General features: G+C 68.1%; 114 protein-coding genes and 1 tRNA gene (1 of these 115 cut by a window edge). 58 read left to right on the top strand and 57 right to left on the bottom strand.

The genetic code is table 11. The features are described from left to right. Positions 1-19, top strand: partial view of a chorismate synthase gene (aroC, locus tag ACP690_RS13150; protein ID WP_147036656.1) — the end only. The gene continues 1,052 nt to the left of window position 1, outside the view; only the last 19 of its 1,071 coding nucleotides appear in the window; the start codon falls outside the window, past its left edge; the stop codon is at positions 17-19. A gap of 68 nt (positions 20-87) precedes the next feature. After that, positions 88-510 carry a hypothetical protein gene (locus ACP690_RS13145; RefSeq protein ID WP_043061211.1) on the top strand — a complete coding sequence of 141 codons (423 nt, stop codon included), beginning with the start codon at positions 88-90 and terminating at the stop codon, positions 508-510. Between the two features lie 62 nt (positions 511-572). Here the strand turns inward: ACP690_RS13145 and ACP690_RS13140 are convergent, their stop codons facing one another. The 4 genes from ACP690_RS13140 to ACP690_RS13125 all read right to left on the bottom strand — a co-directional run bounded on the left by ACP690_RS13140 (position 573) and on the right by ACP690_RS13125 (position 6,072). Further along, positions 573-1,862, bottom strand: coding sequence for an adenylosuccinate synthase (locus ACP690_RS13140; RefSeq protein ID WP_426261384.1), 1,290 nt, complete (start codon positions 1,860-1,862; stop codon positions 573-575). A gap of 188 nt (positions 1,863-2,050) precedes the next feature. Continuing rightward, positions 2,051-3,151 (bottom strand): ATP phosphoribosyltransferase regulatory subunit, encoded by a 1,101-nt coding sequence (locus ACP690_RS13135; RefSeq protein ID WP_426255076.1) that lies wholly within the window; start codon positions 3,149-3,151, stop codon positions 2,051-2,053. Between the two features lie 68 nt (positions 3,152-3,219). Continuing rightward, positions 3,220-4,797 carry a phosphoglycerate dehydrogenase gene (serA, locus tag ACP690_RS13130; RefSeq protein ID WP_017979913.1) on the bottom strand — a complete coding sequence of 526 codons (1,578 nt, stop codon included), beginning with the start codon at positions 4,795-4,797 and terminating at the stop codon, positions 3,220-3,222. Between the two features lie 117 nt (positions 4,798-4,914). Next, positions 4,915-6,072 (bottom strand): phosphoserine transaminase, encoded by a 1,158-nt coding sequence (locus ACP690_RS13125; protein ID WP_426261383.1) that lies wholly within the window; start codon positions 6,070-6,072, stop codon positions 4,915-4,917. A gap of 168 nt (positions 6,073-6,240) precedes the next feature. On the opposite strand from ACP690_RS13125, the gene ACP690_RS13120 reads away from it, so the two are divergent. From ACP690_RS13120 to ACP690_RS13105, 4 genes are all read left to right on the top strand, one after another. Further along, complete coding sequence (locus ACP690_RS13120) at positions 6,241-6,888, top strand: DUF4328 domain-containing protein (RefSeq protein WP_426261382.1); 648 nt, start codon at positions 6,241-6,243, stop codon at positions 6,886-6,888. Positions 6,889-6,974: 86 nt separating this feature from the next. Next, the gene (locus ACP690_RS13115) at positions 6,975-7,598 is read left to right on the top strand and encodes a DUF4328 domain-containing protein (protein WP_426261381.1); all 624 of its coding nucleotides are present in this window, start codon (positions 6,975-6,977) and stop codon (positions 7,596-7,598) included. A gap of 98 nt (positions 7,599-7,696) precedes the next feature. Next, positions 7,697-8,323 carry an extensin family protein gene (locus ACP690_RS13110; RefSeq protein ID WP_017979918.1) on the top strand — a complete coding sequence of 209 codons (627 nt, stop codon included), beginning with the start codon at positions 7,697-7,699 and terminating at the stop codon, positions 8,321-8,323. Between the two features lie 39 nt (positions 8,324-8,362). Next, a complete protein-coding gene (locus ACP690_RS13105; protein WP_017979919.1) occupies positions 8,363-9,238 on the top strand; it encodes a TIGR00730 family Rossman fold protein in 876 nt (291 codons plus the stop codon). Between the two features lie 277 nt (positions 9,239-9,515). Here the strand turns inward: ACP690_RS13105 and ACP690_RS13100 are convergent, their stop codons facing one another. Beyond that, entirely contained in the window at positions 9,516-10,220 is a 705-nt protein-coding gene (locus tag ACP690_RS13100; protein ID WP_017979920.1) for a c-type cytochrome, read from the bottom strand. 114 nt (positions 10,221-10,334) lie between these two features. Here ACP690_RS13100 and ACP690_RS13095 point away from each other — a divergent pair, with 114 nt between their 5' ends. Then, positions 10,335-11,225 (top strand): prephenate dehydratase, encoded by an 891-nt coding sequence (locus ACP690_RS13095; RefSeq protein ID WP_043061204.1) that lies wholly within the window; start codon positions 10,335-10,337, stop codon positions 11,223-11,225. Here the strand turns inward: ACP690_RS13095 and ACP690_RS13090 are convergent, their stop codons facing one another. The 5 genes from ACP690_RS13090 to ACP690_RS13070 all read right to left on the bottom strand — a co-directional run bounded on the left by ACP690_RS13090 (position 11,226) and on the right by ACP690_RS13070 (position 14,966). Beyond that, complete coding sequence (locus tag ACP690_RS13090; RefSeq protein ID WP_426261380.1) at positions 11,226-11,999, bottom strand: hypothetical protein; 774 nt, start codon at positions 11,997-11,999, stop codon at positions 11,226-11,228. A 68-nt stretch (positions 12,000-12,067) separates the two neighbouring features. After that, entirely contained in the window at positions 12,068-12,517 is a 450-nt protein-coding gene (locus tag ACP690_RS13085; RefSeq protein WP_426261379.1) for a DUF4126 domain-containing protein, read from the bottom strand. Positions 12,518-12,583: 66 nt separating this feature from the next. Then, positions 12,584-13,822 (bottom strand): 23S rRNA (adenine(2503)-C(2))-methyltransferase RlmN, encoded by a 1,239-nt coding sequence (rlmN, locus tag ACP690_RS13080; protein ID WP_241890134.1) that lies wholly within the window; start codon positions 13,820-13,822, stop codon positions 12,584-12,586. Between the two features lie 23 nt (positions 13,823-13,845). Then, positions 13,846-14,322, bottom strand: coding sequence for a hypothetical protein (locus tag ACP690_RS13075; protein WP_426261378.1), 477 nt, complete (start codon positions 14,320-14,322; stop codon positions 13,846-13,848). After that, entirely contained in the window at positions 14,319-14,966 is a 648-nt protein-coding gene (locus tag ACP690_RS13070) for a histidine phosphatase family protein (RefSeq protein WP_426261377.1), read from the bottom strand. The genes ACP690_RS13075 and ACP690_RS13070 overlap by 4 nt, the downstream gene beginning before the upstream one ends. A 136-nt stretch (positions 14,967-15,102) precedes the next feature. Here ACP690_RS13070 and ACP690_RS13065 point away from each other — a divergent pair, with 136 nt between their 5' ends. From ACP690_RS13065 to ACP690_RS13010, 12 genes are all read left to right on the top strand, one after another. Then, positions 15,103-15,708, top strand: a complete 606-nt coding sequence (locus tag ACP690_RS13065; RefSeq protein ID WP_063686258.1) for an outer membrane protein — start codon at positions 15,103-15,105, stop codon at positions 15,706-15,708. Between the two features lie 195 nt (positions 15,709-15,903). Continuing rightward, on the top strand, positions 15,904-17,019 hold the full coding sequence (gene dnaN, locus ACP690_RS13060) for a DNA polymerase III subunit beta (protein ID WP_017979928.1): 1,116 nt from the start codon (positions 15,904-15,906) through the stop codon (positions 17,017-17,019). Between the two features lie 67 nt (positions 17,020-17,086). Further along, a complete protein-coding gene (locus ACP690_RS13055; RefSeq protein WP_017979929.1) occupies positions 17,087-17,326 on the top strand; it encodes an exodeoxyribonuclease VII small subunit in 240 nt (79 codons plus the stop codon). Positions 17,327-17,330: 4 nt separating this feature from the next. Next, on the top strand, positions 17,331-18,233 hold the full coding sequence (locus ACP690_RS13050; RefSeq protein WP_426261376.1) for a polyprenyl synthetase family protein: 903 nt from the start codon (positions 17,331-17,333) through the stop codon (positions 18,231-18,233). A gap of 45 nt (positions 18,234-18,278) precedes the next feature. Continuing rightward, positions 18,279-18,785, top strand: coding sequence for a pantetheine-phosphate adenylyltransferase (gene coaD / locus ACP690_RS13045; protein WP_017979931.1), 507 nt, complete (start codon positions 18,279-18,281; stop codon positions 18,783-18,785). Positions 18,786-19,012: 227 nt separating this feature from the next. Next, positions 19,013-19,750, top strand: a complete 738-nt coding sequence (locus tag ACP690_RS13040; RefSeq protein ID WP_063686264.1) for a peptidylprolyl isomerase — start codon at positions 19,013-19,015, stop codon at positions 19,748-19,750. Next, positions 19,747-20,781: a tRNA preQ1(34) S-adenosylmethionine ribosyltransferase-isomerase QueA gene (gene queA, locus ACP690_RS13035; protein WP_426255066.1), complete on the top strand. Its 1,035-nt coding sequence runs from the start codon at positions 19,747-19,749 to the stop codon at positions 20,779-20,781. Before ACP690_RS13040 ends, queA begins: the two co-directional genes overlap by 4 nt. A 40-nt stretch (positions 20,782-20,821) precedes the next feature. Next, positions 20,822-21,271, top strand: coding sequence for an EF-hand domain-containing protein (locus tag ACP690_RS13030; RefSeq protein WP_426255065.1), 450 nt, complete (start codon positions 20,822-20,824; stop codon positions 21,269-21,271). 43 nt (positions 21,272-21,314) lie between these two features. After that, a complete protein-coding gene (tgt, locus tag ACP690_RS13025) occupies positions 21,315-22,451 on the top strand; it encodes a tRNA guanosine(34) transglycosylase Tgt (RefSeq protein ID WP_426261375.1) in 1,137 nt (378 codons plus the stop codon). 2 nt (positions 22,452-22,453) lie between these two features. Next, positions 22,454-22,642, top strand: coding sequence for a hypothetical protein (locus tag ACP690_RS13020; protein WP_426261374.1), 189 nt, complete (start codon positions 22,454-22,456; stop codon positions 22,640-22,642). A 205-nt stretch (positions 22,643-22,847) separates the two neighbouring features. After that, positions 22,848-25,679: a M16 family metallopeptidase gene (locus ACP690_RS13015; protein ID WP_426261373.1), complete on the top strand. Its 2,832-nt coding sequence runs from the start codon at positions 22,848-22,850 to the stop codon at positions 25,677-25,679. Positions 25,680-25,896: 217 nt separating this feature from the next. Further along, positions 25,897-26,940 carry a cell wall hydrolase gene (locus ACP690_RS13010; protein WP_426261393.1) on the top strand — a complete coding sequence of 348 codons (1,044 nt, stop codon included), beginning with the start codon at positions 25,897-25,899 and terminating at the stop codon, positions 26,938-26,940. A 4-nt stretch (positions 26,941-26,944) separates the two neighbouring features. Here ACP690_RS13010 and ACP690_RS13005 read toward each other — a convergent pair whose 3' ends face one another. Next, the gene (locus ACP690_RS13005) at positions 26,945-28,846 is read right to left on the bottom strand and encodes a S9 family peptidase (RefSeq protein WP_426255062.1); all 1,902 of its coding nucleotides are present in this window, start codon (positions 28,844-28,846) and stop codon (positions 26,945-26,947) included. Between the two features lie 113 nt (positions 28,847-28,959). Here ACP690_RS13005 and ACP690_RS13000 point away from each other — a divergent pair, with 113 nt between their 5' ends. Next, a complete protein-coding gene (locus tag ACP690_RS13000) occupies positions 28,960-29,133 on the top strand; it encodes a hypothetical protein (protein WP_017979940.1) in 174 nt (57 codons plus the stop codon). Positions 29,134-29,187: 54 nt separating this feature from the next. Here the strand turns inward: ACP690_RS13000 and ACP690_RS12995 are convergent, their stop codons facing one another. Beyond that, complete coding sequence (locus tag ACP690_RS12995; protein ID WP_024310365.1) at positions 29,188-29,586, bottom strand: glycine zipper 2TM domain-containing protein; 399 nt, start codon at positions 29,584-29,586, stop codon at positions 29,188-29,190. 63 nt (positions 29,587-29,649) lie between these two features. After that, complete coding sequence (locus ACP690_RS12990; RefSeq protein ID WP_147037003.1) at positions 29,650-30,102, bottom strand: hypothetical protein; 453 nt, start codon at positions 30,100-30,102, stop codon at positions 29,650-29,652. Positions 30,103-30,269: 167 nt separating this feature from the next. On the opposite strand from ACP690_RS12990, the gene ACP690_RS12985 reads away from it, so the two are divergent. From ACP690_RS12985 to gyrB, 4 genes are all read left to right on the top strand, one after another. Further along, positions 30,270-31,052: a Coq4 family protein gene (locus tag ACP690_RS12985; RefSeq protein ID WP_426261372.1), complete on the top strand. Its 783-nt coding sequence runs from the start codon at positions 30,270-30,272 to the stop codon at positions 31,050-31,052. 30 nt (positions 31,053-31,082) lie between these two features. Then, complete coding sequence (recF, locus tag ACP690_RS12980) at positions 31,083-32,138, top strand: DNA replication/repair protein RecF (protein WP_426261371.1); 1,056 nt, start codon at positions 31,083-31,085, stop codon at positions 32,136-32,138. 116 nt (positions 32,139-32,254) lie between these two features. Next, complete coding sequence (locus ACP690_RS12975; protein WP_043061190.1) at positions 32,255-33,022, top strand: OmpA family protein; 768 nt, start codon at positions 32,255-32,257, stop codon at positions 33,020-33,022. Between the two features lie 200 nt (positions 33,023-33,222). Further along, the gene (gene gyrB, locus ACP690_RS12970) at positions 33,223-35,718 is read left to right on the top strand and encodes a DNA topoisomerase (ATP-hydrolyzing) subunit B (RefSeq protein ID WP_426261370.1); all 2,496 of its coding nucleotides are present in this window, start codon (positions 33,223-33,225) and stop codon (positions 35,716-35,718) included. 152 nt (positions 35,719-35,870) lie between these two features. On the opposite strand, the gene ACP690_RS12965 is transcribed toward gyrB, so the two are convergent. Further along, positions 35,871-36,755 carry a LysR family transcriptional regulator gene (locus ACP690_RS12965; protein ID WP_017979947.1) on the bottom strand — a complete coding sequence of 295 codons (885 nt, stop codon included), beginning with the start codon at positions 36,753-36,755 and terminating at the stop codon, positions 35,871-35,873. Between the two features lie 80 nt (positions 36,756-36,835). On the opposite strand from ACP690_RS12965, the gene ACP690_RS12960 reads away from it, so the two are divergent. From ACP690_RS12960 to mmsB, 4 genes are all read left to right on the top strand, one after another. Next, a complete protein-coding gene (locus ACP690_RS12960) occupies positions 36,836-38,332 on the top strand; it encodes a CoA-acylating methylmalonate-semialdehyde dehydrogenase (protein ID WP_294283009.1) in 1,497 nt (498 codons plus the stop codon). A gap of 5 nt (positions 38,333-38,337) precedes the next feature. Then, a complete protein-coding gene (locus tag ACP690_RS12955) occupies positions 38,338-38,865 on the top strand; it encodes a hypothetical protein (protein ID WP_426255056.1) in 528 nt (175 codons plus the stop codon). Between the two features lie 7 nt (positions 38,866-38,872). Continuing rightward, a complete protein-coding gene (locus tag ACP690_RS12950; RefSeq protein WP_018250639.1) occupies positions 38,873-40,018 on the top strand; it encodes an acyl-CoA dehydrogenase family protein in 1,146 nt (381 codons plus the stop codon). 92 nt (positions 40,019-40,110) lie between these two features. Next, positions 40,111-40,998: a 3-hydroxyisobutyrate dehydrogenase gene (gene mmsB, locus ACP690_RS12945; RefSeq protein ID WP_426261369.1), complete on the top strand. Its 888-nt coding sequence runs from the start codon at positions 40,111-40,113 to the stop codon at positions 40,996-40,998. Here mmsB and ACP690_RS12940 read toward each other — a convergent pair. Next, the gene (locus ACP690_RS12940; protein WP_426261368.1) at positions 40,985-41,914 is read right to left on the bottom strand and encodes a PEP-CTERM sorting domain-containing protein; all 930 of its coding nucleotides are present in this window, start codon (positions 41,912-41,914) and stop codon (positions 40,985-40,987) included. The genes mmsB and ACP690_RS12940 overlap by 14 nt on opposite strands. 105 nt (positions 41,915-42,019) lie before the next feature. On the opposite strand from ACP690_RS12940, the gene ACP690_RS12935 reads away from it, so the two are divergent. Genes ACP690_RS12935 through ACP690_RS12925 form a run of 3 tightly spaced genes read left to right on the top strand, consistent with a single transcriptional unit; the run spans position 42,020 to position 44,963 of the window. Next, positions 42,020-43,114: an 8-amino-7-oxononanoate synthase gene (locus ACP690_RS12935; RefSeq protein WP_426261367.1), complete on the top strand. Its 1,095-nt coding sequence runs from the start codon at positions 42,020-42,022 to the stop codon at positions 43,112-43,114. Then, positions 43,111-43,728 (top strand): dethiobiotin synthase, encoded by a 618-nt coding sequence (gene bioD, locus ACP690_RS12930; protein ID WP_426261366.1) that lies wholly within the window; start codon positions 43,111-43,113, stop codon positions 43,726-43,728. Before ACP690_RS12935 ends, bioD begins: the two co-directional genes overlap by 4 nt. Then, positions 43,725-44,963 carry an adenosylmethionine--8-amino-7-oxononanoate transaminase gene (locus tag ACP690_RS12925; RefSeq protein WP_426261365.1) on the top strand — a complete coding sequence of 413 codons (1,239 nt, stop codon included), beginning with the start codon at positions 43,725-43,727 and terminating at the stop codon, positions 44,961-44,963. The genes bioD and ACP690_RS12925 overlap by 4 nt, the downstream gene beginning before the upstream one ends. Before the next feature lie 402 nt (positions 44,964-45,365). On the opposite strand, the gene ACP690_RS12920 is transcribed toward ACP690_RS12925, so the two are convergent. The 5 genes from ACP690_RS12920 to ACP690_RS12900 form a co-directional block, all read right to left on the bottom strand. After that, positions 45,366-46,307 (bottom strand): Gfo/Idh/MocA family protein, encoded by a 942-nt coding sequence (locus ACP690_RS12920; protein WP_426261364.1) that lies wholly within the window; start codon positions 46,305-46,307, stop codon positions 45,366-45,368. Next, positions 46,304-47,293, bottom strand: coding sequence for an AraD1 family protein (araD1, locus tag ACP690_RS12915; RefSeq protein WP_426261363.1), 990 nt, complete (start codon positions 47,291-47,293; stop codon positions 46,304-46,306). Before araD1 ends, ACP690_RS12920 begins: the two co-directional genes overlap by 4 nt. Beyond that, positions 47,290-47,928, bottom strand: a complete 639-nt coding sequence (locus ACP690_RS12910) for a 2-dehydro-3-deoxy-6-phosphogalactonate aldolase (protein ID WP_426261362.1) — start codon at positions 47,926-47,928, stop codon at positions 47,290-47,292. Before ACP690_RS12910 ends, araD1 begins: the two co-directional genes overlap by 4 nt. Positions 47,929-48,175: 247 nt before the next feature. Next, positions 48,176-49,066, bottom strand: a complete 891-nt coding sequence (locus tag ACP690_RS12905; RefSeq protein ID WP_426261361.1) for a 2-dehydro-3-deoxygalactonokinase — start codon at positions 49,064-49,066, stop codon at positions 48,176-48,178. A gap of 4 nt (positions 49,067-49,070) precedes the next feature. Further along, positions 49,071-50,477: an MFS transporter gene (locus ACP690_RS12900; protein ID WP_426261360.1), complete on the bottom strand. Its 1,407-nt coding sequence runs from the start codon at positions 50,475-50,477 to the stop codon at positions 49,071-49,073. A 116-nt stretch (positions 50,478-50,593) separates the two neighbouring features. Between ACP690_RS12900 and ACP690_RS12895 the strand changes: the two genes are divergently transcribed. Beyond that, positions 50,594-51,742 (top strand): aldose epimerase family protein, encoded by a 1,149-nt coding sequence (locus ACP690_RS12895; RefSeq protein ID WP_426261359.1) that lies wholly within the window; start codon positions 50,594-50,596, stop codon positions 51,740-51,742. 11 nt (positions 51,743-51,753) lie between these two features. Next, positions 51,754-53,559 (top strand): IlvD/Edd family dehydratase, encoded by a 1,806-nt coding sequence (locus ACP690_RS12890; RefSeq protein WP_426261358.1) that lies wholly within the window; start codon positions 51,754-51,756, stop codon positions 53,557-53,559. 517 nt (positions 53,560-54,076) lie between these two features. Here ACP690_RS12890 and ACP690_RS12885 read toward each other — a convergent pair. After that, positions 54,077-54,784 (bottom strand): FadR/GntR family transcriptional regulator, encoded by a 708-nt coding sequence (locus tag ACP690_RS12885; RefSeq protein ID WP_295562868.1) that lies wholly within the window; start codon positions 54,782-54,784, stop codon positions 54,077-54,079. A gap of 67 nt (positions 54,785-54,851) precedes the next feature. Beyond that, entirely contained in the window at positions 54,852-55,472 is a 621-nt protein-coding gene (locus tag ACP690_RS12880; RefSeq protein ID WP_426255044.1) for a flavin reductase family protein, read from the bottom strand. 26 nt (positions 55,473-55,498) lie between these two features. On the opposite strand from ACP690_RS12880, the gene ACP690_RS12875 reads away from it, so the two are divergent. Genes ACP690_RS12875 through ACP690_RS12865 form a run of 3 tightly spaced genes read left to right on the top strand, consistent with a single transcriptional unit; the run spans position 55,499 to position 58,190 of the window. Then, positions 55,499-56,200, top strand: coding sequence for a cytochrome b/b6 domain-containing protein (locus ACP690_RS12875; protein ID WP_017979965.1), 702 nt, complete (start codon positions 55,499-55,501; stop codon positions 56,198-56,200). Beyond that, positions 56,197-56,943, top strand: coding sequence for a molybdopterin-dependent oxidoreductase (locus ACP690_RS12870; protein WP_241890156.1), 747 nt, complete (start codon positions 56,197-56,199; stop codon positions 56,941-56,943). The genes ACP690_RS12875 and ACP690_RS12870 overlap by 4 nt, the downstream gene beginning before the upstream one ends. Before the next feature lie 17 nt (positions 56,944-56,960). After that, a complete protein-coding gene (locus ACP690_RS12865; protein ID WP_426261357.1) occupies positions 56,961-58,190 on the top strand; it encodes a class I SAM-dependent methyltransferase in 1,230 nt (409 codons plus the stop codon). 228 nt (positions 58,191-58,418) lie between these two features. On the opposite strand, the gene ACP690_RS12860 is transcribed toward ACP690_RS12865, so the two are convergent. Then, entirely contained in the window at positions 58,419-58,844 is a 426-nt protein-coding gene (locus tag ACP690_RS12860) for an EF-hand domain-containing protein (RefSeq protein ID WP_017979968.1), read from the bottom strand. Positions 58,845-58,981: 137 nt separating this feature from the next. Between ACP690_RS12860 and ACP690_RS12855 the strand changes: the two genes are divergently transcribed. Together ACP690_RS12855 and ACP690_RS12850 are read left to right on the top strand one after the other, a co-directional pair. Next, positions 58,982-60,199: an argininosuccinate synthase gene (locus ACP690_RS12855; RefSeq protein WP_426261356.1), complete on the top strand. Its 1,218-nt coding sequence runs from the start codon at positions 58,982-58,984 to the stop codon at positions 60,197-60,199. Positions 60,200-60,704: 505 nt separating this feature from the next. Next, a complete protein-coding gene (locus ACP690_RS12850) occupies positions 60,705-62,324 on the top strand; it encodes a hypothetical protein (protein WP_426261355.1) in 1,620 nt (539 codons plus the stop codon). Here ACP690_RS12850 and ACP690_RS12845 read toward each other — a convergent pair. Continuing rightward, positions 62,305-63,441 carry a GNAT family N-acetyltransferase gene (locus ACP690_RS12845; RefSeq protein WP_426261354.1) on the bottom strand — a complete coding sequence of 379 codons (1,137 nt, stop codon included), beginning with the start codon at positions 63,439-63,441 and terminating at the stop codon, positions 62,305-62,307. The genes ACP690_RS12850 and ACP690_RS12845 overlap by 20 nt on opposite strands. A 115-nt stretch (positions 63,442-63,556) precedes the next feature. On the opposite strand from ACP690_RS12845, the gene ACP690_RS12840 reads away from it, so the two are divergent. Then, positions 63,557-65,017: a hypothetical protein gene (locus ACP690_RS12840; protein ID WP_426261353.1), complete on the top strand. Its 1,461-nt coding sequence runs from the start codon at positions 63,557-63,559 to the stop codon at positions 65,015-65,017. Here ACP690_RS12840 and ACP690_RS12835 read toward each other — a convergent pair. Both ACP690_RS12835 and ACP690_RS12830 read right to left on the bottom strand, forming a co-directional pair. Next, entirely contained in the window at positions 65,014-66,006 is a 993-nt protein-coding gene (locus tag ACP690_RS12835; RefSeq protein ID WP_294283918.1) for an NADP-dependent oxidoreductase, read from the bottom strand. The genes ACP690_RS12840 and ACP690_RS12835 overlap by 4 nt on opposite strands. A gap of 107 nt (positions 66,007-66,113) precedes the next feature. Beyond that, entirely contained in the window at positions 66,114-67,295 is a 1,182-nt protein-coding gene (locus ACP690_RS12830) for a DUF2171 domain-containing protein (protein WP_426255039.1), read from the bottom strand. Positions 67,296-67,554: 259 nt separating this feature from the next. On the opposite strand from ACP690_RS12830, the gene ACP690_RS12825 reads away from it, so the two are divergent. The 3 genes from ACP690_RS12825 (at position 67,555) to ACP690_RS12815 (ending at position 69,181) form a co-directional block, all read left to right on the top strand. Beyond that, a tRNA-Ala gene (locus ACP690_RS12825) sits at positions 67,555-67,630 on the top strand. 67 nt (positions 67,631-67,697) lie between these two features. After that, positions 67,698-68,444: an NUDIX hydrolase gene (locus ACP690_RS12820; protein ID WP_426261352.1), complete on the top strand. Its 747-nt coding sequence runs from the start codon at positions 67,698-67,700 to the stop codon at positions 68,442-68,444. Beyond that, the gene (locus tag ACP690_RS12815; protein WP_426261351.1) at positions 68,441-69,181 is read left to right on the top strand and encodes an extensin family protein; all 741 of its coding nucleotides are present in this window, start codon (positions 68,441-68,443) and stop codon (positions 69,179-69,181) included. The genes ACP690_RS12820 and ACP690_RS12815 overlap by 4 nt, the downstream gene beginning before the upstream one ends. A gap of 15 nt (positions 69,182-69,196) precedes the next feature. Here ACP690_RS12815 and ACP690_RS12810 read toward each other — a convergent pair whose 3' ends face one another. From ACP690_RS12810 to ACP690_RS12795, 4 genes are all read right to left on the bottom strand, one after another. Beyond that, on the bottom strand, positions 69,197-69,748 hold the full coding sequence (locus tag ACP690_RS12810) for a hypothetical protein (protein ID WP_017979977.1): 552 nt from the start codon (positions 69,746-69,748) through the stop codon (positions 69,197-69,199). Between the two features lie 407 nt (positions 69,749-70,155). Beyond that, entirely contained in the window at positions 70,156-70,443 is a 288-nt protein-coding gene (locus ACP690_RS12805) for a hypothetical protein (protein WP_426261350.1), read from the bottom strand. Between the two features lie 67 nt (positions 70,444-70,510). Next, a complete protein-coding gene (locus ACP690_RS12800; protein ID WP_043060173.1) occupies positions 70,511-71,290 on the bottom strand; it encodes a transglutaminase-like domain-containing protein in 780 nt (259 codons plus the stop codon). 77 nt (positions 71,291-71,367) lie between these two features. Beyond that, positions 71,368-72,120 carry a Bax inhibitor-1/YccA family protein gene (locus ACP690_RS12795; RefSeq protein ID WP_043060200.1) on the bottom strand — a complete coding sequence of 251 codons (753 nt, stop codon included), beginning with the start codon at positions 72,118-72,120 and terminating at the stop codon, positions 71,368-71,370. Positions 72,121-72,254: 134 nt separating this feature from the next. Between ACP690_RS12795 and thpR the strand changes: the two genes are divergently transcribed. Both thpR and ACP690_RS12785 read left to right on the top strand, forming a co-directional pair. Further along, positions 72,255-72,839, top strand: coding sequence for an RNA 2',3'-cyclic phosphodiesterase (thpR, locus tag ACP690_RS12790; RefSeq protein WP_426261349.1), 585 nt, complete (start codon positions 72,255-72,257; stop codon positions 72,837-72,839). A gap of 29 nt (positions 72,840-72,868) precedes the next feature. Continuing rightward, on the top strand, positions 72,869-73,402 hold the full coding sequence (locus tag ACP690_RS12785; protein ID WP_294314503.1) for a superoxide dismutase family protein: 534 nt from the start codon (positions 72,869-72,871) through the stop codon (positions 73,400-73,402). A 130-nt stretch (positions 73,403-73,532) separates the two neighbouring features. On the opposite strand, the gene ACP690_RS12780 is transcribed toward ACP690_RS12785, so the two are convergent. After that, a complete protein-coding gene (locus ACP690_RS12780; protein WP_241890166.1) occupies positions 73,533-74,291 on the bottom strand; it encodes a hypothetical protein in 759 nt (252 codons plus the stop codon). Further along, on the bottom strand, positions 74,288-75,121 hold the full coding sequence (locus tag ACP690_RS12775; protein WP_426261348.1) for a hypothetical protein: 834 nt from the start codon (positions 75,119-75,121) through the stop codon (positions 74,288-74,290). Before ACP690_RS12775 ends, ACP690_RS12780 begins: the two co-directional genes overlap by 4 nt. Positions 75,122-75,236: 115 nt before the next feature. On the opposite strand from ACP690_RS12775, the gene lipB reads away from it, so the two are divergent. From lipB to ACP690_RS12760, 3 genes are all read left to right on the top strand, one after another. Next, entirely contained in the window at positions 75,237-75,947 is a 711-nt protein-coding gene (gene lipB, locus ACP690_RS12770) for a lipoyl(octanoyl) transferase LipB (protein WP_426261347.1), read from the top strand. An 88-nt stretch (positions 75,948-76,035) separates the two neighbouring features. Continuing rightward, positions 76,036-76,302, top strand: coding sequence for a hypothetical protein (locus ACP690_RS12765; protein ID WP_017979986.1), 267 nt, complete (start codon positions 76,036-76,038; stop codon positions 76,300-76,302). Between the two features lie 228 nt (positions 76,303-76,530). Beyond that, complete coding sequence (locus ACP690_RS12760) at positions 76,531-77,259, top strand: hypothetical protein (protein ID WP_226341858.1); 729 nt, start codon at positions 76,531-76,533, stop codon at positions 77,257-77,259. Positions 77,260-77,492: 233 nt separating this feature from the next. Here ACP690_RS12760 and queE read toward each other — a convergent pair whose 3' ends face one another. The 17 genes from queE to ACP690_RS12675 form a co-directional block, all read right to left on the bottom strand. After that, positions 77,493-78,125, bottom strand: coding sequence for a 7-carboxy-7-deazaguanine synthase (queE, locus tag ACP690_RS12755; RefSeq protein ID WP_426261346.1), 633 nt, complete (start codon positions 78,123-78,125; stop codon positions 77,493-77,495). A 4-nt stretch (positions 78,126-78,129) separates the two neighbouring features. Then, positions 78,130-78,840, bottom strand: a complete 711-nt coding sequence (queC, locus tag ACP690_RS12750) for a 7-cyano-7-deazaguanine synthase QueC (RefSeq protein ID WP_043060167.1) — start codon at positions 78,838-78,840, stop codon at positions 78,130-78,132. A 177-nt stretch (positions 78,841-79,017) separates the two neighbouring features. Beyond that, positions 79,018-79,929, bottom strand: a complete 912-nt coding sequence (locus ACP690_RS12745) for an Hsp33 family molecular chaperone HslO (protein WP_244056586.1) — start codon at positions 79,927-79,929, stop codon at positions 79,018-79,020. 159 nt (positions 79,930-80,088) lie between these two features. Next, the gene (locus tag ACP690_RS12740; RefSeq protein WP_426261345.1) at positions 80,089-80,970 is read right to left on the bottom strand and encodes a GNAT family N-acetyltransferase; all 882 of its coding nucleotides are present in this window, start codon (positions 80,968-80,970) and stop codon (positions 80,089-80,091) included. After that, complete coding sequence (locus tag ACP690_RS12735) at positions 80,967-81,917, bottom strand: polysaccharide deacetylase (RefSeq protein WP_426261344.1); 951 nt, start codon at positions 81,915-81,917, stop codon at positions 80,967-80,969. Before ACP690_RS12735 ends, ACP690_RS12740 begins: the two co-directional genes overlap by 4 nt. A 210-nt stretch (positions 81,918-82,127) precedes the next feature. Continuing rightward, entirely contained in the window at positions 82,128-84,944 is a 2,817-nt protein-coding gene (locus tag ACP690_RS12730) for a DUF3857 domain-containing protein (protein WP_426261343.1), read from the bottom strand. A gap of 385 nt (positions 84,945-85,329) precedes the next feature. Further along, the gene (gene uvrC, locus ACP690_RS12725; RefSeq protein ID WP_294210031.1) at positions 85,330-87,252 is read right to left on the bottom strand and encodes an excinuclease ABC subunit UvrC; all 1,923 of its coding nucleotides are present in this window, start codon (positions 87,250-87,252) and stop codon (positions 85,330-85,332) included. Positions 87,253-87,291: 39 nt separating this feature from the next. Continuing rightward, positions 87,292-87,798 carry a hypothetical protein gene (locus ACP690_RS12720; protein ID WP_426261342.1) on the bottom strand — a complete coding sequence of 169 codons (507 nt, stop codon included), beginning with the start codon at positions 87,796-87,798 and terminating at the stop codon, positions 87,292-87,294. 189 nt (positions 87,799-87,987) lie between these two features. After that, the gene (locus tag ACP690_RS12715) at positions 87,988-88,308 is read right to left on the bottom strand and encodes a DMT family transporter (RefSeq protein ID WP_017979997.1); all 321 of its coding nucleotides are present in this window, start codon (positions 88,306-88,308) and stop codon (positions 87,988-87,990) included. 246 nt (positions 88,309-88,554) lie between these two features. Next, positions 88,555-89,217: a hypothetical protein gene (locus ACP690_RS12710; RefSeq protein ID WP_295562812.1), complete on the bottom strand. Its 663-nt coding sequence runs from the start codon at positions 89,215-89,217 to the stop codon at positions 88,555-88,557. Beyond that, positions 89,210-89,704 (bottom strand): ATPase, encoded by a 495-nt coding sequence (locus ACP690_RS12705; RefSeq protein WP_294314478.1) that lies wholly within the window; start codon positions 89,702-89,704, stop codon positions 89,210-89,212. Before ACP690_RS12705 ends, ACP690_RS12710 begins: the two co-directional genes overlap by 8 nt. 69 nt (positions 89,705-89,773) lie before the next feature. Then, on the bottom strand, positions 89,774-90,001 hold the full coding sequence (locus ACP690_RS12700; protein WP_038662560.1) for a F0F1 ATP synthase subunit C: 228 nt from the start codon (positions 89,999-90,001) through the stop codon (positions 89,774-89,776). A gap of 47 nt (positions 90,002-90,048) precedes the next feature. Further along, complete coding sequence (locus tag ACP690_RS12695) at positions 90,049-90,840, bottom strand: F0F1 ATP synthase subunit A (protein WP_426261341.1); 792 nt, start codon at positions 90,838-90,840, stop codon at positions 90,049-90,051. Between the two features lie 38 nt (positions 90,841-90,878). After that, positions 90,879-91,205 (bottom strand): AtpZ/AtpI family protein, encoded by a 327-nt coding sequence (locus tag ACP690_RS12690; RefSeq protein ID WP_017980002.1) that lies wholly within the window; start codon positions 91,203-91,205, stop codon positions 90,879-90,881. A 395-nt stretch (positions 91,206-91,600) separates the two neighbouring features. After that, positions 91,601-91,987 (bottom strand): YdbL family protein, encoded by a 387-nt coding sequence (locus ACP690_RS12685; protein WP_241890176.1) that lies wholly within the window; start codon positions 91,985-91,987, stop codon positions 91,601-91,603. Continuing rightward, entirely contained in the window at positions 91,987-92,190 is a 204-nt protein-coding gene (locus ACP690_RS12680; RefSeq protein WP_017980004.1) for a YnbE family lipoprotein, read from the bottom strand. Before ACP690_RS12680 ends, ACP690_RS12685 begins: the two co-directional genes overlap by 1 nt. Positions 92,191-92,192: 2 nt before the next feature. Next, positions 92,193-95,363 carry an intermembrane phospholipid transport protein YdbH family protein gene (locus ACP690_RS12675; protein ID WP_426261340.1) on the bottom strand — a complete coding sequence of 1,057 codons (3,171 nt, stop codon included), beginning with the start codon at positions 95,361-95,363 and terminating at the stop codon, positions 92,193-92,195. A gap of 65 nt (positions 95,364-95,428) precedes the next feature. Here ACP690_RS12675 and radC point away from each other — a divergent pair, with 65 nt between their 5' ends. Next, positions 95,429-96,118, top strand: a complete 690-nt coding sequence (gene radC, locus ACP690_RS12670) for a RadC family protein (protein WP_426261339.1) — start codon at positions 95,429-95,431, stop codon at positions 96,116-96,118. A 113-nt stretch (positions 96,119-96,231) separates the two neighbouring features. Here the strand turns inward: radC and ACP690_RS12665 are convergent, their stop codons facing one another. Next, positions 96,232-96,693 carry a copper chaperone PCu(A)C gene (locus ACP690_RS12665; RefSeq protein ID WP_231292054.1) on the bottom strand — a complete coding sequence of 154 codons (462 nt, stop codon included), beginning with the start codon at positions 96,691-96,693 and terminating at the stop codon, positions 96,232-96,234. A 183-nt stretch (positions 96,694-96,876) separates the two neighbouring features. Between ACP690_RS12665 and dnaK the strand changes: the two genes are divergently transcribed. The 5 genes from dnaK (at position 96,877) to ACP690_RS12640 (ending at position 102,024) form a co-directional block, all read left to right on the top strand. Next, on the top strand, positions 96,877-98,781 hold the full coding sequence (gene dnaK / locus ACP690_RS12660; protein ID WP_063686388.1) for a molecular chaperone DnaK: 1,905 nt from the start codon (positions 96,877-96,879) through the stop codon (positions 98,779-98,781). A gap of 291 nt (positions 98,782-99,072) precedes the next feature. Then, a complete protein-coding gene (gene dnaJ / locus ACP690_RS12655) occupies positions 99,073-100,200 on the top strand; it encodes a molecular chaperone DnaJ (protein WP_426261338.1) in 1,128 nt (375 codons plus the stop codon). Between the two features lie 554 nt (positions 100,201-100,754). Next, entirely contained in the window at positions 100,755-101,207 is a 453-nt protein-coding gene (locus ACP690_RS12650) for a hypothetical protein (protein ID WP_426261337.1), read from the top strand. Next, positions 101,204-101,506: a transcriptional regulator gene (locus tag ACP690_RS12645; protein ID WP_426261336.1), complete on the top strand. Its 303-nt coding sequence runs from the start codon at positions 101,204-101,206 to the stop codon at positions 101,504-101,506. The genes ACP690_RS12650 and ACP690_RS12645 overlap by 4 nt, the downstream gene beginning before the upstream one ends. A 59-nt stretch (positions 101,507-101,565) precedes the next feature. Continuing rightward, entirely contained in the window at positions 101,566-102,024 is a 459-nt protein-coding gene (locus tag ACP690_RS12640) for a TM2 domain-containing protein (RefSeq protein WP_331361443.1), read from the top strand. Here ACP690_RS12640 and ACP690_RS12635 read toward each other — a convergent pair. Both ACP690_RS12635 and ACP690_RS12630 read right to left on the bottom strand, forming a co-directional pair. Next, positions 102,021-102,215, bottom strand: coding sequence for a hypothetical protein (locus tag ACP690_RS12635; protein ID WP_017980013.1), 195 nt, complete (start codon positions 102,213-102,215; stop codon positions 102,021-102,023). The two genes, ACP690_RS12640 and ACP690_RS12635, sit on opposite strands and share 4 nt — an antisense overlap. Positions 102,216-102,327: 112 nt before the next feature. After that, positions 102,328-102,663, bottom strand: a complete 336-nt coding sequence (locus ACP690_RS12630; RefSeq protein WP_426261335.1) for a hypothetical protein — start codon at positions 102,661-102,663, stop codon at positions 102,328-102,330. Between ACP690_RS12630 and ACP690_RS12625 the strand changes: the two genes are divergently transcribed. Next, entirely contained in the window at positions 102,647-103,159 is a 513-nt protein-coding gene (locus ACP690_RS12625) for a thioredoxin family protein (protein WP_315460631.1), read from the top strand. The two genes, ACP690_RS12630 and ACP690_RS12625, sit on opposite strands and share 17 nt — an antisense overlap. Positions 103,160-103,321: 162 nt before the next feature. Here the strand turns inward: ACP690_RS12625 and purB are convergent, their stop codons facing one another. Continuing rightward, positions 103,322-104,632 (bottom strand): adenylosuccinate lyase, encoded by a 1,311-nt coding sequence (gene purB, locus ACP690_RS12620; protein ID WP_426261334.1) that lies wholly within the window; start codon positions 104,630-104,632, stop codon positions 103,322-103,324. A gap of 206 nt (positions 104,633-104,838) precedes the next feature. Here purB and ACP690_RS12615 point away from each other — a divergent pair, with 206 nt between their 5' ends. Together ACP690_RS12615 and ACP690_RS12610 are read left to right on the top strand one after the other, a co-directional pair. Next, positions 104,839-105,342 (top strand): EF-hand domain-containing protein, encoded by a 504-nt coding sequence (locus tag ACP690_RS12615; protein ID WP_426255014.1) that lies wholly within the window; start codon positions 104,839-104,841, stop codon positions 105,340-105,342. 434 nt (positions 105,343-105,776) lie between these two features. Then, the gene (locus ACP690_RS12610) at positions 105,777-106,235 is read left to right on the top strand and encodes a vgr related protein (protein WP_426261333.1); all 459 of its coding nucleotides are present in this window, start codon (positions 105,777-105,779) and stop codon (positions 106,233-106,235) included. Positions 106,236-106,281: 46 nt separating this feature from the next. On the opposite strand, the gene ACP690_RS12605 is transcribed toward ACP690_RS12610, so the two are convergent. The 4 genes from ACP690_RS12605 to hrcA are packed head-to-tail and all read right to left on the bottom strand — an operon-like array spanning position 106,282 to position 109,349. Then, positions 106,282-107,508 carry a threonine synthase gene (locus tag ACP690_RS12605; protein ID WP_426261332.1) on the bottom strand — a complete coding sequence of 409 codons (1,227 nt, stop codon included), beginning with the start codon at positions 107,506-107,508 and terminating at the stop codon, positions 106,282-106,284. Positions 107,509-107,527: 19 nt separating this feature from the next. Further along, on the bottom strand, positions 107,528-107,740 hold the full coding sequence (locus tag ACP690_RS12600; RefSeq protein WP_241890207.1) for a hypothetical protein: 213 nt from the start codon (positions 107,738-107,740) through the stop codon (positions 107,528-107,530). A gap of 4 nt (positions 107,741-107,744) precedes the next feature. Then, the gene (gene grpE, locus ACP690_RS12595; RefSeq protein WP_017980020.1) at positions 107,745-108,293 is read right to left on the bottom strand and encodes a nucleotide exchange factor GrpE; all 549 of its coding nucleotides are present in this window, start codon (positions 108,291-108,293) and stop codon (positions 107,745-107,747) included. Positions 108,294-108,308: 15 nt separating this feature from the next. After that, the gene (hrcA, locus tag ACP690_RS12590; protein ID WP_426261331.1) at positions 108,309-109,349 is read right to left on the bottom strand and encodes a heat-inducible transcriptional repressor HrcA; all 1,041 of its coding nucleotides are present in this window, start codon (positions 109,347-109,349) and stop codon (positions 108,309-108,311) included. 217 nt (positions 109,350-109,566) lie between these two features. On the opposite strand from hrcA, the gene rph reads away from it, so the two are divergent. Both rph and ACP690_RS12580 read left to right on the top strand, forming a co-directional pair. Next, positions 109,567-110,280, top strand: coding sequence for a ribonuclease PH (gene rph, locus ACP690_RS12585; protein WP_043060486.1), 714 nt, complete (start codon positions 109,567-109,569; stop codon positions 110,278-110,280). Next, positions 110,277-110,888, top strand: coding sequence for a non-canonical purine NTP pyrophosphatase (locus ACP690_RS12580; protein ID WP_426261330.1), 612 nt, complete (start codon positions 110,277-110,279; stop codon positions 110,886-110,888). The genes rph and ACP690_RS12580 overlap by 4 nt, the downstream gene beginning before the upstream one ends. Positions 110,889-110,920 lie beyond the last annotated feature (32 nt).

The raw sequence follows: 110,920 nt of genomic DNA, 5'->3' as shown, positions 1-110,920 counted from the left end.
GGGCCAGACGGGCCGTTGAGGCCGCGAAGGGCGGAACACTCTCCATGCTAACCCGTTGGGGTCAAGCAATTTTTGCAGGAGAGAACAATGCGTAAGGTCCTTCCGATCATGGCAGCTGCCATGCTGATCCCGACCGCCGCTTTCGCCCAGACCACGACGGGCGGTTCGACCACCGGCTCCATGGGTGGCCAGACGACGACCACGTCGCCGACCGACCAGAGCACCACCACCACGACGCAAAGCCGTTCGTCCAAGTCGATGAAGCGTGGCCGTAGCGGCACCGCCGGCATGAACGGCAGCACGACCGGCACGACGAATTCGACGACGACCACCACCCCCGCCCCGGGCACGACCGACACGATGGGCGGCATGACCGGCACCGGCACGGGTAGCACCACCGGTACGATGGGCGGCACCGGTACGACCGGTACCATGGGCGGTACGTCGACCACGGGTACGATGGGCGGCACCATGGGTGGCACCACCGGCACCACCACGCCGACCCCGTAATCTACGGCTAACGCCTAAAAAAGGGCCGGGTGGCTTGGCTACCCGGCCCTTTTTCTATGTCGTCAGTCGGCGAAGGGATCGCGGACTAGGATCGTGTCGTCCCGTTCCGGACTGGTCGATACCAGCGCGACCGGGCAGCGGATCAGCTCCTCGACGCGGCGGATATACTTGATCGCCTGTGCCGGCAGGTCTGCCCAGCTGCGCGCGCCGGCGGTCGATTCCTGCCAGCCTTCCATCTCTTCGTAGATTGGCTCGACATTCGCCTGATCCGCGGCATGCGCCGGGAAATAGTCGAGCTCCGCGCCGTTCAGGCGGTATCCGGTGCAGATCTTCACCGTCTCGAACCCATCGAGCACGTCGATCTTGGTCAGCGCGATGCCAGTAATGCCGCCGACCGCGGCCGACTGACGCAGCAGCACGGTATCGATCCAGCCGCAGCGCCGCTTTCGGCCCGTGACGGTGCCGAACTCGTGGCCGCGCTGTCCCAGCCTCTCACCGGTCTCGTCGTCCAGCTCGGTCGGGAACGGCCCCGATCCGACGCGCGTCGTATAGGCCTTGGCGATGCCGAGCACGAAGCCGACCGCGGCCGGCCCCAAGCCCGAACCGCCCGCCGCGGTGCCTGCGATCGTGTTCGACGAGGTGACGAACGGATAGGTGCCATGGTCGACGTCGAGCAGGACGCCCTGCGCGCCTTCGAACAGGATGCGCTTGCCCCGGCCGCGCGCTTCGTTGAGGTCGCGCCACACCGGCTTGGCGAAGGGAAGGACGAAACCCGCGATCGCACGCAGTTCCTCGAGCAGCCCCGCCCGGTCGATCGGCGCCGCGCCGAACCCGGCGCGCAGCGCGTCGTGATGCGCCAGCAGCCGGTCGAGCTGCGGCCCCAGATCGTCAAGGTGCGCCAGATCGCACACGCGGATCGCGCGGCGACCGACCTTGTCCTCGTACGCCGGGCCGATACCGCGGCGCGTGGTGCCGATCTTGCCCGCACCCGAGGCATCCTCGCGCAACCCGTCGAGATCGCGATGCAGCGGCAGGATCAGCGCGCAGGTATCCGCGATGCGCAGCGTCTCCGGCGTCGCAGAGACACCCTGCTCGCCCAGCCGCTCGATCTCGGCCTTGAGCGCCCAGGGGTCGAGCACCACGCCATTGCCGATGACCGACGGCGTGCCGCGCACAATGCCCGAGGGTAGCAGCGACAATTTGTAGACGTTCTCGCCGACGACGAGCGTGTGGCCGGCGTTGTGCCCGCCCTGGAAGCGCACGACCATGTCGGCGCGCTCGGCGAGCCAATCGACGATCTTGCCCTTGCCCTCGTCGCCCCATTGCGCGCCGATGACTGCTACGTTGGCCATGGATACAGGTCTCCGCCTGCCGGCGTGATCCCCTGCGCCCTTCGACAGGACTCGGCGCAACGGATGGTCCTGAAATACGAGCGCGCAGCTACCGGCATGCGTGCGGCGGGTCAACCGGGTAGTTGTAGATCCCCCTCACCCTCCTAGGCTGGCAAAGGGTGAGGGCGAGGACGAAACGATCGTTGGAACTAGAGCGCCCGCGCCGTACCGTCTGCGTACACATGCGTCGCCAGCTGCGCCTCGGGCGTATCGTTCGCCTCCAACGCCGCGACCGTCACCCAGCCCGCCGCGCGCATCGCCGCGCCCGCCTCGGCAGGCGTGCCGAAGGGGAGAAACAACCGCCGCCGCTCGACCGGACCAGCGGTCGCCAGAATCGCGTCGGCGTAGAGCGAGAAGCCAGTGGCTGCTTCTTCCGCACCGCGTTCGTGCATCACCGTATAGGTCCCGCCCCGGCCCACCTCGCGCGGCGCCCCGGCGATGAACAGCGAGAACCCCAGCCACGTCTGATATTCGAAGCCATGCCGCTCGGTCGGATCGAGCGTCAGCGTGACGCCCTCCCCCAGGCCGGCCGCGATCGCGGCAAGGCCATCGAGCCGGCTCGCCAGCACGCCATCACGATCAAAGGCGCGCAGTCGCTCCAGCGCCGACGCGAACGGCCCCGCCGCCTCGACCAGCGGCAGATAGTCCGGCGCCAGTGCCGCCACCGCGCCGGCATCCTTGGCGTCCAGCCGCTCGCGCAACGTATCGATCTTGTCCGCCGCGACCGGGAATGGCCCGGCAGCCAGCGTATCGACCAGGTCGGGCAAGGTGAAATCGATCGACAGGCCGCTCGCCCCCGCCGCGGTCAGCGCCGACACCGCGACCGCCACCACTTCCTGCGCTGCGGGGATCGAATCGAGGCCGATCAGCTCGCAGCCGATCTGCCGCCATTCGCGCGCCGGTGCGAGTTCGGGACTGCGCAGCTTCAGCACCGGCCCGGCATATGACAGGCGCACGGGCCGCGGATGATGCCCCATCCGCGTCGCGGCGATGCGCGCGATCTGCGCGGTCACGTCCGGCCGGATCGCCAGCGTCCGCTGCGACACGGGATCGACGTAGCGCACCGCATCGGTCAGCGCGCCGTCCTTCAACCGCGATCCCAGCGCATCGGCATATTCCACCAACGGCGGATCGGCGCGTTCATAGCCGTAGAGGCGCGCCGCCTCCAAGGCGCGCGCCTCGATCGCCGCGGCGGCATCGGCATGGGGCGGCAGGCGGTCGCGAAAACCTTCGGGAAGCAGGGGAGTCATGATCACGCCGCCCTATCGCCAGCCGCGGGACCGGGCAACGCCGTATCGCGGCGCCGCCCGGCCCATCATCAGAACGCCAGGCCCATTGCGGTCTTGACGCCCGGCAGCGCCTTCACCTTCGCCAGCAGGTCCGCGCTCACCGCTTCGTCGACCGACAGCAGCAGCACCGCCTCACCGCCTGCCGAACGGCGGCCGAGGTGGAAGGTGCCGATGTTGACGCCCGCCTCGCCCAGCGTCGTGCCGAGCCGACCGATGAAGCCCGGCGCGTCCTCGTTGACGACGTAGAGCATCGGGCCGGCGAGATCGGCCTCCACCTTGATGCCGAACAGCTCGACCAGGCGTGGCGCCTGATCGCCAAACAGCGTCCCCGCGACCGAGCGTTCACCGTCCGCGGTCTTCACCGACACGCGCAGCAGCGTGTGGTAATCGCCCTCGCGCTCGGTCCGCACCTCGCGCACCTCGACACCGCGATCGCGGGCGAGCAGCGGCGCGTTGACCATGTTCACCGTGTCGGTCTGGTTGCGCAGGAACCCGGCGAGCACCGCGCTGACGATCGGCTTGGCATTGAGATCCGCCGCCGCGCCTTCGGTATGGACGGAGATGCGGCTGATTGCGCCCGTGGTAAGCTGCCCGACCAGCGACCCCAGCTTTTCGGCAAGCGCCATATAGGGCTTCAGCTTCGGCGCTTCCTCGGCCGACAGGCTCGGCATGTTGAGCGCGTTGGTGACGCCGCCCGACACCAGGAAGTCGGCCATCTGCTCGGCAACCTGGATCGCGACATTGACCTGCGCTTCGGTGGTCGACGCGCCGAGGTGCGGCGTGCTGACGAAGTTCGGTGTGCCGAACAGCGGCGATGCTTTGGCCGGCTCCTCGACGAACACGTCGAGCGCGGCGCCGGCGATATGGCCGGAGTCGAGCCCCGCCTTCAGCGCCGCCTCGTCGATCAGGCCGCCGCGCGCGCAATTGATGATTCGCACGCCCTTCTTGGTCTTGGCAAGATTCTCGGCCGACAGAATGTTGCGCGTCTGATCGGTCAGCGGCGTGTGCAACGTGATGAAATCCGCGCGGGCGAGCAGTTCGTCGAGCGTCACCTTCTCGACGCCCATTTCGATCGCGCGTTCGGGGGTGAGGAACGGATCGAACGCCACGACCTTCATCTTCAGGCCGCGCGCGCGGTCGGCAACGATGCTGCCGATATTGCCCGCACCGATCAGGCCCAGCGTCTTCGCGGTCAGCTCGACGCCCATGAAGCGGTTCTTTTCCCACTTGCCCGCCTGGGTCGAGGCATCCGCCTCGGGCAGCTGGCGCGCGAGGGCGAACATCAGCGCGATGGCGTGCTCGGCGGTGGTGATCGAATTGCCGAACGGCGTGTTCATCACCACGACGCCCTTGGCGCTCGCTGCGGGGATATCGACGTTGTCGACGCCGATGCCGGCGCGACCGACGACCTTCAGGTTGGTCGCGTGCTCGAGGATGTCCTTGGTGACCTTGGTCGAGCTGCGGATGGCGAGGCCGTCATACTGGCCGATGATCGCCTTCAGTTCGTCCGGCGTCTTGCCGGTGATCTCGTCGACCTCGACACCGCGCTCACGAAAGATCTGCGCGGCCTTGGGGTCCATTTTGTCGCTGATGAGGACTTTGGGCATGGGAGTGTCCTTGAATAGATACGCCGTCACCCCGGCCTTGAGCCGGGGTCCCGCTAACTTTCAGCGGGCGGCGGGAAGAATCGGGACCCCGGGTCAAGCCCGGGGTAACGATGAGGATTAAGCCGCAGCCTTGGCGGTCGCGTAAGCCCAGTCGAGCCACGGACCGAGCGCCTCGATATCCGCGGTGTCGACCGTCGCGCCGCACCAGATGCGCAGGCCCGGCGGGGCATCGCGATATCCGGCGACGTCGAAGGCGGCGCCTTCCTTTTCCAGCGCGCCGGCCATCGCCTTGATGAACGCCTCATCGGCGCCCTCAACGGTCAGGCACACGCTGGTCTTCGACCGCGATGCGGGGTCCGCAGCCAGATGGCCGAGCCAGTCACGCGTCTCGACGATACGGTCGAGCGCCGCCGCATTGGCGTCCGATCGCGCGATCAGCCCGCCAGCGCCCAGCGACTTCGCCCATTCGAGGCTCGCGATGCAATCCTCCACCGCCAGCATCGACGGCGTGTTGATCGTCTCGCCCTTGAATATCCCCTCGGTCAGCTTGCCCTTGGACACCAGGCGGAACACCTTGGGCAACGGCCAAGCGGGCGTGTAGCTTTCCAGCCGCTCGACCGCACGGGGGCCGAAGATCAGGACGCCATGACCGCCCTCGCCGCCGAGCACCTTCTGCCAGCTGAACGTCGCGACATCGATCTTCGACCAGTCGATATCATAAGCAAACACGCCGCTGGTCGCGTCGGCGAAGGACAGGCCCTCGCGGGTGTCCGGGATAAAGTCCGCATTCGGCACCCGCACGCCGCTGGTCGTGCCGTTCCAGGTGAACAGCACGTCGTTCGTCCAGTCGATCTGGCCGAGGTCGGGCAGCTGGCCGTAATCCGCACGGATGACGGTGGGGTCGATCTTGAGCTGCTTGACGGCATCCGTCACCCAGCCTTCGCCGAAGCTTTCCCACGCGAGCGCAGTCACGGGTCGCGCGCCCAGCATCGTCCACATCGCCATCTCGAACGCGCCCGTGTCGCTGCCCGGCACGATGCCGATGCGGTGCGTATCGGGCAGGTTCAGCAGCTCGCGCATCAGGTCGATGCAATATTGCAAGCGCTGCTTGCCGATCTTGGAACGGTGCGAACGGCCGAGCGAATCGGTGGCGAGCTTCGACGCATCCCAGCCCGGAGGCTTGGCACAGGGACCGGAGCTGAAGAAGGGGCGCGCCGGCTTGGTGGTCGGCTTGGTCGCACCCGTGACGTCGGGTGCGGTGGCGGTATCCGTCAATGTATCTCTCCTCACAGAGAGCGCGCGCCGCGTTGGGACGGCGTGGCCCGCCGACGGCCCTAGTGGCACGTGCCGGCGCTGGCAACTCAAAAGGCGTGCAAAAGTTCGGATCGACCATTTGCGCGGGCTGCACGATACTAACCTGACAGGGCGAAGGGGGATGAGGCCATGGACATTGCGGCACCGCCGAAGACAGGCGCGAAGGCGACCGTGGCGTGGCTGTGGATATGGCTGGCCTGTCAGGCGGCGGTCGCGGCCTATGCCGTCTTCGCCCTGAACAGCGTGGCGGCCTTCGGCGGCACGCCCTCACCCGACCGTCTTACCCAAGCGGCACCGATCGGCGAGGCGATCGGCTGCGTCGCGATCCTGGTCCATCTCGTCACGATCGTAATGATCCTGCGCTGGGTGTATCGCGCCGCCGTCCGTGCGCACGCGTTGAGTGACCGGATCACGGTGTCGCCGGGCTGGGCGGTCGGGCGATTCTTCCTTCCCGTGCTCAACCTGTGGCGCCCGTTTCGCGGCATCGTCGAAATCTGGCGGACGAGCGTCGATCCGGTCGCGCCCGACACGGTGCCGGTGCCCGCGCTGCTGCGCTGGTGGTGGGGGTTGTGGCTGCTCGCCAATCTGTTCGGACCGATCGGCGGACTGCTGATGGATGAGGCGCACCGTGCGTCGCACCTCGCGGCCGCACGCTGGGCGGACGTGGTGCTGCTCGCGATCGACGTACCGCTCGTCATCCTGCTGGTGCGGATCGTCACGCAGGTTTCGGCGCGACAGGCCGCGCTGCTGACGCAACAGGGCACGACCGCGCGCTGATCCCGGCCATCGGCAGGAAAGCCCCTCGACAGGGCACCCTCGATTGGGGAATGTTCGAATCGGACACATTGCCGATAGGAGCCGTCATGACGACAGACCCTACACGCCCCGCGCGCCGTGCCATCATCCTCGTCTGGCTCTGGCTGGCCAGCGATATCGCCATCGCGCTGGCCAGCCTGTGGCAGATCAACGTCCTCGGCGGGTTCGGTGGCGCGATGCGCGATCATGCCGCCATCGCACTATCCGACGATATCGCGGCGGTGATCGGCGGCGTGTTCATGCTGATGTTTCTCCTCAGCGGTGTCGCCGTCCTGCGCTGGATTTTCCTGGTCAATCGCAACGCGCATCAATGGAGCGAAACCATGACCATTTCGCCCGGCTGGAACGTCGGCTGGTTCTTCGTGCCGATCGCGACGCTGTGGAAGCCGTTCGTCGGCGTGCGCGAGAGCTGGGCGGCGACCGTGTCACCCGACGATCCGCAGGCGGTGACCACGCCCCATTGGATGCGCGCCTGGTGGGGCCTGTGGCTCGCGACCAACGTGTTCGGCCAGGTGACCTTCCGCGCGACGATGGCGGCGAAGGACGTCGCCACCGCGATCGAGGCCAATTGGCTGTATGTGCTCGGCCTCGCCATCGACGTCCCGCTCGCGGTCCTGCTGGTGAAGCTGATGACCGAGCTGTCGTCGCTCCAGCGGCACCGGTTGTCGTAACGCCCCTATCGCCGACCGCGCCGATCGCCGAACGTCCCCGGGCTGGGACTGGGGGGCATGTGCATATTGCGGTAAACAGGGTTTGGACGGCGGCGGCCTTGCTCGCGCTGGCCGGTTGCGGCAGCCGCGAGCGGCCCGCCCCCGCCCCGGCGCGCGCACCCCGCGCGTCGATCGCGACCCCGTCGATTCGCGAGACCGCGCAATGCCTCGCCGACCTGCGCGCCATGAACGTCGCCTATCGCGTGCTGCCGGACAAGGATTACGGCAACGGCTGCGGCCTGTCGGGCGCGGTGCAGCTGGTCGAGATCGGCGTGCCCGTCCCCGGCCTGGGTGCGGTCCGCTGCGGCGAGGCACGCGCCTTTTCGGCCTGGGTGCGCAATGCAGTGGCCCCCGCCGCTTACCAGATCCTGGGCAGCGAACTCGCGAGCGTGCAGAGCATGGGCAGCTATGCCTGCCGCAACGTCGTCGGCACGGCGCACGGCAACCGCCGCTCCGGCCACGCGATCGCCAACGCGATCGACATCGGCGGCGTTACGCTGAAGGACGGGCGGCGCGTCTCGATCCTCAATGACTGGACCTCGCCGGACCCGGCGGTGCAGCGCTTCCTGACGACGATCCACGCCTCGGCCTGCCGGCGGTTCGGCACGGTCCTGTCGCCGGCCTATAACGCCGCGCACCGCAACCATCTGCACTTGGAAGACGATCATGCCGGCCTGTGCCGATAGGCCGTTGAGCGGGCCGAAGCTTTGCTCTACTTCCCTCGGATGACCGATACACGCGTACCCGAGCGGGTCTTCCCCCGCGCCAGCCAGGATGCCGCCTCCGCCCAACAGGCGATCTCGACGCCGCAGACCGAGCACCCCGCCTACAAGCTCGCCTTTCAGGACATGGACTTCCTGCTGCGCGAGGATCTGCGCCCCGTCCGCTTCCAGCTCGAACTGCTGAAGCCCGAGCTGCTGCTGGAAGAGGCAAAGATCGCTTCCACCTTCGTCATGTACGGCTCGGCGCGTATCCCGGAGCCCGCCAAGGCGCAGGCGATGCTGGAACTCGCCACCGACGACACGAGCCGCGCGATCGCGCAGCGGCTGGTCGACAAGAGCCGCTATTACGAGGTCGCGCGCGAACTCGCGCAGATCGCCAGCCGCGTGCCGCGCGACCAGAAGGGGATGCGCCAGTTCGTCGTCTGCTCCGGGGGGGGCCCGTCGATCATGGAAGCGGCCAATCGCGGCGCGACCGATGTCGGCGCCGAATCGATCGGCCTCAACATCGTCCTGCCGCACGAACAGGCGCCCAACCCCTATGTCACGCCGTCGCTGAGCTTCCAGTTCCACTATTTCGCGCTGCGCAAGATGCACTTCCTGCTCCGCGCCCGCGCGCTGGCCGCCTTCCCCGGTGGGTTCGGCACGTTCGATGAACTGTTCGAACTGCTGACGCTGATCCAGACCGGCAAGATCAAGCCGATCCCGGTGCTGCTGTTCGGCCGCGAATTCTGGGAAAAGGTGGTGAACTTCCAGGCGCTGGTCGACGAAGGCGTGGTCAGCCAGCGCGACCTCGGCATCTTCACCTATGTCGAAACCGCCGAAGAGGCGTGGGACGTGGTGCGGGCGTTCTACGAAGAACAGGCGAAGCAGGAGGGCTGAGCGCGGTCGCGCCTGTCAGAGCGGCACGCCATCTGACGGAGTACGCGCTTTCCTCGACCTCTCGCAACGCATCGTCACCCCGGGCTTGACCCGGGGTCCCGCTTTTGACGTCACGTTGAGCCTGCATTGCTGCCGAAGGCGAAGCGGGACCCCGGCTCAAGGCCGGGGTGACGGATGACGGGTGATGGGCAACTGCCGCCGCTGCGGCACGGCACCCCCCGGAACCAGTCCGGGGTGACGGATCGCTTGCGGCGGACTTACCGCCGAAAAATCCGGCTTACTTCCCCGCCTTCGCGCCTTCCTTGGCGGCGTTGGGATCGACGGACGGTGCGCCCGACGCGGGCGTGCCGGTGTTGCCGAGGTTGTTCGCGGCGTCGGTGTTGGTGATCGAATCCTTGGCGGCGTTAGTTGCGGGCTTCTCCGCGCCTTCCTTCGCCGGCGCAGCGCCGGCGGCCGGTGCCGCCGGCAGCGGCAGGTTCGAACCCTGGCTGTTCAGATAGGCGATGACGTTGGCACGATCCTGCGCATTGCCAAGGCCGGCGAAGGTCATCTTCGTGCCCGGCGCGAACTTGCGCGGGCTGGTCAGCCACGCGTTCATCTTGTCGAAGTCCCAATTGCCGCCGACGCCCTTCAGCGCATCGGAGAAGGCGAAGCCGCCCTTGCCCTGGCCGATCGGTTCGCCGAGCGTCGCGTACAGGTTCGGGCCGATGCCGTTCGCCCCGCCCTGGTTGACGGTATGGCAGGCGGCGCACTTCTTGAACACTTCGGCGCCCTTGGCGACGTCGGCGGTCGGCAGCAGCGTCGCGATCGGCACCGCCGCGGCCTCGCCGCCGCCACCGGCTTCCTCGACGCCCTCGATCGCATAGCCCATCTTTTCGGGGCGCTCGCTGTGGAAGGCCATGCCGCCGACGATCGACAGACCGAGCGCGAGCCCGCAGGCTGCCAGCGTCCACCCGGCGATCGTATTGGTGCGGTTATCCATCTGCCTAACGCTGCCCCTGTTTTATACTTTGCGCAGCGAACCCATAGGAAAGCCGCGGGCCGTCCGCAAGCATCGCTTGCCGGTCGCCCCCCACGCCACTAGGCCCGCGGCCCCATGGAGACCTACGCCGCCCCCGCCCGCCCGATCGTCGCCGCGATGACCGCCGCCGCCGCCGCCGAGCCGGAACGCGCCGTCGCCTTTCAGGGCGCGCCGGGTGCGAACAGCCATGTCGCCGTCACCGAAACCTTTCCCGGTGGCCTGCCTTTGCCCTGTTTCAGCTTCGAAGATGCAATCGACGCGGTGCGCGACGGGCGTGCCGATTGTGCGGTGATCCCGATCGAAAACTCGCTGCACGGCCGTGTCGCCGACATGCATTTCCTGCTGCCGGAATCGGGGCTGGTCATCACCGGCGAACATTTCCTGTCGATCCGCCACGCTCTGATGGGACCGGGCACGCGCGACCAGGTGCGCGAGGCGATGAGCCACCCGCAGGCGCTGGGCCAATGCCGTCACTGGCTGAAGGCGCACGGCATCGCGCAGGCCGCCTATCCCGACACCGCCGGCGCCGCGGCCTATGTGGCCGAGCTGGGCGATCCGGCGATCGCGGCGCTCGCCCCGCCGGGCGCGGCGGCGATCTATGGCCTCAACCTGCTGGGCGTCGACATCGCCGATGCCGAGCATAATACGACGCGCTTCGTCGTGCTGGCGCGGGGCGGCAAGCCGCCGGTCGGCGAGGGCCCGTGGATGACCACGTTGATCTTCGAGGTGAAGAATATCCCCGCCGCGCTCTACAAGGCGATGGGCGGCTTCGCGACCAACGGCGTCAACATGACCAAGCTGGAAAGCTATCAGCGCGGCGGCCAGTTCGTGGCGACCGAATTCTTCTGCGATATCGAGGGCAAGCCGGGCGACCCCGCGGTCGACCGCGCGCTGGAGGAACTAGGCTTCCACTCCAAATGGGTTCGCGTGCTCGGCACCTACCGACGGGCGCGTGCGCGGGGCTGATCAGCCCGGATCGCGGTCGACGATGTCATAGTGGATGCGCACCCACGCGCCGATCTGCGGCTTGCCGTTGATCCGCGGCGGGCGGACCTTGAACTGCCACGCCGCCTCGCGCAGCGCGCGGGCCAGCCCCAGGCCGGGGCGCGAGTCGCCGAGTTGGACGCAGTCCTCGACGCGGTAATTGGGTGCGGTCTTGCACGCGATCTCGCCCCACGATCCCGCCGGCAGTTCGCGCGGCATGTACGGGCCGGTCTGCGATGCGCTGGGCCGCACATACCATTCGGCGGCGTAGAGCCGCTGACCGCCGGGGCCGATGCCCGCCGACGCGCTCGTCTCGCCCGCGTCGCCGTCACCCTGTCCGTCCGCCGCGGCCAGCTGCTTGCCGGCGCTGCCGCCCGATCGGGTCGAGGGCATCTTGCCGACGTCGGACGCGCGGAAATCGTTGCGGCTGAGCACCAGATAGCCGGGGAATGGCGTCTCGACCGGGGGCGGCACCGGCGTGTCGTCGGCGGGCGTCCGGGGCGCAGCGGGCGGTTCGGGCGCGGTGCGGCGGCTTGGTTGGGCCGCGCGCGCAGGCGCCTTGGCGCTCTTCGTCGCGGTCGACTGATTATCCCCAATCGGCAGCATGTTGACGGTGAGCGAACGGCCCGGCTCCTTCTGCACGTCGAACACGGGCGCCAGATGGATCAGCAGCCACACTAGCAGCAGGTGCGCAGCGATCGTCAGCGCCAGCGACAGCGCTCGACGACGGTCCGACGATGGCTGATAGGACCGCATCGAAGGCCGCGCCTAGCGCGCGGCGATGACGGCCGCAATGGGCCGGCCGCTCGCCAAACGAAAAGGCCTCAGCGCGCCGGCAGACGCGCGATGGCGATACCGCCGGCCAGCACGGCCGCATCCTCGACGAAGCCGGTCACGGTCTGTCCCCAGCGCCGCATGCCATAGCGCCGCAGCGCGAGACCCGCATAGGCCGCGGCCACCGCGGTCGTGGCGGCGACGAGCGCGCTCGTCATGCGCCGCCGCTCCGCAAGCGCTGCCCCCGCAAATCCGGCGCTCATCGCGCGGGCGATCAGGCCCGGCGGGATGGTGCGATCGGGGGCGGTCGCCATCTTGTCCCCCGCCATCTCCGCCGCCGCCAGCGCAACCGCGCCGCCGGCGCCGACCGGATGCGCCAACAGGCGAGCGCCCGGCGCCCCGGCCGACAGCGTCCCCTGCCGTGCCGCACCCGCGACCACCGCCAGCGGCGTCATGCCGCGCTGGCCCGCGACTAGGCCGATCAGGAAAGAGCGTAGCATGAAGGACATCCCATAATAGCGTTGCCCGGGTCATAACCCGCGCTGCGCCAACGGGTTGCCCGGGGCTCAGCCGAGCGCCGCCATCTTTTCCTCGGCTTCGCGATCCATTTGCGCGCGGCTCTTCTTCTCCGCTGCGGTCTTCAACTGACCGCAGGCGGCGTCGATGTCCCGGCCGCGCGGGGTGCGCACCGGCGCCGAGATGCCCGCTTCGAAGATGATGTCGCTGAAGCGGCGCACCCGCTCCGGCGTCGACGTATCGTACGGCGCGCCCGGCCAGGGGTTGAACGGGATCAGATTGACCTTGGCGGGCAGCTTGTACTTGCGCAGCAGGCGGACGAGCTCGTGCGCTTCCGCGTCCGAATCGTTCTTGTCCTTCAGCATCACATATTCGAACGTGATGCGGCGCGCATTGTTGGCGCCGGGATAGTCGGCGCAGGCCTGCAGCAGCTCCTCGATGCCGTATTTCTTGTTGAGCGGCACGATTTCGTCGCGCACTTCCTTGGTCACGGCATGCAGCGACACGGCGAGGTTGACGCCGATCTCCTCACCCGCGCGCGCCATCATCGGCACGACGCCGCTGGTGCTGAGCGTGATACGCCGCTTCGACAGCGCGAGACCGTCGCCGTCCATCACCAGCTTCAGCGCGTCGCGGACGCTGTCGAAGTTATACAGCGGCTCGCCCATGCCCATCATCACGATGTTGGTGAGCATCCGCCCCTCGGGCTGGCTCGGCCATTCGCCCAGCGCATCGCGCGCCAGCATCACCTGCCCGACGATCTCGCCCGCGGTCAGATTGCGGACGAGGCGCATCGTACCGGTATGGCAGAAACGGCAGTTGAGCGTGCAGCCGACCTGGCTCGACACGCACAACGTCCCGCGATCGGCATCGGGGATGAACACCGCCTCGTAATCCTGCCCGTCGGGCGAGCGCAGCAGCCACTTGCGCGTGCCGTCGGTCGACACCTGCGCCTCGACCACCTCCGGCCGGCCGATGACGAAGCGCTGCTCCAGCCACGGGTGCTGCGCCTTGGCGATATCGGTCATCGCCGAAAACTCGGTCGCGCCGCGATTGTACAGCCAGTGCCAGATCTGCTTGGCGCGCAGCTTCGCCTGCCGCGGCTCCATGCCGGCGTCGAGCAGCGTCTGGCGGAGTTCGTCCTTGCCGAGGCCGATGAGGTCGATCCGGCCATCCTCGCGCAACGTCTTCGCGCGCGGCACGGGCACAGGATCGATATGGCCCGGAATGGGCATGGGGGGCGCAACGCTGTCGAGCATCGCGGGCATATAGCGGAAAACCGCGTCCATTTCCATCCCGCCGCCGGGACGGGCTATCCGACGCAGCCCAGGGTCGCCGCATCGATCGCGGTGGCGGCACCGGCAAGCAGGTAGACATCAGCGAAGGGGCGCCCTCCGCCGCCCACCGCCTCGACGCTCATGCTGCGGCCGGAGCGCAGGGCGGCGACGATCGCGCGGTCGCTGGGTGCATCGGTCGCCCAGGCGTCGAGGCCGCCCGCGGCGAGTTCGAACCGGCGCTCGCCGATGGTGAGCGTGACGGGGGCGGAGCGGTCGCGCTCCCGCGACAGGCGGATGTGGAGCGAGGCGCTGAGGCCGCGGCCCGGCCAGTTCGCGACGCTCGCCCAGCCCGCACTGCGTCCACCCGCCGTCACCGGCCGGGCGATGGCGTAACAGCGGTGCGGCGCCGCGTCGCGGAACGCGCCCCAGCTCTTGTAGACGCCCAGCGTGTCGCGTGCCGCCGCGGGCCCCGCGACCGCCATCGCCAGCAGCAGGACCGCCCCCAGCCTCACGCGGGGGCGTGGCCCGTGCCGCGATGGACGATCGTTTCGACCCCGCCTTCGATCATCACCAGCGATCCTTGCGGCAGGCCGTCGGCGATCGGCGCGCGCCATTCGGGGTGATCGGGCAGGCCGGTCATGACACCCCGCAGCACTCGGCTGGAGATGCCGTGCATGATGATCAGCCGGTCACCCGGATCGTCCGCGGTCGCTTCCAGCCATGCGGTCACCCGCGCGGCGATCGCCGGATAATCCTCGCCATCGGGCGCCGGGCGCAGCAAGCCCTCGGGCGTGATCACCGGCCCCACTTCGCCGACGACATCGGCATAATAGCGGCCGCCCCAGCGCCCCATGCCGATCTCCACCAGCCGCGCGTCATGATGCGCGCCATGCCAGTCGAGTTCCAGATGCTCAGCGATCACCGCCAGCGTCTGCAGCGCGCGGCCCGTCGGCGAAGCCCACAAGGTCAGCGCCGGCGCCGCACCCAGCGTATCGCGCAGCGCCCGCCCCATCTCGTCGGCCTGCGCAAAGCCCGCGCGGGTCAGCGGCGTATGCGGTGCATCGCCCTGCAACCGCCGGGCGGCATTGAACACGGTTTCGCCATGTCGCGCGATAAAGTCGCGGCCCTTGCGGACCGGCACAATGGTGGACGTCATCCCCGCTGTCTCGGATCGCTGTGGCGCAAAAGCAACGGTTTTCCGTGTTTAGCTGAGGTTCATGCAACGCCGTTCCGTCTGGGCCATTGACCCATCGCGCCCCAGCGTTCGGGGCGCCCGTCATACGGAGTAGCTTATGCGTAACCTGATTCTCGCCGCGGTGGCCACCACCGCCCTCGCCGCCCCCGCGTTCGCGCAGACCACCGCCGGCGCCCCCTTCACCGGCCTGCGCATCGAAGGCGTCGCCGGCTATGACGCGCTGAAGGACGGCCACGATACCAGCGACGGCTTCGTCTACGGCGGCGCGGTCGGCTATGACGTGCAGCTCAACAACCTCGTCGTCGGCGCCGAGGGCGAATTGACCGGATCGACCACCGACACGCGCACCGACAATCTGATCAACCAGGGCGATCGTTTCCGCGTCGGCATGGGCCGCGACGTCTATCTCGGCGCGCGCGTCGGCGTGCCGCTCAACCCGACCACGCTCGCGTATGCCAAGGGCGGCTACACCAACGCCCGCGTCGACACCCGCTACACGCAAGGCACGACCGAGACGCGCGATCACACCGATCTTGACGGCTTCCGCCTCGGCGCGGGTCTGGAGCATCAGATTGGCGCGAACACCTATATCAAGGGCGAATATCGCTACTCGAACTACGGCAAGGCCGACAATTCGGTCGGTCGCTACAATATCGACGTCGATCGCCACCAACTGGTCGCCGGCGTCGGCATGCGCTTCTGATACCCAAGCCTCCCGTCACCCCGGGCTCGACCTGGGGTGACGGGCAAGGGGCAGGACGACACCGGATTCGCGGCCAATCCGCTAACCGGCTGTTAACCGGAATCGCCCGAGGGGTCGGAGTGCTTGCTCCGACCCCTTTTTCGTGGGTAGGACTGATGAGGAACACGCCCCGGACTCGGGGGACGGGGGATATCCATGAAGGCGACGATCGAACGTGCAACGCTCCTCAAGGGACTGAGCCATGTCCAGTCCGTCGTGGAGCGGCGCAACACCATCCCGATCCTGTCGAACGTGCTGCTCGAGGCGACGGCCGAGGGCCAGCTGCGGCTGATGGCGACGGACCTCGATTTGCAGATCAACGAATCGGTGCAGGCCGCGGTCGACCAGCCGGGTTCGACCACCGTGTCGGCGCACACCCTGTTCGACATCGCCCGCAAATTGCCCGAAGGCGCGCAGGTGCAGCTGACCGCCGCCGAAGGCCGCATGACGATCGTCGCCGGCCGCGCGCGCTTCAGCTTGGGCACGCTGCCGCGCGACGACTTCCCGGTGATCGCCGAGGGCGAATTGCCGACGCAGTTCGAAATTCCGGCGGACACGCTGAAGCAGATCATCGACAAGACGCGCTTCGCCATCTCGACCGAAGAGACGCGCTATTACCTCAACGGCATCTTCCTGCACGTCCAGGACGAAGCGTCGGAGCCGACGCTGAAGGCCGCCGCCACCGACGGCCATCGCCTCGCCCGCGTCACGCTGCCGCGCCCGGAAGGCGCTGCGGGCATGCCCGACGTGATCGTACCGCGGAAGTGCGTCGGTGAATTGCGCAAGCTGCTCGACGAGATCGACGGCTCGGTCGGCGTGTCGCTGTCGGGCACCAAGATCCGCTTCGATCTGGGCAATGCCATCCTGACCAGCAAGCTGATCGACGGTACGTTCCCCGATTACAGCCGCGTTATCCCGACCGCGAACGACAAGATCCTCAAGCTCGATCCCAAGAGCTTCATGGAGGGCGTCGACCGCGTGTCGACCATCGCGACCGAAAAGACGCGCGCGGTGAAGATGGCGCTCGATCGCGACAAGATTACCCTGTCGGTCACCAGCCCCGAAAACGGCACCGCCGCCGAAGAGGTGCCGGGCGATTATGCCGCGATGCCGTTCGAGATCGGCTTCAACAGCCGCTATCTGCTCGACATCCTCGGCCAGATCGATGGCGACGTGGTGGAAGTGCATCTCAACGATGCCGCCGCCCCGACGCTGATCCGCGAAAACGACAAGGCGCCCGCACTCTACGTGCTCATGCCGATGCGCGTCTGATTCGGGTAAGCGGCGGGGTCTGCGCGCATCCTTGCGTGCGTCCCGCCGCTGCCCCATAGCGACGCGCATGGATACGCCGATCGAAACCCTGTCGTTCGAAGATGCTTTGAAGGAACTGGAACGCATCGTCAGCCGCCTCGAAAGCGGTGAAGCGACGCTCGACGAATCGATCCAGCTTTACGAACGCGGCGATCGGCTGCGCCAGCGCTGCGCCGATCGTCTCGACGCAGCCCAGGCCCGGATCGAGGCGATCCGCCTCGATGCCGAGGGCAAGGCCGCCGGCACCCGCCCCTTTGCAGCCGGCTGATCCGATGACCAGCGCGACCGCGCCCTCACTCGATCAGGCGCTCGCCGCCGTCGCCGCGGATATCGACGCACGCTTCGACCGGCTGCTCACTGTACCCGAGGATCCGCGCGCCGACCTCTACAAGGCGATGCGCCATGCCGCGATCGGCGGCGGCAAGCGGCTGCGCCCGCTGCTGCTGTGCGCGACGGCCGACCTGTTCGGCGTCGACCGCGACTGCGCGGGCGAGGTCGCGATGGCGGTTGAGGCGATCCACGTCTATTCGCTGATCCACGACGATCTGCCCGCGATGGACGACGACGACATGCGTCGTGGCAAGCCGACGGTCCACAAGGCATTCGGCGAGGCGACCGCGATCCTGGCGGGCGATTGCCTGCACGCTCTCGCCTTCGAAGTGCTCGCCGATCCCGCGACGCATGCCGACCCCTTCGTTCGCGCCGAACTGGTGATGGAATTGGCGCGCGCTTCCGGCCCGTCGGGCATGGCGGGCGGGCAGATGATGGACCTGGTCGCCGAACGCATGACGTTCGACCTCGCCACCGTCACCCGGCTGCAGCAGATGAAGACCGGTGCGCTGATCGGTGTGTCGGTGGAAATGGGGGCGATCCTGGGCCGCGTTCCGCCAGAGGGGCGCCGCAGCTTGCGCGGCTATGCGCACGACCTGGGCCTCGCCTTCCAGATCGCCGACGACCTGCTCGATGCCGAGGGCGACGAGGCGGTGGTCGGCAAGGCGCTGCGCAAGGACGGCGCGGCCGGCAAGGAGACGTTCCTGTCGCTGCTCGGCGTCGACCGCGCGCGCGAACAATGCCGCATGCTGGTCGATCAGGCGATCGCGCACTTGCACGGTTTCGGGCCCGAGGCCGATGTGCTCCGCGCGGTTGCGCGCTACGTCGTCGAGCGGGATCGCTGACCGACATTCATCCAACACGATAATGATCGAACACAGGGGGCGGACATGAGCGAGCGGATCGGCGTCTATCCGGGCACCTTCGACCCCATCACTTTGGGGCATATGGACATCATCCGCCGCGGCGCCAAGCTGGTCGACCGGCTGGTGATCGGCGTGACGACCAACCCCTCCAAGTCCCCCATGTTCAGCCTCGACGAGCGCATGGCGATCGTCCGCCGCGAGGTGGAGGGGATCGCCGGATCGATCGACGTCGTCGCCTTCGATTCGCTGCTGATGGATTTCGCCGAGCGCGAGGGCGCCAAGGTCATCGTCCGCGGCCTGCGGGCCGTCGCCGATTTCGAGTATGAATATCAGATGGCGGGCATGAATCAGCAGATCAATCCGCGCGTCGAAACCGTCTTCCTGATGGCCGACGTCGCGCTGCAGCCGATCGCCAGCCGCCTGGTCAAAGAAATCGCGATGTTTGGCGGGCCGATCCAGCGCTTCGTCACGCCGACCGTGTGCGAGGAAGTGGTGGCGCGCGTCGAGAAGCTAGGCCGGCGGGGCAGCTGACGCCCCCTTCCCCTCCCCGTCACCCCGGACTCGTTCCGGGGTCCACCGGACCGCGGGGGAATGGCAAGAGGCTCAAAATATCCCCTCGCCGCAGAGCGGACCCCGGAACCAGTCCGGGGTGACGAAAGAGTGAGGCACCCGCCCGCCCCATTGCCGCCACGATGTTCAGTTTGGTGCAACCTGCGATTTGCTCTAAGCCGCACCGCATCACCTAGGTTGGGAATCTCATGCGCCCGTTCGCCCGTCTGTTTGCGTTTCTGTTGTGCCTGTTCGCCGCGCCTGCCTTTGCGCAGAGCGTACCCGGCACCGACGACGTCACCCAGCGCGCGACGCCGCCGCTGACCACCGACAAGGAAAACCTCTGGCTGCTCGACCTGTCGGACGGTGGCCGCGTCACCATCTGGCTGCGTCCCGACGTGGCGCCCAAGATGGTCGAGCGGATCAAGACGCTGACCCGCCAGCATTTCTATGACGGCCTTGCCTTCCACCGCGTGATCGACGGTTTCATGGCGCAGGGCGGCGATCCCAAGGGCGACGGCACCGGCGGATCGACGCTGCCCAACGTGCCGTCGGAGTTCAACTATCTGCCCCACGTCCGCGGCGCGGTGTCGGCGGCGCGTGCGGACGATCCGAACAGTGCGAACAGCCAGTTCTTCATCGTCTTCCAGCCGAAGCTCAGCCTCGACAAGAAGTATACCGTCTTCGGCCGGGTGATCGATGGCATGCAGTATGTTGACGCGATCCAGCGTGGCGAGCCGCCCGCGGATCCGACCAAGATCGTCCACGCGTATATCGCCGCCGACAATCCTCCGGCCTACACCCCCGCCCCTGCTCCGGCGCCGGTGACGCTCGGCGCGCCCGTGACATTGCCCGGCGGCGAATCGGCTGGCACCGCGGCGCCGAAGAAGGCGGTCGCCCCGGCCCGCAAGACGGCACCCGCCAAGAAGGCGCCTGCCCGCAAGTGAAGGTCGAGCTTTTCGATTTCGAGCTGCCGGCCGAGCGGATCGCGCTGCGGCCGGCATCGCCGCGCGATTCGGCACGGCTGCTGGTGCTCGACGGCGATGCGACGCGCGACCGCATCGTTCGCGACCTGCCGGCTGAATTGCGTGCCGGCGACTGCCTGGTGTTCAACGACACGCGCGTGATCCCCGCGCAACTCGAGGGGCGACGCGGCGAGGCGAAGATCGGCGCGACGCTGCACAAGCGCGAAGGACCGCGCCGCTGGCGCGCTTTCGTCCGCAACGCGCGCCGCCTGCGCGAGGGCGACAGCATCGATTTCGGGTCGGGCGTCACCGCCATCGCCACCGATCGCGGCGAGGATGGCAGCCTCGCGCTCGACTTCGCGGGGGACGAGCCGGTCGAACTGCTGCTCGAACGCGCCGGCCGCATGCCGCTGCCGCCCTATATCGCCGCCAAGCGCCCGACCGATGCGCGCGATGCCGACGATTACCAGACGATGTTCGCGGCTGAACCGGGCGCCGTCGCCGCGCCCACGGCGGCGCTGCACTTCACGCCCGATCTGATCGCCGCGCTGGACGCCGCCGGCATCGGCCACGAGACGCTGACGCTGCACGTCGGCGCCGGCACCTTCCTGCCCGTCAAGGCAGACGACACCGACGACCACCAGATGCACGCCGAATGGGGCCGCATCGGCGCCGCCACCGCCGACCGCCTGAACGCCGTCCGCGCCAGCGGTGGCCGGGTGATCGCGGTCGGCACCACCTCGCTCCGCCTGATCGAAAGCGCGAGCGGCGAAGACCAGGTGATCCGCCCGTTCGAAGGCGACACCGCGATTTTCATCACCCCCGGCTACACCTTCCGCGGCATCGACGGCCTGCTCACCAACTTCCATTTGCCCAAATCGACGCTGTTCATGCTCGTCTCGGCGTTGATGGGGCGCGAGCGGATGCAGGCGGCCTACGCCCACGCCATTGCCGAGGGATACCGTTTCTATTCCTACGGCGACGCCTCGCTGCTGCTGCCGGCGCGCACATAGCGATGGCGCGCGGGACGGCCCGCTGGCATGATCGCCGCCGATGCTGCTGACGCTTCTTCTCCAGGCGGCGACGCCTGTTGCCGCCCCGGCCCAGCCACCCGCAACGCTGGTGGTCGAGCCGGTCGCGATGGCGATCGCCGCGTTCGACAGCGACGGCGACGGCCGCACCACCCGCGCCGAGCTTGCCGCCGGCGTAGCGCGCAGCTTTGCCGCGATCGACACCGCTCACACCGGCTCGCTCGGCTATATCGACTTCGCCGACTGGTCGACGCGCTGGCTGGGCGATCCCAATGCGCTGCCCAGCCCGTTCGAAGTGGATAGCGACGGCGACAATCGCATCACGCTCGCCGAATTGCAGGCGGCGATGGCGCGGGTGTTCGCCCGGCTCGACGTCGACAGGGATGGCGTCGTCACGCGGAAAGAATGTTTGACGATCCGCAGCATGGCGACCCGCGCCCCCGATCCGCGCGGCGACAAGCGCAAGCGGTAGCGGCGGCTCGACACCGCTGACCGCTTTCGCCAAAGCGCACGACATGTCTTCCCGTTTCGCCTTCACCATCGCCGCCACCGACGGCCGCGCCCGCACCGGCACGATTCAGATGCAGCGTGGCGTCATCCGCACGCCCGCCTTCATGCCGGTCGGCACCGCCGCCACCGTCAAGGCAATGAAGCCCGCCGACGTCGCCAACGCGGGTGCCGACATCATCCTGGGCAACACCTATCATTTGATGCTGCGCCCCGGCGCGGAACGGGTAGCGCGGCTGGGCGGCCTCCACGGTTTCATGGGCTGGGATAAGCCGATCCTGACCGATTCGGGCGGCTATCAGGTGATGAGCCTCGCCGACCTGACCAAGCGATCCGAAGAGGGCGTGTCGTTCAAGAGCCACCTCGACGGCACGCGTCATCTGCTCAGCCCCGAACGATCGATCGAAATCCAGCGACTGCTGGGCTCCAACATCGTGATGGCGTTCGACGAACTGGTGCCGACGACCTCGACGCGCGAGGTGCAGGCCGCGGCGATGGAACGTTCGATGCGCTGGGCGAAGCGCAGCCGTAATGCGTTCGACAGCGGCGGCGAGCATGCCGAAAACAATGCGATCTTCGGCATCCAGCAAGGCGCGCTCGACGAGTCCTTCCGCAAGGCGAGTGCCGACGCGCTGATCGACATCGGTTTCGACGGCTATGCGGTCGGCGGCCTGGCAGTCGGCGAGGGGCAGGAGGCGATGTTCGGCTGCCTCGATTTCGCACCCGGGCAATTGCCGCAGGACAAGCCGCGCTATCTGATGGGCGTCGGCAAACCCGACGATATTGTCGGCGCGGTGGAACGCGGCATCGACATGTTCGACTGCGTGATGCCGACGCGCTCGGGGCGGACCGGCCAGGCGTTCACTCGCAACGGCCCGATCAACCTGCGCAATGCGAAGTTCGGCGAGGATCAGGCACCGCTCGACCCGGCGTGCGGCTGTCCGGTCTGTGCGACCTGGAGTCGCGCCTATATCCACCACCTCGTCCGCGCGGGCGAAATTCTGGGTGCGATGTTGATGACCGAACATAACATCTGGTTCTACGAAGCCTTGATGGCGGACCTGAGAGCCGCCATTGCGGCTGGTGAACTGACCCCGTTCGCGAATGGTTTTCGCGCAGCGTATCAACGGGGCAAGGGAGAGTGAGTATGTCGGATCAGCCCAACGAGATCCTCGAAGCCGCCGCCGCCGCCAAGGCGCAGCAGGATGCCGCGGCGCAGGCCAAGATGCAGGGCCGCAAGAGCCATTGGCCGATGCGCATCATTGGCGTCGGCATCGGATCGGCCGCGGTCGCCGCGGCGGTGCTGTTCGCCAATTCGGGGAAGAAGAAGGACTAAGGGGCGGCTGCCCGACTGTCGCCCCCCGTCATCCCGGCGCACGCCGGGATCCATGGACACGGGGAGCCTCATCGGTTGTGCACCATTCACGACCGCTCGTAACCATGGATCCCGGCGTGCGCCGGGATGACGAGCGTTACGATTGACACGATCCCCAAGCTCCGGTTCAACCGACGGCATCATCCCGTCCTAACCGGAGCATCCCATGCGCCTCGTTCGTGCCGCCCTTCTGCTCGGGGCCGCGCTGCTCCCCCTCGCCGCCACCGCGCAGACCGCCGCGCCGGCGGCGACCGCCGTCAAGCCGATCGCCTATACCGAACGCACGCTGGCGAACGGTCTGCGCGTCTATGCGCTGCGCGATACGTCGACGCCCAATGTCGCGGTGCAGGTATGGTATGACGTGGGGTCGAAGGACGATCCCAAGGGCCGTTCGGGCTTTGCGCACATGTTCGAACATCTGATGTTCAAGGCGACGCGCAACCTCGTCTCCGAACAGATGGACCGCCTGACCGAGGACGTCGGCGGCTATAACAACGCCTCGACCAACGACGATTACACCAATTATTACGAGGTCGTACCGGCCAATCACCTGCAGCGCCTGCTGTTCGCCGAGGCCGATCGCATGGCGAGCCTGGTGGTCGAACCCAAGAGCTTCGCATCGGAGCGCGACGTGGTGAAGGAAGAGCTGCGCCAGTCCACGCTGGCCCGCCCCTATGGCAAGCTGTTCTCCACCTATCTGTCGGCCGCATCCTACACGACGCACCCCTATGCGCGCTCGACGATCGGCAGTATCGAGAATCTGGAAGCGGCCTCGATCGACGACGTCCGCGCCTTCCACGCCACCTATTACCGCCCCGACAATGCGATCCTGGTCGTCGCCGGCAATTTCGATCCCAAGCAGCTCGACGCCTGGGTCGACCGCTATTTCAGCAAGATCGTGCGGCCGACGACGGCGATCCCGCGCGTCACCGTGCAGGAACCGATGCGCGCCAAGCCGGTGAGCTACACCGTCTACGAACCCAATACGCCTCTGCCTGCGGTCGTCATGACCTGGCACGTCCCCGCCGACCGGAGCGCCGACATTCCCGCGCTGACCGTGCTCAACACGATCCTGTCGACGGGCGAGAGCAGCCGGATGTACGAAAGCCTCGTCTATCGCGACCAGCTGGCGCAGGATGCCTCGTCCTTCCTCGACAGCAAGCAGGGGACGGGTAACCTCGTCGCGTATGCGATCCTGGCCGACGGCAAGACCGCGGACCAGGGCGAGGTCGCGCTGAAGCGCGAGATCGCACGCTTCCGTGACGCACCGGTCAGCGCCGCCGAACTCGCCGAGGCGAAGAACGAGATCGTCACCGCCGCGATCAAGAGCCGCGAAACCGCGGAGGGCAAGGCACGCCTGCTCGCTTCGTCGGTGATCATCGATGGCGACCCCCGCGCCGCCGATCGCCAGCTCGCCGCGATCCAGCAAGTCACCGCCGCCGACGTCCAGCGCGTCGCGCGTCAGTATCTGGGGGATGCCCAGTCCGCGACGATCCGTTATCTACCCGATAGCGCCAAGCCTGCCGGCCAGACCGGTGACAGGATCGCGGTCGCCCCGACCGTGCGGACCGAAGCACTGACCCCGCCTGCCGACATCGCGATCGTCACGCCCGCGCCCGAAGGCCAGCGCATCCTGCCGCCCGCCCCCGGCGCGCCGGTTACCGCCAATTTGCCGCAGCCGGTCGAGACGCAGCTCGCCAACGGCCTGCGCGTCGTCACGGTCGAGCGCCACGACCTGCCGATCGCCACCGCCTATCTGGTCGGCACGGGCGGCCAGGCGCTCGATCCGGCGGACCGTTCGGGCGTCAGCAGCCTCGCCGCCAATCTGATGACCAAGGGCACGACGACCCGCTCGGCAACCGAGATCGCGCGTCAGGTCGAAAGCTTGGGCGGCTCGATCGGTGCCAATGCGGCAAGCGAGGGCGGCAGCGTCGAGGTGACGGTGAAGTCGGACCAGCTGGCCCCGGCCCTCAACATCCTCGCCGACGTGGCGCAGCATCCCGTCTTCGCGCCCGAGGAACTGGAGCGCGCGCGGACGCAGCAGGTCGATGCGGTGAAGGTCGCGATGAAGAACCCGGCGCAGCTCGCCGCGCTGGTCGCCGATCGCGCGACCTTCGGCGCTTCGCCTTATGGCGCGCCCGGATCGGGCACGCCGGCATCGCTGAAGGCGATCACGCGCGCCGACGTCACCGCCGCCTATGCGCGCACGTGGCGGCCCGATCAGGCGACGCTGATCCTGGTCGGCGACGTGACGCCGGCACAGGCGGAGGCGCTGGCCAAGGCGCAGTTCGGCGGCTGGCGGGCGCCGGCGGGCGCGCCGATGCCACTGCCGGCGGTCGGCACGCTGCCGGCGCCGCGTACCGTCGTCGTCGACATGCCGGGCGCGGGCCAGGCGGGCGTCGTCGTCGAACGCGTCGCGATTCCGCGGTCCGATCCGCGTTATTATCCCTTCGCGGTCGCCAACACGGTGCTGGGTGGCGGCTTCTCGTCGCGGCTGAATCAGGAAGTGCGGATCAAGCGCGGCCTTGCGTATGGCGCGGGCAGCAGCGTCGATGCGGCACGGACCACGGGCAGCATCGCGGCGCGGACGCAGACCAAAAACCAGACCGCGGCAGAGGTCGTCTCGCTGATGACCGCCGAAATGGCGCGGATGGGCGCGACGCCGGTGCCCGAGGCGGAGCTGTCGACGCGCAAGGCGGTGCTGGTCGGTAATTTTGGCCGTGGCGTCGAGACGACCGACGGGATCGCCGGGATCATCGGCGAATATGTGCTCGACGGTGTGCCGCTGACCGAATTGCAGCGCTACACCGCAAAGGTGGAGGCGGTGACGCCGGCAGCGGTGCAGGCAGCATCGGCCGCGCTGCTCGATCCCAAGGCGGCGAGCGTCGCCGTGGTGGGCGACGCCAAGCAATTCGTCACGCCGCTGAAGGCTGCGCGTCCGGCCACGGAAACGCTGACCGAGGGCGAACTGAAGCTGGACAGTCCGACGCTCAAGTAACCGCATGGGTAGCGGGGGCAGGCGGTGTCTGCCCCCGCCCAGCGCGTCACCCCGGCCATGTTCCGGGGTGACGCATCGAGGGGACAGCCCGTCCCCAAAAGTCCTACCGCACCGCCCCGTCGTACCACTCTGGCACGTCCGGAAATCCATGGCGGACGCCGCACGTGCCTTACGCTATGGCGGCGGCATGCAGGTCCGCAGGCAGACGATCCGGAGGTTGACGCGGGCGTGGATCGCGCTCGTGGCCGTCGGGCTCGGCATCCTCGCGCTGCTCGCGGCTCAGGGCGCATGGCGGGCGATCGCGGCGCATGGGGCAGGCGATCCGCCACCGATGCCCGCCCCCGCCGGCTATGAGGCGGAGGATCATTTCCCCGGTGCGGCCCTGCTCTACACCGATGTCGCCATGCCCGCAGCGTCGACGGCGAGCGACGGCGCCGCCCCCGCACCGGGCGTGACCGGTACGATTGCGCTGCCCGCCACGCCGGTCTCGCCCTCGCTCGCAGCCGCAGCGATGCGCGCCGATGCCGGCGTGGTCGCCGCGGCGCCCTTTTCCCCGAAAGCCGCCTCCAGCGTCGATCGCGCCCGCGCGCTCGAATGCCTCACCGCCGCCATCTATTACGAGGCGGCGTCCGAACCCGACGCCGGCCAGCTCGCCGTGGCGCAGGTGATCCTGAACCGCGTGCGCCATCCCGCCTTCCCGCATACGGTGTGCGGCGTCGTCTATCAGGGGTCCGAGCGGTCAGGCTGCCAGTTCAGCTTCGCCTGCGACGGCGCCATGGCCCGGGTGCCGTCGCGGGCGGCCTGGATCAGGGCGGCACGCCATGCCGGCATGGCGCTCGCCGGCTATGTCTACGCATCGGTCGGGCTGGCGACGCATTACCACACCTATGCCGTGACGCCCGCCTGGAACCGCAGCTTGGTGATGACCGACGTGGTCGGCGCGCATCTGTTCCATCGGTGGAAGGGCTATTGGGGCACCAGCGCCGCGTTCAGCGCGCCCTATCGTGGCGGCGAGCCGGTCCCCGGCCCGCACATGCCCCTGATCGCGCCGCCCGTCGCGACGTCGCCGGCGTTGATCGCCAGTGTCGCGCCGGTGCCGCCGATGACGCGGCCCGAGCAGGTTCAGCCCGGCTATGCGGCGAGCGGCAGCCCTATCGCTCCGCCCGCCGCCACACCGGATAAGGCGCGCCCGACCGACAACCTGCCCGCCGCACCCCAGGTGCTCGACCGGTTCAAGGATTCGGGCAAGCCCCTGCTCTGACGCCTTACTTGGCGTTCTTCACGTATGTGTCGAACCACGCGATCGCCCGTGCGCGTACGTCGGCGGCCTGTGCCGGCGCGGTCACGCAATGGCCGGCATCGGGATAGATCACCAGGCTGACCGGCACGCCCTTGGCCTTCAGCGCGTGCCACCATTCGACCGACTGGGTCGGCGGCACCTCGATATCGCGCTCGCCGACATAGATGAACGTCGGCGTCTGCGCGCTCTTCAGGCGGTACACCGCCGACACGTCCTCATAGGCCTTCATGTCGTCGTACATCGACTTGCCGAAGAACGGCAGCATCCACTGGTCGATGCCGTTGGTGCCGTAATAGCTGATCCAGTTGGAAATGCCGGCGCCCGCGACGATGCCCTTGAACCGGTTCGTCTGGGTGTTCGCCCACATCGTCATGAAGCCGCCATAGCTGCACCCGCCCAGCCCCAGCCGGTTGTCGTCGATCGGCGCAACGCGCTCGACCGCGTCGATCCCGGCGAGGATATCGCGCAGATCGCCGCCGCCGAAGTCGCGCTTGTTGGCGGCGGTGAACGCCTCGCCCTGGCCGAAGCTGCCACGGGCATTGGGCAGGAAGACGTAATAACCCGCCTTCAGCAGCGCGCCGTTCATCGAATTGGGCGTGACATAGCCGGGCACCGACGCCGACGACGGGCCGCCGTGGACCATCGTGATCATCGGCGCCTTGCCGGTGGGCGCATTCAACGGCGCGAGCAGCCAGCCCTGCACGTCATAGCCCTCGTTCTTCCAGCTGACGCTCTTCGCTCGGGTCAGTGCGGGCGCGGCGTCATTGTCGTGCGTGACCTGCCGCACCGCGGCGATCGGCCCGGCGTAGATCGCCGGCGCATGTTCGTAATCCTGCACCACCGCGGCAACCGAGCGCCCGTCAGCAGAGAAGGCGGCGCGGCCGTCGCCGGCGCTGGCCGTGGCAGGCTTGGTGAAACCGGGGGCGACGGGCTTGCCGGGCACGAGCGTGCCGAATTGCGTCGCGTCGCCCGCCAGCGTCACCGTACGCAGACCGCCCGCGGTCCAGTCCAGCGTCGTCACCGTCGACTTGGCGCCCGCGGTGATGTTGGTCGGCGTACCGCCCGCGAGCGGTACGGTGAAGACGTCGCCGCCGATCGAGCCGTAATCGCTCATCAGGCCGCCGATATAGGCCACCGTTCGGCCGTCGGGCGAGACGCGCGGATGCTTGATCTGCGTCGCGGGCTTGGCGATCGAGCGCACCGCGCCGCTCTGCGCGTCGATCGCGTCGAGCGTCGCCACCCACCAATTGTTGTCGCCATTGCCCAGCGCCGTCGTCGCGACGAAGCCGCGCCCGTCCGGCGTCCAGTCATATTCGTAGACATAGCGGCCGGCCGGCGACAGCGGCGTCACGGTCGACGACGGGCTGGCGACATCGAACACGGCGAGCCGCTGTTCGTCGTTCTTCCCGCCGATCTCGCCGATCATGCGCACGCCCGGCTGCGTCGCGCCCGCTTCCTTCTCGGCGCCCAGCGTCACCAGCAGCGCGATGCGCTTGCCGTCGGGCGAGACGCGCGGCGTTTGCGCGATACCGGGGATGGTCGCGATCGTCCGCGTCGCGGTGCCGCTCGCATAGTCGAGCATCACGCCCTTGCTGGCCGGATCGCGCGCAAGGAAGACGAGGTCGCCATTGGGCGCGAAGCTCAGGTCCGAATAGCCGCAGGTCGCGCAGGGATCGATCGTTCGCAGCACGCGCCCGTCGGTCGCATTGCGCAGCGTGATGACGTTGTGGCTACCGCTGCTTTCGATCGTCGCGGTACGGCTGCCGTCGGGGGCGATGGCGAGGCCGTAATATTGGTGAAGCCCCTGCGCGACGGCGGGCGCGGCGACGGCGGTGGCGAGCAGGGCGGCGAACAGGGTCTGACGCATCGGAACTCCGGGCAAGGCAGGATATCCCCGCCATGCTTAACCGAAGAGCGCGGCGCGGCAAGCGGAACGGCGGCCTGTCGCCAGCCGTTCGTGCCGTCATAAGGAGAGACAGCATGCCCCATTCGTCCGACGACGCCACCGCGCCTACCACCGAAACGCGCGCGCCCAATCTGTCGACCGAACATCAGCGCGACGGTGACGCACGCCGGCCCAGCGAAACGCTCGACAAGGGGCAGCCCAAGGGCGAGACGATCCCGCGCAAATCCTCGTTGCTGGGTAACGACTGACACGAAAAAGGGCGGCCCGCCAAGGCCGCCCTTCGCCGCATCAGCCGCCGTCGATCAGCGGCAGCGCACGTTGTTGCGGTCGACCGACTGACCCAGCGCCGCACCCGCTGCGCCGCCAAGCAGCGCGCCAAGCAGGCCCGATCCACCCGGCGCGATCGCCGCACCCAGCGTACCGCCCGCGGCCGCGCCGACGATCAGGCCGGTCGTGCCGTCGTTGCGGCGACAGTAATAGCGCCCATCCTGCCCGCGATAGATGCGATCGTTCGACGACAGGCGACGTTCGCGATACCGCGCATTGTCGACATAATAGCGATCGGCGTAATAGCCGTTATAGCTCGGATCGACCCGGTCATAGTCATAGGCCGAATAGCTCCGATAGCGGTCGTCGCCATAGGTCGCGCATCCCGCCAGCGTCGTCGCTGCCGCCATTACCGCCAAAATCGCTGTCCGCATTGCATCCTCCTGTTCCCCGCAGTGAGGCCAGAATGTCCCGGCCCACCGAAAGGTTTCACGCGATCAGGCCGCTCCGGTCGCTTCGCTGAAGCCGCTGCCGCGATCGGCGACCAGGGTCGGGGCGGGGCCGGTGGCGGGGCGCAGGGCCTCTTTCTCGTCCTCGGTCGGCACCGCGGTGGGATCGGGACGGAAGGGTTCGGCCGCCCGGCTGTCATTGCCGGGGTGCGTGTCGCCCATCAGATCGGTCGGCACATGCTCCGCCGCGGGATTGCCGGCACGTTCGGTGAAATGCTTGTCGGTCTCCGCCATGCCGACCGGGGCCGCCGCCATCGTCGCAGGGCGCGGCGCGATCGGGCTAGTCGTGCTGTCACCCGGCACGGCGCCCGCGCCGTCGTCGTCATTGGACGCCGCGCGCCGTGCCCCGACCTTCGGGCCGATCAGTGCCGTCCCGGCGGTCCAAGCCGCCGCGCCCACTGCAAAGGCCCCGAGCCCAAAGCCGATCTTCTTGTAATCCATGGCATATCGTCCCGTCGTTGCTCGCAATCTCGAACCGAACCAACCACAGGCCGCGACCGCTTGTTCCGATCGATGTGCGATCGGCCGCATCATCGGTGCGGCAACCGCTTGCCTAGCCACGACTTCCGCGTCATGCTGACATCATTGTCAGTAAAGGAGTCGGTCCGATGGCCAAGCTTCCTCCCTTCCCCGGCACGACCGGCCGCCGCGACTGGCGCACCGCCTTCGGTGCGTTGCGCAAGCTGCTCGCCAATGGCGACGACACCGGTCAGGTGTTCCGCATCATGCGCTCGCTGAACGTGGGCGACACGGCAGAGGCCTATGCCCGTCTGATCGCGACGCCCGAGGGCGGCCGCATGGCCTATGAACGGGTCGAGCTGGCGCGTCGCTTTGCGGACCGCGACTGGGTAAACGGCTTCGCGCCCGGCACGGTGGGCGCCGCCTATCGCGATTTCCTCGACACCACCGGCTATTCCGCCGACGGGCTGGTGGAGGTCAGCCGGCTCGATCCGTCCGAAACCGACGTCATCCACCCTTATGCCTGGATAGGGCGGCGCACCCGCGACGTGCATGACATCTGGCACGTCCTCACCGGCTACAAGGCCGATGAGACGATGGGCGAAGCGTGTCTCGTTGCCTTCTCCTACGCGCAGACGCGGGGCCTCGGCTGGGCGTTCATCGCCACCGGGGCGGCGCTGAAGTCGATCCGCGAGACCGGCGGCACCCTGCTCGCGAAGGCGGTGCGCGAAGGCTATCGCAACGGCAAACGCGCCGCGTGGCTGCTGGGCGAGGATTATGAGGCGCTGATGCACGAACCGCTCGACGCGGCGCGCGCGCGGCTCGGGATCGCCGATCCGGTGATCTACCGGCATGCGCAGGTCGCGCTGGGGCCGCAACTCGCCTCCTACGCCTCCACGCAAAAGGCGCGGGCGCAAGCCGCGCTCGCCTAAGCGCTTCAGAACCTGCTAGGCGCGACCGCGATGCTGTCGCGCCTGATCCTCACCGATTTCCGCAACCATGCGGAGCTGGTGCTGGCGCCCGCCCCCGGCTTCGTCGTGCTGACCGGAGAGAATGGCGCGGGCAAGACCAACGTGCTGGAGGCGGTGTCGCTGCTGTCTCCCGGCCGTGGCCTGCGCCGTGCGTCGCTGTCGGCGATGCAGCGGCAGGATGGGCCGGGCGGGTTCGGCATTGCGGCGACGCTGGCGCTGCCCGAGGGCGATGTCGAGATTGCGACCGGCACGCTGGCGCCGGCGCCCGAACGGCGGCAGCTGCGTATCCAGGGCGCCGCCGCGACCGCCAATACGCTGGCCGAATGGCTGACCGTCCTGTGGCTGACGCCTGCCATGGACCGGCTGTTCGTCGAGCCGGCGGGCGAGCGCCGCCGCTTCCTCGACCGGCTGACGCTGGCGCTGGTGCCGGCGCATGCGCAACATGCCGCGCGCTACGACGCCGCGATGCGCGCCCGCACGCGGCTGCTGACGGCGGACGAACCGGCCGATCCGCAATGGCTCTCCGCGCTCGAGGCGCAGATGGCGCAGCATGGCGCGGCGGTCGATGCCGCGCGGCGTGAGACGGTGGCGGCGCTCGGTGAGCGGCTGGCGGAGCAGCCCGACGGGCCGTTCGCGCGCGCGGCGCTGCTGCTGGAGGGGTGGAGCGGCACCGCCGATGCGCTGCTTGCCGATCTGCGAAACGGGCGCGCGCGCGATGCGGCGGCCGGCCGTGCGCTTGGCGGGCCTCATCGCGCCGACCTTGCGGTGACACACCTTGGCAAGGGGCAGGCCGCGGCGCTCGCCTCCACCGGCGAACAGAAGGCGCTGCTGCTCGGCATCGTCCTCGCGCATGCCGAACTGGTCGCCAGCCGCACCGGCCATGCGCCGATCCTGCTGCTCGACGAGGTGGCGGCTCACCTCGACCCCCTTCGCCGTGCCGCGCTGTTCGAACGGCTTGCGGGCCATGGGCAGGTGTGGATGACCGGCACGGAGCCCGCGCTGTTCGCCGCGATCGGCGCAGAGGCGACGCGCATCGCGCTCGGCTGAGCGGCCCTTGGAGGCGCATGCGGGGCTGAACCCCGGCTGTCGGAGCGACTCACGGAACGTTCAAGCCACATCGGCCATTCGGCTCGCCATCGGGCGTGGGGCCAATGGAGAGTATCATGAGCAAATCCATCATCATCGCCGCCATGCTGGCCGCCGGTATCGCCACCCCGGCGCTGGCGCAGGACCGCTGGGACTGGAGCGGCGGCCGGCCGGGCGATCGTCCCTATCGCCTGATCGGCGCGGGCGTGCAGGGCCTGATCCCCGAATTGCGCGACACGCCCCGCGGCCGCGCGTTTGTGATGCGCAATTTCGACCGCAATCGCGACGGCCGCATCTCGCCTGCCGAGGCGGCCGACGCCAACAGCGCGTTCCTGCGGATCGCCGGCCCGCGCCGCGATCGCTTCGACTGGGATGCGCGCGACCGTACCGTGGTGGTCGAGACGCGCGAGGTGCTCGCCCCCGGCTGGGATCGCCGCGCGATGCACGATTACGGTTTCCGCCAGACGCCGCGCGGCGCGACGCTGACGCTGTCCGAAGACGTGCTGTTCGCGACCGACAGCGACCGTCTGCGCCCCGGCGCGATCGAGAAGCTGCGTCCGCTCGCGCGCTATCTGCGCGACAATGGCGGCGTCCGCGTCGCGATCGACGGCTACACCGATTCGCGCGGCACCGATGCCCACAACCAGGATCTGTCGGAACGCCGCGCCGCCAGCGTCCGCGCCGCCTTTGACGCCATGGGCGTGACGCGCGCCCGCTTCAGCGTCGTCGGCCATGGCGAGCGCGATCCCGTCGCGACCAACGCCACCGCTGCCGGCATGCGCCAGAACCGCCGTGTCGAAGTGACGCTGCTAGGCCGCCGCGCAACGGAATTCGCGCGCTATTGATCCCAATCACTCCTCCCTCGCTTCAGCGGGGGAGGGGGACCATTCGCAAAGCGAATGGTGGAGGGGGCGTTTCCGCCAACACAGAGTTTGCCGTATCCGCCCCCTCCGTCAGCCTGCGGCTGCCACCTCCCCTTGGCGGGGGAGGACTTGGAGGCCCCATTTCGCTTTCGTTACAGCCGTCCCGCCCCTATATCGGCACGATGGCAGAACCCCAGAATGCGAACGAATACGGCGCCTCGTCGATCAAGGTGCTGAAGGGCCTCGACGCGGTGCGCAAGCGGCCGGGCATGTATATCGGCGACACCGACGACGGATCGGGCCTCCACCACATGGTGTTCGAGGTCAGCGACAATGCGATCGACGAAGCGCTTGCCGGCCATTGCGACCGGATCGATATCCAGCTGAACGCCGACGGATCGGTCAGCGTGACCGACAACGGCCGCGGCATCCCGACCGGCATCCACCCCGAAGAGGGCGTATCGGCGGCCGAGGTCATCATGACCCAGCTCCACGCCGGCGGGAAGTTCGAAAACACCAGCGACGACAACGCCTATAAGGTCTCGGGCGGCCTGCACGGCGTCGGCGTTTCGGTCGTCAACGCGCTGTCCGAATATCTCGACCTCACCATCTGGCGCGACGGCGAGGAGCATTACATGCGCTTCGCGCACGGCGACGCGGTCGCACCGCTCAAGGTCGTCGGCCCGTCGGAGGGCAAGAAGGGCACGCGGGTCACCTTCCTGCCCTCGCCCGCCACGTTCAAGATCACCGAATTCGACTTCGACAAGCTCGAGCATCGCTATCGCGAGCTCGCCTTCCTCAATTCGGGCGTGCGCCTGTTCCTCACCGACGCGCGGCATGATGAGCCGAAGACGGTGGAGCTCTATTACGAAGGCGGCATCGCCGCGTTCGTGAAGTGGCTCGACCGCGCCAAGACGCCGCTGTTCCCCGAACCGATTGCGATCAACGGGCAGCGCGACGCGATCGGCATGGACGTGGCGCTGGAGTGGAACGACAGCTATTACGAGAACGTCCTCGCCTTCACGAACAACATCCCCCAGCGCGACGGCGGCACGCATATCGCCGCCTTCCGCGCGGCGCTGACCCGCACGCTCAACAATTACGCCGAAAAGTCGGGCCTTCTCAAAAAGGAGAAGGTGACGTTGACCGGCGACGACATGCGTGAAGGCCTGACCGCGATCGTCTCGGTCAAGCTGCCCGACCCCAAGTTCAGCAGCCAGACCAAGGACAAGCTGGTCAGCTCCGAAGTGCGCCAGCCGCTCGAAAGCCTGATGGCGGACAAGCTTGCGGAATGGCTCGAGGAGAATCCGGCGCACGGCCGTTCGATCGTCGGCAAGATCATCGACGCCGCCGCCGCACGCGAGGCGGCGAAGCGCGCGCGTGAACTCACCCGCCGCAAGGGCGTGATGGACATCGCCAGCCTGCCCGGCAAGCTCGCCGATTGTCAGGAGAAGGACCCCGCCAAGTCCGAACTGTTCCTCGTCGAGGGTGATTCGGCGGGTGGATCGGCGAAGCAGGGCCGCGACCGCCATTTCCAGGCGATCCTTCCCCTCCGCGGCAAGATCCTCAACACCGAACGGGCGCGTTTCGACCGGATGATCTCGTCGAAGGAAATCGGCACGCTGATCCAGGCGATGGGCACCGGCATCGGCCGCGACGACTTCAACGCCGACAAGCTGCGTTACCACAAGATCGTCATCATGACCGACGCGGATGTCGACGGCGCGCATATCCGCACGCTGCTGCTGACCTTCTTCTACCGCCAGATGCCCGAGCTGATCGAGCGCGGGCACCTCTTCATCGCGCAGCCGCCGCTGTACAAGGCGACGCGCGGCCGGTCGGAAGTGTATCTGAAGGACGATGCCGCGCTCGACGATTATCTGGTCGAGGCGGGAGCATCCTCGATGGTGTTCGAGGCGCCGGGCGGGCCCCGTTCGGGGGCCGACCTCAAGCACCTCGTCGATCATGCCCGTCGCATGCGCACGCTGATGCGCTACGTGCCGCGCCGCTACGACGCCGGGATCATCGAAGTGCTGGCGCTCGCCGGTGCGCTCGACCCGACCTTCACCCGTGACCAGCGCGCGGCAACCGTCGCAGAGGTGACGCGCCGGCTCGACGCGGGCGACGAGGAAGCCAAGTGGAGCGCGCGCCTGACCGAGGACGGCGGCATCCACTTCGAACGGCTGTGGCGCGGCGTCACCGACCATCACATCGTCGAGGCGACGTTCATCGCCAGCGCCGAGGCGCGCAAGCTCCACGGGCTGGCGGCGGAACAGGCGGAAAGCTTCGCCCATGCCGGCAAGCTGATCCCCGCCAAGGGCGCGGCGGTCGCGGAGGCCGAACCGGTCGCGGACGGAGACGGTCAGATCGGCAGCGTCAACACCACCGTCGGCCGCGGCGAAAGCCTGGTCGCGCGCCCGTCACAGCTGCTCGAGGCGATCCTGGCGGCGGGCCGCAAGGGCCTTGCGATCCAGCGCTACAAGGGGCTGGGCGAAATGAACGCGGAACAGCTGTGGGAAACCACACTCGACCCGTCGAACCGCACCATGCTGCGCGTCACCAGCGACGACGTCTCGGCCGCCGACATGATCTTCACCCAGCTGATGGGCGAAGTCGTGGAGCCGCGCCGCGAATTCATTCAGGACAATGCGCTGAACGTCGCGAATCTGGACGTGTAATCCGTCAATTCCTCCCTCGCTTTAGCGGGGGAGGGGGACCGTTCGCGCAGCGAATGGTGGAGGGGGCGTTTCCGCGAACGCGGCGCATGCCGTATCCGCCCCCTCCGTCACGCCTTCGGCGCGCCACCTCCCCCTGGCGGGGGAGGATTTGGCTACACGAACCGCCCACGCTGCGCCGTCACCAGCGCGGTCAGCCACTCCCGAAACGCGCGCACCCGCTTCGCGCCGCGCGTGTCCTGGTGCGTCACCAGCCAGAACGACCGGCGGATCGTCCGCTCCGGCAGCACGCGCCTGAGCGACTTGTCCGCGTCGCCGATGAAGCGGGGCAGCACCCCCAGCCCCGCCCCCGCGGCGATCAGCCGATATTGGCCGTTGATGCTGGAGCTGCGGATGCGCGGAGACAGCCCCTCCTCGATCTCGGCGAGATAGCGCAGTTCGGGCGCGTACAGCAGATCGGGGACGTAGCCGACCAGCGGATGGTCGCGCACCTCCGCCGCGGTCGTCGGCAGCGCGTGGCGGGCGGCATACAGCTCACCGGCATATAGCCCCAAGGTGTAGTCGGTCAGCTTGCTGCTGACGAGCGGTCCGGTCTGCGGGCGGGCGAGCAGGATCGCGACGTCCGCCTCACGCCGCGACGGATTGAGGAAGCCGCTCGACGCGACGAGGTCGATCGTCAGGTCGGGATGGCGCGCGGTGAAATCGGGCAGGTGATGCGCCACGAACCACGTGCCAAACCCCTCCGATACGCTCACTCGCAGCACCCCGGACAGGCGGTCGGGATCGTCGTCGGTCGGCACGATCCCCGCCGCCGCCTGCCCCATCGCCTCCACCGCGACCAACAGCGCCTCCCCCGCCGCGGTCAGCACCTGTCCCTCGCGCGACTGTTCGAACAACGTCTGGCCGAGCGCGCCCTCCAGCCGGCGCAGGTGGCGCGCCAGCGTTGTCGCATCGACCCCCGCCGCGGCCGCCGCACGCGCGATCTGGCCGGCGCGGGCGACGCGCAGAAAATCCTGAAGGTCATCCCAACGCGGCTGCATAATTGCAGCTATGGGTCGCACTTTACGCCCTTGCCTGCAATCCTGCGCAGGCCGATCCTATACACAAACGGAGAGGCATCATGCGCGACATCGACCATTTCATCGTCGGCCATGCCGGCGGCACCGCCACGCGCCACGGCGACGTGTTCGACCCCAATAGCGGTAGCGTGCAGGCCCGCGTCGTGCTCGGCGAACAGGCTGACCTCGACCGTGCCATCGCCGCCGCGCAGAAGGCGCAGCCCGGCTGGGCGGCGACCAACCCGCAGCGCCGCGCCCGCGTCATGTTCCGCTTCAAGGAACTGGTCGAGGCGAACATGGACGCGCTCGCCCACCTGCTGAGCTCAGAACACGGCAAGGTGATCGCCGACGCCAAGGGCGACATCCAGCGCGGGCTGGAAGTCATCGAATTCTGCTGCGGCATCCCCCACGTCCTGAAGGGCGAATATACGCAGGGCGCCGGCCCCGGCATCGACGTCTATTCGATGCGCCAGCCGCTGGGCATCGGGGCGGGCATCACGCCGTTCAACTTCCCGGCGATGATCCCGATGTGGATGTTCGGCGTCGCGATCGCGTGCGGCAACGCCTTCATCCTGAAGCCCAGCGAACGCGACCCGTCGGTGCCGGTGCGCCTTGCCGAACTGATGCTGGAAGCGGGTGCGCCCGAGGGCATCCTGCAGGTCGTCCACGGCGACAAGGCGATGGTCGACGCGATCCTCGACCATCCGGCGATCAGCGCGGTGAGCTTCGTCGGCTCGTCCGATATCGCGCATTACGTCTACCGCCGCGGTGTCGAGGCGGGCAAGCGCGTCCAGGCGATGGGTGGCGCGAAGAACCACGGCATCGTCATGCCCGACGCCGATCTCGACCAGGTCGTCGCCGATCTGTCGGGCGCGGCCTTCGGCTCGGCGGGCGAGCGGTGCATGGCGCTGCCGGTGGTCGTGCCGGTCGGCGACAAGACGGCGGATGCGCTGCGCGCCAAGCTGATCCCGGCGATCGAGGCCCTGCGCGTCGGCGTCTCGACCGATGCAGAGGCGCATTACGGCCCGGTCGTGAACGCCGCGCACAAGCAGCGCGTCGAAAACTGGATCCAGACCGGCGTCGACGAAGGCGCCGAGCTGGTCGTCGACGGCCGGGGCTTCACGCTTCAGGGACATGAGAACGGCTTCTTCGTCGGCCCGACTTTGTTCGACCGCGTCACGCCCGACATGTCGGCGTATAAGGAGGAGATTTTCGGCCCCGTCCTCCAGATCGTCCGCGCGGCGAGCTTCGAGGATGCGGTGCGCCTGCCGAGCGAGCACCAGTATGGCAACGGCGTCGCGATCTTCACGCGCAACGGCCATGCCGCGCGCGAATTCGCGGCACGCGTCAACGTCGGCATGGTCGGGATCAACGTGCCGATCCCGGTGCCCGTCGCCTATCACACCTTCGGCGGCTGGAAGCGCAGCGCGTTCGGCGACACCAACCAGCACGGCATGGAGGGCGTCAAATTCTGGACCAAGGTGAAGACGGTGACGCAGCGCTGGCCCGATGGAGCGGTCGAGGGCGGCAATGCGTTCGTCATTCCCACCATGGGATGAAGACAATGCGCACGACACTGATCCTCGCCACCGCGCTGACCCTCGCCGCCTGTTCGGGCGGCGAGAGCCTCGACAATCAGTCGGGCGGCAGCGCCGCCGTCGAGCCGACGCCGTCCAACCTGACCGACGATCCGCAGAACATGGTCGTGCCGCTCGAGGCGCCGGGCAATCAGGCGGCGCCGGTGCCGCTGCCGACCGCCTCGCCCGTGGCGCTGACCGCGATCCCGCAAGGGTTCCAGGGCCGCTGGGGCGTCAACGCCGGCGATTGCGATCCGTCGACCGGCGCCGACAAGGGCAAGCTGACCATTACCGGCAATACATTGTCCTTCTTCGAATCGCGCGGCACCGCCACGGCGATCACGCGCACGCAGGCCGACCAGATCGCCTTCGACCTGCCGATGAGCGGTGAGGGCATGACGTGGAGCGAACCCACCACGCTCACCCTGCTCGACAATGGCAAGACGCTGGTCCGCGCGGTGAAAAGCCCCGCCGATCGTGCCACCACCGACCGCTACAGCCGCTGCCCGGCCTAGGACAATCATGACCGACCAGTTCGACCTGACTGCAGACCAGCGCGAGATTCAGGATCTCGCGCGCCGCTTTACCGCCGATCGGATCACGCCGTTCGCGGCGGAATGGGACGAGACGCACCATTACCCCGTCGACGTCTGGAAGGCGGCGGGCGACCTCGGCTTCGGCTCGATCTACGTCAGCGAGGAATCGGGCGGCATCGCGCTCGGGCGGCTGGAGGCGGCGCTGATCATGGAGGCGATGGCCTATGGCTGCCCCGCCACCAGCGCGTTCATCTCGATCCACAATATGGCCGCGTGGATGATCGACCGCTTCGGTTCGGCCGAGCTGAAGGCGCGATTCCTGCCCGATCTCGTCAGCATGGAAAAGATCGCCAGCTATTGCCTGACCGAGCCGGGTTCGGGCTCCGACGCCGCGGCGCTGAAGACGAGCGCCCGCCGCGACGGCGACGATTTTGTGCTGAACGGCACGAAGCAGTTCATCTCGGGCGCCGGCTATAACGACGTCTATGTCGTCATGGTCCGCACGGGTGAGGAAAAGAGCCGCGGGATCAGTGCGCTGGTGGTCGAGAAAGACACGCCCGGCCTGTCGTTCGGCGCGCCCGAAAAGAAGCTTGGCTGGAACGCCTCCCCCACCGCGCAGGTGATCTTCGAGGATTGCCGCGTGCCGGCCGCCAATCTGGTCGGCGGCGAGGGCGAGGGGTTCAAGATCGCCATGGCGGGTCTCGACGGCGGCCGGCTCAACATCGGCGCCTGCTCGCTGGGCGGCGCACAGCGCTGCCTCGACGAGGCGATCCGCTATACCAAGGAACGCCAGCAGTTCGGCCAGCCGGTCGCGGAGTTCCAGAACACGCAGTTCACGCTTGCCGACATGGCGACCGACCTCGAAGCGGCGCGCGCGCTGCTCTATCTCGCCGCTGCCAAGGTGACCGCCAACGCACCCGACAAGTCGCGCTTCTCGGCGATGGCCAAGCGGCTGGCGACCGACAACGGCTCGGCGATCGTCGACGCGGCGCTCCAGCTGCACGGCGGCTATGGCTACCTGAAGGACTATCCGATCGAGCGCTTCTGGCGCGACCTGCGCGTCCATTCGATCCTTGAGGGGACCAATCAGGTCATGCGCATGATCGTCGGGCGCGACCTGCTGCGGCAGTAAGACAACAGAACACCATCCGACCGTTCGTGCTGAGCCTGTCGAAGCACAGGTGAGTCTCAGGGCCTTCGACAAGCTCAGGCCGAACGGCACACTTGAGGAGAGCATCAATGGCACGCGTCGCCTTCATCGGCCTGGGCAATATGGGCGGCGGCATGGCCGCGAATCTCGCGAAGGCGGGGCATGACGTCCGCGCCTTCGACCTCAGCCAGGATGCGCTCGACAAGGCCAAGGCGGCCGGCTGCCTGCCCGTCGCCAGCGCGGCCGAGGCGGTCGAGGGCGCCGAGGCGATCGTGACGATGCTGCCCGCCGGCAGTCATGTCGAGGGCGTCTATAATGATGCAGTCTTCGGCCGCGCGCCGCCGTCGGCGATCCTGATCGACTGTTCGACGATCGACGTCGCCACCGCGCGCCGCGTCGCCGACGCCGCCGCAGCCAAGGGGCTGACGGCGGTCGACGCCCCCGTCTCGGGCGGGATCGCGGCGGCGAATGGCGGCACGCTCACCTTCATGGTCGGTGGCAGCGCCGAAGGGTTCGATCGCGCGCAGCCGTATCTGGCGCAGATGGGCAAGGCGGTGATTCACGCCGGCGCCAGCGGTTCTGGTCAGGCGGCGAAGATGGCGAACAACATGCTGCTCGGCGCGACGATGATCGCGACGTGCGAGGCGTTCCGCCTCGCCGAGCGGCTCGGCCTCGATCCGCAGACCTTCTATGACATTTCGTCGGTCAGTTCGGGGCAGAGCTGGTCGATGACCAGCTATTGCCCGGTTCCCGGCGTCGGTCCCGAAACACCCGCCGATCGTGACTATCAGGGCGGGTTCGCCGCGGCGCTGATGCTGAAGGATTTGCGCCTCGCGATGCAGGCGGCGGACGAGGCCGGCGCATCGACGCCGCTCGGCGCGCACGCCGCGCAGCTTTATGAAGCGTTCGTCGCCGATGGCCACGGCGGCACGGACTTTTCCGGCATCATCAAGACGCTGTAAGCCGGTCCGCCCGATCGCGCAGCTGCTCGTGCGCCACGCGTTGCAGCGATGCGGCGAGATCGGGCGACAGGCCCAGTTCGTCCGCCGCCCGCTCGCCCCGGCCCAAGTTGCGCGGATCGACGCCGGTCACCGCGCCGAAAACGGTCAGCGCCTCGAGATAATAGCCGGCAGTGCTGGCGTGATATTGGTCGTACGACCACAGATTCGCCTGGCCGAAGGTGATGCCGTCATAGGGGTTGGGATCGGCGATGCCGAGCGCGAAGGCGCGGGTCCAGGCCTGGCCCACCGGCACGACGCCCGCGACCCAGGGATGCGCGCGGCGGGCGCGGTCGGCGGCGCGGCGCAGATCGTCGGCCATCGCCGCGATCGGCCGGCCATACCAGCGGCCCGCGGTCAGATACGTCAGGTCGGCGCGGCTCCACGTTGCGGTCAGATGGACGCGCACCGCCGGGTTGCGCGCCCGGAAGAGTGTGCCGAGCAGGCCCACCGCGCGGATATAAGCGGCGGGATCGCCCGGCCGATCGCGGTCGAGCGTGCTATATTCCTGTAGGACCACCGCATCCCACGGCCGGTCGAACAGCTGGCGCCGCTGGTCGTAGTGGAAGGTCAGGCTCTGCCCGCCCTGCGTTTCCAGGCTGACGGCATAGTTGAGGCCGGATTCGTCGGCGAATTCCTTGAACAGCGCTGGCACGCCGCCATAGCCTTCGCGGTTGAGATCGGTGACGCGGTGCGCGTGCCAGTTGCGCACCGCGGAATGCGCGCCCTGGGTGAAGCTGTTGCCCAGGAACAGGATCGTCCGCGTCGCCGCGACGACGGGGACCTGTTGTACCCCGCCCTTCGCGTCGGCCACCGCCGTGTGACCCGCCAACGCGATGGCCAGCATCGTCCCCAGCAGCCGCATCCTCGCCATCATCATTCACCCCGCCGTGACATCGCCCGCCGCCTACCGGATCGCGGCCCCACAAGACCAGCCCCGTCGTCGCGGACTGGAACGGGGCGACCGAGTTGCTAAGGCGGCGCGATGCTGGACTTCTACCGCGACGATTTGTCCCAACTCGATGGCGCCGGACGATTGCGCCGGCTGCGCGGACGGATGGGGTACGACTTCACCTCGAACGACTATCTCGGCATCGCCCAGTCGGCGCGGCTGCGAGACGCCGTGGCGGCAGCGCTCGACCGCGGCGTGGCGGTGGGGTCGGGCGGATCGCGGCTGCTGCGCGGCAACGATCCCGAACATGAGGCGCTGGAAACCGAGGCGGCGGCGTATTTCGGCAGCGAGGCGGCGCTGTTCTTCGCCAACGGCTATGGGGCCAACATGGCGGCGCTGGCGACCTTGCCGCAGCGCGGCGATATCGTCCTGCACGACGCGCTGATCCACGCCAGCGCGCATGACGGCATGCGGCTGGGCCGGGCACCCGTCCGGTCGGTGGCGCACAATGACGTGGGCGCGTTCGAGGATGCGATCCGGGCGTGGCGTGCCGATGGTGGCACGGGCCTGCCCTGGATCGTCGTGGAGAGCGTGTACGGCATGGACGGCGATCGCGCGCCACTGGCCGAACTCGCCGCGCTGGCCGACCGGTTCGGTGCGATGCTGGTGATCGACGAGGCGCATGCGACCGGCGTTTTCGGCGCAGGCGGGCGCGGGCTGGCGGCCGACCTTCATGGCCGCGAGAATGTCGTCAGCCTGCACACCTGCGGCAAGGCGCTGGGCGCGGAGGGCGGACTGTTGTGCCTGCCGGGCGTGCTGCGCGAGTTTCTGGTCAACCGCGGGCGGGGCTTCATCTTTTCCACCGCGCCGTCGCCGCTGATGGCGGCCGCGGTGCGCGAGGGGCTGCGGATGATCGCCGACGAGCCCGAACGGCAGGCGCGGCTGTGGGAGCTGGTACGGCTCGCTGAAGCGGCACTGGGCTTTTCGACGGGATCGCAGATCCTGCCGGTGATCGTCGGCGACGACGGCGCGGCGGTGGAGCGGGCCGCACGGCTGCAAACGGCGGGATATGACGTGCGCGCGATCCGGCCGCCGACGGTGCCGGTGGGCACGGCACGGCTGCGGCTGTCGATCACGACGCAGGTCGACGCGGCGGCGATTACGGGACTGGCGGAGGCTTTGCGATGACCGATACGATCGTGGTGACGGGGACGGATACCGATGTCGGCAAGACGGTGTTCGCCGCCGCGCTCGGCGCCGCGCTGGGGGCGACCTATTGGAAGCCGGTGCAGGCGGGGCTGGCGGACGGCACCGACGAAGGCACGGTGCGGCGGCTGGGCGTGACCCACGTGCTGCCCGAGGCGTATCGGCTGGTGACGCCCTGTTCGCCGCATCGCGCCGCCGCGATCGACGGGGTGAGGATCGATGCAGACCGGCTGACGCTGCCCGACGTCACCGGGCCGCTGGTGGTAGAGGGCGCGGGCGGAGCGCTGGTGCCGCTGACCGACGACCTGCTCTACGCCGACCTCTTCGCCCGCTGGGGGGCGCCGGTGGTGCTGGTGGCGCGCACGCAGCTGGGCACGATCAATCACAGCCTGTTGAGCCTAGAAGCGTTGCGCGCCCGCGGCGTGCCGGTGCTGGGCGTCGCGTTCAACGGTCCGCCCGAACCGGACAGCGAGGCGACGATCGCACGCATCGGACGGGTCAAACGGCTGGGGCGGCTCGACCGGGTGGAGCATCTCGACGCCGCCAGCCTCGCCGCCGCTTTTGCTGCCGGGTTCGACGTGGAGGATTTCCGGTGAGCTCGTCGATCTGGCACCCCTTCACGCAGCATGGCCTGCGCGAACCGATCCCGGTGGTCACGCGGTCGGAGGGCGCGGCGCTCTACACCGTCGACGGGCGGCGGATCGTCGATGCCATTTCCAGCTGGTGGGTGACGACGCATGGTCACCGCGAGCCCCGGATCATGGCGGCGATCGCCGAGCAGGCCGGGAAGCTCGACCAGATCATCTTTGCCGGCTGGAGCCACGAGCCGGCCGAGGCGGTGGCGGCAGGCCTCCGGCGGATGATGCCCGCCGAGCTGACGCGGGTGTTCTTTTCCGATTCGGGATCGACCGCGGTCGAGGTGGCGCTGAAGATGGCGCTCGGCTTCTGGCTCCACCGGGGCGAGGATCGGCACCGTATCCTGGTGCTGGAACATGGCTATCACGGCGACACGATCGGCACGATGTCGGTCGGCGCGCGCGGCGCGTTCAACCGCGCGTACGAGCCGCTGCTGTTCGACGTCGAGACGATCCCCTTCCCTGGCGCCGGTGCAGAGCAGGCGACGCTGGACGCGCTGGAGGCGGCATGCCGCGCCGGGCCGGCGACGCTGATCGTCGAGCCGCTGATCGTCGGTGCGGGCGGCATGCTGATCTATCCGCCCTGGGTGCTCGCCGAGATGCGGCGCATCTGCGCGAGGTACGACGTGCTGTTCATCGCCGATGAGGTGATGACCGGCTGGGGTCGGACGGGCACGCTGCTTGCCTGCGAACAGGCCAATATCGTGCCCGATATCCTGTGCCTGTCGAAGGGGCTGACCGGCGGCGCGGTGCCGCTGGCGGTGACGATGGCGCGCGAGGATATCTATCAGGCGCATTATTCCGACGATCGCGCGAAGATGTTTTTCCATTCGTCGAGCTACACCGCCAACCCGATCGCCTGCGCGGCGGCGGCGGCGAATATCGCGATCTGGGAGGACGAGCCGGTGCTGGCGCGGGTCGCCGATCTGGCGGCGCGGCAGGCCGAGCGGCTGGCGGCGCTGGAGGGCGTGCGCAACACACGCGCGCTGGGCACGATCGCCGCGGTCGACCTGGGGACCGAGGCGGCGGCCTATCTGTCGACGCTGGGGCCGCGATTGCTCGCGTTCTTCCGGGAGCGCGACCTGTTGCTGCGACCGCTGGGGAATACGGTGTACGTGATGCCGCCCTATTGCATCGAGGATGCCGATCTGGATGCGATCTATGCGGCGATCGGCGAGGCAGCGGCGCTGGCGTGAGCCCCGAGTCGCGGCGTACCACAGTTTCCAAAGTGGACGATGTTGACGGCACGTCACCCTCTGGTGGGGCGGGGTGAATGTTCGGACCGGTTGCTGGAAGGATGCGGCGGGTGAGGACGCGCGCGGCATACTGCCGGGCTGTCATAGCTTTTCCAACATTGCCAGCAGTTTTTTGGTTCGCGCGAAGCCGCAAAGCCGCGAACAGAAGAAGGTTGGTTCACGCGGAGACGCGGAGACGCGGAGGGTTTCGCCCGGCGCCGACGGCGCCCTTCCTCACCAACCGTTCCGCTTGGCCGAGCGTCCGTGGGAGAAAGCGGCTTCGCCGCAGGAACGACATCTCCGCGTCTCCGCGTCTCCGCGTGAACCAACCTTCTTCGCGCCTTCGCGTCTTCGCGTGAAAACCTATTCGATAAATGCATCCACCACGTTGCGTGTGCCGCGGAGGAAGGCATCGGCGACGTGGCGCAGGGGGGCGATGTCGACGTCGCTCTCCCCTGCCCGCACCAGTTCTGCAAAACGCCGGTAGAGGCCGGCATATTCGCCGTGAAGCGCGGCCGCCGTCGTCGGGGAACTGCCGTCGGGCAGGATCAGGCGGGCACCGCCGTCGTGGAGCGTCAGCGTGCCCCTGTCCGTCTCGACGACGATGTCCCAGCTCTGCGGGCCTTGCTGGCGGAAGTCGAAGTCGGCGGCGATGTTGAGGCCGGCATCGTCGGTGAAGGCGACGCGCGCGGCGATCGGGGAATCGCGGTTTTCGGGGTAATCCAGCTCCGCCTCGGTGACGAAGAACGGGCGCGGCAGGATGCGGGTGACGATCGAGAGGGCGTTGATGCCGGGATCGAACACGCCGAAGCCGCCCGCGTCGAGGATCCACGCCTGGCCCGGATGCCAGACGCGAATGTCCTCGCGCCACGTCACCGTTACCCGGTCGATCCGCGCGTCAGCCAATGCGGCGCGGGCGGGTTCGACACCGGGGGCGTAGCGCGAATGCCAGCTGGCGAAGAGAGTGACGCCCGCCGCCTGCGCGGCAGATTCGAGATTGGCGACCTCTGCCAGCGTCGCGCCGGGTGGCTTTTCGAGGAAAACGTGCCAGCCGGCCCGGATCGCCTGCATCGCGATGGCGCGGCGCACCTGCGGCGGCGTGCAGAGCGCGACGGCGTCGATCCCCTGCCCGCTCGCGATCAGATCGGCGATGTCGTGGAAGTGCGGCACGCCCTCAACGCCTTCGCCGTTGCGGCTGACGGTCGCGGCGAGCGCGATGGCGGGCTCGCCGGCGATGGCGGGGACATGCTGGTCGTGGGCGATCTTGCCCATGCCGATCAGCGCGAGGCGGATCGGCGCGCTCACAGCGGCTTCACCGTGACGGTGTCGGCCGGGGCGGTGGCAAGGGCGTTGCGCAAGGGCAAGGTGAAGGGTGCCGCCTCGATTTCGAAGACGTCGCCGTCCTGCGTCTGAACGCCGTCCGCGCACGACAGCGTTGCGGTGCCGAAGAAGTGAACGTGGATGTCGCCCGGCCGGCGGAAGGCGGCATATTTGAAGTGATGGTGTTCGAGGTTGGCGAGGCTGTGCGACATGTTCGCTTCGCCGGTGAGGAACGGCTTTTCCCACAACGTCTTACCGTCGCGGACGATGCGACTGGTGCCGCGGATATCCGCCGGCGGTTCGCCGAGCAGCAATTCGGGGCCGAGCGACGCCTGACGCAGCTTCGAATGCGCGAGCCACAGGTAATTGTGGCGTTCGGTGACGTGGTCGCTGAATTCGTTGGCGAGTGCGATCCCCAGGCGGAAGGGCGTGCCGTCGTCGCCGATCAGATAGATGCCGGCGAGTTCGGGTTCCTCGCCCCCGTCCTGCGCGAAGGCGGGCGAGGCGAAGGGCGCTTCGGGCGCGACGAGGCCCTGGCCGTCGCCCTTGTAGAACCATTCGGGCTGCGCGCCGATCACGCCCGCGGCGGGGCGGCCGCCCTCCATGCCTTCGAGGAATAGGCGCATCGAATCGGTCTGCTTCCCCTCGGCCGCGGCCTTGTGCATCGCGTCGCGGCCGGCGGCCGAGCCCAAGTGGGTGAGGCCGGTGCCCGCGAGCATCAGCCGCGCGCTGTCCGGATGGTCGATCGCGGGGAGCAGTTCGCCCGCCTCCAGCGCGGCGACGAGATCGACGCTGTCGTCGGAGCAGCGCGCGCGGGCGGCGTCGAGCAGGCTGACGCCCTCCGCAATCGCGGCCTGCGCGAGGTCGCGGGTGGTGGCGACGCCGGTGAGGACGTGCGCGGCGTCCTCGGCCAGGATCACGCGGCGCGTGCCGTCGGGCAGGCGCTGTTGGAGCAGGCGGGCAGCGGTCATGCGAGATCCTTTACGGCTTGGACGAACGCCGCGGCATCGCGCGCGACGTCGGCGGCGGACTTGCCGGCGCGGTAGAGGTTGGAGCCGAGGCCGAAGCCGTCCGCACCCGCCGCGTGCCATTGCGGCATCGTGTCGGGGGTGATGCCGCCGACCGCGAGGACCTTGGTCGCCTTCGGCAGGACGGCGCGCTGGGCCTTCAGGAAGGCCGGCGCGGCGCCCTCGGCCGGAAAGAGCTTCAGGCCGTGCGCGCCGGCGTGGAGCGCGGCAAAGGCTTCGCTGGGGGTGAAATAACCGGGGAGCGAGATGAGGCCCCGCTCCACCGACGCACGGATGACGGCGGGATCGGTGTTGGGTGAGACGATGAGGGCGCCGCCCGCGTCGGCGACGGCGGCGACGTCCTGCGGGGTGAGGACGGTGCCCGCGCCGACGATCGCGCGCCCGGCGTAGCGCTTCGCCATGGCGGCGATGCTGGCGAGCGGATCGGGCGAGTTGAGCGGGACTTCGAGCAGTGTGAAGCCGACATCGACCAAAGCGTCGCCGATGGGGGCGGCTTCGTCCGGCGTGAGGCCGCGGAGGACCGCGACGAGCGGACAGGTGGCGAAGGCCTCGGCAAAGCGGGTGGCGGGGTCGGTCATGCTTGGGGCTCCGGGTGGAATGCGGGGCGGTTGCCCCACCCTTTCGTCACCGCTCGGATGAAGGGGGCCCCCGGCTCAAGGACGGGGTGACGGTGTGGATGGGGCGATCGGTGTTTCCCCTCTTTCGTCATCCCGGCGAAAGCCGGGATCCATGGATGCGGGCCGCCGAAGGAGCGCGCTATCGCTGGCCGCGCCGGGTCCATGGATCCCGGCGTCCGCCGGGATGACGAAGAGAGGACGGGGAGCGTCACGCCAGAAACGCCCGCAGGTGGTGGATGCCGGCGACGAACGCCTGCGTCGCGTCGATCGGCATCACCGCGCCGCCACGCGTCACGATCGCGGCGGCGTAGAGGTCGGCCAGCGCGCCGGTGGCGAGCAGGTGGACCGCGCGGCCGGCCACATCACGGGCGCCGACGTCGTTGCCGATCAGCACACCGCTGGCATAGGCCGCCGCCTCCTCCGCCGGGCGACGGCCGAGCAGCACGCCGCTGCGCACTTCGAATAGCGCGGCGCCGAGGTCGCAGGCCCCTGCCCCGCGCGCGATGCCGTCGCGGAAGGCCGGCCCGTCCGCCACCGCGCCGTCGAGCATGCCGGCGAGGATGCCGTGGCTTTTCAGCAGCGCGAACAGTTCGCCGGTCATCACCGTGGCGATGTCGGTAATGCGGCCGCCGTCGGTCGCGACCCATTTGTTGTGCGTGCCGGGCTGGCAGAACAGCGCGTCGGCGGGCGCGAGGCCGGCGGCGATCGCGCCCAGCACCTGCACCTCTTCGCCGCGCATCACGTCGGCGCGCGGACCGTCCAGCAGCGCGACGCCGGGGACGATCGTCGCGCGCTGGGGTTCGATATGGAGCGCCGCGGCGGCGAGCGCGGCGAGGTCGGCGGGCGCGGCCGCATAGGGTGCCTCGTGCCAGCCGCGCGTCGAACCGACCATGCCGGCGGCGATCACCGGCAGGTCGCCGAGCCGCGCGCGCAGATCGGCGAGCGCCGGGGCATAGTCGCCCGGCGCCAGCCCGAGCACGCCTGCCCCGCCCTCGACACGGTCCCCGATGCGGCCATCCGGTTCGATCCGATAGGCGCGCCGGTTGGTCGTGCCCCAGTCGATCGCGATCACCGCGCCGTTGGTCATGCCCTGCGCCATCGCCTCAGACGGTCGGCTCGACAGTTTCCTCGATGACGTGCGTCGGCGCCTTCAGCGCCGCGCGCGCATACCAGAGGACGTAGAGGTAGCAGACCAAAGGCACGACGAAGGCGAGCGAGCGTGCGCCGTCGGGTGCGAAGCCGGCGAAGGCGTCGATCACCGCGCCGTACAGGATCGACACGAAGCCACCGCCACAGATCGCCATGCACATCAGCCCCGACGTCGCCGAGGCGGGCGCGGCCGACCGCTCCAGCGTCAGCGTGAAGATCGTCGGGAACATGATCGAGTTCATCAGGCCGAGCAGCAGCGCGGCGACCGCGGGGACGAAGCCCATGGTCAGCGGCGCGACATAGCCGCCGGGCAATGTGATCGTGCCGCCGAGCGGCGTCGCCGCCATGTCGTAGGTCGCGATGATGACGAGGCACAGGATCGATGCGCCCGCACCGACCAGCGTCAGCAACGTCGTCGCCTTGGCATAGCGCAGCAACACGCTGCCGCCGAAGCGGCCGATCATCGCGAGCAGCATGAACAGCGGCGCGATATAGCCGGCGATCTGCGCCGGCACGTCGAGGATGTGGCGCTGTTCGAGGAAGAAGATCATGCCCGAAATCACGCAGACCTCGGCGCCGACGTACAGGAAGATGGCGATCGAGCCGAGGTTCGCCCAGCGCGAGCGCAGCGCCGACAGCGGCGATTCGACGTTGGTCGCGAGCGCGGGCGCATGCGCGTTGATCGTGCGCTTGGCGAAGAAGACCAGGCCGGTGAAGACCGCGAGGATCACCGCGATCATCAGATAGACGTGGGTGACGAAGCCGAGGCTGTCCGCCTTCAGCGCAGGGGTCAGCACCGCATCCTTCGCGAACAGGTCGCCGCGCAGCAGATAGGCCGCGCCGAAGGTGCCGCCGACATAGGCGCCGAGCGAGTTGAACGCCTGGCTGAGGTTGAGGCGGAAGTGCGAGCCCTTGGGGTCGCCCATCGACGCGATCAGCGGGTTGGCCGCGACCTGCAGCAAGGTGACGCCCGACGCGGCGACGAACAGCCCGAGCAGCACGGTGACGAAGCTGTTCGACCAGGCGGTCGACCAGGCGACGAGACAGCCGGCGACGACGCCCAGCAGGCCGAGGACGATCGAATTGGCGTAGCCGCGGCGCGACAGATACCAGGCCGACGGGATCGACATGACGCCATAAGCGATGAAGAACGCGAACTGATTGAGCTGCGTTTCGAAATCGCTGAGCGTGTAGATGACCTTCATGCTCTTCACGAGCGGGTCGATCAGGTTCGTCACGAACGCCCAGATGAAGAACAACGTCGTCACATAGACGAGCGCGAGCGCGACGCCCGCCTTGCGTCCGCCCGCCACGCCGCTGCCTGCGGCCGCGGGCGGTGGTGCCATCATCGGTCCAGCCATGTCCTCTCCCCTATTTGTATCGCTACCACAGGCTGCCTTGCGCCCCGGCTATTTGTCTGACTATATAGCGAAGAACCACCGGGTCAATGCCGGGGACGAACGGGGAGAGGCGCAACATGAAAGTGGGTTTCGCGTTCCAGATGGCCTGTGCGGGGATATTGACGATCGCGTCGGCCAATGCCGCCTGCGCCGCGACCGCGACGCGCGCCGATTTCGGCCGACTGCCCGACGGCACCCGCATCGAGGCGGTAACGCTGACCGGGGCGAATGGCGTGCGCGCGCGGGTGATGACGCTGGGCGCGACGTTGCAGGCGTTCGAGGCGCCGGACCGCAACGGCAGGCTCGCCGACATCACGCTGGGCCATGACACCGCCGCCGCTTATGTCACGCAGCCCAATTTCTGGGGCCAGACCGTCGGCCGCTACGCCAACCGGATCGCCGGCGGCCGCTTCTTGCTGGACGGCAAGACGTATCAGCTGCCGCTCAACGACAAGACCAACTCGCTGCATGGCGGCACCACCGGCTTCGACAAGGCGGTGTGGCGGATCGTCTCGGTCACGCCGAGCGGCCCCCGCGCGAGCGTGACGATGGCGCTGACCAGCCCCGCGGGCGACCAGGGCTATCCGGGCAAACTCGACGTCGAAGTGACCTATGCGCTGGACGACGCGGGCGCGCTGACGATCGATTTCACCGCGAAGACCGACGCGCCGACGATCGTCAATTTGACCAACCATGCGCTGTTCGATCTGGCGGGCGAGGGATCGGCGGGCGGCATCTACGCCCAGCGGATGACGATCCCCGCCGCGCGCTACACGCCGGTCAATGCTGCGCTGATCCCGACGGGCGAACTGAAACCGGTGGCGGGCAGCGTGTTCGACTTCACCAGGCCCCGCGCCATCGGCCAGAGCATCCGCGACGGCCGCGATCCGCAGATCGTAATCGGCCGCGGCTACGACCATAATTTCGTGCTCGATGCCGGCCGCACCGCGCAGCCCAAGCTCGCCGCGCGGGTCGAGGATCCGGTATCGGGCCGCGTGCTCGAAGTGCTGTCGACCGAGCCGGGGGTGCAATTCTATTCGGGCAACTTCCTCGACGGAACGTTCGTGGGGAAGCAGGGCCACGTCTATCGCATGGGCGATGGCTTCGCGCTGGAGCCGCAGACCTTTCCGGACACGCCCAACCAGCCCGCGTTCGGATCGGCGCGCGTCGATCCGGGCAAGCCGTACCACCATCAGATGATCTATCGCGTCTCCGTGGCGCGCTGACCGGAGCTTTTATGACCACCGACACGCCCAAACGCCCCAGCGCCCTGCGGTCCCGCGCCTGGTTCGACAATCCGGACAATATCGACATGACGGCGCTGTATCTGGAGCGCTATCTGAACTTCGGCCTCAGCCTGGACGAGCTGCGCTCGGGCAAGCCGATCATCGGCATCGCGCAGACCGGCAGCGACCTGTCCCCGTGCAACCGCCACCATCTGGTGCTGGCGGAGCGGGTGCGCGAGGGCGTGCGCGAGGCGGGCGGCATCGTGCTGGAATTCCCGGTTCACCCGATCCAGGAGACGGGCAAGCGCCCGACCGCGGGGCTGGACCGCAACCTCGCCTATCTCGGCCTCGTCGAAACGCTGTACGGCTATCCGCTGGACGGCGTGGTGCTGACGATCGGCTGCGACAAGACGACGCCCGCCATGCTGATGGGCGCCGCGACGGTGAACATCCCGGCGATCGCTTTGTCCGTGGGGCCGATGCTGAACGGCTGGCACAAGGGCGAGCGCACGGGTTCGGGCACGATCGTGTGGAAGGCGCGGCAGATGCTGGCGGCGGGCGAGATCGACGATGCCGAATTCATCCGCCTGGTCGCCAGCTCGGCGCCGTCGACCGGCTATTGCAACACGATGGGCACGGCGACGACGATGAATTCGCTGTGCGAGGCGCTGGGCATGAGCCTGCCCGGATCGGCGGCGATCCCCGCACCGTATCGCGACCGGCAAGAGGTCGCGTACCTCACCGGCAAGCGCATCGTGGAGATGGTGGCGGAGGACCTCAAGCCCTCCGACATCCTGACCAAGGAGGCCTTCCACAACGCGATCCGCGTCAATTCGGCGATCGGCGGATCGACCAACGCGCCGATCCACCTGGCCGCGATCGCGCGCCATATCGGCGTCGATTTGCCGATCAAGGATTGGGAGACGGAGGGGCATAAGGTGCCGCTGCTCGTCAACCTGCAGCCCGCGGGCGAATATCTGGGCGAGGATTATTACCGCGCCGGCGGCGTGCCCGCGGTGGTCAACCAGCTGATCGGCCAGGGCCTCATCCACGAGGGCGCGCTGACCGTCAACGGCCGGACGATGGGCGACAATTGCCGCGGCGTCGCGATCGAGGACGAAAAGGTCATCCGTCCGTTCGACCAGCCGCTGGTGACGGACGCGGGCTTCATCGTGCTGTCGGGCAATCTGTTCGACGCGGCGGTGATGAAGACCAGCGTGATCTCGAAGGAGTTCCGCGACCGCTACCTCTCCAACCCCGACGATCCCAATGCCTTCGAAGGACCGGCGGTCGTCTTCGACGGCCCGGAGGATTACCACCACCGGATCGACGATCCCGCCACCGGCATCACGCCCGAGACCCTGTTGTTCATGCGCGGCGCGGGGCCGATCGGCTATCCGGGCGCTGCCGAGGTCGTGAACATGCGGCCGCCGGCGTATCTGATCACCGAGGGCGTGCATGCGCTGCCGTGCATCGGCGACGGCCGCCAATCGGGGACGAGCGGATCGCCATCAATCCTCAACGCCTCGCCCGAAGCGGCGGCGATGGGGGGCCTCGCGCTGCTGAAGACGGGCGACCGGGTGCGGATCGACCTCAACACCGGCAGCGCCGACGTGCTGATTTCGGACGCGGAGCTGATGGAGCGTCGCCGCGCGCTGGAGGCGGCGGGGGGCTATGCCTATCCCGCGTCACAAACGCCGTGGCAGGAAATCCAGCGCGCGGTCGTCGGCCAGATGAACACCGGTGCGATTCTGGAAGGCGCGGAAAAGTACCAACGCATCGCGCAAACGATGGGCCTGCCGCGCGATAACCATTGATGGTGGGGGGCGCTCCCTTTTGATGCACGCGCCCCCACCCCACCGTCATTCCCGCGAAGGCGGGAATCCATAACCGCTACCGCTGGTGATGGCATCGAGACGGTAGCGCGTCTGGATTCCCGCCTCCGCGGGAATGACGATTCTGGGGGTACAGACCGTGCGCCCTCTCGTCCCGTCATCCCGGCGGACGCCGGGATCCATGGACCCGCTCGGCTCATGGTTATGCGCCTACGATAGCCCACCGCGTCCATGGATCCCGACGTTCGTCGGGATGACGAATGGGGGTCGGGCGCCTCTTCCTCCATAACCGCGGCAGGATGCCGGCCGTTAATGGTGCGGCGGCAGATCCCCACCCCGTCATTCCCGCGAAGGCGGGAATCCATAACCGCTACCGCTGCTGATGGAGCCGGAACGGCAGCGCGTCTGGATTCCCGCCTTCGCGGGAATGACGGTTGGGGAAGGGTGCCCCATTCCTCATTCGTGATCCCGACATTCGGCGGGAGGACGAAACGGCCCCTCACTCCAGCAGCGAGCGTTCCGTGTCCTCGTGCGCCTGTTCCAGCAGCACGAGCGTCGCGGCGCGGGCCGATACGGTGTCGCGGGCGCGGATCGCTTCGTACAGGCGGTGGTGCTGCGGCATCGAATCGCGCGGTTTGGTGCGGCGGCGAAACTTGAAGATCGTCGTCCAGCGCACCGCGGCGCCGATGCTGCCCGACAGGCTGACGAGCAGTTCGTTGTCGGTCGCCTCCAGGATCGTATTGTGGAAGCTCTGGTCGGCCGCCTGCCCTTCGGCCGTGCCGAGGCCATGACGCCGCATCCCGTCGAGCGCCGCCGCCATCCGCGCGAGCTGTTCGTCGGTGCGGAAGGTCGCGGCCATTTCGGCGGCGGCGGGTTCGACGATCATGCGCAGCTGGAACAGGCTGCGTACGAAGCTGGCGGGCGGTTCGCCTTCGAACATCCAGGCGAGTAGGTCGGGATCGAGCAGATTCCATTGCGAACGCTCGCGCACCCGCGTGCCGGCCTTGGGTCGGCTTTCGACGAGCCCCTTGGCCGACAGCATGCGCAACGCCTCGCGCACGACGCTGCGCGAGATGCCGCGCTGCGCGGCGAGATCGACCTCGCCGGGAATGATGCCGCCGGGCGGATAGCGGCCGGTGACGATCGCGATGCCGAGGTCGCGGGCGATCAGCGTATGGGATGGCTCGCGCCGTTCGGTCTTGGTCAACTCGCGGCTCTCCCCTCTCGTCGTGCGTGCGTAAGCGGTGGCGGTGCGCTTGGGAAGAGCGTCGCCCTTACCCCGGCCGGCGCATGGCGAAGCGATTGGCTTCGGTGATCTCGAAATAGTCGGCCGGTCCGCCGCCGCGCAGTATCGGGCGGGCACGGGCGGTCTGGTAGACGCCGTCGTCGAGCAGCGCGGTGTCGATGTGGATGCCGACCGCTTCACCGATGACCAGATACTGGTCGAGTTCGCGCCCCTCCTTGGTCTGCAGGCGGACGATCTGGGTGAGCTTGCATTCGAACGCGACCGGGCTGGCCACGACGCGCGGCGGCGCGACGAGGCGCGAGGGCGCGGTCTCCAGCCCGGCGAGCGCGTGCTCGTCCACCTCCGGCCCGACGCCGGCCGAGGTCGCGTTCATGGCCTCGGCCAGGTCGCGCGTCGCGAGGTTCCAGACGAACTCGCCCGTCGCGTCGATATTGGCGACGCTGTCCTTCCACCCCATCGACGAAAAGCCGATCAGCGGGGGGCGGTAATTGAGCAGGTTGAAGAAGCTGTACGGCGCAAGGTTTGGCACCCCGTCCGCCGACACGCTGCCGATCCAGCCGATCGGGCGCGGCGCGACGATCGCGTTGAGGGGGTCGTGGGCCAAGCCATGGCCGTTTGCGGGTTCGTAGAAATGCCAGCTAGTCGTCATGGTGCTGCCCCTGCTACACGGATGATATGGCTGCGCAAACGCCCGGAACGACGATCCTGCGCCACGCGCTTACGACGCGGATATGGCATTGGGTGAATGCGGTGTCCGTGTTCATCCTGCTGGGCAGCGGGCTCGGCATCTCCAACGCCCATCCGCGGCTGTATTGGGGACGCTACGGTGCCAACTTCGACCATGCCTGGGCGCAGCTGCCGCGCTTTCCGGCGTGGATCACGATTCCCGCGAATTACAATCTGGCGATCTCGCGGCGCTGGCACCTGTTCTTCGCCTTGGTGTTCGCCTTCGGGCTGCTGGCGTTCATGATCGTAAGCCTGCTCAACCGGCATTTCGCGCGGTTGAAGCTGACCCGCAAGGACGTGAGCGCCGCGCATCTGGCGGCGGACGTACGCGATCACTGGAACTTCCGCTTCCACGATGCGGACGATCCCAAGGCGTACAATAGCTTGCAGAAATGGAGCTACATTCTCGTATTGTTCGTCGCATTGCCGGTGATGATCTTTACCGGTCTCGCGCTGTCGCCGGGGATGGATGCGGCGTGGCCTTGGCTGCTCGATGTGTTCGGCGGGCGGCAGTCGGCGCGCTCGATCCACTTCATCGCGGCGAGCCTGATCGGCGGGTTCATCGTCGTGCATCTGGTACTCGTCATCCTGGCGGGCGCGTGGAACGAGGTGCGATCGATGCTGACCGGAAAGTGGCGGGTGCCGGAATGATTCTGGCACGACGCAACCTGATCGTCGGATCGGCGGGGCTGCTGCTCGCCGGGTGCGACAAGGTCGTGGCGAACCCGCAGGCGCGCAAGATCCTGTTTGCGGGCGAGGACATGCATAAGGGTCTGCAGCGCGCGCTGATGAACCGGGGCGCGCTGGCACCCGAGTTCACGCGCGAGCAGATGTCGCCGGTGTTCCGCGCCAACGGCACGCGCGATCCGGGGACGCCGGCCTATGCGGCGATGGTGGCGGACGGGTTCGCGAGTTATCGGTTGCAGGTGGGCGGATTGGTCGACCGGCCGCTGTCTTTGAGCCTCGCGCAGCTCGCGTCGATGCCGTCGCGCTCGCAGATCACGCGCCACGATTGCGTCGAGGGGTGGAGCGCGATCGGCCAGTGGCAGGGGCCGATGCTGGGCACCGTGCTGAAGGCGGCGGGGATGCGCCAGAGCGCACGCTACGTCGTGTTCACCTGCGCCGATTTGTACAATGGCGAGCCTTATTACGAATCGATCGACACGATCGACGCCTTCCACCCGCAAACGATCCTGGCGCTGAAGATGAATGGCGCGCGGCTGACCGTGCCGCATGGCGCTCCGGTGCGGCTGCGCGTCGAGCGGCAGCTGGGTTACAAGCACGCCAAATACGTGACCGGAATTACCGCGGTCAGCGATCTCAAGAGCATAGGCAAAGGCAAAGGCGGCTATTGGGAGGACAATGTCGATTACGATTGGTATGCCGGCATCTAGGGCATAGTAGCTTCCTTATGGCGCTGATCGACATGTTCCTCAGCCGCGCCGTCAAGCGTGGCCAACTCACCCTCCACCGGCCCGGAAAGGCCCCCGCAACCTTCGGAACGCCCGACCCGGCGTTCGGGCACATCACCATCCGCTTCGCCGATTCGGGCGTCGCCGGCCGCATCATCCGCAACCCCGCGCTCGCCGCCGGCGAAATGTACATGGACGGGCGGCTGACCGTCGACGGCGACGACATCATGGGGCTGGTCAAGCTGATGACCGGCAATTCGCCGTGGGAGCGCGGGCAGAACGCCTTGCAGCCTTCCGCCTTCGTGCGGGGTCTCGGCGCGGTGAAGCACCGGCTCGACCGGATCAACATGGAGCGGCGGTCGAAGCAGAATGTCGCGCACCATTACGACCTGTCGGCGCGGCTGTACGACCTGTTTCTCGACGCCGACAAACAATATAGCTGCGCCTATTACACCGATCCCGACAACAGCCTGGAGCAGGCGCAGAGCGACAAGCTGGCGCATATCGCCGCCAAGCTGGCGCTGCGGCCGGGGATGCGCGTACTCGACATCGGCTGCGGCTGGGGCGGGATGGCTTTGTACCTCAACACGCATTTCGGCGTGGAAGTGCTGGGCGTCACTTTGTCCGAGGAACAGCTGAAGATCGCGCGCGCGCGAGCCGCGGCGGCCGGCGTCGCCGACAAGGTGAAGTTCGAGCTGATCGATTACCGGCGTGTGGAAGGCCGTTTCGACCGCATCGTGTCGGTCGGCATGTTCGAACATGTCGGGCCGCCGCAATACAAGACGTACTTCCGCAAGTGCCGCGATCTGCTGACCGACGACGGCGTTGCGTTGGTCCACACGATCGGCCGGTTCGGGCCGCCGAGCGTCACCGATGACTGGACGACCAAGTACATCTTCCCCGGCGGCTATAACCCGGCGCTGTCGGAAACGATCGCGGCGTTCGAGGGGCTGTCGATGTTCCTGACCGACGTCGAGGTGCTGCGGCTGCACTATGCCTATACGCTGCACGAATGGTACGCGCGGACGCTGAAGGCGCGCGATGCGATCGTCGCGCTCTACGACGAGCGCTTCTACCGGATGTGGACCTTCTATCTCGCCGGCGCCGCGATGGCGTTCGAGAATGGCGGGCTGTGCAATTTCCAGATCCAGTTCAGCCGCAGCCGGACGGAATTACCGATCGTGCGGGACTATATGTTTGAGGGGGAGCGGGCGCTCAGGGGGCGGTAACGCCCTCCACGTTCGTCATTCCCGCGCAGGCGGGAATCCAGACGCGTTACCGTTGCGCCTCTTGCCGAGACGTCAGAGGTTATGGATTCCCGCCTTCGCGGGAATGACGGATGTGGTGGTCATGCCCCCCTCCCGTCACCCCGGCCTCGAGCCGGGGTCCCGCTATATCCGGCGGGCGAAGAAGAAGCGGGACCCCGGATCACGTCCGGGGTGACGGATAGACTGGGATTACCGCCCCTGCGGCAGTGCCTTGGCGGGGCCGCCCATCACCGCGGCGCGGGCGGCGGCGCGTTCGTCGAGGCTGATGACGCCGTCGTGGTTGAGGTCGTAGCGCGAGGCGATCGCGCGGAAGAGGCCCTGCATCTCGGCGGGCGAGACCTTGCCGTCATGGTTGGCATCGGCGGTGTTGAACCACGCATCGGCCATCGCCTTCGCCTTCGCGGCGGGCATCTGCGTCTTGCCGACATCCATGCGCGCGACGCGGGCGTCGACCTCTGCGCGGCTGATGAAGCCATCGTGATTGGTGTCGGTCTTGTCGAAATCCGCCTTGATGCGCGGATCGATCTTCGCCGCCGCCTTGGGATCGGCCTTGCCCGCCGCGAGCGCCGGCGTGGCGATAAGCAGCGGCAGGATGACGAGTGCGGTGCGGATCATGGGAACTCCGGAATACCTGTTCGAAACGGGCCTGTAGGCCGCCGCGCCTAAACCCGCGGTGAACGCAGACGTTGCACCGCAGCGCTGTGGGCCGTAGGGGCGCGGCCATCCATTCCATGGTCCAAGGAACCCGTGCCGTGACCGATCAGATCAACCGCGTCGTCCTCGCCTATTCGGGCGGTCTGGATACGAGCGTGATCCTGAAATGGCTGCAGCAGACGTATAACTGCGAAGTCGTCACCTTCACCGCCGACCTGGGCCAGGGTGAGGAGCTGGAGCCGGCGCGCCAGAAGGCGCAGATGGCGGGCGTCAAGCCCGAGCATATCTTCATCGACGACCTGCGCGAGGAATTCGTCCGCGATTACGTCTTCCCGATGATGCGCTCGAACGCGCTGTACGAGGGGCTGTATCTGCTCGGCACGTCGATCGCACGCCCGCTGATCGCCAAGCGCCAGATCGAGATCGCGAAGATGGTCGGCGCCGATGCGGTCAGCCACGGCGCGACCGGCAAGGGCAACGACCAGGTCCGCTTCGAACTGGGCTATTACGCGCTGAACCCCGACATCAAGGTGATCGCGCCGTGGCGCGAATGGGACCTGACCAGCCGTACCAAGCTGATCGAGTTCGCCGAACAGCATCAGATTCCGGTCGCCAAGGACAAGCGCGGCGAATCGCCCTTCTCGACCGACGCGAACCTGCTGCACACCAGTTCCGAGGGGAAGGTGCTTGAGGATCCGTGGCAGGAGGTGCCCGATTACGTCTATTCGCGCACGGTGAACCCGGAGGACGCGCCCGACGCGCCTGAGTATATCACGATCGATTTCGAGCGCGGCGATGGCGTCGCGCTGAACGGCGAGGCGACCAGCCCCGCGACTTTGCTGACCAAGCTCAACGAGCTGGGCCGTCGTCACGGCATCGGCCGGCTCGATCTGGTCGAGAACCGCTTCGTCGGCATGAAGAGCCGCGGCATGTACGAAACGCCGGGCGGCACCATCTATCACCTCGCCCACCGCGGTATCGAGCAGATCACGCTGGATCGCGGCGCCGCGCATCTGAAGGACGAACTCGCGCCGCGCTATGCCGAGCTGATCTACAACGGCTTATGGTTCTCGCCCGAGCGCGAGATGCTGCAGGCCGCGATCGATCACAGCCAGGCGAAGGTCAGCGGCACCGTGCGGCTGAAGCTGTACAAGGGCGGCGTGTATATCGTCGGCCGCAAGTCGCCCAATTCGCTCTATTCGGAAAAGGTCGTGACGTTCGAGGACGATCAGGGCGCCTACGACCAGCGCGATGCGGCCGGCTTCATCAAGCTCAACGCGCTGCGGCTGCGGTTGCTGGGGCGGCGGGACGCGTAAGGACCTCTCGCTTCGACGCCCTTTACCGTCATTCCCGCGAAGGCGGGAATCCAGATCCTCTGACGGCTGCGACTGTGCCGCACCGGTAGCGCGTCTGGATTCCCGCCTTCGCGGGAATGACGGTTGGGGATGGGCCTTCGCCTCTCATTCGTCGTCACCCCGGACTTGTTCCGGGGTCCACCGGGCCACACGGGCACGGCTCGAGCCTCTGGCCACCCCCCTAGCCGCGAAGTGGACCCCGGACCAAGTCCGGGGTGACGGTGTGGGTGAGGCTAGGCGCGTGCCCTCCCCTCTCGTCGCCCCGGGCTTGACCCGGGGTCCCGCTTTTTGAGGTTTGGCGGCGGAAAGAAGCGGGACCCCGGCTCGAGGCCGGGGTGACGGGCTAGGTGGGTCGGCCGTCCCACGCATGATCTCGCTCAACAAAATCCTCGCTTCATCGCACGCATGCGGGAACTTTTTGCGACAATGCTTGTCGTAGCCACCCCGTAGCCCCTAAGGCGGCGCGATGCAGGGGCCTAGGCTGCACTGGTGGCAAACGCGAACGTTCGTCGTGGCGATGGTGATCGCGACGATGATCCCGCTCGTGTGGCCGACGATCCCGCCGCTGGTCGACCTGCCCGGCCATATGGGCCGCTATCGCGTGCAGCTGGACGATGGCGCACATCGCTGGCTGTACGACTGGTATAATTTCCAGTGGTCGATGATCGGCAATCTGGGTGTCGATCTGCTCATCGAGCCGCTGGCGCCGATCTTCGGCCTCGAACTGGCGGTCAAGCTGATCGTGATGGCGATCCCGGCGCTCACCGTGTCGGGCCTGCTGTGGATCGCGCGCGAGGTGCATGGGCGCATCCCGGCGACCGCGCTGTTCGCCCTCCCCCTCGCCTATTGCTACCCCTTCCAGTTCGGCTTCGTGAATTTCGCGCTGTCGATGGCGCTGGCGCTCAACCTGTTCGCGTTGTGGCTGCGCATGGGGCGGCTGGGCAAGGTGCGGCTGCGCGCGGTGCTGTTCGTGCCGTTGTCGTGCGCCTTGTGGATCTGCCACACCTTCGGCTGGGGCGTGCTCGGCATCCTCGCCTTCTCGGCCGAGATGATCCGCCAGCACGACCGGCGCAAGGACAACCAGAGCGGCCATTGGCTGGAAAGCTGGGTGCGTGCGGGCATCGGCTGCCTGCCGCTCGCGCTGCCCTTCCTGATGATGGTGCTGTGGCGCTCGGGCGACCATGTCACCGGCAAGACGATGGACTGGTTCAACTGGCGCGCGAAGGTGGGCTGGGTGATCATGTCCCTGCGCGATCGCTGGATGGCGTTCGACCTTGCCTCCGTCACCGTGCTGTTCGTCATCCTGCTGAAGGGCGTGCGTGACGAGCGGATCGAATATTCGCGCAACCTGCTGCTGTCCGCGCTGTTCCTGTCCGTGATTTACGTCGTGCTGCCGCGGATCGTGTTCGGATCGGCCTATGCCGACATGCGGCTCGCGCCGTTCGTGCTCGCCATCCTGCTGATCGCGCTGCGGCCGAAGCGCGGCCTGTCGTTCCGCGGCGCCGCGACGCTGGCGGCGCTGGGCCTCGCCTTTTTCGGCGTGCGGCTGGCGGCGACGACGATCAGCTATTGGCAGTTCAGCCGCGAATACGACCGCACGCTGACCGCGCTGGACCATGTGCCCCAGGGCGCGCGGCTGCTGACCATGGTCGGGCGCACCTGCCATGACGAATGGCTCTACTCGCGCGAGGAACATATCGCCGGCATCGCGCTGGAGCGTCGCCTCGCCTACGCCAACGACCAATGGTCGATGGCGGGCGGCCAGCTGCTGACTGTACGCTACACGCCGGCCGGCGCCTTCGCGCACGATCCCTCGCAGCTCGTCACCGACCGGCGCTGCCGCGGCGAATGGTGGCGGCCGCTCAAGGTGTCGCTTGCCTTCCTGCCGCGACAGGCGTTCGATTACGTCTGGCTGGTCAACCCGCCGCCCGTGGGCCCTGAGTTCCTGACCGGCCTGACGCCGATCTGGCGCAGCGGCAAGGACGTGCTCTACCGGATCGACGACCGCACGCCGCCGGCCGTGACGCTGGACCCGGCGCTGCTGCCGCCGCGCCGCCGGGTGATGCTTACGCCCCGTCCTTCCTGAACGGGGCGAGCTCCGCCAGATACGCCTGCTCTTCGGTGACGGCAGCCCGCTCGCGCACCAGGAAGTCGGCGACCGCGCGGCGGAACCCCGCATCGGGCAGATAATGCGCCGACCAGGTCGGCACCGGCACATAGCCGCGCGCGAGCTTGTGCTCGCCCTGCGCCCCCGCCTCGACCGTCTTCAGCCCGCGCGCGATCGCGGCGTCGATCGCCTGATAATAACAGAGTTCGAAATGGAGGAAGGGCACGTCCTCGGTGCAGCCCCAGTAACGGCCGTACAGCGTATCCGCGCCGATCAGGTTGAGCGCGCCCGCGACGGGCTCGCCGTCGCGCATCGCAAGGATCAGCAGCACGCGATCCCCCATCGCCTCGCCCAGCAAGGGGAAGAAGCTGCGCGTCAGATAAGGCCGGCCCCATTTGCGGCTGCCGGTGTCCTGGTAGAAGGTCCAGAAGGCATCCCATTCCGCCTCGCCGATCTCCGCCCCGGTTAGGTGGCGGATGGTGAGGCCCTCGACCGCCGCCGCGCGCTCCTTGCGGATCGCCTTGCGCTTGCGGCTGGCGAGTTGCCCCAGGAAATCGTCGAAGCTGGCGTAGCCCTGATTCGCCCAATGGAATTGCGTGCCTTCGCGGATCAGCCAGCCCGCCGCCTCGAACGCCGCCACCTGATCGGGCGCGACAAAGGTGGCGTGCGCGGAGGACAGGCCGTTCTGCTCGGTCACCGCCTCCAGCGCGCCGATCAGCGCAGGCGCGGCGGCGGGATCGCGCAGCAGCAGGCGCGGCCCCGGCACCGGGCTGAACGGCGCGGCGACCTGCAATTTGGGATAATAAGCGCCGCCCGCCCGCTCCCACGCATCCGCCCAGGCATGGTCGAAGACATATTCGCCCTGGCTGTGGCTCTTGGCATAGGCCGGCGCGATCGCGACCGGCGCGCCGTCCGCCCCATCGACGACGATCGGCACAGGCTGCCAGCCGGATCGCCCGCCGACGCTGCCCGACTCCTCCAGCGCGGCGAGGAAAGCGTGGGACACGAAGGGATTGGCGGTGCCGGCACACGCGTCCCATTGCGCGGCCGGAATGGCGCGCACGCCCTCCACCATGCGGGCGGTGAGCGCGGTCATGCGGCGACGGGACAGACAGTCATCGCCGCCAATATAGGGCGCAACGGACGCTTGCCGAGGGGGTGGCGCGACGAAGACTGGACGCCGTGATGCCCCCTTGCGAGGGTGGCGGTTCATGACGCTGCCTTCCTCCCTGCGATCCCCACCGGCGACCGCCGCCATCCTGCTTGCCGTCGCCCTCGCCATCCGGGCGTGGCAATTCGGCAATCCGGTGATCCATATCGACGAACAATTCTACCTGCTGGTCGGCGACCGGCTGTGGCAGGGGCGGGGTCTGCCCTTCGTTGATTTCTGGGATCGCAAGCCGTTCGGCCTGTTTCTGGTCTATGCGGCGACCCGGATGTTCGGTGGCGACGCGGTGATCGCCTATCAGCTTGCCGCGACGCTGTGCGCGGCAGCAACGGCGTGGGTCGTGCAGCGGCTGGCATGCCGGATCGCGGACGGCTGGGGCCCACTGCTCGCCGGGATCGCCTATCTCGTCTATCTGTCGGTCAACGGTGGCGATGGCGGGCAGAGCCCGGTCTTCTACAATCTGCCGGTCGCGCTGGCGGCCTGGGCCGTGGTCCGCGTCTACGAACGGCCCGCGTTCGATCGCACGGCGGCCGGATTTTCCGCGCTGGCGATGGTGCTGTTCGGCGTGGCGCTGCAGATTAAATATTCGGTGTTGTTCGAAGGCGTCTATTTCGGCGTCACGCTGCTGGTCGCGGCCCGCAGACTGCCGGTGCTGCGGATCGTGGGTTGGGCGTTTCTATGGTGCGTGCTGGCGCTGCTGCCCACCGCAGCGGTCTTCGAGCTCTACTGGCATGTGGGCGAGGTCGACGCGCTGATCTTCGCCAATTTCCAGTCGGTATTTCTGCGCAAGGCGCCGGAGAGCGCGCTGATGGCGGAGCGGCTGGCGATGATCGCGCTCCACCTGCTGCCGTTGCTGGTTGTCGCGGGACTTGGCGTGACCGGCGTCGTGCGTCTGAGGCCGGCGGGACGCCTGCTGATCGGCTGGGCTGGGGCGGCGATCGCCGGACTGCTGCTGTTCGGCACCTATTTCGACCATTACGCCCTGCCGCTGGTCGTGCCGCTGGCCGTGCTCGCCGCGCCGGTGCTCGGGCGGCCGATCCGAGCGCTGCGTCGCTCCGTCCCCGTCGCTCTGCCCGTGCTGGCGGTCGGCCTGTGCTATGTACTGGTCAATACCATCGTGCTGCGCGGCACGCGCGGCGACGGCCGCGGAGCCTACCGCCTCGCCGCGACGATCGGTCGGGCACCGGATGGCTGCCTGTTCGTCTTTCAGGGCGATCCGATCCTGTATCAGCTGACCGACGCCTGCGTGCCGACCGCGTACAACTTCACGACCTTCCTCAGCGAAATGGGCGACAGCCGCACGCTGGGCATCGATCCGCATGCCGAGCTCGCCCGCGTCATGGCCGCCCGCCCAGGCTATGTCGTCATCAGCAGCGTCGATCCCGAAGCCACCGACATAGAGGCACGCGGCTTCGTGATGCGGCAGCTCGCGCGCCATTATCGACTGGTCGACCAGTTCGCGCTCTCGGAACGGGTCGACCAGCTGTATCGTCGGGTGGATTAAACCCGCACCAGCATCTTGCCGGTGTTGCCGCCCGAGAACAGGCCGAGGAAGGCGTCGGGGGTCGATTCCAGACCGTCGAACACCGTCTCGTTGCGCTTGAGCTTGCCGTCCTTCAGCCAGCCGCCCATGTCGCGGTAGAATTCGCCCGCGCGGTCCATGTAATCGCTGACGATGAAGCCCTGGATGCGCATCCGCATGCCGATGAGGCGCGCAAGATAGCGCAGTTCGGTCGGCTTGGCGCTGTTGTACACGTCGATCATGCCGCAGATTGCGAAGCGGGCGTGCAGGTTGCCGTGCGCCAAAGCGGCGTCGAGATGGTCGCCGCCGACATTGTCGAAATAGACGTCGATGCCGTTGCGCGCGACCTCGCCCAGCGCCTTCACCACCGGCGTGCCGCCCTTGTAGTCGATCACCGCATCGGCGCCAAGCGACTGGACCCAGGCGCACTTGTCCGCGCCACCGGCCGACCCGATGACGTGGCAGCCCTTGGCCTTGGCGATCTGCACCACGGTGGACCCGACCGCGCCCGCCGCCGCCGAGACGAAGACGGTGTCGCCTTCCTTCGCGCCCGCGACCTCCAGCAGGCCGAAATAGGCGGTCATCCCGGGCATGCCGAGCTGGCCGAGGAACGCCTGCGGATCGACGTCGAGCTGGGGCAGCGCCTGCACCTGATCGGCGGGCAGGATCGCCTCGTCGCGCCAGCCGGCGAAATGCTGGACGGTGTCGCCCTGCTTGAACCGGTCGGACCGGCTTTCGACGACGGTGCCGATCGCGCCGCCCTGCATCGGCTGGTCGAGTTCGAACGGCGGCGTGTAGCTCTTCACGTCGTTCATCCGGCCGCGCATGTACGGGTCGACCGACAGCCACGTATTGGCGATGCGTACCTCGCCATCGTTCAGGTCACGCGCGGGCAGATCGACCAGCGCGAAATTGTCCATCGTCGGCAGCCCCTGGGGGCGTGAGGTCAGCGTCCAGGCACGGGCCATCATGTCTCTCCTGCAAGAATCTCAGCATGATCTGGCGCAACAGGTTTCAATATGCAACGCAAAAAGGCCCGGGATCGCTCCCGGGCCTTTTCCGTCGTTACCGCTCGGGATCAATAGGTGCCCGAGAAGCTCCGATTGAGCGTCTTGCCATCGGCATCGGCGGAACCGCTCGTTCCCGTCGTGCCGGTGGTCGTTGCGCTGGACGTCGTGGTGCTGGTCGAGCCGGTCGACTGGCCGCCATACGGATTGGTCGTGCGGTTCTGGTCGCGGTCGCGATCGTCACCAAACATCGCGCCGTTGCGCTCTTCGTCGCGCCACGCGGCCTTCGCCTCGCTGGCGGTCTTGCGCAGCGTCACCTTGCCGTCGACCGAGTCGAGCCAGCTCGACGGGATCGAGTGGTGATGACCACCGGCAGCGGGATCGTTCTTGGTCAGGATGATGCGATCGCCGCGCACCTTGTCGACCGTACCGACATGCTCACCATCCGAGCCGACGACGTCCATATGCTCATCGACCTTGTTCAGCAGGTCGCGCTGGCCCTGACGGCCGGTGCGCCACGCACTGAATTCATTGCTGAACTTGGTGCGGTTTTCCTGGCGATATTCGTGATAGTCGCGGTCCAGCGCCTCGATCTGACCACGGCGCCAGCTGTGGTAATCGTCGTCCTGCGCGCCATAGGAACGCTCGTCCATGCGCGAATCATATTCGCGGCGACGCTCCGCTTCCTCGTCACCGAACCACGAGCGAACCTCGTCCCCGGCGCGTGCGAAGAACCCGCGCTCTTCATAGTCATAGCCCTGCGGCTGACGGCCATAGCCCTGCTGCTGCGAGCGGCCATAGGCCTGCTGACCACGATCGCCGCGGTCGCCACGATAGTCGCGGCTATACCGGTCGCGATAATTGTCGTCGTCGGCATGCTTCGAGGCACCGAAGTCTTCGAACCGGCGGCCGCCCGAACCATAGCTGCCGTGATATTCGCTGGAATAGCCGCGGTTCGCATCCGCGCCATAGCGGCCACGCTCGCCGTAGCGGTCGGTCTGCATGCCATAGCCGCCACCGCTGCGGCCGGTTTCGTAGCGCGACTGCTGATCGCGCTGGCCATAGCGCTGGTTGCCATAGTCGCGGCCGCCATAGGGACGATCATCGCTGTATTGGCGATCGCGGTTACCCATCATGCCTGCGGATTCGTAATCGCGTGCGCTCGAATAGGTGTAGTCGCGGCCTGAGCCATAGTCCCGGGTGTAATCGTCACCACCGGAAAAACTGGCGCCGGGATAGCGGTCGTAGCCCATGATCGTCTCCTTGAAAGCAAACATCCTGCGGGGTGGGCACATCGTGTCGCGTGCGCCTGCTCCGGACCTAACAAGCATCAAGGGAGAGCTTCGTTCCTGTCATTAAACCTGCGGAACAACTTTGCGTCGCGCCGGACGAACGGGCTGCCGCAGGCGGGATCGACCGCATTTTTTGTGGGGAGATGTATCGCCGTTGTTGCATCGCCCGAATGGGGCGGCTAAGGGCAGCGCTCCCGGGCACGACCCGGGCCCGGGGTGCGGGGCTGTAGCTCAGATGGGAGAGCGCTGCAATCGCACTGCAGAGGTCAGGGGTTCGATTCCCCTCAGCTCCACCACCACCCCGTTTCTTGCTTTCCTACGATCGCCGGCTCCCATCGCACGCATGACGCGTTAGGATGCGCGATGGCCGACACTCCCATTCCCGCCGCTACCCTGGTGCTGTTTCGCGAACGGGCGGAGGCGCCGCCTGAGGTGCTGATGACCGAACGCGCGCGGGCGATGGCCTTTGCCGGCGGCGCGATGGTGTTTCCAGGCGGGCGCATCGATCCGGGCGACCACGCGCTCGCGACGCTGATCGGCGGGGGCGCGGATGCCGCCGCCCGAATTGCGGCGATCCGCGAGACGATCGAGGAGGCGGGCGTCGCGGTGGGCGTCACGCCGGCGCCATCGGCCGAACGGCTCGCGGCGATGCGCGCGGGGCTCCACGCGGGCGAGGCGTTTGCCGACCTATTGCACGCGGCGGGCCTGACGCTGGACCTCGAGGCGCTGGTGCCGTTCGCGCGCTGGCTGCCCGACCATCCCGGCATCCGCATTTTCGACACGCTCTTCTTCCTCGCCCGCGCGCCGGACGATGCCGCGCCGACGGTGGACGCCACCGAAACGGTGCGGCTGCTCTGGACGACCGCGGCGGACATGCTGGCGGCGGCGGACAGAGGCGATGCCGCGATCATCTTCCCGACGCGTCGCAACCTCGAACGCCTGGCGCAATTCGACAGCTTCGATGCCGCCGTGGCGAATGCCCGCGCCTATCCGGTGCGGACGATCACACCGCATATCGAGGTGCGCGACGGCGTGCCGCACCTCTGCCTGCCCGAGGATAGCGGCTATCCCGTCACCGCCGAACCGATCGAGGCGGTGCGGCGCGGGTGAGCGCTCAGCGCGCCCTTCGCCGCACGATCGGCTGGATCGCCTTAATTGCGGTGATCGGCACGGTGGCGCTGCTACTATGGGGCATGGCGCGCGGACGGCCGCAGGACCTGCCGTGGACGCCGCTCGACCTGGGGGCGCCGATCGGGATGTTCACCGGGGCGAAGCTCGCCGCGCTAGGCCGCGACTTCCCGCAGTGCCGCGCCAAGCTGGACGCGGCGGGCGTGCGCTACACCGCCCTGCCGCCGCGGCGCGACGGCGCGCAATGCGGTTATGACGATGGCGTGCGCTTTACTGCGGGCGGCGCGCGGCAGATCGGGTTTCGCCCGGCGAGCCTGGGGGTCGCCTGCCCGGTCGCCGCGGCACTGTCGGTGTGGGAATGGCAGGTAGTGCAGCCCGCGGCGCAGCGGCATTTCGGCAGCCGGGTCACCGCCATCGATCATTTCGGCAGCTATTCCTGCCGCCGCATCTATGGGCGCGACGCGGGCACGTGGAGCGAACATGCCACTGCCGATGCGGTCGATATCGCCGGCTTCCGGCTCGCCGATGGCCGGCGGATCACCGTCGTCGGCGACTGGACGGGATCGGGGGACAAGGCCGCCTTCCTGCGCGAGATACGCGACGGGGCGTGCCGGCTGTTCGCGACGACGCTGTCGCCCGACTATAACGCCGCGCACCGCGATCACCTGCACCTGGACCAGGCGGATCGCGGCGCGATGGGCTGGCGCGCCTGCCGCTGAGGCCGTTACCGGCCCTCAGTGCGGCAGCGCGGCGGAGCCGTTGTCGACCTTCTCCACCCAATGCGGGAAGAACGCCGGCTGCCGGTTCGACCAGCCCGATGCGGTCGCCGCCGCTTCGCTGATCGACTGGAGCAGCTTGCGCCGCAATTCGGGATGGAGGTGCGGCAGTGCCGCCGCCGCGCAGAAGGCGCTGGGCAGCCACGGCCGCGCCTCGGCGCCGATCAGCCGTTCGTAAAGGAAGCGGAACGCCGAGAAGCTGGTCAGCCGCCCCTGCCCCAGGTCGAACCCGGCCAGCGTCACCAGCGGCGCGAGGAACGGTTCGACGAGTGCGAGATCGGCATCGTCGGGCACCATCTGGCGCAGCGCCGGCAGCCCGCGGTACAACCGCGCCTGCGCGCGGATGCTCGCCGCCTCCACCACGTCGCGCGACCAGCGCGCCATGGCGTCGTCGCGATCCAGCCCGATATCGAGACTGCGCCGGATGTAGCGCTGCGTCGCGGCCGGAAAGCTCGCGAATTCCTTCATTTCAGCCAGCGTCATCGCGCCTTCGGCTCTCTTGGCACCCATGATCCGTCTACCCCGCCCCATGCCTTACCAATCGCCCGACCTTGCCACAGGTTGGTTAACAACCCGATGAATGGCGGGGGTCGAAGCAGTCATAAAAGCATCATGAAACGCGCTGCATCGCAACATGCTTTGCGATGGGTGGAGTTCGGCTCGTCGCAAAAGCGGATTTGTGTCGCGGTGGCGCAATTATCGTGCGCAACACTCGCCCCGCTCTCTTCGCCACCCCGGACTTGTTCCGGGGTCCACCGGGCCGCAGGGGGACGGCAAGAGGCTCCAACCACCCCCCTCGCCACAGAGTGGACCCCGGAACAAGTCCGGGTGACGGGGTGGGTGGGACTAGGGTTCGGCCCAAACAAGAACGGCGGCCCCTTCCGGGACCGCCGCTCCTTACACTAAAGCAAACCGCGTCACTTCTGCCGCGCGCGCTCCGCGTCTTCGTCATAGCCCGACGAGGGCGCCGGTTCCTGGCTGTGGACCGGCTGCGTCGACGACAGCGGATCGCTCGCGTCCATCGACTGATCCAGCCCGGCGTCGAGCCGTGCGTCCTGGTCTTCCGGATTCTCTTCCAGACGCGCGTTGATGGATTCGTCCTGCCCGGCATCCTGCCGCGGATTGCGTTCCTGGTTGCTTGCCTGTTCGCCGTCCGGCGCCACCGACAGGCTGTCGAGCGCGCGCTCATCGATCCCGTTCGTCATCCCATCCTCCTGTGAGTACAGGGGAAGAACGATTGCCCGATCGTTTCCGTTCCTAGCCGGCGGACCGTCAGCCCTGCGTCACGCGCACGGTCTGCGCAACGAATTGCGCGGTGCCGAACACGGTCATGAAGGCGATATCGGTGGCGTCGCGCCCCGCGCACACGCGCGCGATCGTATCGGCCGTCGCCATGCCGGTCGCATCGACCAGCCGCCACGCGCCGTCCAGCCACAGTTCCGCGACCGCATGGAAATCGGGCGGATCGACCCCCGGCGCATAGGCGGCGACGCAGCGCGCCGGTATCTCCCCCGCCCGCGCCAATGCGACGAGAAGATGCGCATAATCGCGGCACACACCCGATCGGCTGGCGAAGGTATCGAGCGCGGTCGTTTCGCCGCTGCTGGTGTTGCTGCGATACTCCAGTTCCGCCTGCACCCAGGCGGCGAGCGCCGCGGCGAGCGCCCCGCCCTCCAGCCCGGCGAAACGGCGACGGACGAAGCCCTCCAGCCGGTCCGACTGGCAATAGCGGCTGGGCAGCAGATAGGGGACGAGCGCGCCCGCAAGCTCCCGCACCGGCGTCGCGCGCAGCGGCGCGAGGTCGACCGGCGCCCGCTCGACATCCACGGTCGCGCGATATTCCGCCTTCAGCCATTGCTCGGCGCGGATCCAGCAACGCTGGCCGACGCCATCCTCGCCCGCCACCGCGGCGATGGGATGGTCGCTCCAGATCGTCAGCCGTTCGTCGACGATGCGCTGGTCGGGCGTTGCCGCCGCCTCGATCTGCAGCAGTACGTCGGTCGGCGGGCCGATGATCGCATAATCGAGATCGACGGCGATAGTGAGCCGCATCGCTTGGCGTCCTTCACCCAAAAGAAAAGCCCGGCGGCAGCGCCACCGGGCTCGTATCCGTTACGCCGGACCGTCGATCAGTTGCGCTGCGAACCGAACAGGCGGAGGACGAAGAGGAACATGTTGATGAAGTCGAGGTACAGCGACAGCGCTGACATGATCACGGCCTTGCCGACCATGTCCGTACCGGCGACCTGGAAATACAGGCTCTTGGTACGCTGCGTGTCGTAGGCGGTCAGACCGGCGAAGATCAGCACGCCGACCGCGCTGATGACCAGGCTCATGACGCCCGACTGGAGGAACAGGTTGATCAGGCTGGCGACGATCAGGCCGACGAGGCCGACGATCAGGAACGTGCCGAACGCCGACAGGTCGCGCTTCGTGGTGTAGCCGTAGAGGCTCAGCCCCGCGAAGCCCGCCGCGGTGGCGAAGAACGCACCGGCGATCGAGGTGCCGCTGTAGACAAGGAAGATCGTCGAGAGCGACATGCCCATCAGCACCGCGAACGCCCAGAACAGCAGCTGCAGCGTCTGCGTCTTCATGCGGCCCTGGCCGAAGCTCATCGCGAAGACGATGGCGAGCGGCGAGAAGGCGACGATGAAGCCCAGGCCGTTGGTACGGCCGGTCGGGCCGACCAGCGCGTTCACCGCGCCGCTGGTGGCGAACAGCAGGGCGACGATGCCGGTCAGCAGCACGCCCGACGCCATATAATTGTACACCGACAGCATGTACGAGCGCAGACCCGCGTCATATGCGCCGCTGCGCGCGGCATCGGCGCGTGAAGCCCCGAACGGCGCGGCGCTCTGCCGGGGGTCGGACCAGTTGGCCATGGTATCCAAAACTCCTTTGCCGGCGACACTGCCGGCTATTCGAAATATCGGCCCCGACCCGTCCCATTTCAAGCGAAACCGGCTAGGATCGATCGATACGGCAACAGAACATTACAAAGGGCTTTTCGTTCATCATGTTGCGTCTCTTCGTCGCGCTCCGCCCGCCCCGCGCCATCCGTGAATCGCTGATCGCCGCGATGGGCGGGGTGCCGCATGCCCGCTGGCAGGACGACGAGCAGTTGCACTGCACGCTGCGCTTCCTGGGCGAGGTCGACCGACCGCAGGCGGAAGACGTCGCGGCGGCGCTCGGCAGCATCCACGCGCCCGCGCCCGTGGTGCGGATCGCGGGCGTCGGGCGGTTCGCGCACAAGGGGCGGACGGACACCCTATGGGCCGGCCTCGCCCCGCACGACGCGCTGCGCCATCTGGCGCGCAAGGTCGATCAGGCGTGCGTACGCGCCGGGCTGGCGCCGGAACGCCGCGCCTATCTGCCGCACATCACGCTCGCCCGGCTGCCGCGCAGTGCGGGCATGGCGCCCGAGATCGAGGGCTGGCTAACGGTGCACGCAGGCCTTGCCAGCGCCGACTTCGCCTGCCCGCATATCGTGCTCTACCAGAGTCACCTGGGCCATGGCGGCGCCAGTTACGAACCCGTCGCGCGCTGGCCTCTGGTGACGGCGGCGGAACCGGCACTGTCGCTGCCGGGTTCGGCCGGGTAAGAACCGGACAACTTTCAGGGAGATTTCCGATGCGCGCGATGCTGATCCTCGGCCTGTCCACGGCGGCGCTGGCCGCCTGTGCCCCCAAGGACGAGGTGGCGGTGGGCAGCCCCGTCGCCGGCGGCGCGCGCGCCGTCGCGATGCTGAAGACCAGCACCGGTGCCGATGCCGGCCGCGCGACCGCGACCGAAGTGGCCGGCGGCATCCGCTACACGCTCGACGTGAAGGGCCTGCCCGCCGGCACGCATGGCGCGCATATCCATACGGTCGGCCGCTGCGACGCGCCCGACTTCACCACGGCAGGGGGGCACTGGAACCCGACCGCAATGAAGCACGGCAGCATGAACCCGCAAGGGCCCCACGAAGGCGATCTGCCCAATCTGATCGTCGACAGCGCCGGCCGCGGCACGATCGGCATGACCGTGCCCGGCGCGACCATGGCGCAGATGCTGGATGCCGATGGCGCCGCGATCGTCGTTCACGCCGGCCCCGACGATCTGATGACCGATCCCTCGGGCAACAGCGGCGGCCGCATCGCGTGCGGCGTGTTCACCGCGGCATAAAAACGCAAGCCCAGGGCCCCAGCCCTCACCCTTCCGCGGCTGCGCCGCTCCCTCCCTCTCCCGCCGGGAGAGGGAAGGGCACGCGACCGAGGGTCGTGGGAAGGGTGAGGGCGTGGCCGCTCAGGGCAGGTTAGTCAGCCACCGACACCCGCCGATACGCCGCGACCGCGATCAACACCCCCGCGATCTGCGCCAGCGTCGCCACGCCCGCCGCGAACGCGTGGACGATCGCGACGGCCAGCGGATTGGCCCCGCCGCCCTCCGCCGCGGTGCCGCCCAGCCAGCGCGCGACCAGCATGAACGGTTGGCCCGCTAGAACAGCGCCCAGATAGACGGTCACGATCGCGCCGAGCAGCGAGAATTGCGCCTTGCGCGTCAGCCGCCACGATCGGCCGACCGCCGCCATCGCCCCCACCGGCGCTTCGGCGAACAGGATCGGGCCGGCCAGCATAAAGCGGCTCATCAGCCACAGGCCGGGCAGCAGCAGCAGATACATGCCCGCCCCCGACGGGATCGACACGACCACCATCGCTAGAAGGTAGCGCGGAAACATCACCGCAGTCCGCTTCAGCGCCTCGCCCACCGTCGGCCGGTTGCGGTCGAGCAGCAGGCAATAGAGCAGCGCCGTACCGAAATAGGTGATCGCATAGGCGACGACCGAGCCCAGCCCGTAATCGCCGACCCAGACGTCCAATTTGTCCATCCACGCCTGCGCGCGCGCCTGCGTGTCGGCGATATCGGGATCGGGGAACGGCAGCGGCCCGACCAGCAGCAACAGCGCATAGGTCGGCACGAACAGGAACAGGCCGGCGGCGCGCACCAGCACGTCGGCCTCACGCCGGAACAGCGCCCAGGCGTCGCTCAGCAAGGCGGCAAGCGTGATCCTCACGCCGCGGCCCGCGCCCGCAGCATCGCGTCCCGCGCAACGAACGCGACATAGGCCTGCGCCGAAAAGACGATCGCCACTAGCGTCAGAGCGGTCGATGCCGCCTGTGCCGCCACGGTGCCGACGAACCGCACCGTCGCCACGGCATCGCCGCCCAGCACCAGCGCGGTGACGAGGCCTGCGACCGCCTGCGCCGCCCAGCTCGCGATCATCACGACGATCATGAACAGCAGCACCGCGCCGACCAGCCGCCATGTATGCCGCCGCGTCAACCGCCACGCGCGGCCGATCGCGCCCAGCCCCAGCCGCTCGCGCAGCACCACCGCGTACAGCGGCAGCAACCGCGCGCCGACGAACAGCAGCACGACAAAGGCGACCAGCATATACAGGCCGGCGAGCAGCAGCGGCCCGGACGCCTCGGGGCTCGCCGGCGGCGTACCGTTCGCCATGGCGGCAAAGTCCATATGCGACATCACCAGCAGCACGATCGCCGGCAGGAAGGCGATCGTGACGACGATGCCGAGCACCAGCATCACGCCCAGCGCGGGCAGCAGTCGTTCGGTCGCCTGCCGCTGCGCCACGGGGCGTGTCGTTGCCGGATCGGTGGCGGCGGCGATGATCGCCAGCTGCCCCCAGATCGACGCGATCGTCACCGCGATCAGCAACAGCACGACGATCGCCGATCGCAGGCCGCCGGCCGGCGCGTAGGATGTATAGGCTGCATTGATCACGCCCGGCACGAACACGGTCAGGATCGCGATGCCGGCCAGCATGCCGCCACGCCCGCCCAGCACCTCGCTGGTCCGGTCCCACACGTCACCCATCTTGACCATCGGCTCGCCCCCTTCGCGGTTCGCGCGCCGGACTAGCCCAACGTCCGCGGCTTGGCCACTCGCAACCGGTCCCGCACGACTTGCCAGCGTGCCGCCGCTGCCACACATGGCGAGAATGAGCGAGATCGACGTCGGCACGATGAATTCCAACGCTATAGACGGGGGCCGTATCGAATGGCGCGTGTCGCCCGGCCTCACCCCCTATGACGTGGCGCTGGCCGAGATGGAGGCGCGCGCCGCCGCCGTCCTGGCGGGCGAAGCGCGCGAACTGATCTGGCTGCTGGAACACCCGCCGGTCTACACCGCCGGCACCAGCGCCGCACCCGGCGACCTGATCGACGCGCGCTTTCCCGTCGTCGCGACGGGCCGCGGCGGCAAATACACCTATCACGGGCCGGGTCAGCGCATCGTCTATATGGTGCTCGATCTCGGCCAGCGCGGGAAGGACGTGCGCTGCTTCGTCCATGGCGTCGAAGGCTGGGTCATCGCGGCGCTCGCGGAACTCGGCGTCTCGGCGTTCCGCGCGGAGGGGCGCGTCGGCATATGGACGACGGACGGCGGCCCCGAGGCGAAGATCGGCGCGATCGGCGTGCGCGTGCGCCGCTGGATCACGCTGCACGGCCTGGCGGTGAATGTCGCGCCCGACCTGTCCCATTTTGGGGGCATCGTGCCCTGCGGCCTGCGGGAATTCCCCGTCACCAGCCTTAAGGCCCTGGAACGCAACGCCGATCTCGCAACCTTTGACGCCGCCCTCGCGTTGACCGCCCCGGCCTTCCTGTCCTCCCTCGCCTGCCCCGCATCCCCCCGGGGAGAAAACGAGGCTTGAGGGCGGGCCGTTATGCGATTAATGTCTACCGTGATTTGGGAATTAAAGGGCCAGCAAGCCGTCCAAATCCTATTCTAGGGAGCTTCCAATGCGTGCAACCATCTCCAAGATCCTGACCGGCTCGCTGATCGCCGGCGCCGCTCTCGCCGTGTCGGCCTGCGGCCCGAAGACCGAGACGACCACCGAGAACACCATGGTCACCGACATGAACTCGACCGACGACATGGGCACCATGAGCGACAACATGACCGCCGTCGACGGCGCGTCGAACGGTGGCATGATGGCCAACGACACCATGATGGCGAACGACACCATGATGACGTCGAACACCACCACGACCACGAACGCGATGTAATTTCCCGCTTCGGGTTATTTCATTTGCGAAACGGCCGTCCGGGCAACCGGGCGGCCGTTTTCGTATCGGCGCGCGCGGCAAGAGCTTTGGCACAGACCCATGGCCGAACGAGGCAACGCTTTGGCGCATTCGCGACGAAATTTGGCGGAACATGCTTAATCAGGGATTGGGTCGCCCGCCAAAACCATCTAGAATTGCCCGATATTGCTTCGGCGAGGATGGGTTCAGATGAGTAAGTTGCGGATGGTGTTCGCGCTGGGATGCGCGGCGACCAGCCTGGTGGCGGCGGCGCCCGCGTCGGCGCAGTTCTTCCTGCGATCGCACGATTATCATGGCGAGGAAGTGACGGGGACGGAGGCCAATCTGGGCCAGGTGCTGCCCGGCGCCACCCCGGTGGAGCTGCGCGCGGCGATGGCGTGGAACCTGCGCGCCGCGCTCAACGTCGCGGCGCTGCAATGCCAGTTCGAACCGACGCTGTTGACGCGCGAAAACTACAATGCGGTGCTGCTCGACCATAAGGACGAGCTGGCCGGCGTCTGGCAGACGCTGACGAAATATTTCACCCGCACGTCGAAGACCCCGCGCGACGGACAGAACGCGCTCGATCAGTTCGGCACGCGCACCTATTCGAATTTCGCCACCGTCTCCGCCCAGCTCAACTTCTGCCAGACCGCCAGCGAGATCGGCCGCGACGCCGTCTTCGCGCCGCGTGGTGGCTTCGGCCCGCTGGCGCTGTCGCGCATCCGCGAATTGCGCAACAGCCTGACGCCGTATGGCGAACAGCATTTCCAGCGCTACCTGGGTCGTGATTACGCCTCCAAGCCGCGGTTCGATCCGATCTGCTGGAACAAGAAGGGCGAATGGGTCACCAAGAAGTGCGGCGCCTTCGCCTGGCCACCCGCCGCCCCCACCACGGTCGCGGCCACCGCAAAGGGCACCGAGACGGCGCAGCGCTAAGGCGAACGGGCGCGGCTCGCCCCGCCCGTTCGGTCACCTGGCATGGTCCGGAATTCAATCCCGATGCGGCAGGCCGTTGGCGTCTTCTGCCGCCGCCCCATTCACCCGATCGTCATCCCCGCGAAGGCGGGGATCCAGAACCGCTAACCTTGCGGTTCTTTCGAAGACCTGCGCGTCTGGATTCCCGCCTCCGCGGGAATGACGGTTCGTGAAAACCAAGGGCGCCCCCGCCCCTATCGCAACCCCAACAGCTTGTGCGTCTGAAGCGACAGCCGCCAGTGCGGGCGCTCCATCACCAGCGCGATCGCGGCGTCGACATTCGCCTGGCCGGCGGCATCGTCCATCGGCTGGAGCAACCGGTGCGCGAAGTCCCAGCTTTCGATCGCGTCGATGTCCGTGCCCGGCTGCGGCCAGACGAGCTTCAATTCGTCGCCCGATCGCTGCACCACCTCGCTCCCCGCCTTGGGGCTGATGCACACCCAGTCGATACCGGGGTGGACGGGCAGCGTACCGTTGCTCTCGATCGCAATGCGAAAGCCCGCATCATGCAGCGCATCGACCAGCGCATCGTCGACCTGCAACATCGGCTCGCCCCCGGTCAGCACGACGAAGCGATCCGCCTGCCCCGCGCCCCATAAGCCCGCGACCGCTGCGACCAGCGCGCCTGCGTCCGCAAACTTGCCCCCGCCGAGGCCATCGGTGCCGACGAAATCGGTATCGCAGAAGCGGCAGACCGCCGTGGCGCGATCCTGCTCGCGCCCGCTCCACAGATTGCAGCCGGCAAAGCGCACGAACACCGCGCGCCGGCCGGCATTGACGCCCTCGCCCTGCAGGGTGAGGAACATCTCCTTGACCGCATAGCTCATCGCATCACACCCGGACGGCGTAGACCGTGGGATCGGGAATCCCTGCGTCTTCGAACCCCTTGGACCGCAGGCGGCAGCTGTCGCAGGTGCCGCAATGCACGCCGCCGGGCGCGGGATCGTAGCACGACCAGCTCAGCCCCATGTCGACGCCCAGCCGCTGGCCCTCGCGCACGATATCCGCCTTGGTCATATGCTGGAGCGGCGCGTGGATCGTGAAGCGCTGGCCCTCGACGCCCGCCTTGGTGGCGATCTCCGCCAGCCCTTCGAACGCCGCGATGAATTCCGGCCGGCAATCGGGATAGCCCGAATAATCGAGCGCGTTGACGCCGATGAACAGGTCGCGCGCGCCCGCCGCCTCCGCCCAGCCGAGCGCGAGGCTGAGGAAGATCGTATTGCGCGCAGGGACATAGGTGACGGGAATGCCGCCGCCCTCCTCGGTGCCGACGCCATCCTTGGGCACGGCGATATCGTCGGTCAGCGCCGATCCGCCGAAGGCCGACAGGTCGAGCGGCAGGATGATATGGCGTTCGGCGCCGAGTACATTGGCGACGCGGCGCGCGGCCGCCAGTTCGACGCGGTGGCGCTGGTTATAGTCGACCGACAGCGCGAGCACGCGATAGCCCTGCTCCCGCGCGCTGGCGGCGGAGATCATCGAGTCGAGCCCGCCGGAGACGAGCACGACGGCCAACGGTGCGGCCTGGTTCTGGTTCATCATGATCCGCCGCCCGCTAGGCGAATCGTGGCCAAAAGAAAAGGCCCGCACGGGGGGCGCGGGCCTCAAAGGGGAAGGGCGCAAGCGCCCTTTTAGGGAGAAAAGCGTGCGACGCTGAAGCATCCACACGCCTGTTTTAGCGGGAAATCCTTACTATCCGGTGCAGATTCGCCCCATGGCTCACGCCACCGCGGCGGCATCCGCCGGAATGGGGAATTTGGTCGCGCAGAACGCGCAATCGACCTGGATCAGCCCATTCTCGTCCGCCATCTCGCGCCGTTCCTCGGGCGTGAATTTGGCGAGCACGCTGGCGATATAATCGCCGGTGCAGCGGCAGCCGCGCGACAGGGGTGTCGAGGCGAGTGCGCGCACCTCTTCCTCCTCATTGAACAGGCGCCAGACCAATGTCTCGAGCGGCAGCGCCGGATCGGCGAGTTCGTCGACCCCCATCGTCCGGCCCAGCGCCTCGACATGCTCCCATTCGGGATGGTCGAGCCGCGTGTGCAGCCGCTCGCGCCCCACCTCGCCTTCGGGCAGGTGCTGGAGGAACAGGCCGCCGGCAACCGTATGCCCCTCGCCATCGCGCGCGATGCCGACGCTGACCAGGCTCGGGATCTGCTCGGACTGGACGAAATAGCTTTCGGCCGCCTGCGCCAGCGTGTCGCCGTCCAGCGGCACGATGCCCTGATAGCGCTCGCCGGTGGTAGCAAGATCGAAGGTGATGGCGAGATAGCCCTGGCCGAACAGCGCGAACAGCGTCGGCTTTTCCGGCATTTCGGCGAACTTGTCCGCGTCGTAATCGATATAGCCGCGCACTTCGCCACCGCGATAGTCGCACACCAGCAGGCGGACGACGCCGTTTTCGGTGCGCGTCTGCATCGTCAGCTGGCCGCTCGGGTCCTTCAGCGTCGAGCCGATCAACGCGGCGAGCGTCAGCGCCTCGGCGAGCAGCGCCTCGATCGCGGGGGGATAGGCGTGTGCGGCAAGCACGCTGTCGAGGGCCGGCCCCAGCCGCACGACACGGCCGCGCGCCGAGCGGCTGGGGATCGCGAAGCCGAGCGCGCGATCGAGATCGGTAGTGGATTGTTGCATGCCCGCGAGATGGGGCGTGGCACGGCGAGGGTCAACCGGTGGGGCCGTACCGACCCTCACCCTTCCGCGGCTTCGCCGCTCCCTCCCTCTCCCACCGGGAGAGGGAAGAGGCGCGCAACGCCGAAGGGTGAGGGCGGGTGCGGAGCGGCCGTTACAGCCCTACCGCCGCACGGCCTTCGCCAGCGCCCGCAGCCGCGGATGGCCCATCGCCCGCTTTGCCACCGCCACCGCACCATCGAATCCCGCCAGCGCCGCCAGAGTCGCGCGATTGGCCAACGTGGGCGTCAGCACCAGCAGGTCGACGCATTCCACCCCGCCGGTCGCGAACAGCCGCTTGTGCTGCCCCTCCCCTTCGGTGAAATCGAATCGCGCGAACCGATCCCGGAACAGGTCCTCGAACGCCGCTGCCTGTAGCACCGTGCCCGGCGACAGATCACCGAACGCCGGATCGTGGCCGACATAATCGTAGCGCAGCGCATGCCCCTGGGCCGTGCAGCACAGATAGGCTGCGGGCTTTCCGCCGATCAGCAGCAGCCACGCGCGCAGGCCATCCGCCGCCGCCCGCGCGCGCAGCCGTGCGACCGCCTCGGGCGCGGCTGGCAGGCCCGAATCGAGCAACCGCTCCTGATAGGTTCGTGCCGAAATACCGCGCGCGATCGGGTGAAAGGCATCGAAGTCCGCCGCGTCGCGATAGGCACGCACCACCATCCCCGCCGCCGCCACCTTCTTGGTCTTGCGCCGCAGCGTCGCGCGTGCCGACCCCGACAGGCTCGCCAGCCACGCCGCATGCCCGATCGACAGGTCGGTAAAATACCGCGTGTAGCGCTGCCGCTCCCGCACGATCCGCCCGCTCGCGGGAAGCGCAGCGGCGAGGGCCGCGGGCAGCGAGGTCACCAGATAGCCGTCGCCCCGCGCCGGCGGCAACGCGGGCAGCGCTCCGGCCAGCACGTCATCCAGCGCCAGCGGCACGCGCACCAGATCGCGCCGCACCGTGGCGAGCGTCCGCGCACCCACCTGAAAGCGTAAGGGAATCGCGCTCACCGGCGCCGTTCCGACACCCAATTCGACCAGGCCTGCTCCGCCTGCCGCGCCCGGCGGCGCCACAAGGCGGGGCCCAGCGGCCGGTCGTCCGCATCCAGCGCCAATACCGGCCGATCGGCGAAATGCCGCGTCGGCAACGCCGCCGCGCGTTCCGCCAGCCGTCGGCACAGCGCATCGAAGCGCCGGACATGCACCGCATTGGCATGCGTGCCCGCCCGATTGGCGAGTTCGAAGCCATGGCTGACGATCGTCACCGCCTGATGCGCCGCGGCCATCGCATGATCCAGCGCCGCCGCCGCCTCATGCCGCGACAGCGCGCACAGCTGGAACGTGCGCAGCCGCCCGGGCAATTCCTCGATCACCGTCACCGGCACCTCGACCAGCTCGCGCATCACCGGCGCGATCTGCGTCGGTGCCAGCTGGATGCGGCTCACCTGCGCCTCGCCGCCATTGTGGCTGCTGTCATAGGCGAAGCCCAGATCGGCGAGGGCCCGTAGCGTGTCGTCGTTCGCGGAATAGCTGCCCGCGCGAAACGCGATCGGCGGCGGTGCCCCCGCCGCGACCAGCAGCTCGGTCGCGGTGACGAGCAAGGCGCGCTGTTCGTCGGCGCCATATTCGTGCAGCTGGAACCGGCCGTAACGGGTCTTGCGATCGCTCTCGTCGGCCCCGCGCCAATTGGGGTGGATGTGCAGCTGCACCTCCTGCCCCGCCGCCAGGATCGTCTTCACCATCCGCCGCACGGGATCGATACCGAAGACCAGCGCCGGCATCGGATCGACGAAGAAGCACGCTTTCAGCCCATGGCGGGCCAATTGCGCCAGTTGAAAGGACAACCCCACCCCCGCCGGCTCGATCGAACGGGCATAGATCGTATCGACGTCATATCCCGCGGCATAATGGCGCCACGCGAATTCGACATCGACGGTCAGGAAGACGGAGGTCGTCATCCCCTCCGCCCTATCCGCCGCCGATGAACAAATGCCTAGGCCGGGTCATATTTCAGACCATAATGGCCGTAACAAATTATGTCTCGGCCGCTTTTGCGCTGCCGCCCGTCGGCCTTGGGCCACCGGATCACGCAAAACAACCAGCGCGGACCCGCTTGATCGCATAGGGCGACTCGGCCCGGTCGCCCTCCCGCGTGGCGGCAAGGGCCATCACGGCTGGATGCCGTAGCGCTTGTAATCCTCGTCGATCCGCGGGTTGATCAGGCGCGCGGCGGCGAGATCCGCCTTGCCTTCGGCCTTGCCCTGCCGCCCCAGGATCAGCCCGCGCATGTACAGGCTCGCCGCCAGCCCCGGCGCATTGTCGAGCGCGGCGTTGAGGTCGGCGAGCGCATCGTCGAAGCGGTTCATGCGAAAGAACACCATCGCCCGGCTGTCCAACGCCGCTGTGGTCGAATCGCTGAGCTCGATCGAGCGCGTGCAATCCTTCAATGCGGTATCGAGCGCGACGTTCAGCGTGCCCTTGATCCAGCATCGGCTGTTGAGCAGCCGCGGATTGCCCGGCCCTGCCGCCACCGCCTGATCGATCGCCGCGATCGCCCCATCCTTGTCGCCGGTGCGTGCGAGCACGTCGGCCTTCAGCGCGATCATGCCGGGCTTGCTCTTGCCGCCCGCATCGATCCGTTCCTGCACCAGCTCGATCGCCGCATCCTTTTCGCCGCGATCGGCGCGCAGCGTCGCCAGCGCCTCGACGGTATCGTCGTCCGACGGGTCGATGCCGCGCGCGGCGGTCAGATCGGCGAACGCTTTGCTGAGGTCGCCGGTCTGCCGATACAGCGCGGCGCGCCGGGTATAGGTGCTGGCATCGGGCGTGATCGCGATCGCCCGCGTCAGATCGGCGATCGCCTTGGGCCGGTCGTACGTCTGCTCGTAGAACCAGGCGCGATTGGTATAGACCTCCGCCTCGTCGGGCTGGTCGGCGACGCCGCGATCGTACAGCGCGGCGAGCTTGGCGAACCCGCCGGCGCGCTTCGTCGCCTCCACCCGGGCGGGCAGGTTGGGCAGATCGGCGGGCGCGACGACGCTCAGCAACCGGTTTTTGGCCGCGCTGATCGCGGCCCGGTTGGCGGCGATCTCGTTCGCGGGCACTTCGGCGCCCGACAGGACCGAGCGGTCGTCGATCGTCACCACGCCATTCGCCTCCGCGACGGTCCGCGTCACCGTCACCCCCGCCATCGGCTTGGCGAAGCTGCGATCGCCCTCCAGCGTGTAGCCCTTGCCGCTATCGGGCAGGCGGATGCGGGTCAGGCTGCGGTAATAGGCCCCGTCGCCCGTGGCGACCGGCATCGCCGCCCAGGCCGCGCGCGCACGATCGGGTTCGAAGGTCATGCCCGCCACCGTCCGGTCGATCACGCTGCGATAGCGTTGGTCGACGCGATTCCAGTCCGGATAGGCGATGCCGGTGACGGTCACCGTGGCCAGGCCCGTCGCGGCGTCATATTTCAGCGTGCGATCGACCACGGTCGCGGAGCCAATGATCCCCTGCGTCATCTTGTCCGCCATCTTGCGGATATCCTCGCGGCTCGCCTGCGCCTGCGCCGCCTGCAGCATCTGGCCGATGCGACCGCGCAGGTTGACCGTCGCCGTCAGCACCGCCGGCAGGTCGACGCCCGCACTCTCATCCAGATCGATCGTCGCCTCGATATGCGGCCGCGCCGGCGTGCGCATCGGCAGCGCGAGCAGCGGCGCTCCCGCTGTACGCACCGGCAGCGTCCAGCGGAACGGCGGCGTATCGCGCAGGTCGGCCAGCCGGGCGCCGGCGTCGGTGCCGTCCAGCCACAAGGTTTCGCCGTTCACGCTCGCGCGCACCAGGATATGGTCGAACGCGCCGGGCGTCGGCAGGCGATCGGGCAGCAGGTCGCCCAGCTTGCTGCTCGCCAGCACCGGCTCCGCCTCGATATCCAGCGCGCGCAGGATCGACAGCAGCAGCAGGGTCTTCGCCTTGCAGTCGCCATAGCGCAGCTGCCACGTCTGGGCCGGGCTCTGCGGCTTGTAATTGCCCTGATCCATGCCGTTGAACAGATAGCGGACCTGTTCCTGCACCAATTGCAGCGCCGCCGCGGTGCGCTGCATCGGGTCGCTGCTCGCCGCCTTGATCTTGGCGACCTCCGCGGACAGCGCCGGATCGGCGGCGATCAGCCCGTCGGTCGTATAGAGCGGCGCCATCACCTTCGACACCGCCGCCCAATCGGCAAAGCTCGTCGCCTCCAGCAGCCCCAGCCGCTGGAACCGCACCGGTACGTCATTGGGCAGGTCGGGCTGCTTGGCGAGCGGCAGCGGCACGCTGATCTCGCGATAGCCACCGACGACGCTCTCCACCGGCTTGGGCGCCTCGGCATAGAGTTTCCAGCGCACCTGATCGGTCGCCGGCCACAGCACGCGGGCCCGCGCATAGCCGATCTTCAGCGGCGCCGACGGCAGCGCCTGGAAGCCCTGCATCGCGCCCTGCAACACCGCGTCCTTGCGCGTGATCGATACGACGACGTGCAGGATATCGCCGACGCGCAGGCCCTCCACCGCCATCGTCGCGGTCAGCATGCCATCCAGCTGGCGCTGTTCCAGCTTCTGTTCGCGACGCAGCACATCGAACCCCGCCTTGGCGCCATTCGCGTTCGCCTTCAGCAGGTCGATACGCTCGGGCCCGCGGATGATCTCGGCGCGGTGGACGATCAGGTCGCCCGCCGCCGGCTGCCATTGCAGGCTGACCGTCCCTGCCTGCCCCAGCATCTCGGCCGTCGCGATCCGCGTCGCGGTGTCGGTGTACTGCCACACCGTGCCGCCCTCCAGCCGCTGCTGGTTGTCGAGCACCATCAGCACCGGCGAATCGGGCGTGACGCTGGCGGGATCGACCGCGGGCGCCGGCTTCACCCAGGCCGGCACCGGCTGGTACAGCACCTTGTCGGCCGCCTGCGCCGCCCAACTAGTCGACCCGAACAGCGCCACCAGCGCCAGTCGCCGCATCTTCATCATAATCCCCCCTGCCATCCCAAAAGCAGATGACGTCACATCACACGCCGTTCGTGCTGAGCCTGTCGAAGCACGCCCCTCCCCAAGCATGACGCTCGCGGCGACGGGCCCTTCGACAGGCTCAGGGCGAACGGTGCAAACGATCACCCCCGGATGACCCCCGCCCCCGATATCGATCAGTCTAGCGACCCACGATGCAGCGGCAACGCAGAAAAGATGAGGATGCGGTGGAAGAGCACGTATCGCTCTTCTTCGTCACCCCGGACTTGGTTCGGGGTCCACTCTGCGGCGAGGGGAACGGCAGGAGACTCTTGCCACCCCCTAGCGGCCCGGTGGACCCCGGACCACGTCCGGGGTGACGGGTCTCCTTGGGTTGCGCGCCCGAACCTCACCGCGCGTGGTAGAAGTCGTACACCTGCTGCGCGACCCCCGCCGACACGCCGGGCGCCTTCTTCAGATCCTCCAGGCTCGCATTGCGCACCGCGCGGCCGGTGCCGAAGTGCATCAGCAGCGCCTTCTTGCGCGCAGGCCCGATGCCGGGCACCTCGTCCAGCGGGCTCGCGCCGATCGCCTTCGCGCGCTTGTCGCGATGCGCGCCGATCACGAAACGGTGGACCTCGTCGCGCAGCCGCTGGAGGTAGAACAACACCGGCGCATTGACCGGCAACTGGAATTCGCGCCCGTCGAGCAGGTGAAACACCTCGCGCCCCTCGCGGCCGTGGTGCGGCCCCTTGGCGATGCCGACCAGGCACACGTCCTCGATCCCCAGGTCCTCCAGCACCGCCTTCGCCGCATTGAGCTGCGGCTTGCCGCCGTCGATCAGGACGAGGTCGGGCCATGTCCCGTCGTCACGATCGGGCGCTTCCTCCAGCTGGCGGGCGAAGCGGCGGCGGAACACCTCGCGCATCATGCCGACGTCGCTGTCGGTCGCCGCCTCATTCCCCTTGATATTCCACTTGCGATACTGGCCCTTGCGGAAGCCCTCCGGCCCCGCGACCACCATCGCACCTACGGCATTGCTGCCCTGGATATGGCTGTTGTCGTAGATTTCGATCCGGTCGGGCGGGTCGCCCAGGTCGAACAGCTCCGCCACCTCGCGCAGCAATTTCGCCTGCGTCGTGCTCTCCGCCAGCCGCCGCTCCAGCGCCTCGATCGCGTTGCGCTTGGCCTGGTCCATCAGCCGACGCCGGTCGCCGCGCTGAGGCACCGACAGCGCGACCTTATAGCCCGCGCGCTCGCCCAGCGCCTCGCCCAGCAGCGCGCCCTCGCCCAGCTCGCGGTCGAGCAGGATCGTCTTGGGCGGCGGCACTTCCTCGTAAAATTGCGTGAGGAAGCTCGCCAGCACCTCATCCTCGGGCACATCGTTGGTGTGCTGCGGGAAGAAGCTGCGATGCCCCCAATTCTGGCCGCCGCGGATGAAGAAGGCCTGGATGCCGATCACCCCGTCCTTGCACGCCAGCGCGAAGACGTCGGCATCGCCCACGCCCTCCGCGTTGATCGCCTGCGTGCCCTGCACGAACGTTAGCGCCTTCAACCGGTCGCGCAGCAGCGCGGCCAGTTCGAAGTCCATGTTCTCCGCCGCCGCCTGCATCTGCGCGCCGAGCTTGGCCTGCACCTTGGTCGACTTGCCGGCCAGGAAGTCGCGGCAATCGTCGACCAGTTCCTTATATCCGTCCTTGTCGATCCGCCCGACGCAGGGGGCCGAGCAGCGCTTGATCTGGTACAGCAGGCACGGCCGATCCCGCGTCTTGAAGAAACCATCGGTGCAGCTGCGCAGCAGGAACAGCTTTTGCAGCGCATTCAGCGTGTTGTTGACGCTGCCCGCACTGGCGAACGGCCCATAGTAGTTGCCCGGCGCGCGGCGCGCCCCGCGATGCTTCTGCACGCGCGGGAAATCGTGGTCGCCGCGCAGCAGGATGAACGGGAACGACTTATCGTCACGCAGCAGCACGTTGTAGGCGGGGCGATAGCGCTTGATGAGTTGCGCCTCGAGCAGCAGCGCCTCCGCCTCGTTGTTGGTCGTGACGATCGTCATCGACCGCGTCTGCGCGATCATCCGCTGGAGGCGCTTGGTGAGCCCCTTCACCTGCGTGTAGTTCGCCACCCGCTGCTTCAGCGAGCGCGCCTTGCCGACGTACAGCACGTCGCCCTTGGCGTCGTGCATGCGATAGACGCCGGAGCGCGTCGGCAGCGTTTGCAACACGTTACGGATCGCGGCGACCCCCGCCTCGATATCGGGGGTATCCGATCCGCGGACGGCGTAGGTGGCGCGTTCTTCGTTGAATCGATCGGGCGGACCGTAGGACGACATGCCCGCCATGTAGGAGTCGGCCGGGGTCGGGGCTAGAGGTTAACGCCCGCTCGGCAATCCCTTGCGCGACACCGGCGGCGGCGCGCCACCACCCAGCGCGGCGAGGTCATAGGCGAGCTTGCCCATCAGCTCCGCCGTCATCTGGCCGCCGCTCAGCGGCGCGAGCCGGCGCAGCGACAGCGCCTGGAACTTCGACAGATTCTCGTCGTCGCTGAGGCCCGGCATATCCTTATCGAGCACCGCCTTCGCGCGGGGATCGGCGAGCAGGTCGACAATCGGCGTGTCGAGCGAGAAATGCGCGTGAGTGGTCGATGCGGCTGCCGCTGGAGCGGGCGCTTCCGCCGGCGCGGGCGGCGATTCGGTCGCGGTATCGGGCTTGGCCTCGACCGGTTGCGCCTCGGGCTTCGGCGTCTCTTCGGTAGCGGTTTTGGGTTCGGCCGGGGCGGTGACCGTCTCGTCCGCCGGGATGTCGAGCGAGAATTTCCCCGCACGGTCCGCCGCCTGCGTCTGGGTTCCGATCAACAGCAACGACAGCAGGATCGACATGGCTACACCTCACCTCGCGCCGTGGCGCGTTGGGGACCTGTAGCACCGCCTGTCATTCCTCGTCACCCCGGACTTGGTCCGGGGTCCACCGGGCTGCGAGGGGTTGGCAAGAGGCTCAGGCGATCCCCTTGCCGCGAAGTGGACCCCGGACCAAGTCCGGGGTGACGGCAGGGGTGGGGCCATCGCCCCTCACGCCTGCGCGAACAGCTTCGTCCCCACGATCCCCACCACGGTCACCGCCATGAAGCACGCCTGCACCAGGCTCACCTTGTCGCCGAACAGCAGCACGCCGCCGATGATGACGCCCACCGCGCCGCAGCCGGTCCACACCGCATAGGCGGTGCCAGCGGGCAGGCCCCGCATCGCCAGCGCGAGCAGCCCCATATTCACGAACGACAGCACGATCGGCACCGCCGACGCCTGCCACGTCGCCAGCGTCGCCGCCCATTTCAGGCTGAGCGCCCAGCAGATTTCGGTAAAGACGGCGATTGCGAGGATAAGCCACGACATCGGATTGCTCCTGTGCGGGCTCGGACAAGACGGGACGGCGCCGGAAACCCGTGAAGAGACGCACGTCGGAAAAGAAAGTCCTCCCCTGCCAGGGGGAGGTGGCAGCGCGTCAGCGCTGACGGAGGGGGAGGATACGGCGAGGCCCGCCGTGCCTAATCAAGGCGCCGCGCCTGCGGAAACGCCCCCTCCACCACGGCCTTCGGCCGCGGTCCCCCTCCCCCGCTGACGCGAGGGAGGATTGAAAGATCAGTTCGGCCGGCCCAATCCGGCGATCGAGCGATCGATCATCGCGCGGTCGGCATCGGCGTCGAGCTTTTCGGCGATCACCAGCGCTGCCGCCTTGGACGCGGTCTCCGCCGCCAGCGCGCGGACCTCGGCGATCGCGGCGCGTTCGGCGGCGGCGATCTTGTCCTCGGCGCGCTTGGTGCGGCGGGCCATCAGCTCCTCCGCATCGTGCTTGGCCTTGGCGATGATCTGGTTCGCCTCGGCCTGGGCATGCGCGCGCATCGTCGCGGCGTCGGCTTCGGCAGCCTTGGCCTTCGCCTCATATTCGCCGCGCAGCCGCTCGGCCTCGGCGCGCAGCGCCTTGGCTTCGTCGAGCTGGGCGCGCACACCGGCGATCTGCTTGTCCAGGCTTGCGGCGATCTTCGCCGGCACCTTCACGAACAGCATGCCGATCAGCACGACCAGCGCGGCGATCCCGACCCAGCCGGTGGTGTTCAGGCCGAGGGCGGTCGGCTCCTCGACGTGATGCGCCGCGGGTTCGGAGACGTTGGCGGTCAGCTGGCTGCCGTCCCGCACGTTCTGCGTCTGCAGCCCCTGCGCGGTCGCGGCATCGGCGAGATTGGCGGCGACGGCGGCATCGCCAGCGTCACCGGCCGGCGTGTTCTGGGGGGCGGCCTCAGCCATGCGCGTTGCTCCTGCGCACCGCATCCGCGGCGGCATCGATGCCGACGGTCAGGCCCGACACCTTGGCCACCAGATCCTGCGTCACCTCGGCGGCGACCGCCTGCAGGTTCAGCATCGCCTGCGCCTTGGCATTGCCGACCGCGAGGTCGTGATGCGCGAGGCGTTCGGCGAGTTCGACGTCGATCGACTTGATCTGGCTTTCGGTCGCCTTGACCGCCTGCGCCTTGGCGGCGGTGGTCTCGGCATGCGCCGCGGCGCGCGCCTCGTCCATCTTGGCGCGCCAGGCCACTTCGACCTGGTCGGCGGCAAGGCGGGCCTGTTCGGCCGCGGCAAGGTCGCCCGCGATCTGGCCTTCACGCGCGTCCACGGTCGCCATGACCTTCGGGACCATCATCTTCCCGATCCCGAAATACAGGATGCCGAAGGTGATGAGCAGCCAGAAGATCTGCGAAGCGTAGGTGGCGGCGATCTGCGAAATCTGAGGCATCGAAACCCTTTAGCGCGACCTCGAACGATCCGCCGGACGCGAGTAAGCGCCCGGCGAACGCATCCGATGTTAGGCGACGAACAGCAGGATGATCATCGTCACGAAGGCGAGCAGGCCGAGCAGCTCGGCGCCCGCGAAACCGATGAACAGACGGCCCTGCTGGCTGTCCGCCGCGCCCGGATTGCGCAGCGCGCCTTCGAGGAACTTGGCGAACACGTTGCCCACGCCCAGCGAGGCAAGGCCCATGCCAATCGCGGCCAGGCCGGCGCCGATCATCTTGGCGGCTTCTGCGTCCATGTCAAAACTCCCGTATCAAACAGTTGGGTTGAAACTAAAAACGAAACTCAGTGCAGGTTGACGGCGTCGTTCAGATACACGCTCGTCAGCAGCGCAAAGACATAGGCCTGGATCGCGGCGACCAGCAGCTCGAGCAGCGTGATGCCGATCATCAGCACGAAGCTGGGCAGCGACACGAGCAGGCCGTAACCGACGCCCAGGTTCATGCCGGTGATCACGAAGGCGGCGAGCACCTTCAGCAGGATGTGCCCCGCGGTCATCGCGACGAACAGTCGCAGGCCCAGCGAGAAGGGGCGCACCAGGAAGCTCATCAGCTCGACGATGAAGATCAGCGGGATCATCAGCGGCGGCGTGCCGTGCGGCACGAACAGGGTGAAGAAGTGGAAGCCGTGCTTGCCGAAGCCCACGATCAGCACGATCGAGAAGCTGATGATCGCCAGCACGCCGGTGACGGTCAGGTGGCTGGTGACGGTGAACGGATGCCAGCCCGGCACGACGCCGACCGGCGACAGGCCCCACAGGTTGGCGAACAGGATGAACATGAACAGCGAGAAGACGTAGGGTACGAAGCGCTTGCCTGCCGGCCCGACGTTCGACGTCAGCATGTTCGACACGAAGCCGGTGAAGCCTTCGACCGCAGCCTGCCAGCGGCCGGGGACGAGCTCGCGCTTCATCCCGCCCAGCATGAACAGCCACAGGCTGACCAGCGTCACGACCATCCACAACGCGGAGTTGGTGAACGAGATGTCGTATCCTGCGACGACCCAATGCCGACCGAACAGGGGTTCGATCAGGAACTGGTGCATCGGATCGATTCTGCTGCCCGATTCTGCCGCCACGTGTGGCCTTTCGCTCCCTGATACGACAAACGCCCGGTTTACTCCGGGCGCTCGCCTGCAATCCGTAAGATCTGCCTGAACGCGACCGCGATTCCGAGGAACAGCATCACGATCAGCGCCCATGGGGTCGTGCCGAACCAGCGGTCGATACACCAGCCGATCAGGGCACTGCCGACGAGGCTTCCGATCAAAGCGGCGAGCACGCGATTGCCGAGCGAATATCCCGCATCGGCCGTCGGCGCCCCCTGCCCCGTCCGCAACGCTTCGGCGTGCCGGGCTTCCCTCAACCGCTCGTCGAGCGCGGAAAGCCGCGGATCCTCCGCGCTGGTGAAGTCTCGTCCGGTATCGTCATCCGCCACGCGCATCCCCTCGCCTGTATCGTTCAACCGGGGGAGAAAGCGCGCAGGGCGACCGATCCCGCCAAGGCGTGGTCCGTTTAGGTGGGGGTGCCGAGGGTGTCAACCGGTGAGTAACCCACAAGCAATTCCCCCCCGCCAGGGGGAGGGGCGTCCTCACACCACCGTTCGCGCTGAGCCTGTCGAAGGGCGCGTTGCCACGAGCGTCACGCTTGCGGAGAGCCGCCCTTCGACAGGCTCAGCGCGAACGGAACACAGATTCGTCCGCGCCTCCAGCGATCACTCGCACAGCCTTCACCCTTCCGCGCCTACGGCGCTCCCTCCCTCTCCCGGCGGGAGAGGGAAGGGGCCCGCCCCGGCGCAGCCGGGTGGGAAGGGTGAGGGTCGACAGCGGGTCTACCGCGTCACTTGCACCGCCCGTCCAGCTCCGGCGTGCCGGTGTTTTCCTTCCACTGGCCCGACGGCGTCTTGTACATCTCGCCCACCGGCACACGCGCGACGAGGTTGCAGCCGGTGGTGAAGGCGAATTGCTCGACCGTCGAACCATTGGCCTGCGCGCTCTGCGTATAGGCCGCCTTGCGCTTGATGTTGATGTCGCGGACCAGCGCCTGGATCGCGGGGCCGCCCTTCACCACGCCGAGATAGCCGTCGGGCTGTTCGCCGACTTCCTTCGCCTCGCGGGCCGCCGCATAGGCCGGGTCGCGCTGCGCGAACGCCGCGCCCGACAGGCCCGCCAGCGCCATGGCGGCGGCTCCGATCATCATCCCAGTCGTCATGCTGCTCTTGGTCATCAGAAAATCCCCGGTTGCTTGTCGATCAGCGCCTTCGCCTCGCCGTCCAGGCGGTACACCACCTGCTGCGTGACGCTGATGTTGAGGTTGATCTGGATCGGCTTTTCGGGTGCGGACACGTTGATGCAGCCGCCCAGCGTCGCCGCCATACCGATCCCGGCCATCCCCATCGCGATCCGCAATGTCGTGATTCGCTTCACCATCTTCAATCCTGTTTCGGTTGTGGCACGGGTGCGCTTGCGGGAGGCTGAATGACCGCCTTGCGCCGTTCGCGGTCGATCAGCTGGGGCAGCAGGCGACTCGGGTCGTAGAAGCTTTGCGCGCTGTCCAGCAGCCCGCGGAACGGCGCCTTAATCGTGATGTTGAACACGAAGGGCAGCTTTTGCAGCCGGCGGACGATGAAATTGCTCTTCGCGCCTTCGCCCTGCGTCACTCCGGCAAAGCGCACCGCGGTCACCATCTCGCCCGCCAGGGGGCCGTTCATGGATATGGTGAGGTTGCGATAGCGCAGCGATTTGAGCGCCTGGAACGCGATATTGCCCCAGATGCCCAGATCCTTCTGCGTCAGGTCGCCGACATAGGCGATGCTGCCCCCGCCCGGCCGCACCGTCAGCCGCCCGCCCTCGATCCGCCCGCCGTTGTCATCGAAGATCATCGGCAGCTCGCCGTCGAAGATGCCGGTGGCGTCGAGGTTCTTGAAATCGAACTGCTGGAGGAACTGGTCCGCCGCCACCCCGTCCAGACGGAAGGTCAGCCGCCGCTGGCCCGCCTGCGCGAAATCGAGCGTCGTCGGCAACAGCGTCATCGTGCCGCCCGCGAACGGCCAGACGCCGCTGTCGATCTGCACGCGCTGTTCGGGCAGCAATTGGTAGACGATCGTGCCGTCGGTCACGGCGATGCCGGGGTTGATCGTCTTCACCGTCGCCACCTGCGCCGGCGCGCTCGCCAGGCTGAGCAGGTCGCTGAAATGGATCGTCGTGCTCAGCCCCGACACCGGGCCGAACGCCGCGGCCAGCGCCGCATCCTTCGTCGCGAAGGTGCCGGTGGAGGTGACGCCGTCGGGCGTCCAGCCGATATGCGCATCGCCGGTGACGGTCGCACGCACTTCGGCGACGACGCCGAAGGTCAGCCGGGTCAGCAGGTCGGGCTGAAAATCCTTGGTGAAGACGATGCCCGGCACCGTGAGATCGGCGGTGCCCGCCCCCGCCGACAGACGATGGACGATGCGCACGTCGGCGACCTTCACCGCCTTCGTCGGCTCGTACAACGTGCCCCCCGCGGTGATCGTGCCATCGGCGAGGCGCAGCGTGACATCGCGCGCCGCGAGCGTCTTGAAGCGCGGATCGGGCGCGGCATCGTCGACCGTCATCGCGCCGGTCAGCGCCAGCACGCCGCCGCGCAGGTTCCAGTCGCCCGCCGCCGCGCCCAGCAGCAGCGGCACGTTGCCGATCTGGCCCGATCCGCCGGCGAACTGACCGGCAACCCCGCCACCCGCGATCCGGCCGGTCAGCTGCCCCAGATCGATCCGCGTCACCCGCTCCGGACTGCCCAGCCGCGCCGCGACGCCGCTGAGGGCGAACCCGTTATCCTCCAGCCGCAACTCGCTGCCGCTGGCCGCCAGCGTCAGCGGCGTACCGCCCAATCGCCCGGTCAGCCGCGTCGCGGGCAGGCGCACGCCGCCGCCGATCCGCCCGCGTTCCACCGTCACCACCGCCGCCGCACCATTACGCGGGCACACGCGCGTTCGTACCGGATCGAGCACCAGCCCCGCCACCGCGAGCCGCTGGATCGCGACGGCCACGCACCCCGGATCGACGCGCAGCCGCCCGCGCCCGTCCCAGTCGAGATCGAGCGGCGCCTGCAACCCCTCGATTCGCCCATCGCCGAGCGGCCCGCTAAGGTCGATCCGCGTCGTGACCCGCGTCACGCCGCCGCTGCCCGCGCTGAACGTCACCGGGGCCAGCGCCAGCCTCGCCCCACCCGCGGCATAGGGCGCGACGATCGCACGTCCGCGGATCGGCGCGCCCGCGCGGGCCTGTGCCAGCTGCACGTCCGCCTGCGGCAGGCCACCGCCCGCGATCTGCACCGCGGTATCGATATGCACGCGCCCCTGCGGCCAGCCGTACGCGATGCCGCTGCCGCCCCCCAGCCGCAGTCGCGCGCCGCTCGCCGCCGCGAGCGCCGCGCGCGTCACGCGCAGCTGGCCGCTGCCACCCGCCTGTCGCACCGCCAGATCGGCGCTGCCGTCGATCGCCTGCCCCGCCCGGCGCAGCGCCGTACTCAGCTGACGCACCAGCGGCGCGACCGGCGATCCCGCGCCCGTCCGGGCGTCGAGCACCGCCAGCATCCGCGGCGCGACCTGCCCCCCGGCCACCGTCACCGTACCCGCAAACAGCTGTTCCGCCCCGATTCGGTAGCGCCCTTTCACCGCCAGCGTCTGCGCCGCACCACCCGGCGCACGCACCGCCGATGCGGCGAGGTCCGCCCGCCCCTCGGTCGCCGTCGCATTGCCGTCGAACGTCGCCGATCCCTTCAGCGCCTTGGTGGACGCACCCGCCACCGCCACCGCCCCGCTCGCCAGCCGCGCCGAGCCACGCCACGCATCGAACGCCGGCGACAATCGCGCGTCGATGTCGGCCGCAACGCTCGCGATTCGGCTCGTCCCGCACGCGCCGCGCGCCAGTCGCACCGGCCCGGCCACCGTCGGCGCGCCCTTGGCGACCGTTACGCGCAGCGCCGCCTGCACGCCGCGCGCGACGCAATCGTTCAGCCGCAGCGTCTCGCCGACCAGCGCGACATTCCCCGCAAAGCCATCGTCCAGCCGCCCGCGCCCGCTGACCTTCAGTCCCAGCACGCCCGCCGGCGTCTCGACCCGCAGCCGCGCATCCTCGGCATCGACGAACAACGCCGGCAGCGCGAAGGGCGTCGCCTGGCCCGAGGGCGCCGGCAGCAGCCGGTCGATCGCCCCGAACGACAGCTTGCCGCCCACCCAGCGCGCGCGCAGCCGGACATGCCCCGCCCGCACGCCGACCACCTTGGCGCCGTCCAGCCCGATCCGCGTCTCCGCCTCCAGCCAGTCGGCGACGAGGTCGGGGTCGGCGGGATCGCCGAGCACCACATTCTTGAGCCGCTGCCGCCCCGTCCCGAACGTGCCGATCGTATAGCGCGCCGGCACGCCGAGCTTCGCCAGTTCGCGGTCGATGACGCGCGCCGCGATCGGCCGTCGCACGCTCCACAGCGCGATCAACACCGCCAGCACCACCAGCGCCACGCCGAGCGCGATGCTGCGGCGCCGGCTGAACGCACCGAAGCCCCGTCGCCGGCGGGGCAGCGTCTCGCGCGGCGGGTGGGCGGCATCGTCCATCACCGCCTTCATAGGCTTGGGCCAAGCGCGGGCGCAATCGTTGCACCCGCTCCGGCCGCGTCATAGGATCGCAGGCCATGGCTCCCGCCCCGCCCCCCGACGATGCCGCCGGTCACCGCAAGCGCCTGCGCGGGCGGCTGCTTGCCGGGGGTGGCGACGCCTTGCTCGACCACGAGCTGATCGAATATCTCCTCACCCTCGCGCTGCCACGCATCGATACCAAGCCGATCGCCAAGGCCTTGTTGCGCGAATTCGGCGGCATCGGCGGGCTGCTGACCGCCGATCCGGAGGCACTCGCCCGCGTGTCCGGCGTCGGCGACAGCGCCGCGGCGGCGATCAAGATCGCGCACGCCATCGCGATCCGGCTGCTGAAGGCGGAGGTCGCCGAGCGTCCCGTGCTCGGCAATTGGCAGGCGCTGCTCGACTATCTGCGCGCCGACATGGCGCATCACGTCATCGAACGCTTCCGCGTCCTCCACCTCAACACCCGCAACATGCTGATCCGCGACGAGGTGATGAGCGAAGGCTCGATCGACCAGGCCGCCGTCCACGTCCGCGAAGTGATCCGCCGCGCGATGGACCTGGGCTCGGCGGCGATCATCCTCGTCCACAATCACCCCTCGGGCGATCCCTCCCCCAGCCGCGCCGATGTGCAGATCACCCGCGCCATCGCCGACGCCGGCGCGCCGATGGGGATCGTCGTCCACGATCACATCATCATGGGGGTCGGCGGCCATGTCAGCCTGAAAGCGCAGGGACTGATCTAACCCCCCTCGTCACCCCGGACTTGATCCGGGGTCCCGCTAAACCTTCGGCGGCGGAAGAAGCGGGACCCCGGATCAAGTCCGGGGTGACGGGAAGGCGGAGGGCGCCCGCCCCCTCAAAAATCCGGCGCCGGATCGGCCGGCCCCACGATCGTCGCGGGCACGTACATCCGCCCACCATTGGCGAAGTTCAGCGTCAGGTTGAAGATCTTCCCCGGCTTCGCCCGCGGGTTGATGTCGAACAGCATCACATGCTTGCCCCCCGGCGCGAACACCACCTTGGCCCCCGCCGGCACCGCCACGCTGGCCAGCGGCTTCATTCCCGCCATGCCGCCCGCGCCGCTCATGCTCTCGTGAATCTCGGCACGGACCGCGACATCGGCGCTGACGTCGATCAGCGTCGCATCGCTGCGCCCGCCGTGCAGCGTGAAATAGGCCGCCCCCGGCCGCCCCGGCGCGGCAGGCAGGCGGATCCACGCATCGTCCGCGGTCACGCGATCCGGTCCGCCACAGCCCGACAGACCCGCGGCCATCACGCCCGCCAGAACCATCGCCCGCAAAGCCTCGCGCCGTCGCATGTCCATATCCCTTCCCGAAACGGGATCGTTTCACCCGCAGTTCCTATGGCCCGCCCCGTCTTGCGGCAAGCGCAACCCCACCTATATCGCGCCCATCAACGGGCACCTTTCGTCGCCGTAACGGGGCAAAAGGTTCCCTTCTCGTTTGTATTTTTTTGTTCGTGAGGGGCTCAGCAAGCACACATGGCTAAAGTAATCGGCATCGATCTCGGCACCACCAACAGCTGCGTCGCAGTGATGGAAGGCGGCAAGCCCAAGGTGATCGAGAATGCGGAAGGCGCGCGTACCACGCCGTCGATCGTCGCCTTCGCCAAGGACGGCGAGCGTCTGGTCGGCCAGCCGGCGAAGCGCCAGGCCGTCACCAATGGCGACAACACCATCTTCGCGGTGAAGCGCCTGATCGGCCGTCGCTTCGACGATCCGATCACCAAGAAGGACACCGAGCTGGTTCCGTACAAGATCGCACGCGGCCCGAACGGCGACGCGTGGGTCTCGGCCGGCGGCAAGGATTACAGCCCGTCGCAGATTTCGGCCTTCACGCTGCAGAAGATGAAGGAAACCGCCGAATCGTATCTCGGCGAGACGGTCACGCAGGCGGTCATCACCGTGCCGGCCTACTTCAACGACGCGCAGCGCCAGGCGACCAAGGACGCTGGCCAGATCGCCGGCCTCGAAGTGCTGCGCATCATCAACGAGCCGACCGCGGCGGCGCTGGCCTATGGCCTCGAGAAGCAGGACGGCAAGACGATCGCGGTCTACGACCTTGGCGGCGGCACGTTCGACGTCTCGATCCTCGAGATCGGCGACGGCGTGTTCGAGGTGAAGGCGACCAACGGCGACACCTTCCTGGGCGGCGAAGACTTCGACAACAAGCTGGTCGATTACCTGGCAGAGGGCTTCAAGAAGGATGAGGGCATCGACCTCACCAAGGACAAGCTCGCGCTGCAGCGCCTGAAGGAAGCCGCGGAAAAGGCGAAGATCGAGCTCAGCTCGGCCGCGTCGACCGAGGTCAACCTGCCCTTCATCACCGCCGACCAGAACGGCCCGAAGCACCTCGTCAAGACGATCAGCCGCGCCGACCTGGAGCGTCTGGTCGACGACCTGATCAAGCGCACGATCGAGCCGATGAAGAAGGCGCTGGCCGATGCCGGTGTCAGCACCGGCGACATCAGCGAAGTCGTCCTCGTCGGCGGCATGACCCGCATGCCGAAGGTGCGCGAGGCGGTGAAGCAGTTCTTCGGCAAGGAGCCGCACACGGGCGTCAACCCGGATGAGGTCGTCGCGATGGGCGCCGCCATCCAGGCGGGCGTGCTGCAGGGCGACGTCAAGGACGTGCTGCTGCTCGACGTGACGCCGCTGTCGCTGGGCATCGAGACGCTGGGTGGCGTGTTCACCCGCATGATCGACCGTAACACGACGATCCCGACGAAGAAGTCGCAGACCTATTCGACCGCCGACGACAACCAGGGCGCGGTGACGATCCGCGTGTTCCAGGGCGAGCGCGAGATGGCGGCGGACAACAAGCTGCTGGGTCAGTTCGACCTGGTCGGCATCCCGCCGGCGCCGCGCGGCGTGCCGCAGATCGAGGTCACGTTCGACATCGACGCCAACGGCATCGTCAACGTGTCCGCCAAGGACAAGGGCACGGGCAAGGAGCAGCAGATCCGCATCCAGGCCTCGGGTGGTCTCAGCGACGCCGACATCGACCAGATGGTCAAGGATGCCGAGCGCTTCGCCGAAGAGGACAAGAAGCGTCGTGCCGGCGCCGAAGCGAAGAACAACGCCGAATCGCTGATCCACACCACCGAGCGTCAGCTCGCGGACAATGGCGACAAGGTCGATGATTCGCTGAAGTCGGAAATCCAGTCGGCGATCGACGCGGCCAAGGCGGCGGTCGAGGGCGGCGATGCCGACCAGATGAACGAAAAGGCGCAGGCGCTCGCGCAGGTTGCCATGAAGCTCGGCCAGGCGATCTACGAAAAGTCGCAGGCGGCAGAGGCCTCGCCGCAGGGCGATGCCGGTGCCGAAGCGCCCAAGGACGACGTGGTCGACGCTGAATTCTCGGAAGTCGACGACCACAAGGCGTAAAAGCCACCCCGTCCCCCTGCCCGCACAACACATGCTTCGGCGTGACTTTTGTGACTTTCCGGCAGGGGGACAACGGGGTGGAACGTGGGGTGACAGAGAGATGAGCCGACACCCCATCCGGTCCGTGTTTCGAATACGCGGGCTGCATGTGGTATCGGCGTTATCCCCTCCCGTTCGCCCTGAGCCTGTCGAAGGGCAGGTGATGCCCACCGTGCTTCGACAAGCTCAGCACGAACGGCGGTTTGCGGATTGGATCGGGACCACCGGATCATCTCGCGCTAGAGGACGGGCATGAGCACCACAGTCGACTATTACGAGCTGCTCGAATGCGAGCGGAATGCCGACGGCGCGACAATCAAATCGTCGTACCGCAAGCTCGCGATGAAATACCATCCGGACAAGAACGCCGGGTGCAAGGATAGCGAAGCGCGCTTCAAGGCGATCAGCGAGGCCTATGACGTCCTGAAGGACCCGCAGAAGCGCGCCGCCTATGATCGCTTCGGCCATGCCGCCTTCCAGAACGGCGGCGGCGGCGGTGGCGGCGGGGCGCAGGACTTCGGCGGCTTCTCCGACATCTTCGAATCCGTCTTCGGCGAATTCATGAACGGCGGCCGCGGTGGCGGGCGTCAGCAGCAGCGTCGTGGTGCCGACCTGCGCTACGACATGGAAGTGACCCTCGAAGAGGCCTACCATGGCAAGGCGACCGAGATCACCGTCGACGTTTCGGCGCAGTGCGATACCTGCCACGGCTCGGGCGCCAAGCCCGGCACGCACGCCTCCACCTGCCGCCATTGCAACGGCCACGGCAAGGTGCGCGCGCAGCAGGGCTTCCTCGTCGTCGAACGCGCCTGCCCGGTCTGCCAGGGCTCGGGCGAGATCATCGCCGATCCCTGCCCCGATTGCCGCGGCGAAGGCCGGATCGAAAAGACCAAGACGCTCAGCGTCAACGTCCCCCCCGGCGTCGACGAAGGCACGCGCATCCGCCTGAGCGGCGAAGGCGAGGCCGGTCCGCGTGGCGCGCCTCCGGGCGACCTCTACATCTTCCTCCATGTCGCGCGGCATCCGATCTTCGAACGCGAAGGCACGACGCTGTTCGCACGCGCACCGATCAGCTTCACCACCGCAGCGCTGGGCGGCACCTTGTCGATCCCCGGCCTCGATGGCGCCCGGCACGACATCAAGATCCCCGCCGGCATCCAGTCCGGCAAGCAGCTGCGCCAGCGCGGCGCCGGCATGCCCGTGCTGCAAGGCCGCGGCCAGGGCGATCTCGTCATCCAGATCGAGGTCGAAACCCCGACCAAGCTCTCGACCCGCCAACGCGAACTGCTCGAACTGTTCCGCGAGACCGAAACGGGCGACGAATGCCCCGAAAGCCAGGGCTTCTTCGCCAAGCTGAAGAGCGTCTTCGCAGGCGAATAAGGTGGGATGGGGCGGCGGGGCGCATGCTCCCCCATCCCGTCACCCCGGACTTGATCCGGGGTCCCGCTTCTTCTTCCCCGCAGTAGAAGAAGAAGCGGGACGCCGGCTCAAGGCGGGGACGACGAAGGGGTGGTCGTATCGCCGATCCCGATCCAGTCGCAAACTGAAGCCACTCATATCCCCTCACGCCGATACCATCGTCAGAAAAGAATACCCAAAAGTCCTCCCCCGCCAGGGGGAGGTGGCACCGCGCAGCGGTGACGGAGGGGGAGGCAAGCAACGCCCTCACGTCGAAACACCACCTCAACGCCTTACCGACTAGCGGCGACACCCACCGCACCCCACCGTCACCCCGGACTCGATCCGGGGTCCCGCTTCTCCACCGCAGCAGAAGAAGCGGGATCCCGGCTCAAGGCCGGGATGACGGACAAAGGGAACAATCGCCACGCAGCGTCCCAGGCACCACCGCGACATCACTTTCCAATCCGGAAAATTATCACTTGCCGAATCGGAAAGTCTACGCCAATCTCTTTCCAACTTGGAAAGGGAACGTCATGGACCATAACAGCGCGAATGCCGCAGAGGCGCTGGCCTTCATCGAACAGTCGCGCCTGCGCCTCGCCGCGGCATCGGACGTGCCGCCGATCCGCCATGCCGCTTTCGCCGCGCTGATGGGCGGGATGGTCGCGAGCACCGCCGTGCCCTTCCCGCTCCGCTTCGCGATGATCGCCGGCCTGTTCGCCGCCATCGCCTGGATCGTCCGCTGGGACCGGCGGCGGATGGGCATGTTCATCAACGGCTATCGCGCGGGCAGGACGCGGCGGGTCACCGCGGTGATGCTGCTCGTCATCCTGCCGATCCACATGCTCGGCGTCTGGCTCGCAACCGATCGGGGCGTGACCTGGGCCCCGCTTCCCCTCGCGCTCGTCGCCGCCGCCATCGCCTATGCCGGCAGCCTGTGGTGGTGCCGCGTCTTCCGCCGCGAACTGCTCGGCAGCCTCGCATGAGTGGCTTCGATCCGGTCATCCACCCGCCCGCCCGCCTGCAGATCATGGCGGTGCTGACGGAGGTGCAGGATGCCGAGTTCGCCCTGCTGCGCACCACGACGCAGGTCAGCGATTCGGTGCTGTCGAAACATCTGTCGGCGCTGGTCGACGCGGGCTACGTCAGCCTGCGCAAGGCAAGCAGCGATGGGCGCTCGCGCACCTGGGCCGCGGCCACGCGTGCCGGACGCAAGGCCTTTGCGGCGCATGTCGCCGCACTCACCACGCTCGCCCGCCTGACCGAACGCCTCGCCCCCGAGTAGCCTCTTGCGCGCCGGCGCCTGATCGCCACAATACACCGCGAACGAGCCGGGGAGTGGGCATGCGCGGACAGGTGTTGGGTGTGGATACGCGGAGCGGCGAGGGGCTGGTCGCGGGCGATGACGGCAAGCGCTATCGCTTCACCCCCGAAGACTGGGCACAGCGCGGCGAGCCCAAGATCGGCGTGAAGGTCGATTTCGAAGCGGAGGGCGACCGCGCGCTCAGCGTCTTCCCGATGCCCGCCGAAGCGGGCACCCGCCACGTCCTGGCACCCCCGCCGCCCCGCGCACCGGTGAACGATCGCAACAAATATGTCGCCGCGATCCTCGCCTTCCTGCTCGGCACGCTCGGCATCCATCGCTTCTACACGGGGCGGACGGGATCGGGGATCGTGATGCTAGTCCTCAGCATCACCGTCATCGGCCTGCTCGTCACCGCGCCCTGGGCGTTCGTCGACATGATCCGCTATCTGATCATGTCCGACGACGAATTCGCCGCCCGTTACGAACGCAAGCGCTAGCGAAACAGCGCGCCGATCGCCTGGATCACCGTCGCGCCGCCGATCGGCGCGACCAACAGCAGCAGCACGTTGACGCCGATAATCGCCGCCAGCGCATTCTGCTGGCGCGGCGTCAGCTGCGGCCGCGGATCGGGCCGCTTGGGCGGCTGCCACGGCGGTGGCGGCGGCACATCGCGAAAGTCGACGAACATGGCGCGACGACGCGCAGGCGCAGCGCTGGTTCCGGCGGCGAACGAAAACCCCGCCGGCCCTAGCCGCCCCCTCGACGCCATCAGGCGAAAAGCGGGCGGGCGGGCCGATGGGTTACAGGGCGGAAATGATCACCCCGACCACCAGCGCCTGGGCCGCGATCGCCAGCACCGAGCTGGCCGCGGTTTCGAACATGCGCATGGAAGGTCTCCGTGCCGGCGGAATGGCCGGCCCCCGCGATATGTAGATCGTTACACGATCGCGCAATATTGTTGCTTGCAATGACGGATGCGTTTCACGCAACTGTAACAAACCTACGACGCCATCACGACCACCGTCCAGAAAGCCGCGCTTTCCGCCGGTGCAGCACGCGCTGCCTTGCCAAGGCCGACGCGACCGGCTGAGATTGGCCTTTCCCCTGTCGGAGGTGTCGATGTCCCGCCCGCTCATGCTCGCCCTTGCGCTCGCCGCTACCCTGCCGGCGGTCGCCGATGCCCGCGTCGCCGCGCCGCGTGTCGCCATCGCGACGCTCAACCAGCTGCCGCAGCCGCTGCCCCTGCCCTATGACGGCGCCGCCGACGCCAAGGCGCAGGTCGCCGCCGCCAAGGCGCGCGCGCTGAAGGGGCACAAGAAGCTGCTTATCGACATGGGCGGCAATTGGTGCCTCGACTGCCGCCTGCTCGCCGGCGTCATGGAGCTGCCGGCGATGCGCGGCTTCATGGCGAAGCATTATGAGGTGGTGACGGTGGACATCGGCCGCTTCGACAAGAACCTCGACATTCCCGCGAGCTACGGCATCAAGGGTCGCCTCGCCGGCGTGCCCGCGCTGCTGATCGTCGACCCGAAGACCAACCGCGTCGTCAACGCCGGCCGCGAAACCGCACTCGCCGACGCCCGCTCGCTCTCCCCGCAAGGCCTCGCCGACTGGCTCGCGCAATGGGCGTGAGGCGCAAATTCCTCCCCCGCCAGGGGGAGGGGGACCGTTCGGCGCCAGCCGAATGGTGGAGGGGGAGGTAAGCGACGCACGCCATTGCGCGTTTCGCCGCTTACCTCCCCCTCCGTCACCGCTTCGCGGCGCCACCTCCCCCTGGCGGGGGAGAACTTGGGATCAGCCGAACACCCGCGCGAAGATCGTGTCGACGTGCTTCAGGTGATAGCCGAGGTCGAACTTGTCCTCGATCTCCGCAGGCGACAGCGCCGCCGTCACCTCGGCATCGCCCTTCAGCAGCTCGAGCAGCGACAGCTGGCCGTCCGACTCCCACACCTTCATCGCGTTGCGCTGCACCAGCCGGTAGGCGTCCTCGCGGCTCACCCCCGCCTGCGTCAGCGCGAGCAGCACGCGCTGCGAATGGACCAGCCCGCCCATCTTGTTGAGGTTCTTGTCCATCCGCTCAGGGTAAACGAGCAATTTCTCGATCACGCCCGTCAGCCGCGCCAGCGCAAAATCGAGGGTGATCGTCGCGTCCGGCCCGATGTAGCGCTCGACCGACGAGTGGCTGATATCGCGCTCATGCCACAGCGCGACATTCTCCAGCGCCGGCGTCACATAACCACGCACCATGCGGGCGAGGCCGGTGAGGTTCTCGGTCAGCACCGGGTTGCGCTTGTGCGGCATCGCGGACGAGCCCTTCTGGCCGGGCGAGAAATATTCCTCCGCCTCCAGCACCTCGGTGCGCTGCAGGTGGCGCACCTCGGTCGCCAGCCGCTCGATTGAGCTGGCGATCACGCCCAATGTCGCGAAGAACATCGCATGCCGGTCGCGCGGGATCACCTGCGTCGAGACGGGCTCGACCGACAGGCCCAGCTTGGCGGCAACATGCTCTTCCACCGACGGATCGATGTTGGCGAAGGTGCCGACCGCGCCCGAGATCGCGCAGGTCGCGATATCGGCGCGCGCCGCGATCAGCCGCGTCTTGCAACGGTCGAACTCGGCATAGGCCTGCGCCAGCTTCAGCCCGAACGTCACCGGCTCGGCATGGATGCCGTGGCTGCGGCCGATCGTCGGCGTCATCTTATGCTCGATCGCGCGCGTCTTGAGCACGGCCAGCAGTCTGTCGAGATCGGCGATCAGGATGTCCGCTGCCTGCGCCAGCTGCACCGCCAGCGCGGTGTCGAGCACGTCGGACGACGTCATACCCTGGTGCATGAAGCGCGCCTGATCGCCGACATTGTCCGCGACCCAGGTCAGGAAGGCGATAACGTCGTGCTTGGTCACCGCCTCGATCGCGTCGATCGCGGCGACGTCGATTGCGGGGTTGGTGTTCCACCAGGCCCACAGCGCCTCGGCGGCATCCTTGGGCACCACGCCCAGCTCGGCGAGCGCGTCGGTGGCGTGCGCCTCGATCTCGAACCAGATGCGGAACCGGTTCTCGGGCGTCCAGATCGCGGTCATTTCGGGGCGGGAATAGCGGGGGACCATGGTGTTCCTTCGTCCTGACGGCTGCACGGTTCGTCGTGGCCGCATCGGCCGCGACTCGCGGATTTCCGCGGGTTCCTAGCAGCGGGGGTCGCAAGCCGTAAACCCGTGAGACTTGCGTTCAAATTATAATTCCCCATTTTAAGACGACGCGGCGCACGGTGAAATGATGCGCGCCGCTCGGTTTTAATAACGATGGGAGACCAGCAATGCTGAAATATGCTCTTCTCGCCGGAGTGATGACGATTGCTTCGCCGGCACTGGCGCAGCAAACGACCAATACTGCGCCGACCCAAGCCACGACGCAGACCGCGCCGCAAACTCAGGCACCCGCCGGATCGCCGGTAACCGACGCCCAGCCCGCGGCCACGCCGATGGATTCGGCAACGGCAGCAGCAGCGCCCGCCGACGCGACGCAGACCGCGGCTGCGCAGCCGGCCACCACGCAGCCGGCGACCGGCGCGGATCAGGTGGCGAGCGTCGTCGAAACCGAGTTCCCGACCTATGACGCGAACAAGGACGGCAAGCTGGAAAAGGCCGAATTCGCCAGCTGGATGGTCAAGCTGAAGCAGGCGAGCGACCCCAAGGCGACCGCCACCGACGCCAAGACCAAGTCCTGGGTCAATTCCGCCTTCGCCCAGGCGGACAAGGACAAGAGCAAGTCGGTGTCCAAGCCCGAACTGATCGGCTTCCTGAGCCAGGGTCAGTCCTGATCCTGACCGATCGATGAGAGGGGCCGCCGGAGCGATCCGGCGGCCCTTTTCGTATGCGCCCTCCGTGGAGGGCGAGAGCCTCCGCCCTCCCACTCCGTCATTCCCGCGAAGGCGTGAATCCAGACACGCTACCGTCGCCCCTCCAGCCGCAAGGTCAGAGGTTATGGATTCCCGCCTTCGCGGGAATGACGAATGGGCAAGTCTAGTGCGCGACCGGGCGCGTGTTAAAACAGCCACAACGACCGCCCACCACCCCCGTCACCCCGGACTCGTTCCGGGGTCCACCGGGCCGCGAGGGGGTGGCAAGAGGCTCAAACCACCCCCCCCGCCGCAGAGTAAACCCCGGACCAAGTCCGGGGTGACGGACGGAAGGCGGCACCCACACCCCCCAGCCCACTGGCAGACCCCCACCCCGCCCCCTATCTCCGCCGACAATGCCCCACCCCACCCGCCCGCTCACCGACGGCGAACGCGTCCTCGCCGCATCGGTCTTCCACGACACGATCGACTATGACCGGGTCACGCTATCCCGCAGCAAATGGGCCTTCTTCCAGCCACGCGACACGGTGATGGCGCCACGCGGCTGCATCCATTTCCACCCCAAGGGCCAGGGCTGGCGCGACGACTTCGCCGCCGCCGCGCTGCCCGACCAGGGGCTCTTCATCCATGAGATGGTGCATATCTGGCAGCACCAGCGGGGCATCTGCCTGCCGCTCGCCCGCCACCCCTTCTGCCGCTACGATTATGCGTTGAAGCCCGGCCAGCCGCTCCACCGCTACGGCATCGAACAGCAAGGCGAGATCGTCCGCCACGCCTTCCTACTCCGCCACGGCGCCCGCATCCCCGGCGCACCGCCCCTCGCCCAATACGAAACGCTGCTGCCGTTCGGCTAAGCCTTACCCGACCCCCGTCACGCCGGCCGAAGAGCCGGGGTGACGATCACAACGCGCTGAGGTCGATCGCCCCATGCCGATCGAGCCACGCCGGAGCCTCCGGCATCGGATATTTCAGCCCGGTCGCGCAGTTGAACAGCACGACGCGCTCGTCCTCGTCGACCTCGCCATCGCGCAGCGCCTGACGATAGGCCGCCAGCGTCGCGCCACCTTCGGGACACAGCAGCAACCCGTCGTTCTTCGCGCAATCGTCCACCGCCGCCAGGATCGCGGGGTCGCCGACGCCCACCGCCTTGCCACCGCTCTCGCGCACCGCGCGCAGGATCAGGAAGTCGCCGACCGCGCGCGGCACGCGGATGCCCGCGGCGACGGTATGCGCGTCCTCCCACCGTGTCGCATGCTCCTCGCCTGCCTCGAACGCGCGCACGATCGGCGCGCAGCCCGACGCCTGCACCGCATACATGCGCGGCCGCTTGGGCCCGATCCAGCCGAGCCGCTCCAGCTCGTCGAACGCCTTCCACATGCCGATCAGCCCGGTGCCGCCGCCGGTGGGATAGAAGATCGCATCGGGCAGTTCCCAGCCCATCTGCGCGGCCAGTTCCAGCCCCATCGTCTTCTTGCCCTCGATGCGATAGGGCTCCTTCAGCGTCGAGAAATCGAACCAGCGCCCCTCGGCGGCGCCCTTCCCCACGATCGCACCACAATCGTCGATCAGCCCGTTGACGCGATAGACGCGCGCGCCCTGCATCGCGATCTCGCGGACGTTCACCTCGGGCGTATCCTCGGGGCAGAAGACGATCGTCTCGATCCCCACCCGGCTGGCATAGGCCGCCAGCGCCGCGCCGGCATTGCCGTTGGTCGGCATCGCGATCCGCGTGACGCCCAGCTCCTTCGCCATCGCGACCGCCATCACCAGCCCGCGCGCCTTGAAGCTGCCCGTCGGCAAGCGGCCTTCGTCCTTGACGAGGACGTTGCCACCGCCACCGCTCTTCACCAACGGAATCAGCGGCGTCTCGATCTCGCCCAGGCTGACGATGTTCTCCGTGCGCCGGACGGGCAACAATTCGCGCCACCGCCACAGATCGGTCGGCCGCGCGATGAGCGCGTCCTTCGCCAACGCAGCCCGCACGCCGTCGAGGTCGTAGCGCACCAGCAACGGCCGTCCGGCGCGCGACAGGCCATGCAGCTGGTCCGCCTCATAGCGCTCGCCGGTCAACGAGCATTCCAGATGGGTGACGAACGTCTGGCGATCGGCGGTGAGATTGGAGTTCATGCCAATCTCTTAACCCGACCTAGTCGCCAAACTCCAGTGCCGCCGCGGCGCCACCCGACAGGTCGAGCGGGCGGTTCGGTTCGACAGGGCAAGGCTCGCCACCCGGCTCGCCGCGCCGCCGCGGCGTGTGTCGCCGGCGGCGCGATGCCCGTGATCGTGCGAACGTATCCAGCGCCTCGGCCAGCGACAGTTCGACGGGCCGGCCACTGGGCGGATCATGGCGCGGCCTCATCGGATCAATCCGGCTTTTTCGCCACGCCGACCAGCGCCGGGCGCAGCAGGCGGTCCTTGATCATATAGCCCGCCTGCATTTCCTGCACGATCGTGCCCGGCGCGGCGTCGCTCGGCACTTCCATCATCGCCTGGTGCTTGTTGGGATCGAGCGTCGCGCCCATCGCCTCGACCTTTACGATGCCGTTGCGCGCAAACACGCTGTCGAGTTCGCGGCCGGTCGCTTCCAGCCCGGTGACGAGGCCCTTCAGCTTCTCGTCCGCCCGCAGCTCGGCCGGAATCGCCGACAGCCCGCGCGCCAGATTGTCCGCCACCGACAGGATGTCGCGCGCGAACGACGTGGTCGAATAGGCGCGGGCATCGGCGATTTCCTTTTCGGCGCGACGGCGCACGTTCTGGATTTCGGCCTGCGCGTACAGCACCTGCTGCTTCGCATCGGCCAGCTGGTTCTCCAGCTCGGCCACGCGGTCATGCTCCGCCACTTCGGGCGCCGCCGCCGCCGTATCCTGGCGCAGCGCCTCGGCGTCGGTCTTCGTCTCTTCGGTCATGTACATCCCTGTTTGTCGTCGTCAGCCCATCAAACGGGCAAGCGTTGCCGCCGTGAAATCCACCATGGGCACGACGCGCGCATAGTTCAACCGCGTGGGGCCGATCACGCCGACCACCCCGACCACCCGCCCACCGGGTCCGCGGAACGGCCGCGCGATGACGGAGCTGCCCGACAGCGCGAACAATTTGTTCTCCGCGCCGATGAAGATGCGCGTCGCATCACCCGCGCGGGCGCTGTCGAGCAGCTGCGCGATCTCCTGCTTGCCCTCCAGATCGTCGAGCAGGTCGCGCAGGCGTTCCAGGTCGGCGGCGGCGGCGGCATCGATCAACCGCCCCTGCCCGCGGACGATCAGCACCGGGCGGCGCGCATCGTCCTCGCTCCACACCACCAGCCCCGCCTCGACCAGCGCGCGCGCCGCGCCGTCCAGCGCGTTGCGATCGGCGGCCAGCTGCCGCTGGATCCGCGCCCGCGCCTCGCCCAGCGTCAGCCCGGCGAGCGTCGCGGTCATGTAATTGCCCGCCTCGATCAGCGCCGACGGCGTCATCCCCGCGGGCAGCGCGATGACGCGATTCTCGACGCTGCCGTCCTCGCTGACCAGCACCGCCATCGCCTGCGTCGGCGACAGGCCGATGAACCCGATCGAGCGCAACGGCACCTCGCGCTTGGGCACCATCACCAGGCCGGCACAGGCCGACAGGCCGGACAAGGCCGCGGTCGTCGCCGCCAGCGCTTCCTCGACCGGGCCATGATGCCCCGCACGCGCCTCGATCGCCGCGCGTTCCTCGGCAGAAGGTTCGAGCGCCTGCATCATCCCGTCGACGAACAATCGGAGGCCGCGCTCGGTCGGGATGCGCCCCGCGCTGGTATGCGGGCTGGCGAGCAGGCCCAGCTCCTCCAGCTCCTGCATCACGCCGCGAATGGACGCCGGCGACAGGTTGAGCCCCGATGCCGCGGCGATCGTCTTCGACCCCACCGGCATGCCGCTCTCGACATAACCATCGACGACGGCACGAAAGATATCGCGCGCGCGGTCGGTCAATTCGGTGACGGGCGGAGCCATAGGTGCAATCTAGGGCAGTTTGCGGGGCGGGCAACTGCTTGCCCCTCCCCTCTTCGTCACCCCGGCCTTGAGCCGGGGTCCCGCTTCTTCTCGTCCATGGAAAAAGCGGGACCTCGGATCACGTCCGGAGTGACGAAGGAAAAGGCACCAATACCAACACCGCTGGCATCCCCCCGCCGTCCGGTCTATCGCCACGCCACATCCCAAGGAGACCTCCATGCGCCCCAGCGGCCGCGCGCCAGACCAGATGCGCGACATCACCATCACCCCGAACTTCACCCGCCATGCCGAAGGATCGGTGCTGGTCGCGTTCGGTGACACCAAGGTGCTCGTCACCGCCAGCGTCGAAGAGCGCGTGCCGCCGTTCCTCCGCGGCAAGGGCGAAGGCTGGGTGACGGCCGAATATGGCATGCTGCCCCGCGCGACCCACACCCGCGGCAACCGCGAAGCCGCCAAGGGCAAGCAGTCGGGCCGCACGCAGGAAATCCAGCGCCTGATCGGCCGATCCTTGCGCTCGGTGGTCGACATGAAGCTGCTCGGCGAACGCCAGATCACGCTCGATTGCGACGTGCTGCAGGCCGACGGCGGCACGCGCACCGCGGCGATCTCGGGCGCATGGGTCGCGCTGCGCCTCGCGGTCAACACTTTGCTCGCCAGCGGCAAGCTGACCGCGGACCCGATTCTGCAGAAGGTCGCCGCGGTCAGCTGCGGCATCCACCAGGGCACGCCGGTCCTCGACCTCGACTATCTCGAGGACTCCGCCGCCGACGCAGACGGCAATTTCGTCCTGCTCGAAAACGGCAACATCGCCGAAGCGCAGGCGACCGCCGAGCACGCCACCTATGACGAAGAGGCACTGCTTCGCCTGCTCCGCCTCGCCCGCATCGGCTGCGCCGAGATCTTCGCCGCCCAAGACCGGGCCGTGAAGTGAGCGGCGAGGGCGACATCCCCCAGGCGATCCGCAAGCTGCGCCCCGGCCAGCTGGTCATCGCCAGCCACAATCCCGGCAAGGTGCGCGAGATCGCCGAGCTGCTCGGCCCCTATGGCGTCGAGCCGATCTCGGCGGGCGAACTCGACCTGCCGGAGCCGGAAGAGACGGGCACCACCTTCGTCGCCAATGCCGAGCTGAAGGCGCGCATCGCCGCCGACCTCAGCGGCCTGCCCGCGCTTGCCGACGACAGCGGCCTGTGCGTCGATGCGCTGGGCGGCGATCCCGGCATCTTCTCGGCACGCTGGGCGGGCGAATCGAAAGACTTCGACCTCGCGATGCGCCTGGTCGAGGACCGCCTGAACGAAGAGCCCGACATGGCACGGTCGGCGCATTTCGTCTGCGCGCTCGCGCTCGCCTGGCCCGACGGCCATGTCGAATGGTTCGAAGGCCGCGTCGACGGCACGCTGGTCTGGCCGCCGCGCGGGGGCAACGGCTTCGGCTATGACGCGATGTTCCTGCCCGACAACGTCCTATGTCGGGAAGCAGCGGCGGGTTTTGGCCAGCAGATATCCATGCGCCGACAACCGTCGGCGCGGCATGCAATCTGAGCCAGATGGCTCCCACCGTCAACGGGATCGCT

This window comes from Sphingomonas sp. DC4900 (genome assembly GCF_049896485.1).
Classification (GTDB): domain Bacteria; phylum Pseudomonadota; class Alphaproteobacteria; order Sphingomonadales; family Sphingomonadaceae; genus Sphingomonas; species Sphingomonas aquatilis.
The sequence above is the reverse complement of the archived record's forward strand: the minus strand, read 5'-3'. Positions and strand labels throughout refer to the sequence as shown.

Coding starts and splice junctions, on each gene's coding strand:
- ACP690_RS12735 (WP_426261344.1), bottom strand. CDS start 81,917: ATGACGACCTCCGTCTTCCTGACCGTCGATGTCGAATTCGCGTGGCGC.
- recF (WP_426261371.1), top strand. CDS start 31,083: ATGCTGTCGCGCCTGATCCTCACCGATTTCCGCAACCATGCGGAGCTG.
- ACP690_RS12680 (WP_017980004.1), bottom strand. CDS start 92,190: ATGGTGAAGCGAATCACGACATTGCGGATCGCGATGGGGATGGCCGGG.
- dnaJ (WP_426261338.1), top strand. CDS start 99,073: ATGAGCACCACAGTCGACTATTACGAGCTGCTCGAATGCGAGCGGAAT.
- gyrB (WP_426261370.1), top strand. CDS start 33,223: ATGGCAGAACCCCAGAATGCGAACGAATACGGCGCCTCGTCGATCAAG.
- ACP690_RS12870 (WP_241890156.1), top strand. CDS start 56,197: ATGATTCTGGCACGACGCAACCTGATCGTCGGATCGGCGGGGCTGCTG.
- ACP690_RS12860 (WP_017979968.1), bottom strand. CDS start 58,844: ATGATCCGCACCGCACTCGTCATCCTGCCGCTGCTTATCGCCACGCCG.
- ACP690_RS12845 (WP_426261354.1), bottom strand. CDS start 63,441: ATGACCGCGCTCACCGCCCGCATGGTGGAGGGCGTGCGCGCCATTCCG.
- ACP690_RS13020 (WP_426261374.1), top strand. CDS start 22,454: ATGTCGGATCAGCCCAACGAGATCCTCGAAGCCGCCGCCGCCGCCAAG.
- ACP690_RS12875 (WP_017979965.1), top strand. CDS start 55,499: ATGGCTGCGCAAACGCCCGGAACGACGATCCTGCGCCACGCGCTTACG.
- ACP690_RS13000 (WP_017979940.1), top strand. CDS start 28,960: ATGCCCCATTCGTCCGACGACGCCACCGCGCCTACCACCGAAACGCGC.
- ACP690_RS12700 (WP_038662560.1), bottom strand. CDS start 90,001: ATGGACGCAGAAGCCGCCAAGATGATCGGCGCCGGCCTGGCCGCGATT.
- ACP690_RS12965 (WP_017979947.1), bottom strand. CDS start 36,755: ATGCAGCCGCGTTGGGATGACCTTCAGGATTTTCTGCGCGTCGCCCGC.
- ACP690_RS12785 (WP_294314503.1), top strand. CDS start 72,869: ATGCGCGCGATGCTGATCCTCGGCCTGTCCACGGCGGCGCTGGCCGCC.
- ACP690_RS12745 (WP_244056586.1), bottom strand. CDS start 79,929: ATGCAACAATCCACTACCGATCTCGATCGCGCGCTCGGCTTCGCGATC.
- purB (WP_426261334.1), bottom strand. CDS start 104,632: ATGGTCCCCCGCTATTCCCGCCCCGAAATGACCGCGATCTGGACGCCC.
- ACP690_RS12600 (WP_241890207.1), bottom strand. CDS start 107,740: ATGAGGCCGCGCCATGATCCGCCCAGTGGCCGGCCCGTCGAACTGTCG.
- ACP690_RS13140 (WP_426261384.1), bottom strand. CDS start 1,862: ATGGCCAACGTAGCAGTCATCGGCGCGCAATGGGGCGACGAGGGCAAG.
- ACP690_RS12605 (WP_426261332.1), bottom strand. CDS start 107,508: ATGAACTCCAATCTCACCGCCGATCGCCAGACGTTCGTCACCCATCTG.
- ACP690_RS12715 (WP_017979997.1), bottom strand. CDS start 88,308: ATGTCGTGGCTTATCCTCGCAATCGCCGTCTTTACCGAAATCTGCTGG.
- ACP690_RS12955 (WP_426255056.1), top strand. CDS start 38,338: ATGCGCACGACACTGATCCTCGCCACCGCGCTGACCCTCGCCGCCTGT.
- ACP690_RS13090 (WP_426261380.1), bottom strand. CDS start 11,999: ATGCGGTCCTATCAGCCATCGTCGGACCGTCGTCGAGCGCTGTCGCTG.
- hrcA (WP_426261331.1), bottom strand. CDS start 109,349: ATGGCTCCGCCCGTCACCGAATTGACCGACCGCGCGCGCGATATCTTT.
- ACP690_RS12635 (WP_017980013.1), bottom strand. CDS start 102,215: ATGTTCGTCGACTTTCGCGATGTGCCGCCGCCACCGCCGTGGCAGCCG.
- ACP690_RS12835 (WP_294283918.1), bottom strand. CDS start 66,006: ATGATGGCCCGTGCCTGGACGCTGACCTCACGCCCCCAGGGGCTGCCG.
- ACP690_RS13085 (WP_426261379.1), bottom strand. CDS start 12,517: ATGCTACGCTCTTTCCTGATCGGCCTAGTCGCGGGCCAGCGCGGCATG.
- ACP690_RS12810 (WP_017979977.1), bottom strand. CDS start 69,748: ATGGGTGCCAAGAGAGCCGAAGGCGCGATGACGCTGGCTGAAATGAAG.
- grpE (WP_017980020.1), bottom strand. CDS start 108,293: ATGTACATGACCGAAGAGACGAAGACCGACGCCGAGGCGCTGCGCCAG.
- queC (WP_043060167.1), bottom strand. CDS start 78,840: ATGATGAACCAGAACCAGGCCGCACCGTTGGCCGTCGTGCTCGTCTCC.
- ACP690_RS12665 (WP_231292054.1), bottom strand. CDS start 96,693: ATGCGACGGCGCGAGGCTTTGCGGGCGATGGTTCTGGCGGGCGTGATG.
- ACP690_RS12800 (WP_043060173.1), bottom strand. CDS start 71,290: ATGCGGCTCACTATCGCCGTCGATCTCGATTATGCGATCATCGGCCCG.
- ACP690_RS12760 (WP_226341858.1), top strand. CDS start 76,531: ATGAGTAAGTTGCGGATGGTGTTCGCGCTGGGATGCGCGGCGACCAGC.
- ACP690_RS12610 (WP_426261333.1), top strand. CDS start 105,777: ATGCCCCACCCCACCCGCCCGCTCACCGACGGCGAACGCGTCCTCGCC.
- ACP690_RS12975 (WP_043061190.1), top strand. CDS start 32,255: ATGAGCAAATCCATCATCATCGCCGCCATGCTGGCCGCCGGTATCGCC.
- ACP690_RS12900 (WP_426261360.1), bottom strand. CDS start 50,477: ATGGCTGGACCGATGATGGCACCACCGCCCGCGGCCGCAGGCAGCGGC.
- ACP690_RS12710 (WP_295562812.1), bottom strand. CDS start 89,217: ATGGCTGAGGCCGCCCCCCAGAACACGCCGGCCGGTGACGCTGGCGAT.
- ACP690_RS12650 (WP_426261337.1), top strand. CDS start 100,755: ATGGACCATAACAGCGCGAATGCCGCAGAGGCGCTGGCCTTCATCGAA.
- ACP690_RS12950 (WP_018250639.1), top strand. CDS start 38,873: ATGACCGACCAGTTCGACCTGACTGCAGACCAGCGCGAGATTCAGGAT.
- ACP690_RS13070 (WP_426261377.1), bottom strand. CDS start 14,966: ATGACGTCCACCATTGTGCCGGTCCGCAAGGGCCGCGACTTTATCGCG.
- ACP690_RS13120 (WP_426261382.1), top strand. CDS start 6,241: ATGGACATTGCGGCACCGCCGAAGACAGGCGCGAAGGCGACCGTGGCG.
- tgt (WP_426261375.1), top strand. CDS start 21,315: ATGTCTTCCCGTTTCGCCTTCACCATCGCCGCCACCGACGGCCGCGCC.
- rph (WP_043060486.1), top strand. CDS start 109,567: ATGCGCCCCAGCGGCCGCGCGCCAGACCAGATGCGCGACATCACCATC.
- ACP690_RS12895 (WP_426261359.1), top strand. CDS start 50,594: ATGAAAGTGGGTTTCGCGTTCCAGATGGCCTGTGCGGGGATATTGACG.
- ACP690_RS12730 (WP_426261343.1), bottom strand. CDS start 84,944: ATGATGAAGATGCGGCGACTGGCGCTGGTGGCGCTGTTCGGGTCGACT.
- uvrC (WP_294210031.1), bottom strand. CDS start 87,252: ATGTCGTCCTACGGTCCGCCCGATCGATTCAACGAAGAACGCGCCACC.
- lipB (WP_426261347.1), top strand. CDS start 75,237: ATGAGCGAGATCGACGTCGGCACGATGAATTCCAACGCTATAGACGGG.
- ACP690_RS13015 (WP_426261373.1), top strand. CDS start 22,848: ATGCGCCTCGTTCGTGCCGCCCTTCTGCTCGGGGCCGCGCTGCTCCCC.
- ACP690_RS13115 (WP_426261381.1), top strand. CDS start 6,975: ATGACGACAGACCCTACACGCCCCGCGCGCCGTGCCATCATCCTCGTC.
- ACP690_RS12850 (WP_426261355.1), top strand. CDS start 60,705: ATGCAGGGGCCTAGGCTGCACTGGTGGCAAACGCGAACGTTCGTCGTG.
- ACP690_RS13135 (WP_426255076.1), bottom strand. CDS start 3,151: ATGACTCCCCTGCTTCCCGAAGGTTTTCGCGACCGCCTGCCGCCCCAT.
- thpR (WP_426261349.1), top strand. CDS start 72,255: ATGTTGCGTCTCTTCGTCGCGCTCCGCCCGCCCCGCGCCATCCGTGAA.
- ACP690_RS13005 (WP_426255062.1), bottom strand. CDS start 28,846: ATGCGTCAGACCCTGTTCGCCGCCCTGCTCGCCACCGCCGTCGCCGCG.
- ACP690_RS12960 (WP_294283009.1), top strand. CDS start 36,836: ATGCGCGACATCGACCATTTCATCGTCGGCCATGCCGGCGGCACCGCC.
- ACP690_RS12820 (WP_426261352.1), top strand. CDS start 67,698: ATGGCCGACACTCCCATTCCCGCCGCTACCCTGGTGCTGTTTCGCGAA.
- ACP690_RS12765 (WP_017979986.1), top strand. CDS start 76,036: ATGCGTGCAACCATCTCCAAGATCCTGACCGGCTCGCTGATCGCCGGC.
- ACP690_RS12795 (WP_043060200.1), bottom strand. CDS start 72,120: ATGGCCAACTGGTCCGACCCCCGGCAGAGCGCCGCGCCGTTCGGGGCT.
- ACP690_RS12935 (WP_426261367.1), top strand. CDS start 42,020: ATGCTGGACTTCTACCGCGACGATTTGTCCCAACTCGATGGCGCCGGA.
- dnaK (WP_063686388.1), top strand. CDS start 96,877: ATGGCTAAAGTAATCGGCATCGATCTCGGCACCACCAACAGCTGCGTC.
- ACP690_RS12625 (WP_315460631.1), top strand. CDS start 102,647: ATGTCCCGCCCGCTCATGCTCGCCCTTGCGCTCGCCGCTACCCTGCCG.
- ACP690_RS12675 (WP_426261340.1), bottom strand. CDS start 95,363: ATGAAGGCGGTGATGGACGATGCCGCCCACCCGCCGCGCGAGACGCTG.
- rlmN (WP_241890134.1), bottom strand. CDS start 13,822: ATGGACGCGGTTTTCCGCTATATGCCCGCGATGCTCGACAGCGTTGCG.
- ACP690_RS12615 (WP_426255014.1), top strand. CDS start 104,839: ATGCTGAAATATGCTCTTCTCGCCGGAGTGATGACGATTGCTTCGCCG.
- ACP690_RS12640 (WP_331361443.1), top strand. CDS start 101,566: ATGCGCGGACAGGTGTTGGGTGTGGATACGCGGAGCGGCGAGGGGCTG.
- ACP690_RS12685 (WP_241890176.1), bottom strand. CDS start 91,987: ATGACCAAGAGCAGCATGACGACTGGGATGATGATCGGAGCCGCCGCC.
- ACP690_RS13100 (WP_017979920.1), bottom strand. CDS start 10,220: ATGGATAACCGCACCAATACGATCGCCGGGTGGACGCTGGCAGCCTGC.
- dnaN (WP_017979928.1), top strand. CDS start 15,904: ATGAAGGCGACGATCGAACGTGCAACGCTCCTCAAGGGACTGAGCCAT.
- ACP690_RS12645 (WP_426261336.1), top strand. CDS start 101,204: ATGAGTGGCTTCGATCCGGTCATCCACCCGCCCGCCCGCCTGCAGATC.
- ACP690_RS12775 (WP_426261348.1), bottom strand. CDS start 75,121: ATGGTCAAGATGGGTGACGTGTGGGACCGGACCAGCGAGGTGCTGGGC.
- radC (WP_426261339.1), top strand. CDS start 95,429: ATGGCTCCCGCCCCGCCCCCCGACGATGCCGCCGGTCACCGCAAGCGC.
- bioD (WP_426261366.1), top strand. CDS start 43,111: ATGACCGATACGATCGTGGTGACGGGGACGGATACCGATGTCGGCAAG.
- ACP690_RS12720 (WP_426261342.1), bottom strand. CDS start 87,798: ATGTCGATCCTGCTGTCGTTGCTGTTGATCGGAACCCAGACGCAGGCG.
- ACP690_RS13095 (WP_043061204.1), top strand. CDS start 10,335: ATGGAGACCTACGCCGCCCCCGCCCGCCCGATCGTCGCCGCGATGACC.
- ACP690_RS12830 (WP_426255039.1), bottom strand. CDS start 67,295: ATGGGCTACGACCGCTATCCCGGCGCCAGTTTTTCCGGTGGTGACGAT.
- ACP690_RS13105 (WP_017979919.1), top strand. CDS start 8,363: ATGACCGATACACGCGTACCCGAGCGGGTCTTCCCCCGCGCCAGCCAG.
- ACP690_RS12910 (WP_426261362.1), bottom strand. CDS start 47,928: ATGACCGACCCCGCCACCCGCTTTGCCGAGGCCTTCGCCACCTGTCCG.
- ACP690_RS12690 (WP_017980002.1), bottom strand. CDS start 91,205: ATGCGCGTGGCGGATGACGATACCGGACGAGACTTCACCAGCGCGGAG.
- ACP690_RS12805 (WP_426261350.1), bottom strand. CDS start 70,443: ATGACGAACGGGATCGATGAGCGCGCGCTCGACAGCCTGTCGGTGGCG.
- ACP690_RS12985 (WP_426261372.1), top strand. CDS start 30,270: ATGGCCAAGCTTCCTCCCTTCCCCGGCACGACCGGCCGCCGCGACTGG.
- araD1 (WP_426261363.1), bottom strand. CDS start 47,293: ATGACCGCTGCCCGCCTGCTCCAACAGCGCCTGCCCGACGGCACGCGC.
- ACP690_RS12840 (WP_426261353.1), top strand. CDS start 63,557: ATGACGCTGCCTTCCTCCCTGCGATCCCCACCGGCGACCGCCGCCATC.
- ACP690_RS12995 (WP_024310365.1), bottom strand. CDS start 29,586: ATGCGGACAGCGATTTTGGCGGTAATGGCGGCAGCGACGACGCTGGCG.
- ACP690_RS12865 (WP_426261357.1), top strand. CDS start 56,961: ATGGCGCTGATCGACATGTTCCTCAGCCGCGCCGTCAAGCGTGGCCAA.
- ACP690_RS12940 (WP_426261368.1), bottom strand. CDS start 41,914: ATGATGATGGCGAGGATGCGGCTGCTGGGGACGATGCTGGCCATCGCG.
- ACP690_RS13065 (WP_063686258.1), top strand. CDS start 15,103: ATGCGTAACCTGATTCTCGCCGCGGTGGCCACCACCGCCCTCGCCGCC.
- ACP690_RS13050 (WP_426261376.1), top strand. CDS start 17,331: ATGACCAGCGCGACCGCGCCCTCACTCGATCAGGCGCTCGCCGCCGTC.
- ACP690_RS12705 (WP_294314478.1), bottom strand. CDS start 89,704: ATGCCTCAGATTTCGCAGATCGCCGCCACCTACGCTTCGCAGATCTTC.
- ACP690_RS12630 (WP_426261335.1), bottom strand. CDS start 102,663: ATGAGCGGGCGGGACATCGACACCTCCGACAGGGGAAAGGCCAATCTC.
- queE (WP_426261346.1), bottom strand. CDS start 78,125: ATGAGCTATGCGGTCAAGGAGATGTTCCTCACCCTGCAGGGCGAGGGC.
- ACP690_RS12905 (WP_426261361.1), bottom strand. CDS start 49,066: ATGGCGCAGGGCATGACCAACGGCGCGGTGATCGCGATCGACTGGGGC.
- ACP690_RS13030 (WP_426255065.1), top strand. CDS start 20,822: ATGCTGCTGACGCTTCTTCTCCAGGCGGCGACGCCTGTTGCCGCCCCG.
- ACP690_RS12990 (WP_147037003.1), bottom strand. CDS start 30,102: ATGGATTACAAGAAGATCGGCTTTGGGCTCGGGGCCTTTGCAGTGGGC.
- ACP690_RS12890 (WP_426261358.1), top strand. CDS start 51,754: ATGACCACCGACACGCCCAAACGCCCCAGCGCCCTGCGGTCCCGCGCC.
- ACP690_RS12880 (WP_426255044.1), bottom strand. CDS start 55,472: ATGACGACTAGCTGGCATTTCTACGAACCCGCAAACGGCCATGGCTTG.
- ACP690_RS13145 (WP_043061211.1), top strand. CDS start 88: ATGCGTAAGGTCCTTCCGATCATGGCAGCTGCCATGCTGATCCCGACC.
- ACP690_RS13040 (WP_063686264.1), top strand. CDS start 19,013: ATGCGCCCGTTCGCCCGTCTGTTTGCGTTTCTGTTGTGCCTGTTCGCC.
- coaD (WP_017979931.1), top strand. CDS start 18,279: ATGAGCGAGCGGATCGGCGTCTATCCGGGCACCTTCGACCCCATCACT.
- serA (WP_017979913.1), bottom strand. CDS start 4,797: ATGCCCAAAGTCCTCATCAGCGACAAAATGGACCCCAAGGCCGCGCAG.
- ACP690_RS13055 (WP_017979929.1), top strand. CDS start 17,087: ATGGATACGCCGATCGAAACCCTGTCGTTCGAAGATGCTTTGAAGGAA.